Below are 115343 nucleotides of genomic sequence, written 5' to 3' on the forward strand. Positions count from 1 at the left end.
GTCAAAGCCAGTTGGCAAAGTGAAAATCGCCTACGCTTTGCGATGAAGAATCCGCAACCGGGTGTGATTGCACTGTTCTGCCAAGCCGTGGGCCTTACTGTTATTTCGATTCGCCGGATTCGTATTGGTGGCGTATCGATGGGCAAACTGCCCGCTGGCCAATGGCGCTACATGACGACCAAAGAAAAGTTCTAAACACGGCCACGCCTCACTATTTCGACACCGCAGCCTCGCCTGCGGTGCTCACTGCTGATTATCAGGATTACCCACATGATTCATAACGACGTACTGCGCAGCGTGCGCTACATGCTAGACATCAGCGACAACAAAGTTGTCGAGATCATCAAACTGGGCGGTTTGGACGTCACCAGAGCAGACGTAGAAACCTACCTGAAGAAAGACGAAGAAGAAGGCTTTGTTCGCTGCCCGGACGACGTCATGGCGCACTTTCTGGATGGCTTGGTGATCTTCAAGCGCGGCAAGGACGAAAGCCGTCCACCGCAGCCTGTTGAGTTACCTGTAACCAACAACATCATCCTAAAAAAGCTACGTGTAGCCTTCGAGCTGAAAGAAGACGACATGCACGCGATCCTCAAGGCTGTTGAGTTCCCGGTATCCAAGCCGGAACTGAGTGCCCTGTTTCGCAAGTTCGGCCACAACAACTACCGTACTTGCGGCGATCAGCTTCTGCGCAACTTCCTCAAGGGTCTAACCCTGCGGGTTCGTGGCTGATCCGCCGACAAGGGTTTCAGCACATGACTTACAGCGTTTCACCTATCGGTTTTGTGCGCTCCTGTTTCAAGGAGAAGTTTGCCATCCCCCGACAACCCCAACTGGCGCCCGCTGCCCGAGGTGTTTTGGAGCTGGTTGCGCCCTTTGACCAAGGTGATGCCGTACAAGGCTTGGAACACGTCAGTCATGTCTGGTTGTTATTTGTGTTTCACCAAGCGCTGGAAGATAAACCTCGACTCAAGGTTCGTCCTCCACGGCTGGGCGGTAACAAGTCGATGGGCGTGTTTGCAACACGCGCCACTCACCGCCCCAATGGTATCGGTCAATCAGTGGTCAAGTTGGATATGGTTGAGCCCAATCGTCTGCACATTTCGGGTATTGACCTGCTAGACGGTACGCCGATTCTCGATATCAAGCCGTATGTGCCCTACGCCGATATGATCCACGCCGCCAGCAACAGCATGGCCAGCGCGGCCCCGGTACTGATTCCTGTGGAGTGGGCTGAAACAGCCTTGCACGAGGCGCACGGCCACGCGCTGCGTTTGCAGGAGCCGCTGGTGGCGCTGGTTGAGCAATGCTTAGCCCAAGACCCACGCCCGGCCTACCAAACACCTACGCCACAGCGTGAGTACGGCGCACAGTTTTGGGATCTGGACGTACGCTGGCATTACCCCGAGCCGGGAGTAATTCGTGTAATCGAGGTGGTGCTCGCCGAGCATTAAGTTCAAAAAACGCGAGACAAGGGACGTCGGTTCTTATGTCGCGCAGACAATAAAAAGCCCGCTTTACCTTGAGGTAACGCGGGCTTTTTTACAGCGCTGATTACTTCTCGACGAAGGCGCGCTCGATCAGGTAGTCACCCGGCTCACGCATGCGCGGCGATACAGTCAAACCGAAGCTGTTCAATACTTCGCTGGTTTCATCGAGCATGCTTGGGCTGCCGCACAGCATGGCACGGTCGTCCTGCGGGTTAATCGGCGGCAAACCAATATCACTGAACAACTTGCCACTGCGCATCAGGTCAGTCAGGCGACCTTCGTTTTCAAAGGGCTCGCGGGTCACGGTTGGGTAGTAGATCAACTTGTCACGTAGCGCTTCGCCGAAGAATTCGTTCTGAGGCAGGTGCTCAGTGATGAACTCGCGGTATGCAACTTCGTTGACGTAACGCACGCCATGGCACAGGATCACTTTTTCGAAACGCTCGTAGGTTTCTGGGTCCTGAATGACGCTCATGAAAGGCGCCAAACCAGTTCCCGTGCTCAGCAGATACAGATGCTTGCCCGGCTTCAGATCGTCTAACACCAGCGTACCCGTAGGTTTTTTGCTGATGATGATCTCGTCGCCTTCTTTCAAATGCTGCAATTGGGAGGTCAGCGGACCGTCAGGCACCTTGATGCTAAAGAACTCCAAATGCTCTTCCCAGTTTGGGCTGGCAATGGAATAGGCGCGCATAAGCGGACGACCGTTAGGCTGTTGCAGGCCGATCATCACGAACTGACCGTTTTCAAAGCGCAAGCCCGGATCACGGGTGCACTTGAAGCTGAAAAGGGTGTCGTTCCAGTGGTGAACACTGAGGACGCGTTCGTGGTTCATGTTGCTCATGTACGGGGCTCCTAAATTCGCCAGCGCTGACTATGAGCGCGATTGCAGAGCATTCTAATGGCGACGACAATATCTGTTAACTGAATTATTAAGATAAGGGTTATCGGTTATAACGATATGCGATTTACTCTCAGACAACTTCAAGTGTTCGTTACTGTCGCCCAACAAGAGAGCGTGTCTCGCGCTGCAGGCTTGTTGGCCCTTTCACAGTCGGCAGCCAGCACCTCAATCACTGAGCTTGAGCGCCAAACCAGTTGCCAGCTGTTCGATCGAGCGGGCAAACGCTTAAGCCTCAATGCGCTTGGCCGCCAGCTATTACCGCAAGCCGTGGCCCTGCTGGATCAGGCTAAGGAAATCGAAGACTTACTCAATGGCAAGTCGGGGTTTGGCTCATTAACCGTGGGGGCGACACTGACCATTGGCAATTATTTAGCAACATTGCTGATCGGCAGCTTCATGCAGCAGCACCCGGAAAGCCAAGTCAAACTGATTGTCCAAAATACTGCGCATATCGTGCAACAAGTCGCGCATTATGAAATTGATCTGGGTCTAATCGAAGGCGACTGCAGCCACCCTGATATTGAAGTTCAAAGCTGGGTCGAAGATGAATTGGTGGTGTTTTGCGCACCTCAGCATCCGCTCGCGGCCCGCGGACATGCCACTTTGGAGGAGCTGACCCACGAAGCTTGGATTTTACGCGAGCAAGGTTCTGGAACGCGCCTCACCTTTGATCAAGCCATGCGCCACCATCAAAGCGCACTTAACATCCGCTTGGAGCTGGAACATACCGAAGCGATCAAGCGAGCAGTTGAGTCGGGGCTGGGCATCGGCTGCATCTCACGCCTGGCACTGCGCGACGCTTTTCGCCGGGGCAGTTTGGTGGCCGTAGAGACGCCAGACCTTGATCTGGCGCGGCAGTTTTTCTTTATCTGGCACAAGAAGAAGTATCAAACCTCTGCCATGCGCGAGTTTCTAGACCTATGCCGCGCTTTTACCGCGGGAGTTCAGCGCAGCGACGAGATTGTTCTTCCTGCCATTGCTTAAAGCAGAATCACAGCCCACACCACAGCAATCAGGGTTAGCACCACAAATTGAGCGGCGCTGCCCATGTCTTTTGCGTTTTTCGATAATGGATGCAAGTCGAGTGAGATTCGATCAATGGCAGCCTCAATCGCCGAGTTGAGTAGTTCGACAATTAATGCCAGCAGACATACACCGATCAGCAATGCACGTTCTACCCGGCTCACATTGAGGAAGAACGTTAAGGGGATGAGTACCACATTGAGCAGTACCAACTGCCGAAATGCCGCCTCACCCGTAAAGGCTGCACGTAGACCGTCCAACGAGTAACCGCCAGCATTCAAAATCCGTTTAAAACCAGTTTTACCCTTGAAAGGCGACATAGATAAGCAACTGCACAAAAAGTGAGAGGGAAAGCTAATTCACGCGGCGTCAAAAATGCGTGAAGCTTGGTGTTTTAATGGCTCGATATGGATTCGAGCTGTTGCAGCAGCAGTGCGGCCTGAGTGCGGGTGCGAACACCCAATTTGCGAAATATCGCCGTTACATGCGCCTTGATCGTCGCTTCCGAAACACTTAACTCATAGGCAATTTGCTTGTTCAGCAAACCTTCACACACCATGGTCAGCACCCGGAACTGTTGAGGCGTCAAGCTGGCCAAGCCTTCGCTGGCAGCTTTGGCCTCAGCCGAAACGATCACCTCTTCAAAAGCTTGAGGTGGCCAGGAAACATCACCCTCCAATACCGCACGGACAGCGGCCTGAATAACTTCCATTGAACTGGATTTAGGGATGAAGCCACTGGCACCAAACTCACGCGAGCGCACCATGACCGATGCTTCTTCTTGAGCAGAAACCATCACCACGGGGATCTGCGGGTATTGACCGCGCAATAACACCAACCCGGAGAAACCGTAAGCACCTGGCATGTTCAAATCGAGCAGCACCAGATCCCAATCGGCCTTAATTGCCAGCTGCTTTTCAAGCTCGGCAATACTGGCAACTTCGACCAAGCGAACATCAGCGCCCAGACCCAACGCAACAGCTTGGTGCAAGGCACTGCGAAACAATGGATGGTCATCAGCAATCAGGATTTCGTATGTGGCCATTTTTTAAATGATCCTGTTCTTCAGGCGGTTCTGGATTAATGCCAGTACCCGCTAAGGCAACTCGAGCAACAGTCCAAGGACTGCGCATCAAAAGGCAAGATTGACGCTAAAAGTCAGAGCGTTGTAAGCGTTTGAGCAGCATCTGTCGCCGAATCGGCGCCAAGCATGCCCAGCCAAACCAGTAGGGTCAAGCGTAAACCTGACACCTAGGTGCAGTCGCAACTATTACAATGCCATCATTCAAATCGAATGTGGCTAACGGCTGACTCCGCCTTAAAAATTGTAGCGCTACTTCTTTCGCCTATTGAGTCCTGTTCTGAGGAAGGTCTTTTACAAAAAACTCCAGTTCCTGATGCGCTGTACTTGATTCATTCACGGGTAACTGATTTTTGGCATCTAGATAGTGCTGGCTGAACACATCGAAATACGCATCGAGAGCATTCGACGCCTCAGTATCGCCTGCTAGATCAAGGCACAAACTGGCCACTTCCGCTGTGCACAAGTGTTCACTGCGCGTTGAACGGCGTAACCGATAGCGCGAGAGTTTTTCCGGTAACAGGCTCAAGATCGGCAGCCCGTCGAGGTAAGGGCTTTTGCGAAAAATCTTACGGGCTTCGGTCCACGTAGCATCTAAAAGAATAAACAGCGGCCGCTTGGTGTTGTTGAGTTCAACGGTGTGCGTTACGCGCTCCGGTGCAACGTACTCGCCGGGAAACACCAGATAAGGCTGCCATTGTGGATCAGCCAATAGTGCAAGCAGGGCTTCATCCGTTTCCGTGCGCGACCAGATAAAAGCAAAGTTGTCACTGACCACATCCGCGATCAACCAGCCGGTATTACTGGGCTTGAACACTTCCTTTTTGGTCATCAACAGACACACGCCCGAGCGTGTGCTGACTTGGGGCCGCCATCTGCACAGGCAATGGCTTTCTATTACGCGGCAAGTAGAGCATCGCGGCGCACGTGAGCCGCGGGCCAAATAGGGTTTAGTGCTCTCCTCTTCACGCTCGTCTCGCAAACGGGCTACAGCGTTAGAGGAAAAGGTCATCAAGGTCATGGATTTTTACTTACGGCAAAAACCGCTGATTCATTAGAGCTTGGCGAAGGAGCGGATTTAATAGGGAAAGGCGCGCAGTCTATCAGAGCCCGCCGGGGTATACGCCAAACCCAAGTCGTGGGCATTTCCTGCCCCTCAATGCTGACCTATACTTGCGCGCCACTGAACGCATAGAACGATGATGGGTCAAAGCCAGCGTCACGCACATCAGGAGAGTTTCATGTTGCGCACTATTATTCCAACCGTAGCCCTGTTACTGGCAATGCCTTTAGGCGCGCAAGCGGCCTCTCTTGCAGATTTCAATCTGAACAAGTCGCTGCAAGCTACGGCAGAAGCTAGCAACGTAGGGACGCCGCGCGCTATAAACAATGACTTACTGGACAAAGGCTTCGTCGTAGAGGGGACTGTACTGATCAATAATTTGGAAGCTAGCCCGAACATGGCTGCCCAATTGCGCTCGTCTCCAGAGCTGGCCGTTCCACAGTTAGGTCGCAGTGTTTGCGGTAGTCCTAACTTCCGCAAACTGATGGCTCGGGGAGCCACTATGCGCTTCAATATTTTGGAGTACGGAACCAACAAGCCCGTGCTGACCCAAGACATCCGCGCCGAGAACTGCCAACAACGCAAGGGTTGATAGCCCTTAGCCCGCACGCCGCTCGTTGTGGCGGCGTGCACGCTCCCTCTCCAATTCTTCATTTACATCAGCCAATTAGCAGTTGCCATCGCTGACTTCTAAAGACCATCATCAAGGCATCATGTTTGACACTCTGAGTGTTGGCGCCTCAATGATTGGCGGCGCGCTAAAGGATGTTGTGTAGAAGGAGAATTACATGCCAGATCAATCCAAAGACAATCTCGCTCTGTATTTTGAAGAGCAGGGCCTCGACATCGCGCAACACGTGGACGCGCAGCTGCAGTTAGTCGCACCTGAAAGCCCCAACCGCCCGCTCTATCGTGAAATGATGCTCAGCGTATTACGCATGGCCCACGACGATCTTGATCGCTGGAATGCCAAGATCATGTTGCAGTCTATCCGCGAACTCGAAAAAACCTTCCGCGTCCTGCAAACCTTTAAAGGTCGACGCAAAGTGACCGTCTTCGGTTCTGCCCGCACACCGATAGAACATCCACTCTATGCGCTAGCCCGAGAGATGGGCGCCACACTGGCACGCGCCGATATGATGGTCATCACCGGAGGCGGCGCTGGCATCATGGGGGCGGCTCATGAAGGTGCAGGGCTTGAACACAGCCTGGGTTTCAACATCACGCTGCCTTTTGAGCAACACGCTAACCCGACGATCAATGGCTCTGCCAACCTGCTGGCCTTTCACTTCTTTTTCACTCGTAAGCTTTTTTTTATTAAGGAAGCTGACGCACTGGTGATGTGCCCAGGAGGCTTTGGCACACTGGATGAAGCCTTAGAAGTGCTAACACTGATTCAAACCGGTAAAACGCCTTTAGTACCCATCGTACTGCTGGACGTACCCGCAGGCACCTATTGGCAAAGCGCGCTGGACTTCGTTCATAACCAGTTAGAAGCACACCAGTACATCCTGCCTAACGATCTAAAGCTGATGCGTTTTGCTCACACCGCCGAAGAAGCTTTGGCTGAGATCAATCAGTTTTATAACAACTTCCATTCAAGCCGCTCGCTGAATAAAAATTTTGTCCTACGCATGAAACGCCCGCTCAATCTGCACGCGCTGGCACATATCCAAAAAGAGTTTTCCGATATTTGTCTGAGTAGTGATTTCTGCCAGTCGCTTGATGACGGCCCAGATCATGATCCATCGCTTACTTTATATCGCTTAAGCTTCGCGTTCAGTGGTCGTAATCAGGGACGTTTGCGTGAGTTGGTCGACTTTATCAACCTACCTCAGCACTGGGAGCTGGCTGACAAGCAAGCCACGTTGGCACAGTGCGAGCTGTTGGCAGATTAGCTCGCAAACTAGGATTGGGGATTAGGGGCTCAAGCGCAGAGCCGCTGCGCGCCCCATCGCTGCTTTCGGCAGCGGCTACAGGTTTTGTTGTAGTCGCTAGTCGTCAAACTCTCGGCCGCTTAATACGCGGCCAATCATTTCTAACGTATAACCCCGATAACTCAAGAAGCGCCCTTGTCGGGCACGCTCTTTCGCATTTTCGGGTAATTTACCTGCAAACTTGCGACGCCAAGTGTCTTGTAACTGCTCTTGCCAGTTAAAGCCAGATTCGCGCAGTGCCTCCTCTATATCCCCGCGCGATAAGCCGCGCTGACTTAGTTCTTCGCGAATACGCAAAGGCCCATAGCCAGAGCCTGCACGGTAATTAATGTAACTTTCGAGATAACGCGACTCCGATAACAGCCCCTCTTGCGTAAGACGGTCGAGAGCGGTGTCGATCATGTCTTGGCAAGCACCACGCTGAAGCAGTTTACGGGTCAGCTCGACTCGACCATGCTCGCGTCGCGCGAGCAGGTCCATTGCGACTCGCCGCACTGCGACGAGGTTATCCAAAACGACATTCATGAGTTCAATCAGTTACCGTTTTCAGCAGAGTTTTCCAACTCAATCTCTGCCGCTTCAGCTTCTTCAGCCGCAGCTTTAGCTGCCTTGCTCATTTTCGGCATGACTTTCAACTCAGCCAGTTCGCTGTCAGTTTTTGGACCCAGCAGTTTGGCGCGCAATTGTTTTTCCAGTGCGTCCTTAATGTCCGGGTTATCGTCCAAGAACTTGGCAGAGTTAGCCTTGCCTTGGCCGATTTTGTTGCCGTTGTAGCTGTACCAAGCGCCAGCTTTCTCGACGAAGCCATGCAATACGCCCAGGTCGATCATCTCACCGTTGAGGTAGATACCCTTGCCGTACAGAATCTGGAATTCAGCCTGACGGAATGGCGGAGCGACTTTGTTCTTGACCACTTTGACGCGGGTTTCGCTACCGATTACGACATCGCCTTCTTTCACAGCGCCCGTACGACGGATATCCAGACGTACCGAAGAGTAGAACTTCAAAGCGTTACCACCGGTGGTGGTTTCCGGGCTACCAAACATCACGCCGATCTTCATACGGATCTGGTTGATGAAAATCACCAAGCAGTTGGCGTTTTTGATGTTGCCGGTAATTTTACGCAGCGCTTGCGACATCAGACGGGCTTGTAGGCCCACGTGTGCGTCGCCCATGTCGCCTTCAATTTCAGCTTTAGGCGTCAGCGCCGCGACGGAGTCGATGATGATCACGTCAACCGCGTTAGAACGCACCAACATGTCGGTGATTTCCAGTGCTTGCTCGCCAGTGTCTGGCTGAGAAACCAGCAGGTCATCGACGTTTACACCCAGCTTGCCTGCATATTCAGGATCTAGTGCGTGCTCGGCGTCAACGAAGGCACACGTTGCACCCGCTTTTTGCGCTTGTGCAATCACAGACAGCGTTAAGGTGGTTTTACCCGAAGATTCTGGGCCGTAAATTTCAACAATACGGCCTTTTGGCAGACCGCCGATGCCTAGCGCGATGTCCAGACCCAGCGAACCTGTAGAGATAGCAGGAATTGGCTGGCGGTCTTGATCACCCATCAGCATTACGGCGCCTTTGCCGAATTGACGTTCGATCTGACCTAGGGCCGCAGCCAAGGCTTTCTTCTTGTTGTCGTCCATTAAAGTCCTCTCAAAATCAATAAGGCCATGACGGCCGATAACTGTATAAGTAGCCAGTATTATTCCACAGGGTTAAACGATCGCCTACCCCTGATTTTCTATTTCTCGTACCGTTCGGCGTATTAGACCCTCAAGCGCCGCAATGATGGTTTGTCGCCGGACGTCATCGCGATCACCCGAGAAGTGCCGACACTCGGCTGTAACCTCGTCGCCAGCCCCCCACGCCAGCCAGACGGTACCCACTGGTTTTTCTGCCGAGCCGCCACCCGGGCCAGCCACGCCACTCACCGCGACAGCAAAGCGTGCGCTACTTTGCACCTGCGCACCACGCACCATCGCCTCCACTACCTCACGACTTACAGCGCCAACTTGAGCGAATAATGACTGCGGCACATTGAGTTGTTGGGTTTTCTGCTGATTGGAATACGTCACAAACCCCGCCTCAAACCAAGCAGAACTGCCCGCGATTCGAGTAATCGCCTCTGCAATACCGCCGCCGGTGCAGGACTCGGCCGTTGTAACCTGAGCGTTTAGTGCGTGCAGTTGGTGCCCAAGTTCAGCCGCCAATTGAGATAGTGAGTCCATAAAGCTCTCCTGAGGATGCGTCCAAGCGCCATAACCTACACGAGCAGGTGGGCGTTGCAAGGCGATGCCGCTCAACATCTAATGCCTCACTAAACAAAGGCATCATTCCTACCGATTGCGATGTAAGACGCGTGCAGTACGGTTTGCTACGCTCCCCGTAACCCTTTACAGACCTGAGCTGATGCTAGAAGAGCTAAGAAGAATCGACTTAAACCTGCTGCTGACGCTGCATGCTGTTCCTGAGGCCGCAATAAGACTCGGTCGACCGATACATGCTGGCGCCGATGGCCCGTGGTAACCTTGCGCACATAGCCAAGCAAATGGGGCACGCTGACTTCCGGGTGCGAGCCTAGGTTTACGCCAAGCAGATGGAAAACCAATCACTCGCCGGACTCAGTCGCATCGGGTCATACCTGTTTAGCGCCAGCGCACCTACCCCAGCCCTGCGCCAAAAAACTAATTAAGAATTTGTAAGTACTTAATGAAGAAGACGATTTCAGAAAGCCCGCAGCACACGCCAATGATGCAGCAGTACTGGCGCCTGAAAAACCAACACCCCGATCAGTTGATGTTCTATCGCATGGGCGACTTCTACGAGATCTTCTACGAAGATGCGAAGAAGGCTGCCAAGTTGCTGGATATCACGCTTACGGCTCGCGGGCAGTCTGCCGGGCAGTCGATTCCGATGTGTGGGATTCCGTATCACGCAGCCGAAGGCTATTTGGCCAAGCTGGTGAAGCTCGGTGAGTCGGTGGTCATTTGCGAGCAGATCGGTGACCCGGCAACCAGTAAAGGCCCGGTTGAGCGCCAAGTCGTTCGCATTATTACTCCGGGCACGGTCAGCGATGAGGCGCTTCTGGATGAGCGCCGAGACAACCTGATTGCCGCGGTGCTGGGTGATGAGCGTCTGTTTGGTCTGGCTGTACTGGACATCACCAGCGGCAACTTCTCGGTGCTGGAGATTAAAGGCTGGGAAAACCTGCTGGCCGAACTGGAACGCATCAACCCAGTGGAGCTGATGATTCCAGACGACTGGCCGCAAGGGCTGCCTGCTGAAAAGCGTCGCGGAGTTCGTCGCCGCGCACCGTGGGATTTTGAGCGCGATTCGGCACTTAAAAGCCTGTGCCAGCAATTTTCAACCCAAGATCTTAAAGGCTTCGGCTGTGAGAACCTGACCTTGGCCATCGGTGCCGCCGGGTGCTTGCTCAGCTACGCAAAGGAAACCCAACGCACTGCCCTGCCCCATTTGCGCAGCCTGCGTCATGAGCGTCTAGATGACACCGTGGTGCTGGATGGCGCCAGCCGTCGCAACCTAGAGCTGGACACCAACCTGGCAGGCGGGCGCGACAATACGTTGCAGTCAGTGGTCGATCGCTGCCAAACCTCGATGGGCAGTCGTCTGCTCACACGTTGGTTGAACCGGCCACTGCGCGACTTGAGCGTGCTGCTGGCTCGACAGTCATCCATTACCTGCCTACTCGATGGCTATTGTTTCGAAAAGCTGCAACCGCAACTTAAAGAAATTGGTGACCTGGAGCGGATTCTGGCGCGTATCGGCCTGCGCAACGCTCGACCGCGAGATCTGGCGCGCTTGCGTGACGCCTTGGGCGCTTTGCCTGAACTGCAAGATGCGATGGTCGGCCTTGAAGCCCCGCATTTGCAGCAGTTGGCAACGATTACCAGTACTTATCCTGAATTGGGAGCGCTGCTGGAAAAGGCCATTAACGACAATCCGCCGGCAGTGATCCGCGACGGTGGCGTACTCAAAACCGGTTACGACGCTGAACTGGATGAACTGCAATCGCTGAGCGAAAACGCAGGGCAATTTCTAATTGATCTTGAGGCGCGTGAAAAAGCCCGGACCGGTCTGGCCAACCTCAAGGTGGGTTACAACCGCGTCCACGGTTACTTCATCGAGTTGCCGAGTAAACAAGCCGAACAAGCGCCTGCTGACTATATTCGGCGTCAAACCCTTAAGGGCGCAGAGCGCTTTATCACGCCAGAGCTGAAAGCTTTCGAAGATAAAGCCTTGTCGGCTAAAAGCCGCGCACTGGCCCGCGAAAAAATGCTTTATGAAGCGCTGCTCGAAACCTTAATCGGGGAGTTGCCGCCCTTACAGGACACTGCGGCTGCACTGGCCGAACTCGATGTGCTGAGCAATTTGGCCGAACGCGCTCTGAACCTAGACTTGAACTGCCCGCGTTTTGTTGACGAGCCGTGCATGCGGATCAGCCAAGGCCGTCATCCGGTGGTCGAGCAAGTACTGACCAGCCCATTTGTGGCTAACGATCTGGCGCTGGATGATAAGACCCGCATGCTGGTGATTACCGGTCCTAACATGGGCGGTAAATCTACCTACATGCGTCAGACCGCATTGATCGTATTACTGGCCCATATAGGTAGCTTTGTCCCCGCCGCCAGTTGCGAGTTGTCGTTGGTAGACCGGATCTTCACCCGGATCGGCTCCAGTGATGATCTGGCGGGCGGGCGTTCTACTTTTATGGTGGAAATGAGCGAAACCGCCAATATTCTGCATAACGCGACAGATCGCAGCTTGGTGCTGATGGATGAGGTAGGCCGTGGCACCAGCACGTTCGACGGCTTGTCCCTGGCTTGGGCTGCGGCCGAACGTCTCGCCCACTTACGCGCGTATACCTTATTTGCCACGCACTATTTTGAGCTGACCGTTCTGCCCGAAAACGAGCCATTGGTTGCAAACGTGCACTTGAGCGCCACCGAGCACAATGAGCGAATTGTGTTTTTGCACCACGTCTTGCCAGGCCCGGCCAGTCAAAGCTATGGTTTGGCCGTTGCACAATTGGCCGGGGTTCCAGCCAATGTCATCACTCGAGCACGCGAACATTTGAGCCGACTTGAAACCACCAGCCTGCCTCATGACGCGCCACGCACCGCACCTGGTAAAAAAGCAGCACCGCATCAAAGCGACCTGTTTGCCAGCCTGCCGCATCCGGTATTGGACGACCTGTCCAAGCTCGACTTGGACAACATGACACCACGTAATGCGCTTGATTTGCTCTACACATTAAAGACACGCCTTTAAAAGCTGCTAGAATCGCGCGCGGTTCGGGATGCTACTGGCCTATTAGCCTGATCAGTAGATATCACTCCCGAGCCCTGCGAACCCGAACTGGAAGGGCTTCGCTGCCGCCGCCTGAGGAGAAAATTAGAAATGACCTTCGTCGTCACCGACAACTGCATCAAGTGCAAGTACACCGACTGCGTAGAAGTCTGTCCGGTGGACTGCTTCTACGAAGGCCCGAACTTCCTGGTAATTCACCCGGATGAGTGCATTGACTGCGCGCTTTGTGAGCCTGAATGCCCTGCACAAGCCATCTTCTCGGAAGATGAAGTACCTCAAGACATGCAAGAGTTCATTCAGTTGAATGTCGAGCTGGCTGAAATTTGGCCAAACATCACTGAAAAGAAAGACGCTCTACCGGACGCGGAAGAGTTTGATGGCGTGAAAGGCAAGATCAAAGATCTAGAACGCTGATTTACGCTGTCGCAAAAAGCCCCGGTCTCCTACGAGCCGGGGCTTTTTGCGTTTTAGACGGGCGACGGCTGCTGCGGTAACAATTGAACTACAAAATACTTAGGTGACTATCTTTAAACCCGCAGGCTAGACCTATATAAAGGCGATCTGGTATCAATTCATGTTACGAATGCAAAGTTGACTAGCCTTATACCTTTAGGCAACTAGACTGATGCTCGTCCGGGCTGGTGGAGCGTAGGCTTGGGCACAGACGCAGCATGTCAATGCAGATGTCGACCCAGGTTTCTGCTTCTTTATGAAGCTCAAAACAGTCGGGAACCAGCAACCATTGCCTGAGAATACCGTCTATGTAAGCGTGCAAAGCGATTGCTGCACGGCGAGCGTTCAGGTTCGCAGGCAGCTGCTCGCGGTAAACTGCATTATTCAGTGTTAGCTCGATACGACTATTACAGTCGACACTCGCCACTTGGCGTTGACGGCGCAAATCGCACATTTCGTCAGTGAATTCGCATTTATGAAACAAAATTTCATTGATACGCCGAGTTTTCGGGTCAATTGCAACTTGATGAAACAAATGAACCAGCAAGCTGCGCATGCAGCCCAATGGGTCAAGCTCGTCTTGGCTTTCACTGGCCTTAGCCAGCTCATTCAACGGCTCATGCAAGCTGTCCAGCATGGCCTGAACCAAATCAGCCTTATTACTGAAATGCCAGTAAATCGCACCTCGGGTGACTCCCGCGAGTGCAGCGATGTCAGCCAGAGTAGTGCGAGCAACCCCCCGTTCATAAAAGGCCTGCTCGGCGGCTTCGAGGATTGCGCTCCGGGTTTCCTGAGCTTCTTCTTTAGTACGACGCACCATGGCAATAAAAACCTCAATCAGGAGGGTTTGGAGCGTTTCAACTCAGCATCCAAACCGGCATCGGGTGGCGTTTGTTCTGCCTTATCCCGGTTTACTTCAGATTCAAAAACGGGCTCTGAAACGCCTCTCGCGGCAGACACCCACTGTTTACAAACAGACATGAATGTAAGTATATTCCTTAGCAAGCTACTTATCCACCCGGAACAGCTTTCTATACCCTTCCACTATTCTTGTGCGCTTTCGCGTGCCTGACCCGAGGATTTTCATGCAATTTAAGCCAGCTGTTACCGCTCTGGTTGCTGCCATTACCCTAGCTTCGCTGCTCAGCGGATGTAAGAAGGAAGAGCAAGCACCTGCTCCACAAACCCCTCAGGTCGGCGTCGTGACGCTGAAAACCCAGCCATTCACCATGACCTCTGATCTGCCGGGTCGTACGACTTCGTACCGTTCGGCGGAAGTTCGTCCTCAAGTGAACGGCATTATTCTCAAGCGCTACTTCAAAGAAGGCAGCGACGTTAAAGAAGGTCAGCAGCTGTATCAAATCGATCCTTCGATCTACGAAAGCAACGTGTTGAGCGCCAAGGCGACCTTGCAATCGGCTAAATCACTGGCTGATCGCTACAAGCAATTGGTCGCTGAACAAGCGGTAAGCCGTCAGGAATACGACAACGCCGAAGCTTCGCGACTGGAAGCCGAAGCGGCCCTGAGAACCGCGCAAGTTAACCTGCGCTACACCAAGGTGCTGGCCCCGCTATCTGGACGTATTGGTCGCTCGCTGTTTACTGAAGGCGCATTGGTGACCAGCGGTCAAGCCAACGCGCTGGCAGTAATCACGCAACTGGACCCGATTTACGTCGATGTGACGCAATCTTCGGTTGAAATGCTTGAGTTGCGCCGTGACCTCGCCGACGGGCGCCTGAAAAAAGCAGGTGATAACGCGGCCAAAGTTAAGCTAACCCTGCCAGACGGCAGCGAATACCCAGCTGAAGGTCGTCTTGAGTTCACTGAAGTGTCGGTAGACGAAGCCACTGGCTCCGTGACGCTGCGCGCGGTGTTCCCAAACCCTGATCACGTGCTGCTGCCAGGCATGTTTGTTCACGCGCAACTAGAAGCCGGCATCAATAGCGACGCTATTTTGGTCCCGCAAATCGGTGTAACGCACAACGCCAAAGGCGAACCGACTGCCCTGATAGTGGGCAAGGACAACAAGGTCGAGCTGCGCGTACTTCAAGCATCACGCACTGTGGGCAATAGCTGGCTGGTTGAAAAAGGCTTGAACGCGGGTGATCGTGTCATCACTGACGGTCTGCAATACGTTAAACCGGGCGTTGAAGTCAAAGTGACCGATAAGGCTTCTACCGATAAAGGTTCTGACGCAACCCCGGCCACAGAACAAGCCTCGGGCAGTAAAGGGGAATAAACAATGTCGAAATTTTTTATCGACCGTCCAATTTTCGCTTGGGTAATTGCCCTGGTGATCATGTTGGTCGGAGCTTTATCTATCCTCAAGCTCCCCATCAACCAATACCCAAGCATTGCACCGCCTGCCATCTCGATTTCTGTGAGCTACCCAGGTGCTTCTGCACAGACCGTGCAAGACACCGTGGTTCAGGTCATCGAGCAGCAGCTTAACGGTATTGATAACCTGCGTTATGTGTCGTCGGAAAGTAACTCTGACGGCAGCATGACCATCACCGTTACGTTCGACCAGGGCACTAACCCTGACACCGCTCAGGTTCAGGTGCAGAACAAGCTCAACCTGGCCACTCCTCTGCTGCCTCAAGAAGTGCAGCAGCAAGGTATCCGGGTGACCAAGGCAGTGAAAAACTTCCTGATGGTCGTCGGCGTGGTGTCCACTGACGGCAGCATGAACAAGGACGACTTGTCGAACTACATCGTCTCCAACATGCAAGATCCGCTGTCACGGACCGCGGGTGTAGGTGACTTCCAGGTGTTCGGTGCCCAGTACGCCATGCGTATCTGGCTCGACCCGAACAAGCTGAATAAGTACAACCTGACTCCGGTGGATGTGAAATCTGCCATCTCAGCCCAGAACGTACAGGTGTCTTCGGGGCAACTGGGTGGTCTGCCAGCGGTAGAAGGCCAGGAGCTGAACGCCACGATCATCGGTAAAACTCGACTGCAAACCGCAGAAGAGTTCAAAAAGATCCTGCTCAAGGTCAACACCGACGGTTCTCAGGTTCGCCTCAGCGATGTAGCTGAAGTGGGACTTGGGGGTGAGAACTACAGCATTAGTGCGCAGTACAACGGCAAACCGTCTTCGGGTATTGCAATCAAACTGGCCTCTAATGCCAACGCTCTGGACACCGCTAAAGCCGTTCGCCAGACCATTAAAGACCTGGAACCCTTCTTCCCGCCTGGCATGGAAGTGGTTTTCCCGTACGACACGACACCGGTTATTTCAGCGTCCATCGAAGGGGTTGTTGAAACACTGGTAGAAGCTGTTGTGCTGGTGTTCTTGGTGATGTTCCTGTTCCTGCAAAACTTCCGCGCCACGATCATCACGACGATGACCGTGCCCGTCGTGTTGCTGGGTACTTTCGGGATCCTTGCCGCTGCAGGGTTCAGCATTAACACCCTGACCATGTTTGGTCTGGTACTGGCCATCGGATTGTTGGTGGACGATGCCATCGTCGTGGTTGAAAACGTCGAGCGGGTGATGGCGGAAGAAGGATTACCGCCTAAAGAAGCGACTAAAAAGTCGATGGGTCAGATTCAGGGTGCACTGGTCGGTATTGCCCTCGTGCTATCGGCTGTATTGCTGCCAATGGCGTTCTTTGGTGGTTCAACGGGTGTGATCTACCGTCAGTTCTCGATCACTATCGTGTCGGCAATGGCGCTGTCGGTTGTGGTCGCCTTGGTGTTTACCCCTGCCCTGTGCGCCACCATGCTCAAACCGATTACCAAAGGTGATCACGGTCAGAACAAGCGCGGGTTCTTTGGTTGGTTCAACCGCACCTTTGACAGTGGCGTCAAACACTATGAAAACAGTGTTGGCAGCATTCTGCGTCACAAGGCACCGTACTTGCTGGCCTATGTACTGATCGTGGTCGGTATGATCTTCCTGTTTACCCGCATCCCGACCTCTTTCCTTCCGGAAGAAGACCAGGGCGTGCTCTTTGCTCAGGTTCAAACCCCGCCGGGTACCACCGCAGAGCGGACTCAGGAGGTGATTGACCGGATGCGAGAGTACCTGCTCACAGATGAAACATCAGCTGTATCCTCGGTGTTCACGGTTAACGGTTTTAACTTCGCAGGTCGTGGTCAAAGCTCCGGTTTGGCGTTCATCATGCTCAAGCCTTGGGGCGAGCGTGATGCCGACAACACCGTGTTCGCGTTGGCTCAACGAGCCCAAGCGCACTTCTCCACCTTCCGTGATGCCATGGTGTTCGCGTTTGCTCCACCTGCGGTGATGGAGTTAGGTAACGCAACAGGCTTCGACGTGTTCCTGCAAGACCGTGCCGGTATCGGTCACGACAAGCTGATGGAGGCTCGCAACCAGTTCTTGGGGATGGCTTCTCAAAGCAAAGTCTTGGCAGGTGTGCGCCCCAACGGTTTGAACGACGAACCTCAGTACAAACTGTTGATCGACGATGAAGCTGCACGCGCACTGGGCGTCAGCCAGTCAGATATCAACAACACACTGTCCATTGGTTTGGGCGCCAGCTACGTCAACGACTTCATTGACCGTGGCCGGGTTAAAAAGGTGTTCTTGCAAGGTGACGCTACCTCGCGCATGAACCCCGAAGACCTGAAAAAATGGTACGTACGTAACGATCAAGGAACCATGGTGCCGTTCTCAGCCTTTGCCAAAGGCGAGTGGACCTACGGTGCGCCTAAACTGTCGCGTTACAACGGCGTAGAAGCCATGGAAATTCTGGGTTCGCCAGCCCCTGGTTACAGTAGCGGTGAGGCCATGGCGGAAGTAGAAGCACTGGCCAAGAAACTCCCGGCAGGTGTTGGTATTTCTTGGACAGGTCTGTCTTACGAGGAACGTTTGTCAGGTTCGCAAGCGCCTGCTTTGTACGCGATCTCCTTGCTGATGGTATTCCTGTGTCTCGCGGCGCTATATGAAAGCTGGTCTATTCCGATCGCGGTCATGCTGGTTGTACCGCTGGGTATTATTGGTGCGCTATTGGCTACCAGCTTGCGGGGGCTGTCCAACGACGTGTACTTCCAAGTAGGGCTATTAACGACAATCGGCCTGGCAGCGAAGAACGCCATTCTGATCGTCGAGTTCGCCAAAGAACTGCATGAGCAAGGACGTAGCTTGTACGATGCCGCGATTGAAGCCTGTCGGATGCGTCTGCGCCCGATCATCATGACCTCGCTGGCGTTTATCCTCGGTGTGGTTCCATTGGCGATCTCTTCGGGCGCAGGTTCGGGCAGCCAGCACGCCATTGGTACAGGTGTAATCGGCGGGATGTTAAGTGCAACCATCCTAGCTATTTTCTGGGTGCCGCTGTTCTTTGTTGCCGTGTCCTCGATTGGCAATAAAAAAGACGCCGAGCAAAAAAAAGATCTGACTAAAACTCCAAACAAAGAGGCTGGCCAATGAGCAAGTCGCTTCTCGCAGCAGCGGTAGCAGCGTTTACGCTGAGTGGCTGCTCGCTGATACCGGACTACCAGCGCCCTGAAGCGCCGGTAGCCGCGCAATACCCGCAGGGCCCGGCCTACTCGCCTAATCAGGCGCCGAATCAGGCCGCTGCGGAGCAAGGCTGGCGTCAGTTTTTCCATGACCCAGCCCTGCAACAGCTGATTCAGACAGCTCTGGTCAACAACCGCGACCTTCGGGTTGCGGCCTTAAATATTGACGCTTACGCCGCGCAGTACCGCATTCAGCGTGCGGATCTGTTCCCGGCTGTGTCGGCGGACGCCAGTGGCAGCCGTCAACGCACACCGGCACGTATGTCGCAAACCGGTCAGTCGGGTATCACCAGCCAATACTCCGCGACCCTTGGGGTCAGCGCTTATGAGCTGGATCTGTTCGGACGTGTGCGCAGCCTGAGCGATCAGGCTCTTGAGAACTACTTCGCAACCGAAGAAGCGCGCCGCTCTACCCAGATCAGCCTAGTGGCCAACGTTGCGACGGCCTACTTGACCTGGCAAGCGGACAAAGAGCTGCTCAAGCTGACAGAAGACACCCTCAAAGCGTTCGACGAGAGTTACAAGCTGACCTTGCGTAGCAATGAAGTCGGTGTGGCCTCCGCCCTTGACCTCAGCCAGTCGCGCACGTCGGTAGAAAACGCCAGGGTTCAATTGGCCAGGTACACCCGCCAGGTGGCTCAGGATGAAAACAACCTAGCCCTGCTGCTGGGCACTACCATCCCGGACAATCTGCCAAAAGCTCAACCGCTGTCGGCAGACTTGCTGACCAAGGTACCGGCTGGCTTGCCTTCCGACTTGCTTCAGCGTCGTCCAGATATTCTCCAAGCCGAGCATCAGTTGTTGGCGGCTAACGCCAACATCGGTGCCGCACGCGCCGCGTTCTTCCCCAGCATCAGCCTCACCGCCAATGCCGGAACCTTGAGCCCAGACCTTTCCGGTCTGTTCAAGGGCGGTTCGGGCACTTGGTTGTTCTCGCCGCAGATTAACCTGCCGATCTTTAACGCAGGCTCTCTGCGTGCAAGCTTGGACTACTCGAAAATTCAGAAAGAGATCACAGTCTCTCAATATGAGAAGGCGATCCAAACTGCATTCCAAGAAGTCTCTGACGGCTTGGCTGCACGTGAAACCTACAACCAACAGTTGCAAGCGCAAGCCGACTTCGTCAACGCCAACCAGGACTACTACCGCCTGGCTGAGCGTCGCTATCGGATTGGCGTCGACAGCAACTTAACCTTCCTCGATGCGCAGCGCTCGTTGTTCAGCGCCCAGCAAGCGTTGATTACCGATCGCCTATCGCAGCTGACCAGTGAAGTCACGCTGTACAAGGCGCTGGGTGGAGGCTGGTACGAGCAGACCGGACAGAACCGGCCTATTTCGGACAAGCCACCGAAGGCTTGATAGCGCTCCGTTAACAACAAACCCGCCAATTGGCGGGTTTGTTGTTAACGGTTGGACTTAGCCAGAATCGAGTTAATTAGGTTGTACTGGCGGTAGCCAATCAATGGGCACTAGACCTAACGTAGTCCAGATACCGGGGAATTCACTTTGCTGAATGACCTGCAAATCACCTGCCTGCGCAACTCGCTGTATATAAGCAACCAGCGATCCCGTCCCATCAATTAGCTCATTCAGAATATTGGGGGCTTGCGACACAAGTTGGTCTGCTTCGTCATCCGCGTGGGAACGAAACTTGAGTACCGCTTTATTAGGGGCTAACCAATACCCTGCACTCCCCCTGACAATCAAGTCCTGACTAATCATTCGGGCCAGATAGGTGGGCGCAAAAAAATTACTGTACAAGGCTCGCTCTCCGGTCTCAAAGACCATCTTGCTGGCGCCCTCTTTGTCCGAGGTACAGTAAGACCCACGAAACTTAAGTGAGGGATCTACGTTCAACTGCCCTTTTTGATTGAATTTAATCGCCTGAGCCTGTGCATCGCTCACAGGACGAGAGATACGGTAATTATTCAATCCAGCGTCAAACACAATAAAGCCACTTAACGGTGTCGCTGAGTCCAAATCTATTGAGCGCGCCACTGCCATTGCAGCTTCATCAGCACTTCGAAAGTATTCGGGTAATAAATGTAAAACCGCAGCATCCTGAATCATGGGTCATCCTTGAAAAAACGCTCAACCTGATCAACCCCACGATATGGAGCTCAGGCGCGGGAGAATTATCCAAGAATAAAAAGATGACATGCGTTACATAAATAGGTCGTTTTAGCGGCGACGTCTGACAAGAGCGTTCGGGCTGCTGACTAAAAAGCAGCCCTGCCCTGATGTCAAACCCGCGACTCAACCCCCAGCTCATCCCACACCGACTCCGCCAAGTGGAAGGTCGCGTTGGCCGCTGGAATGCCGCAGTAAATCGCGCTCTGCATCAGCACTTCTTTGATTTCTGCCCGGGTGACGCCGTTACTGGCCGCAGCACGCAAGTGCAGTTTTAGTTCTTCACTACGGTTCATTCCGATCAGCATCGCAATGGTAATCAGGCTGCGGGTATGGCGCGGTAAACCCGGACGTGTCCAGATATCACCCCACGCGTGCCGGGTGATCATTTCCTGAAACTCACTGTTGAACTCGGTCAAAGCGTTCAGGCTGCGATCAACGTGTGCGTCGCCCAACACCGCCCGGCGTACGCCCATGCCTTCGTCGTAACGTTGTTTCTCGTCCACAAAACGCTCCTTAAACCGATGGTTTGGCTAGTAAGAATTCCAGCACACGCTGACTGAATGCATCACCCGCCTGCACGTTGGACAAGTGCGCAGCATAAAACTCTGCGTACTCGGCGCCTGCAACGTGCGCTTGAATGTAGTGGCTACCAGAAGGTGGCGTCACAGCGTCCTCAGAGCCTGCAATCACCAGTGTCGGCACGGCAATTGCGCCCAGTTGCTCACGGAAATCGGCATCGCGCACCGCTGCACAGTTCGCCGCATAGCCGTTAGGTGAAGTGGCTGCCAGCATGTCAGTGATACGTTTGGCTTGGTCTGGATGGGCTTGCGCGTAATCTGAGGTAAACCAGCGCGCAATCGAGGCATCACGTAAACCCGCCATCGCCGCAGCGCCGTCGCGCAGCACCATCTCAATCCGCGGGTTCCACATCGACGCCTCGCCAATCTTGGCCGCGGTGTTGCAGACCACCAAGCTGTGCAAACGTGAGCCAGCATGGATGCCGAGCCACTGACCAATCAGGCCGCCCATCGACAACCCGCAAAAATGTGCGCGCTCAATACCCAATGCGTCCAGCAACGCTAGGACGTCGCCGCCCAACTGCTCAATGCTGTATGGGCCATCAGTGACTAACGACTGGCCATGACCACGGGTGTCGTAGCGCAACACCTGAAAATGCTCAGTGAACGCTGGAATCTGCGATTCCCACATTCCTAGATCAGTCCCCAATGAGTTGGACAACACCAAGACCGGCGCACCGTGCGGGCCATCGAGTTGGTAGTTGAGTTCACCTTCCGCCAGTTGTACACGTCCCACGGCCGTCTCCTTTTTATAATGCCAACGCAAAATGCTCAGCCCGAGCTCGCTCGACCCAAGTCGTCGCCTGCCCCAAGTAATGAGCAGGATCTAGCAAATGATCCAGTTCGCCCGCCGATAACTGAGCGGCTATTTGAGGCTCATCGCCCAACACTGCGCGCAGATGCCGATGCTCGGCCACTGCCCGTTTGCAGCACTGCTCCAAGAGATGATGCGCGGTTTCGCGCCCTACTCGCTGCGCTAGCACAATGCTCACTGCTTCAGCCAGAACCAGGCCGTGAGTCAAATCGAGGTTGCGCGCCATGCGCTGGGTATCGACTTCTAAACCCTGCGCGATATTAATGGCGTGTCCCAGTGCCCCAGACACCAAACAGCAAATGTCTGGCAGGGTTTCCCATTCGGCATGCCACAAGCCTAAGCTGCGCTCGTGTTCTTGAGGCATGGCACTGAACAGCGTGCTCAACAGCCCAGGCACCCGCGTGGCCGCGCTGATCAACACCGCCGAACCTACTGGGTTTCGCTTATGGGGCATGGTTGAAGAGCCGCCCTTGCCCGGAGCGGATGGTTCAAAGACTTCTGCCGCCTCCGTTTGCATCAACAGGCTGATGTCGCGGCCCATCTTGCCCAAGCTGCCCCCCACCAACCCCAGCACGGCGCCAAACTCCACCAAACGATCACGATGGGTGTGCCACGGCTGGTCAGGCAGGCTTAAACCCAACTCATCGGCCAACGCATTCGCCACCGGTAACGCCTGCTCACTCAGCGCCGCCAACGTGCCAGATGCGCCCCCAAATTGCAGGCTTAGCAAACGCGGTTTTAATGCCTCAAGCCGCTGACGACTGCGCGTGACCGCACCGAGCCAACCAGCGATTTTCATACCTAAGGTGACGGGCGTGGCTTGCTGTAACCACGTGCGGCCGGCCAACGGAGTTGTGGCATAACGTTGGGCTTGTTGTGCGAGCACTTCACCCAGTTGCTGCAAATCACGCTCAATCAGGGCTAAAGCAGCGCGCAGTTGCAACACCAACCCGCTGTCCATCACATCCTGACTGGTCGCACCCAAATGCACATAACGCTCTGCCTCGGGGTTCACACCGGCAATCTGCTTGCCGAGTGCTTTGACCAACGGGATGGCCGAATTGCCAGCGCTCGCAATCGCCAGCCCTAAGGCTTCAAAATCGTAGAGTTCTGCGCGACAGGAGGCGGTAATCGGCGCCACAGCTGACGACGGAATCAGCCCTACTTTGGCTTGAGCCCGAGCCAAAGCAGCTTCAAAGTCGAGCATGGCTTGGATCCGTCCATGGTCACAAAACACCTCGCCCATGGCCTTGCCCGTGAAGTAGGCATCAAACAGCTGATTACTCATAAACCATCCTTTGCAGACGCGCGCCCCAGAGGGGCGCGCGCGAACACATTACAGATCGTGATGTAGGTATTTTGGCTGCTTCGGCAAACGGAAGCTGAACAGGAAGGCAATGGCCATCATGACCGTCACGTACCAGTAGAACGAGTTTTCCATCCCCATGGACTTGAGGCCCAGCGCCACATACTCCGCCGAGCCACCAAATACAGCGTTGGCCACAGCGTAGGCCAAGCCAACACCCAATGCCCGGACCTGAGGCGGGAACATTTCGGCCTTAACCAGCCCGCTGATGGAGGTGTAAAAACTCACAATCGCCAGTGCCAAAGTGATCAACACAAAAGCCAAAAATGGGCTGGTGACGGTTTTCAAACTCAGCAAAATTGGCACCGTGCACAACGTGCCCAAGCCACCGAACCACAGCATTGAGTTTCGACGCCCAATTTTGTCGGCGAGCATGCCGAACAACGGCTGCATGCACATATAAAGGAAGAGCGCCCCGGTCATGATGTAACTGGCGGTTTTGGCGTGCATCCCGGCAGTGTTCACCAGGTATTTCTGCATGTAGGTGGTAAACGTGTAGAAAATTAACGAGCCGCCCGCGGTGTAGCCGAGCACGGTAATAAAAGCACCTTTGTGGTCACGAAACAGCGCGGCGATGCTACCTGCGTCTTTATCATCACGGGTTTGAGCGTTGCTGGTTTCTTTCAGGGAGCGACGCAGCAGGAGTGAAATTACCGCCGCAACGGCACCAATCACGAACGGAATACGCCAGCCCCACGCGCGTAATTCTTCTTCTGACAAGATCTGTTGAAGAATCACCACAACCAGAACGGCCAGCAGTTGCCCACCGATCAGGGTTACATATTGGAATGAAGCAAAGAAACCACGCTGCCCTTTGAGGGCAACCTCACTCATGTAGGTAGCCGTGGTGCCATATTCTCCCCCCACCGACAGACCTTGGAACAACCGCGCCATTAACAGCAAGGCAGGCGCCCAAGCGCCAATCGAGTCGTACGTGGGAAGAAAGGCGATAACCAATGAGCCGGCGCACATCATCATCACCGAGATCATCATTGAGTTCTTTCGCCCGTGTTTATCGGCAACCCGGCCAAACAGCCAGCCACCAATAGGACGCATCAAGAAGCCCGCCGCAAACACCCCGGCAGTGTTCAACAACTGAACCGTAGGGTCATCGGACGGAAAGAAGGCAGGCGCAAAGTAAATCGCGCAGAACGCGTAAACGTAAAAATCGAACCATTCGACCAAGTTGCCGGAGGACGCACCGACAATCGCAAAGATCCTTTTTCTACGCTCTTCTCCTGTGTAGTGGGTTTCAGCTGTCATTTTTTTGGACTCATCAGGGTTAGTTACTTTTTAGACATACCTTGCAACAAGTAACACTGCAACCACAAAGAGCTGAACGATTGACTAATCAATCGTTCAGCAAGCCGTCTACAACAGGTCTTTAGACCCTTTCGATTGCCAGTGCCAAACCTTGACCAACCCCGACACACATGGTCGCCAAGCCTTTTTTGCCACCGGTTTTTTCCAATTGATGCAGCGCCGTCATCACCAGTCGCGCTCCACTCATGCCCAGCGGATGGCCCAGGGCAATGGCGCCACCATTGGGGTTGACTTGGGGAGCGTCGTCCGCCAGACCAAGCTCTCGTAGCACCGCCAAACCTTGGCTGGCAAAGGCTTCGTTCAACTCGATCACATCAAAGTCGCTAACGGACACCCCCAGACGCTCAACCAGTTTGCGCACCGCAGGCACCGGACCGATCCCCATCACTCGGGGCGCTACTGCGGCACTGGCCATGCCCAAAACGCGAGCCCGAGCCGTCAAACCGTGGCGTTTTACCGCTTCAGCAGACGCCAAGATCAGTGCCGCAGCACCGTCGTTCACCCCAGAAGCATTACCGGCGGTGACGGTTTTATCCGGCCCATTGACCGGTTTTAGCTTGCTCAGGGTTTGAAGGTTGGTGTCGGCACGTGGATGTTCATCGTGCTCAACGAGCGTTTCGCCTTTTTTATGGACGATACGCACCGGCACAATCTCCTCGGCAAAATAGCCCGCCGCCTGAGCCGCCGCCGTGCGCTGCTGGCTGCGCAAAGCAAAGGCATCTTGGTCAGCACGAGAAACCTGATAATCATCGGCCACGTTGTCAGCCGTTTGCGGCATCGCGTCGACCCCGTATTGAGCCTTCATCAATGGGTTGATAAAGCGCCAGCCAATGGTGGTGTCTTCCAGCTTCATGTTGCGCGAGAACGCCGCATCAGCTTTACCCATCACAAACGGCGCCCGCGACATAGATTCAACGCCACCGGCAATCGCCAGTTCCATTTCGCCACTGGCAATGGCCCGGAACGCAGTACCAATCGCGTCCATGCCCGAAGCACACAAGCGATTGAGCGTCACACCGGGAATGGTGTCCGGCAACCCGGCCAGCAACGCCGCCATACGGGCCACATTGCGGTTGTCTTCACCCGCCTGATTGGCGCAGCCCAAGAATACTTCGTCGACCTCGTCCCACTTAACATTAGGGTTGCGCTCCATCAGCGCCTTGATCGGCGTGGCCGCCAGATCATCAGCACGAACGGCCGCTAGACCACCGCCAAAACGGCCAATGGGGGTACGAATTGCGTCACAAATAAAGACTTCACGCATCACGCTTCTCCTGGCGCTTGGCCGTGCGCCAAGGCCGTGCGCGCTTCCAGATCGCGTAAGGCGCTCAATTCAAGGTCGGTTGGCTCGGCCGTTTGCTCGACCTCGTCGGCAAAACGAATGGCCCAGCCAGTCGCGGCAACCACTTGTTCACGTGTCACACCCGGATGCAGAGCGGTGACGACAAATTCGTTGGTCTGCGCTTCAGGCTCCATGATGCACAGATCAGTGATGATGCCCACCGGCCCAGCGCCCGGCAGCCCCAAACGCTTGCGCGAGTCGCCACCTTCGCCATGGCCCACCGAGGTGATGAAGTCCAGTTTGTCGACAAACGAGCGAGCTGATTGCTTGAGGATAATCAACACGCTTTTGGCGGAGCCTGCAATTTCAGGTGCTCCACCGGCACCCGGCAGACGAACCTTGGGGTGATGATAGTCACCGACCACAGTGGTGTTGATATTGCCGAAGCGGTCCACCTGCGCAGCCCCTAAGAAGCCAACGTCGACACGCCCACCTTGCAGCCAGTAACGGAAAATTTCACTGGTAGCCACGACCGTATCAGCCGTTTCGGCCAGTTCACCATCACCAATCGACAGCGGTAGCACGTGAGGTTTGGCGCCAATCGGCCCAGATTCGTAAATCAGCACGACATCAGGTGACGATGTCAGGCGCGCCAAGTTCGCGGCTTTCGACGGCAGACCAATGCCTACAAAACAGACCGAACCGTTTTTAAGACGACGGGCGGCTGCGACTGTCATCATTTCGTTGGTGGAGTAAGCCATTATTTTGCCTCCGAAGCGCGGGCCAGCTTGGCCTGGAACTCGCTAAAATTTGCGGTGCCGTGGATGTAGTCATTGATCCAGGCCGTGAAAGTTTCGCGGTCGCGGGCAATGGGGTCCCATGCCTGATAGAAACGGTTATCACGCTCGGTATAACCATGGGCATAGGAGGGATGCGCCCCTCCCGGCACGTGACACACCGCACTCAACGCCCAAGTTGGCAGAACGCAGGCATTCATGGGGGCTTGCAGGTCATCAACAATTTCTTCAACCGTGACGATGCAACGCTTGGCGGCCAAAGCAGCCTCTTTTTGCACGCCCAAAATCCCCCACAACAGCACATTCCCTTTGCGGTCAGCCTTTTGCGCATGGATGACAGTCACATCGGGACGCACCGACGGCACAGCCGCCAACACTTCGCCTGTAAATGGGCAGGTGACGGTTTTGATCAATGGGTTGACCTTAGGCAGGTCGGAGCCTGCGTAAGCACGCAATACCGCGAACGGTAGGCCCGAGGCTCCCGCTACATAAGCATTAGCCAAGTCAGCGTGACTGTGCTCTTCGATTTCCAGCGGCTGCGGCCACTGCTTTTCCACGGCATCACGCAAACGATGCAGCGACCCAACACCCGGGTTACCGCCCCAAGAGAAGATCAACTTTCGTGCACACCCGGCGCCAATCAACTGGTCATAAATCAAGTCAGGCGTCATGCGAACTAAGGTCAGCTCTTTCTTACCCTGACGAATGATTTCATGACCTGCTGCGGTCGGAATCAAGTGCGTGAAACCTTCGAGGGCGACCGTATCGCCGTCATTCACGTACTGCTTCACGGCCTCGTGTAACGAAATGATTTCTGCCATGAGGGGTAGCTCCCGTTTCTTGTATGCCACTGAATAAAAAACGATGGGCCAAGGCCGCACCGGACTGTCAGCAGGTTAAGCCGCCGCCCTGCACTCAAACAATCCGATAATCGACGATGTGTTCGGTAATCGAACACTTAGTTAGGCTGCTAGGTATTATTTCGTCAGCGCTTAAAGATCGCGAAATAATCACGCGCCTACCGCAATCGCAGGCGCTAGAAGGTTCTTTCAGGTGAACAGTTGTGCGCTCAGCTCGCGGCTAGAACTGAGCATAATCGGTAGGAAACGTTGCTCAAGCTCTGTGCGAGTCACTCGCCCCGCATGGGTGCTCACATTCAAAGCAGCCAACACTTGGCCGGAAGCGTCGTACACCGGCACCGCGATCGAACGCAGACCTTGCTCCAGCTCTTGATCGACAACGCACCAGCCCTGCTCACGGACTTTCTGTAAGCATTCAAGCAAAGCCTCTTGAGTTCTAAGTGTGCGACTGGTTTTGGCCTGAAACTCAGCATGGGCCAAGTACTCATGCAGGCTGACATCGTCTAGCGCCGCTAACAAAATGCGCCCCATAGACGTGCAATACGCAGGCAAGCGACCGCCAACCGACAGGTCTACCGAAATCAGACGCTGAGTGGTGGCCGAACGGGCGATATAAAGAATGTCATCGCCTTCTAGGGTCGCCATATTGCACGCTTCGTGCAATTGCTCGCTCATGCGGTCCAGATAAGGCTGGGCCGACACCGCCAACGGCGTCGACGATAAATAGGCATGCCCAAGTGTCAGTACTTTGGGCAGCAGCGAATAGGTGCGGCCATCGGTGGTGGCATAGCCCAATTTGATCAACGTGTACAAACAGCGACGCACAGCAGCGCGAGGGATTTCAGTTCGATGGCTGATCTGGGCAATGGTCAAGTGCCGTTTACGCTCTTGAAACGCTTGCACTACCGCCAGCCCTCGCGCCAGTGAAGCCATGAAGTCAGGGTCACCGGTGAAGGCCTGAATACGTTTGGCAGGCGATGCCACAATCGGTGGCGCGAGGCCCGTTACTGCATTGCGCAATTGCTCACTCATTGCCCATCCCCGTGATGTAGTTTTTATTGTTCTTGCAGATCGCCCCAGTAACAACACAGGCAGGGCGCGCACTTTACTGGCCGATTATCGAACCGACGGCCGATTATCGCAATCTCCTGTGTCAACCCAAGGTATGAACGGCGCATCAGCCTGCCGTACGTTCCTGTAGGTTAAATATTGTTCGGCTGTCGTACTTAGCAACTGCGTACAACACCTGCGTATGATTTTCATTAGGCCTTTTACCTCACGTGCACCCGCAAACATCCACCTATCATTGATAGAAATGCACCTGTCTTATATGTGCAGTGAATTAAGCCGACGTCAGCACTCATTAACTTGGCCATGTACTTATCTGATGCCAGTAGTAATAGATCTAAAAAATGACTCAACCTGTTAATTCGCTGAATTTGCAACAAACAGTGCACTTCGAAGTTGACGTGCCCGAAGCGCTTCGGCGATAGTAGACGCCTTACTCAAGCCTTTATGGCCCGCAAGTAACTGAATGCACGAAGTCGAGCATTCCCGCCTTTTGGATCCAACCCACTCGTTGAACTCAACAGGCCGCGAGGCTTAATTTCCTAGTGCAAACTGTATTGTCCACCCACGGGTGGTGAACACTTAAGTGCAGACACGCCATCTGTTAATTAATGACGTTGCTGCGTGCAGAGAATGGTTTGTTTACCTTGACGTTGCTTACAGGCATCTGTCTGAAGCTGACTCATCCGTCAAATGGATCACCCTCTGTTGCCAAGTGGTTCACCCAATTTAATCTCTACTTAATTAGGTAGCACTGTGACGAAAGACGAACTGCGCGCAGAACTTGAGCGTCAGGAACAACGTTACAAAGATGTTTATGGCGGCGAAGTCACCACCTATGCCGCTCAGTCAGAGCCGGAACGTAAGCCGTGGCGCAAACGTGCCAGCTTGCTCGATCAGGCTTTTTCTCAAGAAATTCAAAAAATCGAGAAAGAACTCAAAGCCGAAGAGTCATGATTTTCTGACACTAATTTGTGTAAAGGCTGCTCCAGAACCTCATTCCGATGAGTGCTCGAGCTGCTGCTTGCTCAACAAAAGGCATGGGCAACTGCATCACCTCGTCTGATTACAGAAATTTCACACGCTCAAATCAGACTGCTCACCTGACGAATGCTTTGCCCAATTAAACGCTTATAGCCTTGTATATCAGAGGGTTAGAGCAGATTTAAGACGACCCGAAAAAAAGGCATCTCGCCATTTTTTTCGTTTATAGATGTTACCGGCGAGCACCTAGTGCATCGGTTTCTGAGGTTTTCTGGCATAATCCGGCCCCCTTTATGACCGTGTCAGAAAACCTTCATGATCGAACTACTAAGCGGATTGGATGCCTGGGTTCTTATCAGCCTCTTCTTCGCCCTAGCCTTTGTTCTCGCCTTCGAGTTCATTAACGGCTTTCATGACACCGCAAATGCGGTAGCGACTGTCATCTACACCAAAGCCATGCCGCCTCACTTGGCGGTGTTCTTTTCAGGTGTGTTTAACTTTCTTGGCGTACTGCTGGGCGGGGTTGGGGTGGCATACGCCATCGTCCACTTGCTCCCGGTAGAGCTTCTGGTAAATGTGAACACCGGACATGGCTTGGCCATGGTGTTCTCGTTGCTGGCAGCGGCTATCACTTGGAACCTAGGCACCTGGTACTTCGGGATTCCAGCGTCAAGCTCGCACACGCTGATCGGTTCGATTTTAGGTGTGGGCCTAGCCAACGCCTTGATCAATGGTATCCCGGTCAGTGATGGAGTTAACTGGCATAAGGCTATCGAGATTGGTGCCTCGCTGGTGTTCTCTCCCCTCGCGGGCTTTCTGATTGCCGGTCTTATGCTGGTCGGTCTTAAATGGTGGCGTCCGAACTCCAAGATGCACAAAACACCAGAAGAGCGCCGCAAGCTCGATGACAAAAAGCATCCGCCCTTCTGGAACCGTCTGGTTCTGGTGATCTCAGCCATGACGGTAAGCTTCGTTCACGGCTCCAATGACGGCCAGAAAGGTATTGGTCTGATCATGTTGGTGCTGATCGGTATCGTGCCCAGCGCCTTCGTTCTGGACTTGAACAGCACCACTTACCAAATTGAAAGAACTCGCGATGCGACGCTGCACCTGAGCCAGTTCTATCAGCGCAATCACCAGAGCCTTAATGAATTTTTGGCGCTGGGCAAAGGTGTTAAAGGCGATCTGCCAAGCAAGTTCAGTTGCAACCCGCAACAAACCGAGCCGACTATTTCAGCCCTGCTCGACTCGCTCAAAGGCGTCACCGACTACCACTCCATGACCTCTGAGCAACGTATCGAGATTCGTCGCTACCTGCTTTGCTTGGATGACACGGCGAAGAAAGTCAGCAAACTGCCAGCGCTAGATGCCAGTGAAAAAGCTGACCTCGAAAAACTGCGCAAAGACCTGACAGCCACCACTGAATACGCCCCATTCTGGGTGATCCTGGCTGTTGCACTGGCTTTGGGCTTGGGCACTATGGTCGGCTGGAGACGCGTGGTTAAAACCATTGGCGAGAAGATTGGCAAGCAGGGCATGACTTATGCCCAAGGTATGGCGGCTCAGATCACCACCACCATTGCCATTGGGCTGGCCAACCTCTTCGCCCTACCGGTATCGACGACTCACATCTTGTCTTCGGGCGTGGCGGGCACCATGGTTGCCAACAAAAGCGGCCTGCAAGGCAACACCATCAAAACCATCCTGATGGCTTGGGTGCTGACATTGCCTGCTACCGTAGGACTGTCCGCTGCTCTGTTCTGGCTGGCCTCTATCATCCTCAACTGATAGAGCGCTGTCTGGCCCTGAAACAGGTTCACACCTGCATCGGGGCCAGACACTGGCCTTGCCCCTCCTTTTTCAGCCTGGATAGCGACTGTCCAGAGCGTCCATCGTCAAAAACCAGCCAATACAAAAAACACAGGCAAAAAAATAGGCGACCTAGGTCGCCCAAAATGCCTTGCGTGCTCGAGTTCCAGAAGAATCCAGCGCTACTTATTGCGCTTGCGCGAATCCTTCCAGATAAAAAAACCTAAACCTACGAAAAACACCAGCATCAGACCCACCGTAACCACGCCTGCGACAACCACATTATCGAGAAACATGTCAGCCTCCTGCTGGTGTCTGTTGTTTCGTTGAGGCGAGATTAACCAGATAGGCAGACGAACGAGTTGACCGGGATCAATAAAGATCGCGGTCAGATGGGGCGTGGAAGGTTAAGTTGATCCAGAACAGCTAAAAAGCTATCACTCAGCGCTTTTTAGGCTTCTTTTTTGACTTTTTTTTGGCTGCTGCCAATGGCATCGCTTGCTCAAAAGCCTGTCGCACTTCGTTCAGACGTTTTTCTTTAAGGTCATGCACGCGCTTGTCGCGCTCTGCACCTAGGTCAACCAGCTTGCTGTCTTGGCTCATAAAAATCAGGTCACTGTTAAAGGCTAGAAGGGCTTAGGGTTAACCCAATAATGCGTTGAGGCCGAACAACTGGCCAGAAAAAACCAGTCACACCTCGATATCAATCCATAAACCCTGACGGGGAGCGCCATCGACCACGCCATCGCTGACTGGCTGATCTGCCTGAACCTCATCTTGTTCCGGCGGATGGGCCTGCTGCTCGCGCTGCTGTTGGCGCTGCTGTTCTTCACGCAGCAATAAGGCAGCCTGGTCAGCGTCATGGTGTTTCAAATTGATCGTACTGTCACCCGAACTGGCTTGTGTGGGCACCACCGCCGGAATTTCTGGACGCGGACGCACCGGATCTTGTTGCGAAGTCACGGGCACAACACTCAACGGAAGAATCGGCGACAGCATGATGAAGTGCTCCAGTTCTGTTTCGGTTTAAAACCATTCGTCTAAAAGCGCCATCGGCTCTTTTCGGCCTAGCAGCTTTTTATGAGAGTCCTTTGGCCTAAGGACGCTGCTGCGTTAATATACTCGGCTTTTTCAAAGCGGGAGTCAGGCAGCATGGCGCAGCAGTATCAACCGGGGCAACGCTGGATTAGTGACAGCGAAGCTGAGCTAGGCTTAGGCACCGTTCTGGCACAGGACGGTCGCTTGCTGACTGTGCTCTATCCGGCCACTGGCGAAACTCGCCAATATTCGCTGCGCAACGCCCCTCTTACGCGCGTGCGTTTCTCGCCAGGCGACACCATCATCCACTTCGAAGGCTGGAAGATGACTGTTCGCGAAGTCGACGATGCCGACGGTTTAATGGTCTATCACGGTTTCAACGAGCAAAATGAACTCGTTACCCTGCCTGAAACCCAACTGTCGAACTTCATCCAGTTCCGTCTGGCCAGTGATCGTCTGTTTGCCGGGCAAATTGACCCGCTTTCATGGTTCTCTTTGCGCTACCACACCCTTGAACATACTAGCCGCCAGTTGCAATCCTCGCTGTGGGGCTTGGGTGGCGTGCGTGCACAACCTATCGCGCACCAGTTGCACATTGCCCGCGAAGTCGCCGACCGGATCGCGCCACGCGTCTTACTGGCTGACGAAGTAGGCTTGGGTAAAACCATTGAAGCGGGCTTGGTGATTCATCGCCAGTTGCTCAGTGGCCGCGCCAGCCGCGTGCTGATCGTTGTCCCAGAAAACCTGCAACACCAATGGCTGGTAGAGATGCGTCGGCGCTTCAACCTTGAGGTGGCGTTGTTTGACGAAGAGCGCTTCATCGAAAGCGACGCCAGCAACCCGTTTGAAGACTGCCAATTGGCGTTGGTGGCTCTGGAATGGCTGGTCGACGACCCTAAAGCCCAAGATGCATTGTTTGCTGCCGGCTGGGACCTGCTGGTGGTCGACGAAGCTCACCACTTGGTGTGGCATGAAGATCAAGTCAGCCCTGAATATGATCTGGTTGAACAATTAGCGGGCGTGATCCCAGGCGTTTTGCTGCTCACTGCCACCCCAGAACAACTGGGTCAGGACAGCCACTTCGCACGTTTGCGCCTGCTCGATCCAAACCGCTTCCACGACTTGGCTGCCTTCCGCGCCGAGAGCGAAAACTACCGGCCTGTCGCTCAGGCCGTTCAAGAGCTGCTAGATAAAGGCCGCCTGTCTCCAGAGGCCAATAAGACCATTCACGGTTTCCTTGGGGCCGAGGGTGACTCCCTGCTCGCCGCCGTCAATGGAGGCGATGCTGAGGCCAGCGCACGCCTGGTTCGTGAACTGCTCGACCGTCATGGCACGGGTCGCGTTTTGTTCCGTAACACCCGCGCTGCTATTCAAGGTTTCCCTGAGCGCAAACTTCACGCGTACCCACTGCCGTGCCCAGATGAATACCTCGAGTTGCCCATCGGCGAACACGCAGAACTGTACCCCGAAGTCAGCTTCCAAGCTCAGCCGGACGCCACTGACGAGGAGCGCTGGTGGCGCTTTGACCCGCGTGTTGAGTGGCTCACCGACACCCTAAAAATGCTTAAGCGCACCAAGGTACTGGTGATTTGCGCTCACGCCGAAACCGCTATGGATCTGGAAGACGCCTTACGCGTGCGCTCCGGTATTCCCGCGACAGTCTTCCATGAAGGCATGAACATTCTTGAGCGCGACCGCGCAGCTGCCTACTTCGCAGATGAAGAGTTCGGCGCGCAAGTTCTCATCTGCTCAGAGATTGGCAGTGAGGGTCGCAACTTCCAGTTCGCTCATCACTTGGTGCTGTTCGATCTGCCTTCGCATCCAGACCTACTGGAGCAACGTATCGGTCGTCTGGATCGTATCGGCCAAAAGCACGTGATTGAACTGCATGTGCCGTACTTGGAAACCAGCCCGCAAGAGCGCCTGTTCCAGTGGTACCACGAAGCACTGAACGCGTTCCTCAACACGTGCCCAACCGGTAACGCCTTGCAGCATACGTTCGGCTCTCGCCTGCTGCCACTGCTCGAAGAAACCGACGATGACGTGTGGCAAACGCTGATTAACGAAGCGCGAACCGAGCGCGAACGTCTGGAGCAAGAACTGCATACCGGCCGTGATCGCTTGCTGGAACTTAACTCCGGTGGCGCGGGCGAAGGGGAAGCACTGGTTGAAGCCATTCTCGAGCAGGACGATCAATTCACCCTGCCGATCTACATGGAAACCCTGTTCAACGCTTTCGGCATCGACAGTGAAGACCACTCCGAAAACGCTCTGATTCTGAAGCCGAGCGAGAAGATGCTCGACGCGAGTTTCCCTTTGGGCGACGACGAAGGCGTGACCATTACCTACGACCGTAACCAAGCACTCTCACGCGAAGACATGCAGTTCATCACGTGGGAACACCCCATGGTGCAAGGCGGCATGGATCTAGTGCTCTCCGGTTCAATGGGCAACACTGCCGTGGCACTGATCAAAAACAAGGCCCTTAAGCCTGGGACCGTTCTGCTCGAACTGATTTACGTCAGTGAAGTGGTCGCCCCGCGCGCCTTGCAACTGGGTCGTTACTTGCCGCCTGCTGCGCTGCGTTGCTTGCTTGATGGCAATGGCAACGATCTGTCAGCGCGCGTCGCCTTTGAAACTCTGAATGAGCAGCTAGAAAGCGTGCCACGCGCCAGTGCCAACAAGTTCATCCAAGCTCAGCGCGACAACCTGACACCCAAAATCAATGCCGGTGAAGCCAAAGTAGCTCCGCGTCACGCTGAACGCGTGGCCGAGGCCCAGCGCCGTTTGGCAGCCGATACCGAAGAGGAATTGGCACGCCTGACGGCGCTGCAAGCGGTTAACCCGACCGTACGTGACAGTGAGTTGATTGCCTTGCGCAAACAACGTGAACAAGGCTTGGCCATGCTTGAAAAGGCCGCATTGCGCCTTGAAGCGATTCGCGTGTTAGTCGCAGGTTAACAGCCTTATTAAGCACGGCCAGAGCTGTCGCAGGCTGCGATCTTTGTTTTTAACAATCAAAAGATCGCAGCCTTCGGTATCTACCAAAAGCAGAAGCAGCGCCAGTTGTGGCCGCAGCAACGTAGGTGACACAAAAAAGATCACAAAGATGGGCTATAGCGCGCTTGCTCCTATGCGAACGACCTAGCGTCTCTGCAAAAAAGCTATAAAAAGATCATTATCAATTACAAAGTAATTGGCATCAAATAGCCATTACCCTCTCTTACCTCCACCCCAGCCTCTACACTGAAACCACACTAGCGCCTGTCGCTAGCAGACAAGGACTCAGTGTCGGTGCCTGGAATGGAATGGTTCAAATGGCAGTTTTTCGGTTCGCATGTTGAACACGGCCAACAAACGCTAAACAGCAGCCATAACCTTTACCTCGTGTTTCTTGCCTGGCTGGTCGCCTGTGCAGCGTGTTTAGCGGTGCTGCACATGGTTGAACGCGCCTCTAACGCTGAAAAACCGGCGGCTAAAACGATCTGGCGATGGCTGGGAGCAAGCTGTCTAGCAGGCGGCATCTGGGCCATGCACTTCATCAGCATGTTGGCCTTTGAATCCTCACACGAGATTCGTTACAACCTGGGCATCACCATCGGCTCGCTGCTCATCATCTGGGTCAGCGCTCTTGTAGCAATGTACCTACTCAAACAGCCCGGCTTGTCTCGTGCCCGATTAATGATGGCAGCACTGATTTTTGGTATTGGCATCGCCAGCATGCATTACAGCGGCATGTCTGCCATGCATACCAATAGCCTCCAACACTATGATCCCATCGGGGTCATCCTCTCATTGCTACTCGCGGTAGGCGCAAGCTATTGGGCCTTGCTCATGACCATAGCGCTGCGGTCGACCTACGGCTTGACCCATCAATTTTTTAAATACGCCATCAGCTTCGCCACTGGCACCGCCATTCTGGGTGTTCACTTTATTGGTATGTGGGCCTTGCACACGTATTCGCCGACCGGCGACACCGCTCAAGGGCACATTGAGACCAATCACTGGCAACTCGCGCTCATGGTGGCCATCATCACCCTGCTGCTGATTGGCAGCAGCATCAGCGCGGCCTTGGTCGACAAGAAGCTGCAACAAAAAGAACACGATCTTGCGCGAGTCAACGCGCTGCTCAGCCAACTTGACGAGGCTCGAATGTCTTTGCAGCAGGTGGCGCATTACGATCCGTTGACCAACCTGATTAATCGCCGCGGCTTTAACCAGATATTTGCCGAAAAGCTCGCAGAAAGCTCGGCACAGCATCGCAAACTAGCCGTCCTGTTTCTTGATATAGATCACTTCAAACGCATCAATGACAGCTTGGGCCATGACGCGGGAGATGAGTTGCTTAAGACCATCGCTAGCCAGATCAGTGGTGCAGCCCGCACTCATGCAGATGTGGTCGCACGCTTTGGTGGGGATGAGTTCTGCATATTGATCGACATTAACGACCGCGACGAAGCACAAAGTATGGCCAAGCGCATCATGTACAGCCTCAAAGACCCCATTGAGCTGGCGGGTAGGCGCATGGTCATGACCACCAGTATTGGCATTAGCGTATTCCCAGACGACGGCACAACCAGCAGCGAACTGCTTAAGCACGCCGATCTAGCGCTGTATCAATCCAAGGGTAACGGTCGAAATAGTCTGAATTTTTTCAACTCGAACCTCACCGTCAAAGCCTCACTCGAACTGCAAATTGAGGAAGAACTGCGCCAAGCACTGGATGAAGACATCGGATTGCTGCTGCATTACCAGCCCATCATCGACCTTAAACATGGACGCGTCGTCAAACTCGAAGCCTTGGTGCGCTGGGAGCATCCAGAACACGGCCTTCTGGGCCCAGACCGCTTTATCAACATTGCCGAAGCCAATGGACTTATCACTGAGCTTGATCGTTGGGTGTTGCGCAAAGCCTGTAACGATTTGGCAGCACTTTCGCGCCTAGGTTGGGAGCAACTTGGGATTGCTGTAAATTGCTCAGCACTCAACTTGGTTCGCGAGGCATTGGCAGACGAAATCAAAAGCGCGCTGTTGTCATCCGGGATTGCTCCGCACCGGCTTGAATTGGAGGTCACTGAAAACGCTCTAATGGGCAATATCAGCAAAACCTCACAGTTATTAAGGCAGATTCGGGCACAAGGGGTGTCTTTGTCGATCGACGATTTTGGCACCGGGTATTCATCACTGGCCTATTTAAGGCGTCTGCCGCTCAACACCCTAAAAATTGATCGCTCTTTTATTCAAGATATCCAGACCTCCAGCCAAGATTTGGAGATCGTGCAAGCGATCATTGTCATGGCTCACACCCTACAGTTAGTTGTCGTGACAGAAGGCGTAGAAACCTTGCAACAACTCGAACTGTTAAGTCACTGTGGTTGCGACCTTGTTCAGGGCTACCTCATCAGCCACCCCGTAGCCTTTGATGCATTGCCCGAGCTACTCGAACAACTCCATCACACTCACCGTTTTGGGTCGAACCACTCAGCCCTCCAACACGAAGAGAGCAATCGCTCCTAATCACCTTCTTTAGACTAAAAATGCCACAGCAATAACTGTGGCATTTCTCTACGGCAAGTGGCCATCATCCAGAAACAGTTACTGGCCTACCCACCGCTCGCTAAAAAAACATCGCAATTAACGCACTAGATTGGTGCTAGCAATTATTTTTTTGCCCTGTCTTGGATCATCACCCACGGCGAAACCACTACTGCCCATAGCTCAGGGTTACGTTCAACAACGTCTAGCGCGTGCGCTTCAGTCATCTTTCCAAATACCCCAGAAGCCAACCAAGCCTTGATTTTCTCTGCATCATCCTGAGTCACAGCCATAGCGGCTTCGATCAAGTCCAGTGCGGGGTCAACCCACAACACATCGCCTTTGGCGAAGAACGTTTGCAACACCTTCCATTCAATTGTTGCAGTCTCGCCAAGCAGCTTGGCATAGAGGGTGCTAGGTTCTTGAGTCATGGGAGTCACCAAGTAAGAAAATCGGCACAATGATAGCGTCGCCTACTCGGTAGAAAAACCCAAAGAGAGGTAAGGAAACGAAGAAAGAGTGAAGAGCCAAGGATGAACCTGTTGAGCTAGCAACATTCTGATAAAGATCAACAACATAATTCGCCGCTATTCTGTCTCTTTCTTTCGTTTAGGCGACATTTCCTGCTTTTTCTCCCTGTAGCCCGCTATTCAAGCGCTAAACCGGCGCTCTACACTGTACCGGTACAGTTGCGGGGGGGATTGGTCGGGAGTTTCGTCACGAAAAACCCGGTCCGGCTGCCTTGGCTTCCAGGACTATAAAAATTACAACAGAAGAGTGGAGCACCAATAAAGATGGCTAAGAAGCAGATTACTAAACTGTTTGCCGCGATGGTTTTGGCCGGGGTTGCCAGCCATTCATTTGCTGCAGACACCATCAAGATCGGTATTGCAGGCCCTAAAACCGGCCCCGTCACCCAGTACGGCGACATGCAGTTTACTGGCGCAAAACAAGCGATTGCAGACATCAACGCTAAAGGCGGTGTTGATATAGACGGCAAAAAGTACCAGCTTGAAGCGAAAGAGTACGACGATGCTTGTGATCCAAAACAAGCGGTCGCCGTCGCCAACAAAGTCGTCAATGACGGCGTCAAGTATGTTGTCGGTCACCTGTGCTCCAGCTCCACTCAGCCTCCTTCAGACATCTACGAAGACGAAGGCATCATCATGATCACCCCGGCCGCCACCGCGCCGGAAATCACTGCCCGAGGCTACAAAAATGTCTTCCGCACCATCGGCCTAGACAGCGCTCAAGGTCCAGCAGCGGGGAACTACATTGCCGATCACGTGAAGCCTAAAGTGGTCGCTGTACTGCACGATAAACAGCAATACGGTGAAGGCATCGCCACTGCTGTTAAAGAAACCCTGGAAAAGAAAGGCATCAAAGTTGCGGTCTTTGAAGGCGTAAACGCGGGTGACAAAGACTTTGCGGCCATCATCGCCAAGCTCAAAAAAGATAACGTTGATTTCGTTTACTACGGCGGCTATCACCCTGAACTGGGTCTGATCTTGCGCCAATCTAAAGAAAAAGGCCTGAACGCCAAGTTCATGGGTCCGGAAGGCGTAGGTAACGATTCCATCTCGCAAATCGCTCAGGATGCTTCCGAAGGTCTGCTGGTAACCCTGCCACAAGCCTTCGACCAACAGCCTGAGAACAAGGCGCTGGTAGCGAAGTTCGTCGCAGACAAGAAAGACCCAACAGGCCCGTTTGTATTCCCGGCTTACTCCGCCGTTGAAGTGATCGCCCAGGGCATCGAGCAAGCCAAAAGCGAAGACACCACTAAAGTGGCCAAGGCTATCCATGACGGGACTTTCAAAACCCCAATGGGCGACCTGACCTTTGATGATAAAGGCGACCTTAAAAACTTTAAGTTCGTGGTGTACGAATGGCACTTCGGCAAACCTAAAACAGAAGTAAGCCCTCAATAAGGGTCGGTTCTTGATCTGACAACAAAGCCCACTGCGCGAACGGTGGGCTTTGTATTACGGGCCGTTGGCCCACAGAAATTGGGCCGCGCTTTCGTGATCCGAAAGTCTCCCCACCTGAAAATCTTTAAAACCGTCACCAGCGGTTCGCTGGCAGAAGACCTGTTTTCAAGCGGCTGTAAAACCGTGCGATACAGGCCGGAAAATGACTCCACCAGTGAAATGCGTCTCAGGTTTTTAGGAGCTTGTAATGCCTGACATCTATCACTTCTTCCAAATGCTGGTTAACGGTCTCAACGTTGGCAGCACCTATGCCCTGATCGCCATCGGCTACACGATGGTTTACGGCATTATTGGAATGATCAACTTCGCCCACGGCGAGGTGTACATGATTGGTTCCTACATCGCGTTTATCGCGATTGCCGGTCTCACCATGATGGGCTTGGACAGCGTGCCGTTATTGCTGACCGGGGCATTCATCGCCAGCATCGTAGTGACCAGTTCTTACGGCTACAGCATTGAACGGGTGGCTTACCGTCCTCTGCGTGGCAGCAATCGTTTAATCCCGTTGATCTCTGCCATTGGTATGTCGATTTTCCTGCAAAACATGGTGCTGCTGTCTCAAGACTCAAAAGACAAATCCATTCCTAACCTGATCCCCGGCGGCTTCACATTCGGCCCAGGCGGTGCGAGTGAAGTTGTCATCTCCTACATGCAAATCGTGGTCTTCGTTGTAACGCTCGTGGCCATGCTCGGTCTGACCCTGTTCATCTCCCGCTCACGCCTAGGCCGCGCCTGCCGCGCCTGTGCTGAAGATATGAAAATGGCCAACTTGCTTGGCATCAACACCAACAACGTCATTGCTCTAACCTTCGTTATCGGTGCCGCATTGGCAGCCGTTGCGGCCGTTTTGATCAGCGTGCAATACGGTGTTATCAACCCCGGCTCCGGATTTCTTGTAGGGCTTAAAGCGTTTACTGCCGCAGTATTGGGCGGGATTGGCAGCATCCCAGGTGCGATGCTAGGCGGCCTAGTACTCGGTGTGGCTGAAGCCTTTGGTGCTGATATTTTCGGCGACCAGTACAAAGACGTAGTGGCATTTAGTCTACTTGTGTTGGTACTGCTGTTCCGTCCGACCGGTATTCTGGGACGTCCGGAGATTGAAAAAGTATGACTAGGAATCTTAAATCGGCGCTCTTCAGCGCTCTGTTGGTCTGGGCCGTCGCCTACCCGGTACTTGGCTTAAAACTGACTATCGTTGGGATCAACATTGAAGTACATAACACCAGCACCTTCACCCTGAGCGTGATTGCGATCTGCTCATTGCTGATGTTTATTCGCGTGCTGTTCCATCATCAACTCAGCGCAGCCTGGAAAGCTTCGCCAAACCTGCCGAAAGTGCCGGCCAAGGCCAGTAACTTCCTAACGCTACCGCGTACCCAACGCTGGATCATTTTGGGGCTGGTCGTTGTTGCACTGATCTGGCCATTCTATGGCTCCCGGGGGGCGGTGGACATCGCCACACTGATCCTGATCTACGTGATGCTCGGCCTTGGGCTAAACATCGTAGTCGGTCTGGCTGGCCTTCTGGATCTCGGTTATGTGGGGTTCTACGCTGTCGGTGCATATACCTACGCACTGCTCGCCCATTACTTCGGCCTGAGCTTCTGGGTGTGTCTGCCACTGGCAGGGTTGATGGCCGCAACGTTTGGTTTTCTACTGGGGTTCCCGGTACTGCGCTTACGCGGCGACTACTTGGCCATCGTGACGCTGGGCTTTGGTGAAATCATCCGTCTGTTCCTGCGTAACCTGACGGACATCACTGGTGGGCCAAACGGCATCAGTAACATCCCAAAACCTACCCTCTTTGGTCTGAGCTTTGACAGAACCGCCGCAGAGGGCATGCAGACCTTCCACGAATACTTCGGCATCGCCTACAACTCGATCAACAAGGTTATCTTCCTGTACCTGATCGCCTTGGTCTTGGTACTGATCGTATTGTTCGTGATCAACCGCTTGCTGCGCATGCCGATTGGCCGCGCATGGGAAGCACTGCGCGAAGACGAAATTGCCTGCCGGGCACTGGGCTTGAATCCGACCGTGATCAAACTGTCTGCGTTCACCTTGGGCGCGACCTTTGCCGGTTTCGCGGGTAGCTTTTTTGCCGCTCGACAAGGTCTGGTCACCCCGGAATCGTTTACCTTCCTGGAGTCAGCAATCATCCTGGCCATCGTGGTACTGGGCGGTATGGGCTCGCAACTGGGTGTGATCCTGGCGGCAGTGGTGATGATCTTGCTGCCAGAAATGATGCGCGATTTCAGTGAGTACCGGATGCTGCTGTTCGGCGCCCTGATGGTGCTGATGATGATCTGGCGACCACAGGGTCTGCTGCCTATGCAACGTCCTCACTTGGAGCTGCGAAAATGAGCCGCGAGATACTGAACGTTAGCGGCCTGAGCATGCGCTTTGGCGGCTTGTTGGCGGTGAACGGCGTAGCCCTGACCGTGCAGGAAAAACAAGTTGTATCCATGATCGGGCCTAACGGCGCCGGTAAAACCACCGTGTTCAACTGCCTCACAGGGTTCTACAAACCGTCTGCGGGCACCATTCTGCTGGACGGCGAGCCGATTCAAGGGCTAACAGGTCATGAAATCGCCCGTAAAGGCGTGGTGCGTACGTTCCAGAACGTTCGCCTGTTCAAGGACATGACGGCCGTTGAGAACCTGTTAATCGCTCAGCATCGCCATCTCAACACCAACTTCCTTGCGGGTTTGTTTAAGACCCCGGCGTTCCGTAAAAGCGAACAAGAGGCCATGGACTTTGCCGCGTACTGGCTGGACAAGGTCAATCTGACCGAGTTTGCCAACCGCCCTGCGGGTACGCTGGCCTATGGGCAGCAACGACGTTTGGAAATCGCTCGCTGCATGATGACGCGCCCGCGTCTTCTCATGCTTGACGAGCCTGCGGCGGGCCTCAACCCTAAAGAAACCGAAGACCTCAAAATGCTGATCAGCGTTTTGCGCAACGAGCACAACGTCACGGTGTTGCTGATTGAACACGACATGAAATTGGTCATGAGCATTTCCGACCATATCGTGGTGATCAATCAGGGCACACCTTTGGCCGATGGGACGCCGGAGCAAATCCGCGATAACCCTGACGTGATCAAAGCCTATCTGGGGGAAGCGTAAATGCTGCAATTTGAAAACGTTTCGACCTTCTACGGCAAGATCCAAGCGCTGCACGGCGTTAACGTCGAAGTACGCCAGGGCGAAATTGTGACGTTGATCGGCGCCAACGGTGCAGGCAAATCGACGCTGATGATGACCCTATGTGGTGCACCACAAGCGCAAAGCGGCAGTATCCGCTACATGGGCGAAGAGCTGGTGGGGTTGAGCTCAGCGCAAATCATGCGCAAAAGCATCGCGGTTGTGCCTGAAGGACGTCGAGTATTTGCTCGTCTAACCGTGGAAGAGAACCTCGCCATGGGCGGTTTCTTCACTGAAAAGCACGATTATCAGGAGCAAATGGACAAGGTGTTACACCTGTTTCCGCGCCTGAAAGAGCGATTCAGCCAACGCGGCGGCACCATGTCGGGTGGCGAACAGCAGATGCTTGCCATTGGTCGAGCGCTGATGAGCAAACCCAAGTTGTTGTTGCTCGATGAGCCTTCCTTGGGGTTGGCACCCATCATCATTCAGCAGATTTTCGACATCATCGAACAGCTGCGTGATGAGGGCGTGACGGTGTTTCTGGTGGAGCAAAACGCCAACCAAGCGCTGAAAATTGCTGACCGCGCCTACGTGTTAGAAAACGGCCGCGTGGTGATGCAGGGCACTGGTGAGCAGTTGCTCAGCGATCCAAAAGTGCGTGACGCGTATCTGGGCGGTTAATTCTGCCTATGACCTAAACGGCCCTTCGGGGCCGTTTTTTGTGGGCGCAGGTCAAACGGCGCCACTGCGTTGAAACCACTGCACAAGATAGTCCGCCAGCACTTGGGTGCGCTTGGGCAAGCCGCCTTCATAAGGGTGTACCAAGTACATCGGGTGGCTGCGCGTCTGATATGCACCGAGTATCTGGCGCAAATGCCCGTCCGCCAATTCAGCATGGAGCATGTAAGACGGTAAGCGTGCGATCCCCGCGCCGATCACTGCTGCTTTTTTCAGCAGGCTGTAATGATTACTGGCAAAAGGCCCGGAAACCCGTACCCGATGCAATTCATGTTGCTGGTGATACTGCCATTCTTCACGGCCACTGTAGTGGCTGTTGAGTAGGCAGCGATGCTCTGCCAGTTGCACAGGGCTTGTCGGCTCGCCGAACTGCTCTAGGTACGCGGGGCTGGCGCAGGTCACTTCATGCCAGTTCAGCACCGACTTGGCCACTAACCGCTCATCACTGCTGACCTGCGAGCGAATGGCCAAATCAAACCCCTCTCGAGCCAAATCTCGGTAGCTGTTATTGAGCTCCAGCTCGATTTGTATCAAGGGGTAGTCGTGAGAAAACTCCAGCAGCAACGCGTCGAAAAAGGTTTCTCCTAACGACACAGGCACTGTCAGCCGTACCGGCCCAGCCATGTCGTCTTTAAGCCGTGCCAATGCCTGACGCGCCCGTTCCACTTGTACAACCAACGCCTGTGCTTGCGGCAGTAACGCCGCCCCCGCAGCCGTCAGGCTCAATCGTCGAGTGGTGCGATGCAGCAGGATCACTGAAAACCTGGCCTCCAACTGACTGATACGCTTGGACAACTGCCCTTTGCTACAACCCAACTGCTGGGCGGCCAAGGTAAAGCTACCCGCGTTAATCAACACCGCAAACGCCGCCAGGTCATCCATCTCACTCATGGATTGTTTCCATATGAAAACCAAAGGTTGCCTATTAGTGCGCTTATCGCATCCAAAAACCAATACTAGACTGAGCCCACACCTCTTAACGAAAGGGCTTTCTGATGAAGATTCTATTGATTGGCGCTAACGGCACTGTTGGTTCTGCTATTGATCGCGAGCTATCAGCGCGCCACGAGGTCGTGCGTATTGGACGAAACAGCGGCGACTTGCACGTCGACATCAGCGACAGTGCATCAATTCGTTCGCTGTTTGAACAAACCGGACGCTTCGACGCACTGATTTGCGCAGCAGGCAACGTCAAGTTCGTGCCGCTGAATGAGATGAACGAAAGCGACTTCGCCTTGGGTTTACAGGACAAGCTGATGGGTCAGGTCAACTTATTGCTGATCGGACGCGAGTACGCCAACGACGGCGCATCATTTACGTTCACCAGCGGGATCATCAACCGCGAGCCGATTCGCACCGGTAGCTCGGCAGCACTGGTCAATGCGGCAATTGACGGCTTTGTCCGAGCGGCGGCTATTGAACTGCCACGCGGGTTGCGGGTGAACTCCGTCAGCCCGACCGTGCTAAAGGAAGCCATGGACAAGTACGCGCCGTATTTTCGCGGGTTCAAACCTGTGGCAGCTGCGGATGTCGCGCTGGCTTTCGCCAAAAGCGTCGAAGGCTTACAAACCGGGCAAACCTATCAGGTGGGGTAACGTTGTCCAGATGCTGCGCTATAGCGCAGCAAACGGGCATGGCTGAAGTTAGATGCCTTTGAGGCGACCTGAAGATCGCAGCCTGAGTCAGCGCCTGCACTTAGCCGTGAAACCCCTCCCCCTTGTGATGCGCGCTGAGCCTAAGTAACGTGGCGGCATTAGTCAGGAGTCCGAAGAATGCGTGCTGCCCGTTCATTAGTTTTAGTCACTCTGTTACCCGTATTTGCAGGCTGCCAACTGTTAAGCAGCAAACCTGTTGATTCAACCGCCGGTCTAACACGCTTACAAGGTGAGTTGGTTTCAGACAGCGGTAAGCTGATTTTTCAACCGTGCGTCGGGCAACAGCGCTACGTCATCAGCGACAGCGCCACTACCACACTCGTGCAAGACGCAACGGACATGCCGAACACGCCAGGCAAGCTGTTCGCCGATATTCGCGGTCGCTTCGTCAGCGCCAAAAGCGCCGATGCAGAGGGCGAAGTCACTGTGCAGCAACTGTATCGCCTCGAACGCAACAGTACTGCCTGTAAAGATCCAAACTTCAAACTTCAAACCGTTCACGCCAGCGGCAATGGCCCTGCGTGGGAAGTACAGGCCGGGGGCAAAGGCTTAATCTTAGAGCGTGAAGGCCAGCCGAATCTGGCGTTGCCTTACGTTGAAGAACAAGCGGGTGATGGGCGCTTCTCTCTGTCCACTGAAGCCAATAATCAACGCATTGAACTATGGGTCGCGCCGCAACGTTGCACCGACAGCGCCAATGGCAGCGTGCAACATCTGGTGGCTGAGCTTCGGGTTAACGGTCAAGTTCAACGCGGTTGTGGCTATTTCGGTGGCGCACGCAACGACTAATCGACAACTGTCACGAGAGTTTGCCGTTTTAGCCTGCCCCCAGTGAAGGAAGCCGCTTATAATCCCCGGTTCGCATAAGGCTGCCGGGGTTTACCTGGCCCCGAAACTGGACTCAGTCATGTTACGAATCACCGAACTCAAGTTGCCAATCGACCATCCCGAAGAAGACCTGCGCACTGCCATCGTGCAGCGTTTGGGCATCGCCACTGATGATCTGCTCGATTTCACCTTGTTTAAGCGCAGCTACGATGCGCGCAAAAAAACCTCTGAATTGTGCTTTATCTACACCATCGACTTAGAGGTGCGAGATGAAGCCGCGCTGCTGCATAAATTCGTCGAGGACCGTAACGTCAATCCGGCTCCGGATGTCAGTTACAAGGTGGTTGGGCAAGCCCCACAAGAGTTGAGTGAGCGCCCGATTGTAGTAGGCTTTGGCCCCTGCGGGATTTTCGCCGGTCTGCTGCTGGCACAAATGGGCTTCAAGCCGATCATCCTGGAGCGCGGCACTGAGGTGCGTCAGCGCACCAAAGATACTTGGGGCCTATGGCGTAAAAATGTCCTGAACCCTGAGTCCAACGTACAGTTTGGCGAGGGCGGCGCAGGCACGTTCTCCGACGGTAAGCTTTACAGCCAAATCAAAGATCCGAAGCACCACGGCCGCAAAGTGCTGCATGAGTTTGTCAAAGCCGGCGCTCCCGAAGAGATCCTATACGTTAGCAAGCCGCATATCGGTACGTTCCGCTTGACCGGCGTCGTTGAAAACATGCGCCAGCAAATTATTGCGCTGGGTGGCGAAGTGCGCTTTCAACAGCGCGTCACTGACGTGGTGATTGAAGACGGGCAATTGACCGGCGTCGTGCTGGCTGATGGCGAGCAACTGAAGGCCCGCCACGTGATCATGGCGCTGGGCCACAGCGCCCGCGACACCTTCCGCATGCTGCATGAGCGCGGCGTGTACATGGAAGCTAAGCCATTCTCGGTCGGCTTTCGCATCGAGCATCCACAGTCGTTGATCGACAGCGCGCGCTTGGGCAAATACGCCGGTCACCCGAAACTGGGCGCTGCCGACTACAAGCTGGTGCACCACGCTAAAAACGGTCGCTCGGTGTACAGCTTCTGCATGTGCCCTGGCGGTACTGTTGTGGCCGCAACCAGCGAGCCTGGCCGCGTAGTCACCAACGGTATGAGCCAATACTCGCGTAACGAACGTAATGCCAACTCCGGGATTGTGGTCGGCATCACTCCAGAAGACTACCCGGGCGGACCTTTGGCCGGTATCGAGTTGCAAGAACGCCTCGAAGCTCACGCCTATGTGCTAGGTGGCAGTAACTATGAAGCGCCCGCGCAGTTAGTAGGTGATTTCATTGCAGGTAAGCCGTCAACAACACTAGGCAGCGTCGAGCCGTCCTACAAGCCGGGGATTTCTCTGGGTGATTTGGCGCTTGCCCTGCCCGCCTATGCCATTGAAGCCATCCGCGAAGCATTGCCAGCGTTCGAAAAACAGATTCGCGGTTTCTCGATGCACGACGCAGTACTGACCGGGATCGAAACCCGCACCTCGTCACCGCTGCGCATCACCCGTGACGCGTCCATGCAAAGCCTTAATGTCAAAGGCCTGTTCCCGGCAGGTGAAGGCGCTGGCTATGCCGGAGGTATCATGTCCGCCGGTGTTGACGGCATCCGCATCGCCGAAGCTGTGGCACGTGACATCCTCGGTATCGAGGCGTAACCCGCCTCTAAACGCTAATAAAGTGCCTCGCCTTCTGTTGAAGATCGCGAGGCAACCTCACTCAAACACGACCTTTCCTACGTCTTATGTAGCTAATTTCAGACTTAATTAGTTACAGAGCTGACAGCCTCGAAGACGCCGTGGGATCGAGCCATTACTTATAACGAAAAAGAATATAGTTTTTGTTTTAACAACTATCCGCACAGGTTAGGGTGTCTCACCTAATCCCTACTCGTTGGAGAGCCACCTTGCTTCTGCGTAGCACTTTCACTCGTTTCTTTCAGATGGAAGCTGCCAGCGGTCTGCTTTTAATTGCAGCTGCAGCTCTGGCGTTGATCATCAACAACTCACCGCTTTCTCACTACTACACGGCATTTCTGGATGTGCCGGTAGCTGTGCAGATCGGCGCCCTGCAAATCGCTAAACCTTCACTACTGTGGATCAACGACGGCCTAATGGCCTTGTTCTTTCTGCTGATTGGGCTGGAAGTTAAACGCGAATTGCTTGATGGCCACCTCTCTAAACCCTCACAAGTTGTTCTACCGGGTGCGGCAGCTATCGGCGGGATGGTGGTTCCAGCGCTCATCTATTGGTTTCTCAACAAAGACTACCCCGACGCGCTCGATGGCTGGGCAATCCCGATGGCCACCGACATTGCCTTTGCACTCGGCGTGCTGGCTTTGCTCGGTAAGCGTGTACCGGTTTCGCTCAAACTGTTCCTAATGACGTTGGCGATCATCGACGATTTGGGCGCCATTATCGTTATTGCGGTGTTCTACTCCAGTGAGTTGTCGGGTGTTTCGTTGCTGCTAGCAGCGGCGTGCTTGATCGCGTTGATCGTGATGAACCGAATGGGCGTGATCAAGATTGCACCTTATATGATCATCGGCCTGATCCTCTGGGTCTGTGTACTTAAAAGCGGTGTGCATGCGACATTGGCCGGCGTGACGTTAGCGTTTTGTATCCCGCTGCGGACCAAAAACTCCGAGCCTTCGCCGTTGCTGACCATTGAACATGCTCTGCACCCTTGGGTCGCCTATGGGATTCTGCCGCTGTTTGCCTTTGCCAACGCGGGCGTTTCGCTCACAGGTGTCAACCTGCACAGCTTTACCCATCACGTACCGATGGGTATTGCTGCAGGTTTGCTGATAGGCAAAACCGTGGGCGTGTTTGGTCTAACCTGGATCGCTATCAAAACGGGGCTAGCAGCATTGCCTGCAGGCGCAAACTGGGGCCAGGTATTTGGTGTAGCTATTCTCTGCGGTATCGGCTTCACCATGAGCCTGTTCGTCGGCTCCTTGGCGTTTGTACCTGGCAGCAGTGATTACGTGGGTATGGACCGCATGGGGATCTTGACCGGTTCAATCTTGGCAGCCCTGATTGGCTATGCCGTTACAGCCTTCTTCAGTCGTAAACAGGGCGTCGCGTAACTCAACTCAAACCCGGATGTTGATAGGGGCAACTCGGGACACCGAGGTTGCCCCTTTCTCAGCTTAGTCGACCAAGAGGGATATGTGGACGTGAAACTTCAGATTGTCCAATACGCGGGCATTAGCGTGATGTTTCCGGCAGCGTTGGTTATCGCTGCATGGCTATGGGCTGCTGCATCTAAAAAAATCGCCTTATTGTGGTTAGGTATTCTGTTGTCCGCTTACTTCATCGTGGGCGTAACCAAAATCCTGTTCAAAGGGTGGGGGATTGGCTTGCACGGCTTGGACATAGCGGTGTTCAGCGGTCACGCAACCAATGCCAGTTTGGTATTCACCGTAATGCTGAGCCTGTTGTGCCAACAGATTCATCCGCGCTTGCGTTGGCCAGCGTTTGGAGTCGGGGTGTTACTCACTTGGTGGTTAAGCATCGACTACATCGGCCTCACCATTCACCCGCTGCCAGAGGCCATTGCGGGCGCTCTGGTCGGGACTGTCGCTGCTTGGGTGTTCTTGATGATGCTGAGCCATTACAACGTTGGCAAAATACCCCGCCCGGCACTGGTGATGGGATTGGCTGCGGTGCTGGTGTGCAGTTTAAGCCCTAAATACTCGGCTGAAAGACTCCTGGATCGCATTGCAATATCGCTGTCAGGTGCAGAACAAGCCTTCAAGCGCTCTTCATAATTCTGCTCGTGCCCAGCCCATAAAAAAACCCCGATCAGTTAACACTGATCGGGGTTTTGTTTGAGCACTGACCTACGTTTATTGGGTCACACGGCTCGTGCCATTTACCGTCATGATGCGTACGCGCTCGCCGGTACGGAACACTTGGTTTGGCTCAACCTGCTGCACATAAGCACGGGTGCTGCCATCGTCTTCACGAACTGTGATTTCTACACCTTGAGTCTTGGTCAAACCAGACTCAGCAGCCGAACCCAACAGGCCACCGGCAACTGCGCCGATAACTGCCGTGACGATGCTGCCACGACCGCCGCCGATGGCGCTGCCGCCGACACCGCCGACCACAGCACCTGTAGCGGCGCCGATTGGGGTCTTGGTGCCTTCAATTTGTACAGGGCGCAAAGCAACGATAGTGCCGGTACGTACGGTTTGAACTTGACGTGCCTCATCCCGCGAGTAGCTGTCACCGGTCAAGCTTGAGGCGCAGCCGCTCAGCAAAATTGTCATGCTCGAAAAAGCTGCAACTAACAGTACGCTCTTACTCATAGGTTCTACTCCAAAAGATCAGGGATTCATTAAACGCTGCAACCGCGGAGCTGTCACCGCACAGTGCAGATAAAGTGATCTTTATTCAGCGCCTGTACAGACATGTTGTGACGACAGTCCTCTTAAAAAACTTGAAACAAGAGTAGCGCGTAATAGCCGATTTGCCTCGCACGCCACCGCTGTTTATTACGATGCTCAGGGGGCTAGGCGCTCACGGATCCACTCAGCGCCTTCACGGCGATAATTGAGTCGATCATGTAAGCGACTCGGTCGCCCCTGCCAAAACTCAATGCGCTGTGGCAGCAAACGATAACCGCCCCAATGCTCTGGGCAGTGCGGCTGAGTGTCGCTGAAACGCGCCTCAGTGGCCTGAAGCAATGCTGTCAGCTCTTCTCGGTCGGCAATCACCTGGCTCTGCGGCGAAGCCCATGCCCCAATCCGACTGCCCAAAGGACGAATCTGATAGTAAGCGTCAGACTCTGCAGAGGTCACTTTAACCACTTGGCCTTCGATACGTACCTGTCGCTCTAGGGTTGGCCAAAAAAAAGTCATGGCGGCAAAAGGACGCTCTGCCAATTGCTGACCCTTGGCGCTGGTGTAATTGGTGAAAAAGGTAAAACCTTGCTCATCCAGCCCTTTGAGAAGCAGCACCCGGCAATGTGGACGCCCTTGGGCATCCACCGTCGCGAGGGTCATGGCATTGGCCTCAACCGGCGGTTGCTCGGTCTTGACCGCATCATTGAACCACTGATGAAACAGGGCGAAGGGCTCGTCCGGGGCTTGCGCCTCGGCTAGCCCATCACGGGTGTAATCGCGGCGCATATCGGCCAGCGCTTGGGTCATGGGGCTATCCTTCCCGGAACCAATCAGTTCTTCTTCTGATCGTTAGCAGCCACTTTTTTGTCGGCAGCGGCTTTGGCCGCTACCGGTTTTTTTGCGGCTGCAGGCTTAGCCGCCTTTTTAGCCGGCGCGACTTTCTTGGCGTTGGCGGCCTTTTTGCTCGTAGACGCAGAGCCCGTTTTTGCGAGTGTCGAAGGCGCGACAGCCGGTTGTGCAGCAACGAGCTCTTCTGGGCTCAGTACCGGCTGGCTGTATTTGCTGACCAGCGCCAACATGGTCGCTTGCGGAGTCATCATGATTTCTACACGGCGGTTTAATGCACGGCCTTCATTACTGTCGTTAGCCGCACGCGGCATGACAGAGCCCATGCCGCGCAACGTCAGACGGTTGCCTTGCAAACCGCTCATGCGAAAAATCGCCGCTACTGATTTAGCACGGTCCAGGCTCAAACGAGTATTGGCTGCCATAGCGCCAGTCGAATCAGCATGCCCTAGCACCAACACCGCGGTTTTAGGGTCACCCTCTACCACTTTAGCCACACGGGAAAATGGCCCGAGCATGGCGGGCATCAGCAAATCCGGGCGCGTAGGTTTAAAAGCACTGTCTGCTGAGGCCACGATCACGATCAAGTTCTCGCGGCGCTCCAACTGCAGATTAGAACCTTTGATTGCAACCCGTAGGCGCGGCTCGTATTCGTCTAGCCAAGCTTGGGTGATTTTCGGGTCTGGCATCGCAATGACGCCAATAGGCGCAGGTTGAGCCGCTTTGGAACCACCAAATGGCCACCACCACTTACTTGAGGTGCTTGCACCAGGCTCCGGGTCAGCCCTAGCAATAATGGGTTCTTTTTTTGCCGGGGCCTCTTTCTTGGCCGAGTCAGAACCAAAAGGCCACCAACTAAAGCTGCTTTCTGTGGTGTTAGCCGTTGGCGCGGCGGCGGTTTTATCTACCGGAGCCGACTTCGCGACGTCTTTGGGCTTGGAGGCGGCACTGACCGTTTTGTCTCCAACCGAAGCAGTTTGATCAGACGACCCGAACTGCCACCATTTGTGACCGCCTTCGGCGTCATTCTGTGGAGTTTGTGCACAACCAGTAATAGCTAGGCAAAGCGCCAGAGCGAGGGTCTTATTAGATGACATTGAATATCCACACAATGAATTAAAAGTAAAAAGGCACTAGGCCTCTATAAAAAACGTATTAAAGAAATAAAAGCTATCGCGTTCCGACCTACGGTTTACAAATACCGGGCTATAAACACTGCGCTACTACTTTCGCCAACTTTTGCGCACGTGGATCCATCAATACGTAAGGCCCTAGTGTATTAGTCACAAATCCAAAAGCAACATCGCGCTCCGGATCTGCAAAACCCACTGAGCCCCCTGCTCCGGGATGACCAAAAGCCTTGGGACCCAGCCCAAATGTAGCGTTGGACACCTCGGGTTGATCCAGCATGCAGCCCAGCCCAAGGCGTGTGCGCGTGAGTAAGGTTTTATCTTCTCCCAGGCTGTGCTCACGGGTTAGCTGTTCAAGCATTTCGGCTTCAAGCAAGCTGCCATCTAACAAACCGCTGTAAAAACCCGCCAAACTTCGAGCATTACCATGTCCATTCGCCGCGGGCTGTTCCATACGACGCCATTCCGGCTTATTAGTGCTAGTCATGATAGACGCAGGATTGTTAAAAGCCCGGGTGGTCATTGAGTCTGGTTCACTCATCATGACTTTCATAACCCGCTGTACAGCGGCATCGCCCATGTTGCCTTTACTTCGTGCTACATGCGCGACCCGATAGAACTCTTCATCGGCTAACCCAATATGAAAGTCCAGGCCTAAAGGGTTTGCGGTACGTGCCACGATTGACTGGCCAGCACTACGGCCATCAGCCCGGCGAATTAACTCGCCCAGCAACCAGCCATAAGTAATTGCCGCATAACCATGGCCCTCGCCCGGTGTCCACCACGGAGCTTGTGCAGCCAATGCATCCACCATGGTTTGCCACTCATACAACGCAGCAGCTGGCATAGGTTCACGCAGCGCCGGCAATCCAGCTCGATGGCTCAGCAATTGGCGAAGGGTAATCGACTCTTTACCGGCCGCAGCAAACTCAGGCCAATAACGCGCGACGGGCACATCCAAGGCGAGCTTGCCTTCCTCGACCAGTTGCAACGCCGTGACTGCAGTGAAGGTTTTGGTGCAGGAAAACAGATTAACAAGGGTGTCTGTATGCCAAGCATGTTCACGGTCTTTGTCGGCTGAACCCGCCCAGACATCCACCACTGTTTCGCCAGCAATCTGAATGCACAATGCTGCGCCGCGCTCTTGCGGATCATTAAATAGATCAGCAAACGCCTCACGCACTGCCTCGAATTTAAGGTCATGAAAGCCTTGAATCTGCACCCCTACCTCCTGGATTAAGCATGGCTCTTCAAGGCGTGCATTGTTCCAGCCCCAGTAAGAATTTGAAACAGAGCGAGCCACTCAGAATGCATATTTTTTGGGCATTTTCGAGTGGCGGTGCAAGGTATCAATGTTGAAATGGATTTTTTGTGAAAACGTAGCGGATGATCCGCTTCGCCAAGCCGCGGCAGGTCAACACACTTCCTGTAGGAGCTGCCGAAGGCTGCGATCTATTGATCCATTAAATGCAAAAGATCGCAGCCTGCGGCAGCTCCTACGTAAGCAAAAGCAGCGCTGCGTGGGGCCGAAAGCAAGCCTAACCGCAGCACTAGCTATGTAGCCAACACACTTCCTGCGGCAACTGCTTCGCGACAGAGCGGCGTATCAGGCTTTAATGCCCTTTACCCGAGTGACCACCGGGATGGCCCGCGCCAGCGCGTCCGGCATTTCCGTCCTGAGGTGTGTGTACGGGCGCTTTGAGCGATTGTTCGGCATCCACTTGTGCCTTCGCCGCCTCTTGCCCCAGTTGATCCATGGCTTGCAGATTGGTCTTGCGTACGCTGTCAACAAAACCGGTAAACGGCAGGTCGGTAATGCCGACCATGCCGAAATGACCGTTTTCACCGTCAAGCAAACGCCCGGTCACTGGCTGGTCTAAATACTGGAACCAGTGAACCCCAACAATTGAAGGCTCCGCCAGCGCCTGCTTAATAAACTTGGCATAAGCCGGGCCGCGCGCCTCTTCGTTGGCCACCTCGGTGACGCCTCCCCAGAACGGGCCGCGGTCGCGAGAGCCAAAGTTGAATTCGGTGATCATTACCGGCTTGTCCAACTCCCGCAGTTTGGCGAAGTCATAGCCGTCCTGTGGTTGCAGGGTGTAGAAGTTGAAACTCAGCACGTCGCAATACTGCGCGCACGAGGCCACAGCTTCTGGGGTGCTAACAGCAAAGCGTCCACCTAACAGCAAATGATTTGGCGCATGCCATTTCAGAGAGTCAGAGAGGGTCTTGAAGTAGGTATCCGCGAATACTTTTTGAAAATACGTGTAGTCCGCTTCAATTTCCGGGTGCTCTGCATCCGGTAGCGGCCCCTCAAAGCCCGGATCTTCCATCAGCTCCCAAGCAGGAATATCAACACCCCACGCCTTAGACAGTCCCTGCTGATTCCGGTACTTATCGCGCAATTGTTTAAGAAAAGCCCGCTTGGCAGGGGCATCTGTGGTCATGAGCAAGGTGCCCAAAGCGAGTGCATAGCGTGACTGCGGGTCATCGCCTGGTCCGGCCCAAGCCAGTTCGTTATCGGCAAAATAGCCAATGAGCCATGGATCATCGCGATGATCGCGGGCTGCTATCGCTACAGCACGCTCTGTGGCCATAGCAAAGCGCGGATCAAACGGGTCAGGCATACCGCCCCACCAATCAGCTCCCGTGCTGATGCTGTTGTAATCCCCCACAATCGACAACGGCAAGGTATAAGGCACACGGTCGTTAAGACCCAGCACCGGATCGCTCCAGTTGCCAATGGTGTTAAAACCCCACGCTTGCAGCCGGTCTAGCGCATGGGTTTGCCAGCGTTTGGCATCAAATACCTCAGGCGCACAAGGCATCACAGGCTCGGCACCGGGCTCGGTTTTCCCGGTTAAACACGGTTCACCGTAGAGGCGTTGTAAGTTGGCGGTATAGAAGTTGTACCAGCGGCCCGTGTTATAGCCACGTCCTTGGGAAGCGCCGTTATCGTTGTCGTGCTCCGAGGTCCCGTAATAGCTGGCCAATGGGGCTTGCGGCTTAGGCAGATCAGCGAACATCCACTCTCGTCCCGTGACATAGGTTTGACTGTCATCAGCGGTCACGGCATTAAGGCCCAGCGAGTAAAACGGATGCCCTTCGGGTGTCACCAGATACCAGCGCCCCTTTCGTTTCTCTGTGCGGAAAAAGCCCGAAGCGTCAAACGCTGCGCCTTTGAGCACCCCACCGTACTGATCTAGCCCGGTACGTGCTGCCAGCCAACCTTTGAGCTGTTGCTGCTCTTTGGCCGCGGCGGCTTTGAGTTGCTCGTCGCTAGACACGCGCTCCGGCCACTTGGCTCGGGTGGACTGCCCGTATCCGTCGACAATAGAGCCATAAACAGTCTGGATGACGCCCGTGCCGTCTTGCACACCAAAGCGCTCTAGCAAAATGCTTTGCGCCGCATTAGGTTGTGGGATCGACAACGTCACCGAGACCACTTGGCTGCGATCAATTTCCCCATGGCTGCTGGCCAGCAAACTGCGCTGTCCATCAATAGTCATTGGCATCGGCGGGCCTGCGCGCATGCCTTGACTGCGGGGAGTATTCGCCTGCAGCGGTAGCAGCAGAGTTTGCGCAGGGCCTGTGGGCAGATCAACACGGCTGGAGAGGGTTTTCCCGTCTTTACTCTGCACCGTGACGTCGAGCGTGAGCGCCCAGTTCATGGCATTTTGAATACGCAGAGTCATCATTCCCGATTGCGACCAATCCCACACACCGGTTTGCGGGGTCAGGCTCAAACTGGGGGCGGTGGCAGGGTTAAATGTCACACGGCGCAGCACTTCGCCGTCCGCCGTTTGCTCGGCATTGTATTGCGGCAAGTTCGCATCAACAGTCGCCACTTGCACTACGTCGGCCGGGCGAACGAAATTGAACAGGGTTTGTTGACCTGCAGGCGCGGCTAACAGCGCAGGTGTAAACAGCAATGCAAAAGCAGCAGACAGCGAACGGCGAATCATATGAATCTGGTTCTCCCTAACGGCCAAGAAAGGCCTGTGAGGCTCTAAAAATCACAGCATAGACGACAGCAAAGCCGGCAACTGTACCGGCCTGCACTTATGAAATTTCGCGACGGAAAGGTGGCAACGCATTAAGGATCGCTTTGCCATAGCGCTGGGTCACCAGCCGCCGATCAAGCAAGGTGATGGTGCCGCGATCCTGTTCGGTTCGCAGTAAGCGCCCGCACGCCTGCACCAGCTTGAGCGAAGCGTCGGGTACTGAAATCTCCATGAAGGGATTGCCACCGCGAGCTTCGATCCACTCTGCCAACGCGGCTTCGACAGGGTCATCAGGCACTGAGAACGGGATTTTAGCGATGACCACGTGTTCACAGTAAGCACCGGGCAAATCCACCCCTTCAGCAAAACTGGCAAGACCGAACAGCACACTGGAATCGCCGCCATCAACTCGCGCTTTGTGCTTATTAAGGGTTTCTTGTTTGGACAAGTTGCCTTGGATAAACACCTGTTTGCGCCAATCGCGCTCCAGACCGTCGAATACATCCTGCATTTGCTTGCGCGATGAAAACAGCACCAACGTGCCTCGTGAGCCGTCAACCAACCCCGGCAAGTCACGAATGATCGCCGCGGTATGGGCCGTTGCATCTCGCGGATCAGCCTTCAGGTCGGGCACCCGCAAGACGCCAGCATCAGCATGATGGAACGGGCTCGGGACAACTGCCGTAACCGCCGTTTTCGGCAGACCGGCACGCATGCGAAAACGATCAAAGGTGCCCAGTGCGGTCAACGTGGCCGACGTTACCAATGCCCCATACGCGACGTTCCATAAGTTACGGCGCAACATCTCGGCCGCCAGAATCGGGCTGGCATTGACCTCAATATCGAACAACGAACCACTTTCAGCCAACGTCAGCCAGCGCGCCATGGGCGGGTTGTCTTCCGGGTCTTCAATGGTAAATGCCGTCCACAGCTCCCAGTTGCCTTGGGCACGCGAAAGCAGGCTGCCAAACAGTGGATACCACTCCTCGGCCTGCTGGCTGGAGATACCAATATTGACCTCACCCTCCATACCGTCCTTGAGCAGATCGGTCAGGCGGGTGAAAAGATCCGTCAGGCGCGAAAAGCCCTTCTTCAGTTCAACACCCATCTCACGTAGGTGGTCAGGGATCAGCCCGCCGACAAAGCGATGACGCGGGCGCTCACGGCCTTCAGGCTCTTCGCCGACCTTGAAGTCGGCAATTTGCTCACAGGCGCTGAACATAAATTGCTGCTGGGCCTTGATCTCTTTTGTTAGTTCCGGCACTTGCTCCAGTAAGCGTCCCAAGTCGCCCGGCAAAGGGTGCTGAGCGAGCAGCTTGGTTAGGTTTTTGCCGGTTTGCTCCAGCCAATCAGCCGTCGAGCGCAAACGGGTGTAATGGGCAAAGTGGCCGATGGCCTTGTCTGGCAGGTGATGGCCTTCATCGAACACATACAGCGTGTCCTTCGGGTCTGGCAAAACGGCACCACCGCCTAATGCCAAGTCGGCCAGCACCATGTCATGGTTGGTGACAATCACATCAACCTTGCCCATCCCTTCGCGAGCCTTATAAAAGGCGCACTGCCCGAAGTTTGGGCAATGACGGCTGGTGCACTGGCTGTGATCGGTGGTCAGTCGGGCCCAGTCCTGGTCCTCCAGCGCTTGGGGCCAGCTGTCGCGGTCGCCGTCCCATTTATTGCCGGCCAGCTTTTCGATCATGCTGGTGAACAGTTTTTGACTGGCTTCGTCGACTTCGATCTTGAAACCCTCCTCCTCAAACAGCTGCGCCGTCGCAGTTTGCGCGTGGCCCTCTTGCAGCAGCATGTCGAGTTTGGACAGGCACATGTAGCGACCACGACCCTTGGCCAGTGCAAAGCTGAAGTTCAGCCCACTGTTGCGCATTAAGTCCGGGAGGTCTTTGTAGACAATCTGCTCTTGCAACGCGACGGTTGCCGTCGCGATAACCAAACGCTTGCCAGCCGCCTTAGCAGTTGGGATGGCCGCCATGCTGTAGGCCACGGTTTTACCCGTACCCGTTCCCGCCTCAACGGCAACCACTGCGGGATCGCCTGTGCGGTGGTTTTCCTCGTCGGTGTCGATATCGCCCAGCACCTTAGCGACTTCAGCGATCATCAAACGCTGGCCATAGCGTGGCTTAAGGCTTTTGGCTTCGAGAAAACGCGAATAAGCGCCCTGGATTTGGGATTTGAGTTCGGTACTAATCATGGTTCTTCGGGCGCAAGAAACGCTGGATAAATTTTCAGTGGTTCGAATGGCCGCTATCATACCCCGCTAATTGATCCTGCGCCGAACGGAGTACCCTAATGACCCCTTTTGCTGTTGCTTACAGCCTGCATTTGCTGGCAGCCCTGATCTGGGTGGGTGGAATGTTTTTCGCCTGGATGATCCTACGCCCCGCCGCAATGGCGGCTCTTGACGGGCCTGCCCGGTTAAAACTATGGGTAGAAGTCTTTCAACGTTTTTTTGGCTGGGTGTGGGTCGCGGTGGTTATTTTGCCGATCAGCGGTGTCGGTTTGCTGCAAATACGCTTCACTGGCTTTGAAACGGCGCCGCGTTATGTGCAGATCATGATGGGGTTGTACATCGTAATGGTGGCGCTGTTTATGCGCGTGCAGTCGCTGCAATTGCCTGAGTTGCGCAGGGCCGTTGAAGCGCAGCAATGGACTGAAGGTGCAGCGGTGATGGGGCGAGTTCGACGGTTGGTCGGGTGCAACTTGCTGATCGGGCTAGCAGTGGTCGCAATTGCCGGGGCACGGCCGATGCTTTAGAGGATCTTTTAGATCAAACATTCCACAACTGGCTTTATGCCTTGTCTGTAGAAGGGCACCCAGCAATCGGACGTAACCTTGCGCAACTCGGCAACGGCTACGAGGTTACGTTGACGACCTGCTAGTGATTACAAACGCTGAACCGACACCGCGCCCGCTGGCCCCGCTTCGCCCGGTTGCCCGCTTAGCCCTGGGCGACCCGATTTACCGCCATCGGTACGATAAACAACGCAGCCTTTGGACTTGCCCCCTGCACCTGCCCGTCCAGCCGCACCTGCTTTGCCCCCTGCACCGCCATCAACTAACACTTTTATCTGCTCATCTGCGAAGTCCCCCGGCAGTTCGACCCGAACCTGTGCGCCAGCAGCTCCCTGATGGCCATTGCCACCATCGCTTCCATTAGCGCCCGCTCCGGCCGCCCCCCACGTACAACCTGGCTCAGCACCATTACCGCCATCCAAGCCGGCATAACCCGGCGCCCCTGTGCCGCCACGGGCGTCGATGGACAATTGTGCGGCGCGTAGCGACTCGATTCTCAGGTTCAGATCACGCCCGGGGCTGGCTGGTCTTTCAAAGCTCCCCGGCGCGCCACGGGTACTGATTTGGCTGCCGTCCTCCAGCTCGGCATTCGCCACCCGCAGCTCAATGCTTCGCTCAGCGGGCACTATCACAATGCGTGACTCACGCCCTAGGTGCAGTTGGTCAATGTCGACTTGGCTTACGCTCGCAGGGATCAGTAGCGTGCCGTAATCCGCGACATTAAGGCGTTCGAGTTTTAAAACGGCCACATTGGCGGGTAATCGCATCATCGAATTGGCTTCGACCTGCACTACATCGGCCTGTGCGAAAGGGCTGCACAGAGCAGCCGCTATCCATAACTTACGCATGACTGTTGTCCTGTCCGGGAGATTTAGGGAGAGTTTGAATGTGCAGGATGCCGAGTAGAAGGATGTACAGACGGTCACGCCATGGAGATGGACGCCCTTGCAGACTGCGATTAAACAACAGCAACTCAAGCAAATGCGTCAAAAATAACAAACTACCTGCCAAACTAATCAGCAGATCAAATGGATTGATCATGGGTTTAACAATATTGATGGCAACGACAACCCAAAACAACAACGCCAGCCCCTTCCCCAACCCCCAAAGCACCTTCATGCAACAGCCCTTTCTCTATTTTTCTTTAAGCGAACCTTAACGGCTAGCGCGATAGATACGCCAGAGCCCTCTGCAAAAAATATCTCAAAACACATTTCATGCCCGCGAGGTCACAACCCGCCCGCAAGGTCATTACGTGGTTAATGGTAAGAACCACTGCTCAGCAATATTCTTGCCGATTTGGCTGCGATAGACCTCTACCACTTCATGCTGGCTTTTCGCCTTGTCCTTGAGCGACCAATAATCAGCCGTGCGTTGGCTCCAGAGTTTGAGATGCGCCACGTCGTAATCCGCTTTAGGCGTATTGGCTTCTTTGTAGTGGAAGTGAGCGCACCAGATTAAATTTCCGCCCCCATCCCTGATGGCATATTCATCAATGAAATCTCTTTTAAGCTTCTGGCGTGTGCGATTCAACGTGATGCTCACGAGTTGCTTTTCTAGCAGATATTGAAGCGTGCCATGAGTAGGTGGCAATTTCAGGCTAAGACGAACCCGCAAAGCTTGAGCGCTTGACCTCATCTCTAAGGCTCTGGCTCGCATGCCACCTACTAACTCCAAATCCTCCCTTTGCCGCCAAGCTTCGGCATCAGTCTTACTGGCCTCTTCGAGGTCAGAGGCGCTCTGACCCAAACGATCAGCCACATGCAATAAAACTTCCTCAGCCTCCTGAGGAAACCTAGCGCTATTGATAAGGCCCTCTGAACGCTTTAGATGAACATCTGCCATCCCGTAAAGCTTCAAAGCCTCTTTTTTAATCTCAGCAAGCACACGCTTTGGAGGCGTTGGCACCACAGGACGCGCAACAGACACTGCATTCCAGTTTTCACCCTCTTTAATATAGGTGGACAGTACTTCATTGTTTTGATCGTTACGTACTTCTACCGTTTGTTGCGTTGCGCCCTCCTGCACTGGTTTCAAGTCCCCAATCAATCGCCCCTTAGTGCGCGTCTTGAAAATGCGTTTGTGTGGGAGAGTGGATAATGGCTGCCGTTTCCTTTTGATTTTTTTACTCGACGCCTTAAGAGGCTCAAGCTCATTTGCCAGTTGTTGTTCAGCCTCTTTATAAACACCCTCCAACAAGTCAATCAGGGCTTGGAAGGCCTGAGCGTCGACTTCTTCCGCATTCACAACGCGAAAACTTAGAAGCCCATCTAGCACGTGACCATATTGTTCTACCAAACTGTTCAGAACATCTAGACGCTCAGAGGTCGTAAAATCCAGTTTATTGAGTTGATCGTGAGTTTGTATTTGCTCACGAAGTGGCATAACTAACTCACTCAATGCCACTTCCAGCGCCTCATTAAAAACGTTAAGGCTGACGCTTTCCAACGCTAACACTTGAAGTTGCTTGATATTTAAGGGGGTGAGCTGGCCACCCAGATGTTCTTGGCGTAAGCGCTCGGATTTTTCACTGCCTTCTGACCCCAGCCCGGCCAGTTCGTCGATGTATCTGTTGATCTTTTCAAGCCACTGTATGCTCTGTGAATTCAGCTCAATGGTGGCCTTCATAAACGCTCTGTATTGCACTACTTTTGCCGAGTACACATCCCGTTCAGTCACAGAGGACGCACCCTGGGTGAAGTCCATGTTCATCCATTTGGCATTTACGACCGGCCGCATTTTATCAAACTGCCTCATGCACAAATCGAGATAAATAACGATTGTGTCCATGTACCCTATCAGCACTGTATTCGACAGCCCAACGCCTAACGCTTGCCGCTCCTTATTACTGGCAATTAATGACTCCAGCCTTTCAATATCGGACATTACTTCCTTCAAGAATTTTTGGCGCTGATTCAGTACCTCACCCTCTGTTCTACGCGGATCACTTTCAAATACTTTGACTATTGTCTCTTCAAGTTTAATTTTTTTTATAACGTCGCCATGTTCTAGCACTGACTTCATTAATTCATCGCGTAACTCGGCCACTCGCCGTGCCTTACGTTCACGCAATGCTTGTATCTGTTTGCCAGGGGCACCACCACTCAACCTCAACCTCAGGTCTAACGACCAGTGGTTATGACCATCTAACTGCAAATGAGGCCCGCCTTCAATGCTCACTTCACCGGCTTCAATAAGTACAGGGTAAAGCGCATCGTCAAGCAAGGCATACCAAGACTCATTTACCCTATAGAGGCCGGCGCGAGCACCCGACGACTCCGGTAACGGCAAAGGAGTCGGCTTGGGTACTGCAAGCTGTGAAAGCTTTTGACGCAAACTCGGCGTAAGCCGATTGCTGGCATTGGCAAAACTGAAGTCCAGATCTTGACTGACTTTTTTTTGCCACTCCCCAGCCATAACCATCACCCCTTCTTTAACGACGGCGGGCGGGTGCGCAGGCCACTCCTTTGATATTCGCATGGCCATTGTGTTTCTACGCAGTTGTGACGCCCCTTTTGCGGGCCGAGTAGGCTGTAAAGGGGGAGGGCTCGAATTCAACTGAAATAGCACCATCGCCAGATTTTGCAGTAAATCAACCACTGCCAACTCGCGAACCACCGCGACATCACTGCCCAACGCCGGTATATCCCGGACTAGTGCTTCGACCAGCAACACAAACCAGGCTGTCAGCATCACTGGCCCTCGAAGATGGGGCAGCACAAAAATATTAAAAAAAAGGTTGGCCCCCTCAAGGAAAATGCTCCACCGACTTTCACGATTGGAGACAGTGTTGTGATCTGCCTGATGTATGAGCGTCAGCGCGTTGACTTGATACAGGTAAGGCAAGAGTTGACCGTTGCGCAGATGCTGAATCAAGTCATCACTCGCCCCATTGACGGCAAGCTTTACAGGTTCGATCTTTTCAAATGCAGTCACCGGAAAACTATCTTCACCGATGAAACGTATGTAGTGCGGCTCTTTGAAACCTCCATTGTCGTAAATAGTTCTTGCTGCGTCGGTTAACCAAGTCAACACACTGGTTTGCAGCTCACCAGGTTGCGCGATGGTATTTATCAAATCTTGTCGGGAGGCAAATTCGATCAAGGAATTGGCATACAAAGGCCGGTATAAAACATGCGGTCCAGCATCGGTATTCAGTGGTTCGATGATGAACATATTGCTCACGACGTCAGACTTGGCCTCGCTATTGCTGAGCAACGCCAATGCACGTATGACTATTTGCTGCCCGTCCGTAAAGCGCTCTTGGTGATCGGTCTGCAGAAGCGCTGCCACATAACGTACGCCCACGGGTGACATGCCGGACTCGCCTTTAAGGCTCAACTCCAGCGCTTGCAGAGGCAATTGCCACTTGAGTTGTTCAGAAAAACGCTTTTCGCGAACTGTTCGTGAAGGCAAGTCATCCAACAGATAAGCCTTCAATTTTTCAGGGTAGGTTTTGCCGATATCGACAGACTCGATCAACCCGTTGCTTTGAGTGATGTAACGCCCTGAAAACCACGTTGGTAACGATTGCCCTTGGCGATGCTCCACCTTTATAAGCTCTCCCCGAGGTTTACCGCAGAGGTTTTTAAGCGCTAATTCGGTCAGGGTCATTTTCACCAGCTCGACCACCCCCGTAGCATCGGTACTGCCCGGTAGAAATGTGCCCGCTACCAGCAAGAACGTCAGCTCTATATCGTCAGGCTCAAAGGTTGCAGATGCAGCAGCACTTGGTACTGGCTGCTCATAACGTTGCTGATCACGTTGGATCTGTTGTTTTAGCGAAGTCACGGTAAAGCTGTGAATGTCAGCAATGCCACTGAGGTAAGTCAGCCCTTGGGAGACCTTTTTCGCACGGGCTAACGCCAGACTCCAAGAGCGGTACTGCGCCTGATCCGCACGGGATGCTTTTGTCATCCAGTCAGGGAGCTTCAATTGCAGCCGACTCAGCGTGTCAGACGAGGCGAAGGGTGCTTTGAGAAACAACGCTGAAGAATCGGTAATCTTTGAACAGGTGGCCTTGAGCGTTTCTAGCCCGACAGCGCAGGGCAGCTTAAGCTTAGAAATATTGCTCATGTGCAAACTCAGTATTAGCCCCGCTTCTGCTTCGAATACATCCCCTTCTATCTCGTAGCACTGGGTCGTAATCGTATCGACTGCGTAAACTGAATCCGCACTTCTGGCCCTAGACTGTGTAGCAGCCTCTATTGAACTAAATGTTTGGATCGTCCCCTCTGGCAGACACAGCATCACCAGAGGCAGATGCATCTGGCCTTGTGGGTAACGGACTAACAAAAGATGGGGCTTGATCAGCCTCTCAGTAACCCCCGCGGTCGTCAGCGTGGACTCGATGTAATAGGTACGGGTCGCGTGATCCCCGTATAGCTCATACCTTTCTTCACTTTGCGGATAATCAAGTACTTGGCGTACTGATTCGAGCACAGGATCACTCAATGTGCTCGACTGCACGATTGTCATTGTTAGCGAGTCTTTCAGAACGTTGGCAAGCCATTTCCAGCGGCTGAGGCCATCCTCAATGCTCTCATTCCAAAATTGACTCAGCGCACTTTTGAACTCTATCGGCAGGCGCCAAGGCAACTCTTTCACAAGGGCTTCTATGAAGCGCATATCGACTTCATACCCCTCGGCAAGCTTGAGTCGATTACCCTCGTGATCAGCCAAAAAATGATAATTGTGAGGGCTGAGATGGCTGATCTCAAACGGAGCCTCCTCGACCAGATACGCCAACACACGATCAATAAACAGAGGCAAGCTCCACCCTCCGCCTTCGTGCGGGATTGCCAGTCGAGTGCTGGACAAGTCAATCGTTAGCGTGGGATAGCGTTCAAGAAGCGCAGCCATCAGTGTGGTTTGAATGAGTTCATCAATGCGCGGCCGGGTTGCAAAACGCGTATAAACCGCCTGCTGAATGGGTGAAGTTGGCGTTTGAGAGAGTGGGTTGAGAACCGTTAACGTGGACATGTAAATCCCTTTAATAGCTGAGTGGTCATAAGACCTTTCAGGTATTTGCGCACGCCATTAGCCGTTAAAGGCGGTATCCCGTTATCTCTTTTAGCGCTCCAGCTCGCACTGAAACATCAACAACCCTAGGCCGCACGCTCTGAGCACGCTAGTCTTGAGCGCTCTGATTGAGGACTTGAGATGACGCTCCCCGCTTTTTCCAGCCGAACGCCTCAGCAAGCGTTGGCTGCGTTGCTTGATAGTTACGCGCCTGAGCGTGTGTTGGTTGTTGGCGCCAGTCACTTTCCGGCGCTGGAGGCTTTTATAAGCGCACACCCGGCTGTGGTTGTAGCCCATGCGACGCCAGGTGCATTACCCGCTGACGTGGCAGCGCAGCGTTTCGATCTCGCATTAGTGGTCGACTGCTTGGAGCATCTACCCAAGCGGACAGGGCTGGAATTGTTGGGAGGGATTCGCAACCTAAATGCCAGCCGCATGGCCGTGCTGGCGGATCTCACAGCCTGCAACTGGAAAGAAACGGACTTTTACGCTTTAGCCCTACAAAGCAATGAGCGTTTTCAGCGTGACGAACAGATATTGACGCTCTTTACTTACGACTTACGTGAATACAAACAAGTACCTGACTGGCTAAATGCCAGGTTTTGGGCCAACCCGGAAAATTTTGGTAAGTATTGGTGGTAAGCCGATGAGTACATCCATTTGCCCGTGCGGCAGCGGCAACGTGCTGAGTGCCTGCTGTGGGCAATATCACGCCGGCCACCCGGCACCCAGCGCCGAAACCCTGATGCGTTCGCGCTACAGCGCCTATGTGTTGGGCCTAATTGACTATCTTGTCAGCACTACGCTACCTGTACAGCAAGCAGGGCTCGACCGTCAGTCCATTGCACAATGGAGCGCTCAAAGCACATGGCTAGGTCTGGAAGTTGAAAGCAATGAAGTGTTCGGAGGCCAGCCTGAGCACGCTTTTGTAACCTTTACCGCACGTTGGCATGATGCTGGCGGTGAACACAGCCATCGCGAACGCTCGTCATTTGTGCAAAATGCTGACCGTTGGTACTTCATCGACCCCACAGTGTCACTCAAGATCGGGCGTAATGACTCCTGCCCTTGTACCAGCGGGTTTAAGTTCAAAAAATGCTGTGCGGGTTTCTTCGGCCAATAAGCCGGGAGTAAAGAATGGACTCTAGAGCTCGCTTAACCAAAACCCTCGCGCTGGTCATGTTCTTGGCGCTGTCAGGTTGCGCCTCATGGTTTGACTCAGATGACAAAGATCCGCAGGTGCATCTGGAACAAGTCGAACTGATTCGGGCTAAGCTGCTGGAACAACGCTTCAAGCTGCATTTCAGAATCGACAACCCCAATGACTCCACCCTCACCGTGCGCGGGTTGATCTACAGCGTTTATCTGGGGCCGGTAAAACTGACCGAAGGTGAGTACAGCCACTGGTTTAGCGTCGACCCCAATAGCCATGCTGATCTGGTGGTGCCGATTCGTACCAACTTGTGGCAGCACATGCGCCCGCTGATCAAATTGCTCGAATCCCCCGACCAAGCTATACCCTATCGGCTCGACGGTACGTTACAGACCGGTCTGTTCTTCGGTTACGACGTGCACGTGGTGCGTAAAGGCGAGATAATGCCCGGCGATTTTATTTCAGAGTGATTGAGTAATGACCCAACAACCCCACGTTCATGGCCCCGACTGTAACCACGATCACGAGCATCATCACGACCATGCCCACGATCATGGCCACGTACACGGCCCTAACTGCGGCCACGCCCCTCAAGAGCCGGTACGTAATGCCTTGAAAGACGTAGGCCGTAACGACGCTTGCCCATGTGGCAGCAGCAAAAAATTTAAGAAGTGCCACGGCGCCTGATTCTTCAGACAGCCCCGCACGTGCCGCACCTGCCTTGAGCCTGTGCGGCGACTAAAAGCACGAGGCTTCTTCCTCTTTCGCAGCATCCGGCAGCGCTTAAAGCGCTTGCTGTTGATAGCGCTTGCGCAGTGTCATCGGCCTCACTAACGTAGCGCCTTTCGATGACATTCCCCCGCAGGAGCTTTGCCATGGCCTCGCCAGCCCTCACTCATTTTTTACCTAGGTTCGGCGCTGCCGCGGCAATGGTCAGCCTGCTGGGCTTGTCCGGTTGCCAGTTAAACTCCCTGTCTAACGACAGCCTGGTGCCCACTTCCGGTGTGGAGCCGCTAAAAGGTCTGGCTCAAAACGTCTCGGTTCGACGTAACAGTCAAGGCGTCCCGCTAATCGAAAGCAGTAGTTTCCACGATGCATTGTTCACATTAGGTTATGTGCATGCAGGTGACCGTATCAGCCAAATGGTGCGCATGCGGTTATTGGCTCAAGGTCGCTTGGCCGAGCTAGACGGCGCTGACGCACTAGACACAGACCGTTTGATGCGCAGCATCAATTTAAAAAAGAATGCTGACGAGCTGTATAAGAGCGCCTCGCCGCGTCTCAAAAAATTCTTTGAAGTCTATGCCCGTGGCGTCAACGCATATCTGTTCCGCTACCGCGACAAGCTGCCTACCGATCTCGCGCAAGCGGGCTATCGAACGCAATACTGGAAGCCTGAAGACTCGGCACTGATATTCAGCCTGTTGAACTTCTCGACCTCGGTCAATTTGCAAGAAGAACTCAACACTCTGGTACTGGCGCAAACAATGGCCACCAACAAACTGGCCTGGCTGACGCCGACGTACCCCAATGAACAACTGCCTACCGCTGAAGCCGAAAAACTCAATGGCCTAAATCTGGCCAGCCAACTGCAAGGCTTAAGCGGCGTGACCCACGCGCTTGAGCGCGTGGCTGAACTCAATTTACCCGGTGTCACAGCATCCAGCGATTGGGCCATTGGCCCACAGCGCAGCCGAAACGGCAAAAGCCTGCTAGCCAACGATATTCACCAGCCGATTGGCATTCCCTCGGCATGGAATTACGTGCAAATACGGGCGCCTAAATATCAAGCGGCCGGGGCTTCAATTGCGGGTTTACCCACCCTGTTCGCAGGCTTCAACGGTAAAGTGGCGTGGGGCATGAGCATGGCCATGGGCGATAACCAAGATGTGTTCTTGGAAAAGCTCAAACGTCAGGGCAACTCCCTGTACTACCTGGCCGACGGTAAATGGCTACCCGCTACGGTGCGTAACGAAACATTTTTCGTCAAAGGCCAGCGTCCGATTCGCGAAGCTATTTACGAAACACGCCACGGCCCCCTGCTCAACAGCGCTGTAGGCACGACCACTGCGCTCAATAGCAGCTTGGGCTTGGCGTTACAAACTCCCGACTTCAAGGGCGACAAAACACTGGATGCGTTCTTCGATTTGTCTCGCGCGCAAAACAGTGAAAACGCGTCAGACGCCTCCCGCGAAATCCGTGCTATTGCACTGAATCTTCTGTATGCCGATGCCAGCCACATCGGCTGGCAGGTCACTGGCCAGTACCCTAACCGCCGCGAGGGTCTGGGCCTGTATCCGTCTCCGGGCTGGGACGGCCGCTATGACTGGGACGGTTACGCCGACGCTATGCTCCACCCTTACGATCAAGACCCGGCGCAAGGTTGGTTGGGCACGGCTAACCAGCGTACAGCGGCGTACGGTTACGGCATGCAGCTGTCCAATTCGTGGCTATCGCCCGAGCGCAGTGAGCGGCTCGCCCAATTGGCGGGCAGCGGCAAACAAGATACACGCAGCATGATCGCCATGCAGTACGACCAAACCACGTTATTTGCCGCCAAACTCAAGGCCATGTTGAACGCACCCGGTATGCCCCCCCCCCTTAAACAAGCCATCGCGGCTTTACCTGCGGCAGATCAGACCAAGGCCCGCGAAGCTCTAGACCGGCTGATGGCCTTTGACGGCAAGCTCAGTCCCACTTCAAGCGATGCAGCGTTGTATGAGTTGTTCTTGCAAGAAAGCGGCAAACAGATCTTCCTCGACAAACTCGGCCCTGAATCGAGCGACAGCTGGAAAGCCTTTATCGCCACTAACAGTCTGTCGTACTCGGCGGTCAGCGATCACTTGCTGGGGCGTGAGGATAGCCCGTTCTGGGACGACACCCGCACCCCTCAAAAAGAAGATAAACCTGCCATTTTGGCCCGTAGCTTAGCGGCCACAATCACTGCGGGTGACAGCCTGATGGGCAGTGACCACCGCGCATGGCAATGGGGCAAACTGCATCACTATCTATGGCGCAATACCAACGGCCAAACCGTGCGCGGGCCTATTGCCGCGGGTGGTGATCACACCACCCTAAACGTGGCGGCATACACCCTTGGCAGTAACAACTTTACGACCACGGTTATTCCGGCCATGCGCATGATCGTCGACTTTGGTCAGAGCGAACCAATGATGGCTCAAAACAGCACCGGACAATCCAGCAACCCGGCCAGCCCACATTACGCTGACGGTATTGATTCGTGGCTAAAAGGCCAATACATGAGCTTTCCGATGCAGCCGAAAAACGTTGATCGGGTCTACGGCAAGACACACCTCACCTTGGTGCCCGAAAAATAGAACCCATTGTTTGGGCGGTGCCAGGCTTGCTCGCGAAAGTAGGTGCTCGCTAGGTCAAAATGATCGAGTGGGCGCCTTCATAAATAAGCTCGATCTGCCCACGAGCGGTTTAATCTTTAGCGGCGCGCACTGTTCTAGATCACCTAATTTTCAACGCACATTGGGGGAGCATTAGCGCTCCCCGTCACTCCCTTCACCACTCTTTATATGCTCTCTCTGCCCTATGTGGTTCGGTTATTGCTACTTCTATCGAGTCGTAGCACTCCAGCAACTGTACTCACACTGGTTATAGGGATTGAATAATGAAAAAAGCATTTCTGGCCCTTTCAGCACTGACGTTATGCATGGCTGCGGGCTCTGTTTTGGCCAAAGAGTACAAGGAGCTTCGTTTCGGGGTGGATCCTTCCTATGCGCCGTTTGAGTCCAAGGCCGCAGATGGCAGCTTGGTGGGCTTTGATATCGACTTGGGCAACGCCATCTGTGCCGAGCTGAAAGTGAAGTGCAAGTGGGTCGAGTCCGACTTTGACGGCATGATTCCAGGGCTGAAAGCCAAAAAATTCGATGGCGTTATCTCGTCAATGACCGTCACACCCGCTCGAGAAAAAGTCATTGATTTCTCTAACGAGCTGTTCTCTGGCCCAACCTCGCTGGTGTACAAACAAGGTTCAGGACTAAGCGCCGATACCGCTTCGCTCAAAGGCAAAACCGTAGGCTATGAACAAGGCACGATCCAAGAAGCCTATGCCAAAGCGGTGCTGGATAAGGCCGGCGTTAAAACCCAGGCCTACGCCAACCAGGATCAAGTGTATGCCGACCTGCTTTCAGGGCGTCTCGACGCGTCGATCCAAGACATGCTGCAAGCCGAGTTGGGCTTTTTGAAATCCCCGCAAGGCGCGGGCTACGAAATCAGCGAGCCGATTGACGACCCGCTACTGCCCTCTAAAACAGCCATAGGCATCAATAAAGGTAACAAAGCGCTAAAAGACCTCCTAAACAAAGGTATCAAAGCGTTACACGACGATGGTACCTACGCAAAAATCCAGAAAAAGAACTTTGGCGACTTGAACCTCTACAGCGGTAAATAACACTTGGGCACCCACCTCTACGTGGGTGCCTTTTTACAAGCCAAAGGTTCGACTGTCATGCTTGAAAATCTCGTTCAGAACCTCGGATTGACTGCGTTGAGCTTGCAAGGGTTTGGCCCCTTATTGCTAGAAGGGACCTGGATGACCCTTAAATTATCGGTGCTATCGCTGGCCTTAAGCGTATTGCTGGGACTGCTCGGCGCCAGCGCCAAACTCTCCCACCTAGCACTCCTACGCCTCCCGGCCCAGCTCTACACCACACTGATTCGGGGCGTACCTGATCTGGTGCTGATGCTGCTGATTTTTTATAGCCTACAAACTTGGCTGACCGAGTTTACCGATGCAATGGATTGGGATTACATCGAAATCAATCCATTCAACGCAGGTGTGATTACGCTGGGGTTTATCTACGGCGCCTATTTCACCGAAACCTTCCGTGGTGCGATCCTTTCAGTACCGCGCGGGCAGACAGAGGCGGCGACAGCCTTTGGTCTTAAACGCTGGCAACGATTTCGTTTTGTAGTGTTCCCACAAATGATGCGCTTCGCCCTTCCAGGTATCGGCAATAACTGGATGGTGATGCTCAAAGCCACCGCGTTGGTGTCGATAATTGGTTTAGCCGATTTGGTCAAGGCCGCTCAGGATGCGGGTAAAAGCACCTATCAGTTGTTTTACTTTCTGGTGATCGCCGCACTCATCTATCTGGCGATCACTAGCGCATCGAACGTCATCTTGCGTCGACTGGAACGTCGTTATGCCTTGGGTGTACGGGAGAACATACGATGATCGAACTGTTGCAAGCGTATTGGCAGCCCTTTCTATACAGCGACGGCCATCAAATCACCGGCTTGGCCATGACGCTATGGCTGTTGAGCGCCGCACTCGTCATCGGTTTTGTGCTGTCCATCCCCCTGTCTATTGCTAGGGTTTCATCCAGACGCTGGATTCGTTGGCCCGTGCAGTTTTACACGTACCTGTTTCGGGGAACGCCACTGTATATTCAGTTGCTGATTTGCTACACCGGGATCTACAGCATCGCCGCCGTTCGTGCTCAACCGCTGCTCAATGAGTTCTTCCGGGATGCCATGAATTGCACGATTCTGGCTTTCGCCCTCAATACCTGTGCCTATACCACCGAGATTTTTTCCGGCGCCATCCGCAGCATGGCTCACGGTGAAATTGAAGCGGCTAAAGCTTATGGCTTGAGTGGCTGGAAGCTATATGCCTACGTGATCATGCCTTCAGCCTTACGCCGCTCGTTGCCGTTTTATAGCAATGAGGTGATTCTGATGCTGCATTCAACCACTGTGGCCTTTACCGCGACGATCCCTGATGTCTTGAAAGTCGCTCGGGACGCGAACTCAGCGACGTTCCTGACCTTTCAGTCGTTTGGTATCGCGGCCATCATCTATTTGTGCGTGACCTTTATTTTGGTTGGCTTGTTTCGACTGGCGGAACGCCGCTGGTTGAGCTTTCTCGGCCCTGCTCACTAGGATTTTTACATGCAGCGACATCAAACTCACCCGCTCCTGTCCCCTGTTCCCGGGACTGATCGGCATATTCATAGCTTCCATTACGGCCCGACCACGCCGCAAGGCAAGATCTACATTCAAGCCTCGCTGCATGCCGATGAGCTGCCTGGCATGCTGGTGGCCTGGCACCTGAAAAAACGCCTCGCCGAATTGGAAAGTGACGGCCGCCTGATCAGCGAAATCGTACTGGTGCCCGTGGCCAATCCGGTAGGCCTGGAGCAGGTCGTCATGGACATGCCGCTAGGCCGTTATGAGCTGGAAAGTGGGCAAAACTTCAACCGAAACTTTTTAGATCTCAGCGCACAGATAGGCGATCAAGTCGAAGGGCTGTTGAACGAGGACCCGGACCACAACCTACTGATCATTCGTCAGCACCTGCGCAAGGCACTGGCCGCTCAAGCCCCTTCTACACAACTGCAATCTCAGCGTCTGACCTTACAAACACTGGCGTGTGATGCCGATGTGGTACTGGACCTCCATTGCGATTTTGAAGCGGTTGCCCACCTTTACACCACACCCGATGCGTGGCCGAAAGTGGAACCGCTGGCGCGTTACCTCGGGGCACAGGCCAGCCTATTGGCAACCGACTCGGGCGGCCTGTCGTTTGATGAGTGCTTCACCTTGTTATGGTGGACGCTACAACAACGGTTCGAGCATTGCTTTGCCATTCCACAGGGCAGTTTTTCAGTGACCGTTGAATTGCGCGGGCAAGGCGATGTTAGCCATGCTTTGGCGGAGCAAGACTGTGAGGCGCTGCTTGATTACCTGATCACTTTGGGGGCTATCCAAGGCGAATGCAGACCTTTACCTGACCTGCTTTACCCGGCTACCCCTTTGGCCGGTGTCGAGCCTGTCATGTCTCCAGCCGGTGGGGTTCTAGTTTTTCACGTCAAACCCGGGGACTACCTGAGCGCTGGCCAGTTAGTGGCCGACGTTATTGACCCTATCAGTGATCGTCTCACCCCGGTGTACTCCACACGTGCGGGCTTGCTGTATGCGCGATCCATGAGACGAATGGCGACTGCAGGCATGGTGATTGCTCATGTGGCGGGGCGTGAAGCCTATCGCAGCGGCTACCTTCTCTCTTCTTGAGGTGTGCATGTACAAACTCAGCGTAGACGGCTTGTACAAGCGTTATGGCGACAACGAAGTGCTTAAAGGTGTATCGCTCAACGCTAAAACGGGGGATGTTATTTGCCTGATTGGCGCCAGTGGTTCAGGTAAAAGCACCTTTTTGCGCTGTATCAATTTTCTGGAATCCCCTAGCGACGGTGCGATCAGCCTTGATGGAAAATTGATTCGTATGGTCAGTGATGCAAATGGCATGCGGGTCGCCGACGAAGCTGAGTTACAACACTTGCGCACCCGCTTGGCCATGGTGTTTCAGCACTTCAACCTGTGGAGCCACATGACTGTGCTGGAGAACGTAACTCTGGCACCGCACCGGGTGCTGGGGGTCAGCAAAAAGGACGCGCAAGAGCGCGCAAGGCGTTATCTGGATCAAGTCGGTTTGCCTGCACGGGTCGCCGATCAATACCCAGCCTTCTTGTCGGGCGGCCAACAGCAGCGCGTAGCGATTGCGCGGGCACTGGCAATGGAACCTGAGGTGATGCTGTTCGATGAACCAACCTCGGCGCTGGACCCTGAACTAGTGGGCGAAGTATTAAAGGTTATTCAGGGTTTAGCCGAGGAAGGCCGGACGATGATCATGGTGACTCATGAAATGAACTTTGCACGTCAAGTCGCGAGCCAAGTGGTGTTCCTCCATCAAGGGCTGATAGAGGAGCAAGGTCCGCCCTGCGAGGTATTGGGTAACCCTAAAAGCGAACGACTGAGGCAATTTTTGAGCGGCAATTTGAAATAGCGCCTACTCCAGTAGCTGCTGGTGATCACAGCAGCTACCGACGATTTTTTACGCCACAGGAGCAGGCGGAGCTTCATCCGGCAGGGTTGGTACGCCAGGTTCAGTAGGTTGTGGGCTATCAGGATCAGGCTGGCCGGGGATACCGCCTGCATGCAACTGGGGAAACGCGAGTAATGACCAAGCCAATACTCCCACCTGGTTAGGCTCAAGGTTTTCCAGTTTTGCGAGGATGGTCGGATCAATCTTCATGGGTCACTCCTGAGCGATGTCCGGTTCGCAGAGGTGCAGAACCGGAATACAAACAATAGAGTACTGTTTTGCTCAGAAATTCCTGCTGTTCGTCAGGTACGTGGCAAAGTCACGCCACGCTGGCCTTGATATTTACCACCACGATCCTTGTACGACACCTCACACTCTTCATCCGACTCGAAAAACAGCATCTGCGCCACACCTTCGTTGGCGTAGATTTTGGCTGGAAGTGTTGTGGTGTTTGAGAACTCCAGCGTCACATGACCTTCCCACTCAGGCTCAAGCGGTGTCACGTTGACGATGATACCGCAACGCGCGTAGGTGCTTTTACCCAGACAGATGGTCAGTACATTGCGCGGAATACGGAAGTATTCAACAGTGCGCGCCAAGGCAAATGAGTTAGGCGGGATAATGCAGACATCGCTGGTAACATCTACAAAGCTGCCTTCATCGAAGTTTTTTGGATCTACGGTGGCCGAATTGATGTTAGTGAACACTTTGAATTCATTGGCACAGCGAACATCGTAACCGTAGCTCGACACACCGTAAGAAATCAGACGATCAGCACCTTCGCCGCGTACCTGACGCTCGACGAAAGGTTCGATCATGCCGTGCTCTTGCGCCATGCGGCGAATCCACTTGTCTGATTTGATGCTCATGGCGGGGTGTCCTGAATAGCGAGGTAGAAAATTCTGTTCGGCATCTTACCGGGGCTGAGGTTTGGGTTCAAAGGCTGAGGAAAAAATCTTAGAAATAGCTGTAGGTGCTCTGAATTCAGGCTGTAAGGACAACCATCAGTCACGTTTTTCGAGAAACCTTCGCAAAGCCCCTTTGCACGCTCAGGAAAAAGGGTTAAGGTGGCGCCACTGTGCTGCTTGTGTCACTGAGAATCTCTACACGATATGTTGAATTTCGATCCAACCATCTCCAAGAATTTTTCCTGCTCTTTGCACTCAGTCTCGGCCAGGGCTCTTCCTGCGTCGCAGTTATCTTTGTTCAAGGAGTTACACCATGTCTAATCGCCAAACTGGTACCGTTAAGTGGTTCAACGATGAAAAAGGCTTCGGCTTCATCACTCCACAATCCGGTGACGACCTGTTTGTTCACTTCAAAGCTATCCAATCTGACGGCTTCAAAAGCCTGAAAGAAGGCCAACAGGTTTCTTTCATCGCTACTCGCGGCCAGAAAGGCATGCAAGCTGAGGAAGTTCAAGTTATCTAACTTGTACTGATCCAGTAAAAAACCCCGCCCTTAAAAGCGGGGTTTTTTTGTGCTCGTCGTTTGAGCGAAGTCGATTCTGTAGGTGCGCCCACAACCGGCGCTGCTTATGCTTTTGGTAGAAGCTGCCGCAAGCTGCGATCTTTTGATCTTTAAAACAAAGATCGCAGCCTACGGCAGCTCCTACAGTTAATCTTTGTGATCTTATTACAGAGGTGTAGCGTTAAATCAGTCGTCGCTGGTGGTGATGCTCGGCATTGCCTGCGTGGCAGCCTCACTCAGAACAATCCGCGCTCCAACATGACGAGCCAGCTCTTGATACACCATTGCTATCGGGCTATCCGGATCTGCAACCGCAGTAGGCTTGCCGTTATCGGCTTGTTCACGGATATCCATCGACAGCGGCAAGGAGGCCAAGACTTCCACACCGTACTGAGTCGCCAGCTTCTCACCACCACCCTCACCGAACAAATGCTCTGCATGACCGCAGTTAGAGCAAATGTGGACTGCCATGTTCTCTACAACGCCCAATACCGGAATGTTGACCTTGCGGAACATCTCGACACCTTTGCGCGCATCCAGCAAAGCCAAGTCTTGCGGGGTTGTCACAATCACTGATCCCGCTACCGGTACTTTCTGCGCCAGCGTCAGTTGGATATCACCTGTACCTGGCGGCATGTCTATTACCAGATAATCCAGATCATTCCAGGCCGTTTGTGTCACCAACTGCAAGAGTGCGCCCGAAACCATAGGCCCGCGCCACACCATCGGCGTGTTGTCATCCGTCAAAAAGGCCATCGACATGACTTCAACACCATGCGCCTCAATGGGCACGAACCATTTTTGATCGCGGACTTTGGGCCGAGTACCTTCGGCGATACCGAACATCACGCCCTGGCTAGGGCCATAGATGTCTGCATCTAAAATGCCTACGCGTGCACCTTCACGGGCCAATGCCAACGCAAGATTGGCTGCGGTGGTGGATTTACCGACGCCGCCTTTGCCTGAAGCCACGGCCACAATGTTTTTCACATTGGCCAGCCCTGGGATTTGCGCCTGCGCTTTATGCGCGGCTATCACGCAATTAATGTCCACCTTGACGGAAGACACGCCATCCAGATGATTGATGGCCATTTGCAACATTTGCGCCCAGCCATTCTTGAATAGACCAGCGGCATACCCTAACTCAAGCTGAACACTGACATGCTCGCCTTGAACTTCAATGTGACGTACACACCCGGCGCTGACCGGATCTTGGTTCAAATACGGATCGGTGTATTGGCGAAGGACGGCCTCCACCGCTGCGCGATTGACTGCGCTCATGGGCAACTCCCGAAAAAGGCTGAGTGAAACAGCCCGCTATCGTACCTTTAATAAATCACCTGGCGCAGGCTTTTGAACTCGCCAAAATAACGAGAAACCATCAGATCGGCGTCCACGGGGTGAAATATCTTGCTCGGCCCTTTATAGTGGCCGACCACCGTCTCATCAAATAGCCGAGCCCCATGTCCGAGCCACGCAAGATCCTCGTCACCAGCGCCCTGCCCTATGCCAATGGTTCAATCCACCTTGGCCATATGCTTGAGTACATCCAGACCGATATGTGGGTGCGCTTCCAGAAGCATCGCGGTAACCATTGCACTTATGTCTGCGCAGACGACGCCCACGGCTCGGCCATCATGTTGCGTGCCGAAAAAGAAGGCATCACTCCTGAGCAACTGATCGCCAACGTCCAAGCCGAACACAGCGCTGACTTTGCTGATTTCTTGGTAGACTTCGATAATTTCCACTCCACCCACGCCGAAGAAAACCGTGAGTTATCGAGTGCGATTTACATCAAGTTGCGCGAAGCTGGCCATATCGCCACGCGCTCAATCACTCAGTACTTCGACCCGGAAAAGAAAATGTTCCTGGCCGACCGCTTCATCAAAGGCACTTGCCCCAAATGTGGCGCTGAAGATCAGTACGGCGATAATTGCGAGAAATGCGGCGCGACTTACGCTCCAACAGATCTGAAAAACCCGAAGTCGGCGATTTCGGGAGCTACGCCAGTCCTCAAAGACTCCCAGCACTTCTTCTTTAAGCTGCCGGACTTCGAAGCCATGCTTAAAAGCTGGACGCGAAGCGGTTCGCTGCAAGATGCCGTTGCCAACAAAATCGCTGAATGGCTGGATTCCGGCCTGCAAGAGTGGGACATTTCCCGCGATGCGCCGTATTTTGGTTTCGAGATACCTGGCGAACCTGGCAAGTATTTCTATGTCTGGCTGGATGCACCGATTGGCTACATGGCCAGCTTCAAAAACCTGTGCGCCCGTCGCCCGGAGCTGGACTTCGACGCTTACTGGAACAAAGATTCGAGCGCCGAGCTGTACCACTTCATCGGCAAAGACATCGTCAACTTTCACGCGCTATTTTGGCCAGCCATGCTAGAGGGCGCAGGCTATCGCAAGCCTACCGCCATCAATGTTCACGGCTACCTGACGGTCAACGGCCAGAAAATGTCCAAGTCCCGTGGCACCTTCATCAAGGCGCGTACCTACCTTGATCATCTGTCTGCGGAATACTTGCGCTACTACTACGCCGCCAAGCTGGGTCGTGGCGTCGATGACCTAGACTTGAACCTCGAAGACTTCGTACAAAAGGTCAACTCTGACCTTGTCGGTAAAGTAGTCAACATTGCCAGCCGTTGCGCAGGCTTCATCCACAAAGGCAACGCCGGCGTGATGGTTGACGTCAACGCAGCGCCTGAGCTGACCGAGGCGTTCCAGGCTGCGGCGCCAAGCATTGCGGACGCCTATGAAGCCCGCGATTTCGCGCGTGCTATGCGTGAAATCATGGCGCTAGCTGATCGCGCTAACGCCTGGATCGCCGAAAAAGCGCCTTGGGCCATGGCCAAGCAGGAAGGTAAACAAGATGAAGTTCAAGCCGTGTGCGCCTTGGGCATCAACTTGTTCCGTCAGCTGATCATCTTCCTCAAACCCGTACTGCCACATCTTGTAGCCGAAGCTGAGTCGTTTCTGAACGTTCCACCTTTAACCTGGAATGATCACAGCACCTTGTTGGCGAACCATCAGTTGAATGCTTTTCAACCACTGATGACACGTATCGACCCAGAACATGTAAAGGCAATGGTTAACGCATCTAAAGAAGACTTGATCGCTAGCCAAACCGATACCGGCGCAGCGCCACCTAAAGGTAATGGCGAGCTGACTAAAGAACCTCTGGCAGCAGAGATCGAGTTTGACGCTTTTGCTGCCGTCGACCTGCGTGTGGCCCTGATTCTCAAAGCAGAAGCCGTAGAAGGTGCCGACAAACTGCTGCGTTTGACCCTAGATATCGGCGACGAACAGCGCAACGTGTTCTCAGGAATCAAGAGCGCCTACCCGAATCCGGCCGAGCTTGAGGGTCGGTTGACCATGATGATTGCCAACCTGAAACCCCGCAAAATGCGCTTTGGGATTTCAGAAGGCATGGTCATGGCCGCGGGGCCTGGCGGTGAAGAAATTTACCTGTTAAGCCCAGACAGCGGCGCCAAACCTGGCCAACGCATTAAGTAACACGCCCTCCTCATTCGCCAGCGGCTTACGGTCGCTGGCGGATGTTCGTTGTAGCCTCCCCTTCTGCCTTGTCGGATAATCAGCACCGTTTGTTTAACCGCCTCGCACTCATTACTCACTGCGCAGGATGACTGTCGCACGGGTGCGGCCCGCTGTCGCTGGACTGATCACACCATGAGCCTGATTCAACGTATCGACGCCTTATTGCCGCAAACCCAATGTGGCAAGTGCGGCCATCCTGGCTGTAAACCCTATGCGCAAGGTATTAGCCAAGGCGAAGCGATCAACAAATGCCCGCCCGGCGGGACTGAAACAATAGCCGCGCTGGCCAATCTGCTGAACATTCCTGTTATCACCCTGGACACAGAACGCGGCGCAGCCCCGGCGCAAGTAGCTTATATTCGCGAAGCCGAGTGCATTGGTTGCACCAAGTGTATTCAAGCATGCCCGGTTGATGCCATTTTGGGTGCGGCCAAGCTCATGCACACCGTGCTTGTCGAAGAATGCACAGGCTGTGATTTGTGCATCGCGCCGTGCCCTGTCGACTGCATAGAAATGCGACCGTTGCCAGCCAATGTGGTACCTATTGTCGGCGGGCTTGCACAGGTCGAGGAGCAATTCATTGCGCGTGCTAATAAGCGTGATCACGCCCGTGGCCGCTATGAGCGACGAGACGAGCGCCTGCGGCGCGATGAGCAACAGCGCCAAGCAGAACGGCTTGAACGGGCTCAGCGAGCCCCGGCAGAACCTCTTAAAGCTATAACACTTGGCAACTCGCAGGCAGAGCACGCCAAACTCAGCGATGCTGCAGTTAAAAAAGCCAAAGTCACGCTGGCAATGGCACGCGCACAACTTCACAAATCGCTCAAAGCATTTGGTCATCCTCCAACAGCCCAGCAACAGGCCCAACTGGTGACCCTGCAAACGCAATTCGAAACCGCAGAAAAAGCCTTGGCGCTGCTGGAGGAAGGCTCCGTGATGTCAGCGCCTGAACCCAATACAAACACGGCAGAACTTAAACGGGCAAAAATACAGCTGGCCCTGCGCCGCGCGGAACTCAAAAAAGCGCAGACACAGGAGCTCAGCAACGCACAGCTCAAGCTTTTGAATGATGCGGTCGTCCAGGCAGAGCGTGTTGTCAACGCTTTAGCCTCGCCCAAAAGCTGCTAGCTTTCTATTAAGCGACACGCTTCCATCCGTTTAACGGATTGCTCTCTAGGAAAAGTTTTAACCATGAACGCCGCAAAGCGCTTTGAAATTTTTCGTCGATTTCACGAAGACAATCCTGAACCAAAAACTGAACTGGCTTACACATCGCCTTTCGAATTACTGATAGCTGTCATTTTATCGGCGCAAGCAACTGACGTGAGTGTGAACAAGGCGATGGCCAAATTGTTCCCAGTCGCTAACACCCCAGAAGCCATCTACGCTTTGGGTGTAGAAGGGCTATCGGCGTACATCAAGACCATCGGCCTGTATAACAGCAAAGCGAAAAATGTGATCGAAACGTGCCGCCTATTGATAGAACGGCATGCCAGTGAGGTTCCGCAAACGCGGGAGGCGCTTGAAGCGCTTCCTGGGGTTGGTCGCAAAACAGCAAACGTCGTACTTAATACCGCATTCCGACAGCTGACCATGGCCGTCGACACTCATATTTTTAGGGTTAGCAACCGTACCGGCATTGCGCCAGGCAAAAATGTAGTGGAGGTTGAAAAGCAACTGATCAAGTTCGTGCCAAAGCCGTACCTGTTGGATGCCCATCACTGGCTTATTTTGCATGGCCGTTACGTTTGCCAAGCACGCAAGCCACGCTGCGGGAGTTGTCGGATTGAAGACTTGTGCGATTTCAAAGAAAAAACCTCCGACGATTGAGCGATTGAGGTTTTATGAGCAGACCGATTGAGAAAAACTTTTTTACCCTTAAAGCGTTTATCGCTATAAGGGGCGCCATGGGATGTCTTAGCCTGGAGTGAACTGAATGAGCACTGGCAAAGAACAATTGGATGTAGAGGATTTTCCAACGACCGATCAGGACGACACTGAAATTGCAGACCGTCCTGTTGAGGTCGCTAAAACTAATCTGGCTAAACGACGCAGCGTAGACGCCTTGCTGGCAGAAAAGAGACTTCGCAAAGAGCTGGAAGACTACCCGTACGACTTGTGACTCTCAGCGCTTAACACCAAAAGCCTCCTAGGCCAGCAATGTTGTTCACTTAACAGAGCAGCGCACCATCAGTTGTAAGAGCAAGCTTGCTCGCGATCTAGTAAAGATCAAACATCGCGAGCAATTGAGCATCGGCCGGATGCCCCTACAAGGTCGGCTTTTTACTTAAGTGAACAGCATTGCCCTAGATCGGAGACTTTTGGTGTTAAGGGGGTCAGGAGAAACCGCTCCTCCCCCGGTGAATCACACCAGCCCGTTTCGCTGTGCTAACTCAATAAGATCAACCAGTGAGCGAGCATTGAGCTTGAGCAGAAGACGTGTTTTGTAGGTACTGACGGTTTTATTACTTAAGAACATGCCATCTGCTATTTCTTTATTGCTTTTACCTCGTGCTAACTGCTGCAAGACCATCATTTCTCGACCGGAGAGGCGATTGACCATATCGGCCTCGCTGGCATTCCCCAAGCTTGAGCGTACAGAGTGCAATGCTTGATTCGGAAAATAACTATAACCGGAGAGCACCGCCTTGATTGCACTTAACAGTTCTGTCAAATCCTGCTGTTTACAGACATAGCCCGCCGCACCTGCCTGCATACAACGCATAGAAAAATGACCGGGTGCTTGCGAAGTCAACACAAGCACTTTAATAGGAACCGCGGGTGTAGAAAGTCGCGCAATAACTTCAAGCCCATCAAGTTTTGGAATTCCAATATCCAAAATTACAATGTCCGGTGCGTACTCACGCGCCAGCTGCAAAGCATCCACGCCATTATCCGTCTCTGCGATAACTTCATAGCCATGCCGCTCCATGAGCATACGCACAGCAAGACGAATGACAGGATGATCATCCACGATCAGCACTTTATTCATGGGTAATTCCAATTTTTTCGCTGTTCGAATTTTTAGAGTCAGCACAATAGCCTAGTCATAACACCCTGGGCATAGTGCCCTCCCCAAGCACCAACAACCAAAGACATTTCCTACGCAAAATAAAGATTAGCCCTACAAAAAAATCACTTATAAAGACCACCTTCTTACCAACCTCATCACTAAGAGGCTCATAAAAATGCACAGGCAGGTCTTTAAACTTAAAATTCAATTCTTATGCTTAAAGGCAGCATCCTTATACGAGCTTCGAAAAATACGCTGGCTCATCTCCTCGACACCAGACATCTGCCCGGCCCAAATCCCACCTCCCGCGAAGTGCTTCGCCATTGATTATTATTTTAAGCAGCTGTCGGACGACAACCTCTCGGCACACGTCGAAATTAGCACAGACAACAATTAAAAAACCCAAACAAATGTTAAAAAAAACCAACACATGTAACATCTTTATTTTATCCACCACGCCACTCACGGCCACCCCATTTTAATTCACCTCCTATTACGGAATAGCATCCGCCCCCGTTAAAACTTTACCCACCCTCTTTTCACGAGAAGACCTAACTGGAACTCATATAAAAAAACAGCACCTCTAAAATCGCCTCCTTCTCGAAAACTTATCCTCGCTAAAATCTACTCTTTTTTTAGAAAAAAATATTACCGTTTTAAACTTAAAGAAGAAGCCTACAAGGCATTCGGAATCCCCTTAAAATCCCACTGGCTAAACCACCTCGCAACCAGCTATAACCGAGACACCAGCACTCAATGAGACCGAATTTCAAACTTATTAAAATGTTACTTAATTACTCAACATTTAGTCTTACAAAAATGCATAACATGTCACCTATCTATATTGTAAGCATCCGCTCATAAATCAGAGCAATCCCACATAAAAAACAAATAATTCCTCACACAAAAAAACAATTTATTCAAATAGTAAATACAAGGCAATTTCGATTTGCGATTTCATGAACTCGCGACTAAATTCATGGTAAGCCCTCCGCATAGAACTTCTATCAAGCGCTCATACTTATTTAGTTCTACACCTCAAGCACTAACTCTTAGCATCTAAATAAGTATTAAATACTTAATATTCACTAGACCCGGTGAGCCCACTTTATTCGCAGACAGGCCACATCATGATAAAAAATAAAATTCGCGTTAATAACCCACTCACTGTCATTGCTATTTTTTCGATGCTAACCGAAGCGTCTGCTGCGGTTTCATTACCGTACATCGACAGAGAGAATCAAAAAATATATATGTGGTTTTTAATTGTTTTCCCTTCAATTTTAATTACCTTGTTTTTTTTGACTCTTAACTTTAACAACAAAACCCTTTACACCCCTATGGACTACGCTAAGGACAAAAACCGCGAGACGCCCTACTTAACCGGTTCAGAAACAGAAGATACTCTGACTAAAAACGTGAAAAAGCCCTGCGTACTCTCTCCCGTGACCACGTCACTTCTGTCTAAGCCAGGTATAAGACTCATTTCCTACAGCCCTAAAAATTTTATATTCCTGCCTCAAGGACATAGACACTACGATTCCGGCTCAGAAAAGACGACCCCTCCGCCCTCTGATCTAGGAAAAGGAAAACACCACCTTTCACTAAATGATGAGGAGCCGAGCAGTCTTTATTTAATAGATTTTAGCCATCCATCGCTACGCTTGAGTTGCGACCACACGCTGGAGGATATTTTGCAGACTTATTATGAAAGAGCGCATCCGAGGAAAGAGTGCTTACACAAAAAAGATGTACTACTCCTACTGACAAGTAGTTCGTTGCAGACTCAAGGATGCAGCCAACAACGACTCGAACTTGACTCACGTATCGCTTCACATCTGGGCGAGGCCACTGTCATTACCTACAACACAGAAACCCGTCAACTCAACACACTAAACTGATTGGGTAAACTCACGACCTATGAAACTCTCAAGCATAAAAAACCCGGCCATTGGCCGGGTTTTCTTTACAAAGTGCAATTAAAACAACTTGCGGCCCCGATTAGCTGCAATGCGCATACGCAATGCATTCAACTTGATAAAGCCTGCAGCGTCAGCTTGGTTGTAGGCGCCACCGTCTTCTTCAAATGTTGCAATATTGGCGTCGAATAACGATTCGTCGGACTTACGACCGGTAACAATCACGTTGCCTTTGTACAGTTTCAGACGCACAACACCGTTAACGTTAACCTGAGAAGCGTCGATCATTTGTTGCAACATCAAACGCTCAGGGCTCCACCAGTAACCTGTGTAGATCAGGCTGGCATACTTGGGCATCAACTCATCTTTCAGGTGAGCAACTTCCCGATCCAGAGTAATCGACTCAATAGCGCGGTGAGCACGCAACATGATGGTGCCGCCTGGGGTTTCGTAGCAACCACGAGACTTCATACCCACATACCGGTTTTCAACGATATCAAGACGACCAATACCGTTTTCACCACCGATACGGTTAAGTGTTGCCAGCACAGTCGCAGGCGTCATCTCAACACCGTCCAGTGCAACGATATCGCCGTTGCGGAAAGTCAGTTCCAGATAAGTCGGCGTGTTAGGCGCGTCTTCTGGCGACTTGGTCCAACGCCACATGTCTTCTTCGTGCTCGGTCCAAGTATCTTCCAGTACACCGCCCTCGTAGGAGATGTGCAGCAAGTTGGCATCCATCGAGTACGGGGATTTTTTCTTGCCATGACGCTCAATCGGAATACCGTGCTTTTCCGCGTAATCCATCAGCTTTTCACGCGACAGCAAATCCCACTCGCGCCAAGGAGCAATCACTTTTACGCCTGGCTTCAGTGCGTAAGCGCCCAGTTCAAAACGAACCTGATCATTACCTTTGCCGGTTGCGCCATGAGAAATAGCATCAGCACCGGTTTCATTCGCGATTTCGATCAGACGCTTGGCGATCAGCGGACGCGCAATGGATGTACCCAGCAGGTACTCGCCTTCGTAAACAGTGTTGGCGCGGAACATTGGGAACACGAAGTCGCGGACAAACTCTTCGCGCAGGTCGTCGATGTAGATTTCCTTGACGCCCATGGCTTGCGCCTTGGCGCGTGCAGGCTCAACCTCTTCACCTTGACCCAAATCAGCGGTAAAGGTTACGACTTCACAGTTATAAGTATCCTGCAGCCACTTCAGGATCACCGAAGTGTCCAAGCCGCCCGAATAAGCCAGAACGACCTTGTTTACGTCCGCCATGCCATCACTCCACGGGTTGTTCTAAAAGCCGAGCAGTCTACCGCTCACGGGTATTAATTTACAGGGGCGCGACAGCTTAAGACGACAAAGCGACAGTAAGTTTCAACAATACGACGCCTGTAAACGTCAAGACACCGCCGCTGGGTCAGTGATGGCAGCCGTAGAGGTCGGCTTAGCAGGTTCAGACACTCGTTCTAGACGCACGCTAACACGACGGTTTTTCGCGCGATTAACCGCATTGTTATTGGGCGCCACTGGATATTGTTCACCATGAAAACGAATCGTGATCTGCGACTCTTGCAGACCGTTGTCCTTGAAGTAATCCATTACCGCCAAGGCACGACGCCGAGAGAGCTCACGATTGGTCAAGCGATTACCGGAGTTGTCAGAGTAGCCATCAAGCATGATGTGATTGGCCTTAGGATCGGCCTTCATATATTGCAGGATGATTTGCAGACTTGCGCGGGCCTTGGCATCTAAATCAGTGCCGCCCCCGGGAAAACCAATCTGGCTCTGGCGAACCTGGTCGAAGTTTTTTGCTAAAAGTTTTCCAGTACAGGCTTCGTAATCGCCATAAGCCTGGCGAAACTTGACCGGTAGCAGGCGCACTTCGGATACTCCACCCACCGCGGAGTAATGCCTGATGACAGGGCTACGCCCCTCCAACAGCCCCCTAAATAAACGCCCGGCTTGCGTTTGAGAACTGTTGAACAGGACGTTACCGCGCCCAATTCGCACAGTACCCAAGTTAATATCGCCCCGCCCTGGCTGCCAAGGTGCCGCTGCTGCCAGCAAGGTTGCAGGGCCTTCACCCAGAATAGAGTTATGAGCATTTAGACGAAAAACCGCCTGCTCGCCCGCGCGGCGAACGAAGACACCTGAGCCAAAATCAGTGATCGGCTGAACAAGGCGACACTCGAATTGATCACCCTCAACGTTCCACTCCACATTCTCCAGACGTGTCTGGAAAGTCAGGGCCATAGCAGGAAAGCTGGCAGATAGGCTGAGCAGAACAAAAAAGAGCTGGCGCACGAAGGGCTCCGCAGGTGAATACTGGCAAATCAAAGTGCAGCGTTTGCGACACACCCTGCCTATATCGGTTCATACACTCAAAACTTGATAGCGAGTGCCTGACAGAGTCTTTTCCGGTAGCATTCGCATCAGTTTGACCCGCCTGGAATCCCAAATGTCTGACCGCCTGACCCTGCTGCGTCCCGACGACTGGCACATTCATCTTCGCGATGGTGCTGTGTTGCCTCACACTGTGGCGGATGTTGCGCGCACTTTTGGCCGCGCCATCATCATGCCTAACCTCGTACCTCCGGTGCGTAACGCCGCCGAAGCCGACGCCTATCGTCAGCGCATTCTGGCTGCACGCCCGGCCGGCAGCCGTTTTGAGCCGCTGATGGTGCTGTACCTCACTGACCGAACCCAGCCAGAAGATATTCGTACTGCCAAAGCCAGCGGCTTTGTGCATGCTGCCAAGCTCTATCCAGCTGGCGCTACGACAAACTCTGACTCAGGTGTCACCAGCATCGATGCTATTTTTCCAGTTTTGGAGACAATGGCCGAAGTCGGTATGCCTTTGCTGATACATGGCGAAGTCACCCGCGCCGAAGTCGATGTGTTCGATCGCGAAAAAGTCTTTATCGAAGAGCATTTACGCCGTGTCGTAGATCGTTTTCCGAACTTAAAAGTTGTGTTCGAGCACATCACCACGGCGCATGCGGTGCAGTTCGTCAATGAGGCTTCGGCTAATGTCGGGGCAACCATAACGGCTCATCACCTGTTGTATAACCGCAACCATATGCTGGTTGGCGGTATTCGCCCGCACTTCTACTGCCTGCCGATCCTCAAGCGCAACATTCACCAAGAAGCACTGCTGGATGCAGCCACCAGCGGCAGTCCGAAGTTTTTCCTCGGCACCGATTCGGCACCGCATGCTCAACATGCTAAAGAAGCCGCGTGTGGCTGTGCCGGTTGCTATACCGCCTATGCCGCCATTGAGCTGTACGCTGAAGCCTTTGAACAGCGCAATGCGCTGGATAAACTCCAAGCATTTGCCAGCTTGAACGGTCCGCGTTTCTACGGCCTGCCACCGAGCACCGAACATATCACTCTACTCCGCCAAGAGTGGACAGCCCCAAGTAGCCTGCCTTTCGGCGAGTTGAATGTAATCCCGCTGCGCGCCGGTGAAAAACTGCGCTGGCGCCTGCTGGAGGAACACGTGTGAGCGACGACCATTTTGATGACGAGCACGAAGGCGGTCATGGCACAGGCTCACGCCACCCGATGGCGGAGCGCTTTCGCGGCTACTTACCCGTCGTTATCGATGTAGAAACGGGTGGTTTCAACAGCGCTACTGATGCGCTGCTGGAAATTGCCGCCGTTACCATCGGCATGGACGAAAAAGGTTTTGTGTTCCCAGAACATACCTACTTCCATCGTGTGGAGCCCTTTGAGGGCGCCAACATCGAAGCCGCAGCGCTGGAGTTCACTGGCATCAAGCTGGACCACCCACTGCGCATGGCTGTCAGCGAAGAAACTGCCCTGACAGACATCTTCCGTGGTGTACGTAAAGCGCTAAAAGCCAATGGCTGCAAGCGCGCCATTCTGGTTGGCCATAACAGCAGCTTCGACTTAGGTTTCCTCAACGCTGCGGTGGCACGTCTGGATATGAAACGTAACCCGTTTCATCCTTTTTCCAGCTTCGACACCGCTACGCTGGCAGGTCTGGCATATGGTCAAACGGTGCTAGCTAAAGCTTGCCAAGCCGCTGATATTGACTTTGACGGTCGTGAAGCGCACTCCGCGCGTTATGACACTGAAAAGACCGCCGAGCTGTTTTGCGGCATCGTCAATAATTGGAAGCAAATGGGTGGCTGGAAAGACTTCAACGACTGATCACGTCGTTAACCTTACCGCAGCACATAAAAAAACCGGACACTAAGTCCGGTTTTTATGCTGCCAGAAAGCTTACAGCTTGCCAGCGTTCTCAGTCAGGTAAGCCGCAACACCTTCAGTCGAAGCGGTCATGCCCTTGTCACCTTTCTTCCAGTTAGCAGGGCAAACTTCGCCGTGCTCTTCGTGGAATTGTAGTGCATCAACCAAACGCAGCAGTTCATCCATGTTGCGACCCAGTGGCAGGTCGTTAACGATCTGGGAGCGAACTACGCCCTTGTCGTCAATCAGGAATGCGCCGCGCAACGCTACACCGCCTTCAGTTTCAACATCGTAGGCTTTGCAGATAGCGTGATTGATGTCGGCAGCCATGGTGTATTTCACCTGACCGATGCCACCATTATTGACGGGAGTGTTGCGCCAAGCGTTGTGAGTGAAATGGGAGTCGATGGAGACTGCAACCACTTCAACGTTACGCGCTTGGAACTCAGGAATGCGGTGATCCAAAGCGATCAGCTCGGATGGGCAAACGAAGGTGAAGTCCAGTGGGTAGAAGAACACCAGACCGTATTTGCCTTTGATCGCGGTGGACAGTGTGAAGCTATCAACGATTTCGCCATTGCCGAGTACGGCTGCGACGGTGAAGTCAGGCGCTTGTTTGCCTACGAGTACGCTCATTGGATATCTCCTGGGTGCGAGGTAAAAACGGGTCCGGCCCACATGCCCTGAGGCAGCAGCAGTATCAGTGCCAGATCTCCGCGTAAAAAGACAACCACTATACACGGCCTGTCAGGACCTTCCTTAACCCTTTTTATGCCACTGCCTAGCAGGGCATAAACGCCGTTCGTCAGCGTAACCTGAACAAACCCCAACCGCGCCCCAATCTACTTTGACAATCATTCTCGTTAACATTAAGATCCGTTTCATTGAATCCAACCAGCGATGGTTCTTATTTATGTACGTTTGCCTCTGCACTGGCGTTACTGACGGAAAAATCCGCGATGCAATCTATGAAGGTTGCTGTAGCTACCGCGAAGTACGCGAAGCGACGGGCGTCGCAAGCCAATGCGGCAAATGTGCCTGCCTAGCCAAGCAAGTTGTTCGTGAAACCTTGTCCACGCTGCAAGCCAGCCAACCCGCACTAGGTTTTCCAGTAGAATTTTCTGCTGCGTAATTAACATATTTCTAAGGAACCGGACTTAACGTCCGGTTTTTTATGTCAAAAATTCAAGTACTTAGGGCCAAAACGCGGAACACAAACATTCTTATTCCGATTAATTTTCATTTATTATTCAAACACTTAGGTTTGACAGTTGTAAGTGCGCAGATCAAACTCTGCCTTATATACGGTTAACTAAGGCAGGCCCTTGCGATGAAAGGCGATATTTCAGTCATCCAGCACCTCAACAAAATTCTCGGTAACGAACTGGTTGCGATCAACCAATACTTCTTGCATGCACGCATGTACCAAGATTGGGGCCTGGAAAAGTTAGGCAAACACGAATATAACGAATCCATCGACGAGATGAAGCACGCTGACAAATTGATCAAGCGCATCTTGTTCTTAGAAGGTCTGCCGAATGTTCAAGACTTAGGCAAGCTGCATATTGGTGAGCACACCAAGGAAATGCTGGAGTGCGACCTGCGCATTGAGCGCACCGGCCACGCCGACCTCAAAGCCGCTATCGCACACTGCGAAGTTGTTGGCGACTTTGGTAGCCGTGAACTTCTGGAAGATATTTTGGAATCAGAAGAAGAACATATCGACTGGCTGGAAACTCAACTGGGCCTGATCGACAAAATTGGTATTGAGAATTATCTGCAATCGCAGATGGGTGAGTAACTAACGCCCACAAAAAACCCGCCCTGATTATTCAGCGGCGGGTTTTTTATGCGCGGCTACTTAATATCCAAGTAGCAACTCAAGCTTTTAAGCTTCAGCTTTATTCGCAGCAGCCTTTTCAACGGCCTCTTTGATCAGAGATTGAAGAGAACCATCTGCAGCCATCTCCGCCATAATGTCGCTGCCGCCAACCAGCTCACCGCCTACCCACAGTTGCGGGAAGGTTGGCCAGTTAGCATATTTAGGTAAGTTGGCGCGAATTTCAGGGTTCTGCAGGATGTCCACGTACGCGAACTTCTCACCACAGCCCATCACGGCCTGAGCCGCTTTAGCCGAAAAGCCACACTGCGGGGCATTCGGAGCGCCTTTCATGTAAAGCAGAACGGTGTTGTTGGCAATCTGATCTTTGATAGTTTCGATGATATCCATGGAGCACCTCGGCTGAACTTTCCGACTCAGTTGTCGGCACGGTGGCGCATTGTAACGGAAAGCCGAGCATGACGCTCGGTCTCCCAGACAGAGAAACGTCGCAACTTCATCACTGAGTCCAGCACGCACGCCGTCGCACTACTGGTGATACGCCTTTGCATCTATGGATAACAACCCCTCACAGGTGACAGAAAATTGCAAAATAACCTGAGGGCAGTGTACAACTGGGCAGCTGAGGTGAGGCAAACCACTCAAAAGTGGCTAGATCACGAGTTCATACAGCCCAAGACTCGCTGAACCTCTGAACACTAGAGACCCTTATTGGCACGGCGCGACATTTCCTTATAAGATCGCGCCTTCCCCCTATTTCGTCGCCCCGTGCGGCATTCGCCGCAGGTTTCGCCGTTTTTCTGAAAAAGCGGCTTTGAATCCTGCGGTCGTTGCAAAGAAGGTAGTTAATGATGAGCGCAAGGCACTTTCTCTCCCTGATGGACTGCACGCCCGAAGAGCTAGGCAGCATCATCCGTCGCGGTATCGAGCTAAAAGACCTGCGTGATCGCGGCGTTCTCTTCGAACCCTTAAAAAACCGCGTTCTGGGCATGATTTTCGAAAAGTCGTCAACTCGCACTCGACTGTCATTTGAAGCGGGCATGATCCAGCTTGGCGGCCAGGCTATATTCCTGTCCCCTCGCGACACCCAGCTGGGGCGCGGCGAACCTATCAGCGACTGTGCGATTGTCATGTCACGCATGCTTGATGCGGTCATGATCCGTACCTTTGGCCACAATACCCTGACCGAGTTTGCAGCTAACTCTCGCGTACCTGTGATCAACGGCCTGTCTGACGACCTACATCCGTGCCAGTTATTGGCCGACATGCAAACCTTCTTCGAACATCGTGGTTCGATCAAAGGCAAAACCGTAGCCTGGATCGGCGACGGCAACAACATGTGCAACAGCTATATAGAAGCCGCCATTCAATTCGATTTCCAACTGCGTGTAGCCTGCCCTGAAGGTTATGAGCCGAACCCAGAGTTCGTGGCTCTCGCCGCAGATCGCGTCACTATCGTGCGTGACCCACGTGAAGCCGTGGTCGGTGCGCACCTGATTAGCACAGACGTCTGGACCTCTATGGGCCAAGAAGAAGAAACGGCCAAACGCCTAAAACTCTTCACACCGTTCCAAGTCGATCGCGCCCTGCTCGATCTTGCCGCGCAAGATGTACTATTCATGCACTGCCTACCCGCTCACCGCGGAGAAGAGATCAGCCTAGACCTGCTAGACGACCCACGATCTGTGGCTTGGGATCAAGCTGAAAACCGCTTGCACGCGCAAAAAGCGCTGCTCGAGTTTCTGGTTCAACCGGCGTACCAACCCGTATGAGTCAGCAGTTATTGCTCAACCTGCGCGATTTGGCCTGTGGTTATCAAGGCCAAAGCGTGGTTCAACACCTAAACCTTCACCTTAATGCAGGCGATATTGGTTGCCTGCTTGGCTCTTCCGGCTGCGGTAAAACGACGACGCTACGAGCAATTGCAGGCTTTGAGCCCGTACACCAAGGTGAAATCCAGCTCGCAGGCGAAGTTATTTCCAGCGCAGGCTTTACCTTAGCGCCGGAGAAACGTCGTATCGGTATGGTGTTTCAAGACTACGCCTTGTTCCCACACCTCAGCGTGGCCGACAACATTGCTTTTGGTATACGCAAGCATCCAAACAAAGAGCGAGTGGTCGAAGAACTGCTGGAATTGGTCAACCTCAAAGACCTGGGCAAGCGATTCCCTCACGAACTTTCCGGTGGTCAACAGCAACGGGTAGCACTTGCCCGAGCCTTGGCTCCGGAGCCTCAATTGCTATTACTGGATGAGCCCTTCTCCAACCTAGACGGAGAATTGCGCCGCAAACTCAGCCACGAAGTTCGCGACATTCTTAAAGCACGTGGCACCAGTGCGATTTTGGTGACGCACGACCAAGAAGAAGCTTTCGCAGTGAGTGACCACGTGGGCGTATTTAAAGAAGGTCGCCTAGAGCAGTGGGATACGCCGTACAACCTCTATCACGAGCCTTTAACGCCGTTTGTTGCGAGTTTTATCGGCCAAGGGTATTTCATTCGCGGGCAACTGCTCAGCCCTGATTCGGTGCAAACCGAGTTGGGCGTATTGCGCGGCAACCGGGCTTACAGTTGGCCTACCGGCGGCGCTGTCGATGTGCTACTGCGACCGGATGACATCGTCTATGCCCCAGATAGCGCCTTGAAAGCCAAAATCATCGGCAAAACTTTTTTGGGTGCCTCAACCTTATACCGGCTGCAACTACCGACCGGCAGCCAGTTAGAGTCAATTTTCCCAAGCCATGCCGATCACTTGCCAGGTACAGAGGTCGGCATTCGAGTCGCCGCAGAACACTTGGTCATGTTTCAAGGCTGCGGCAGCACGGCAGCCCAAATCCCACACTCCGAATCGGGTGTCCGGCGTTTCAGCACCGCCAACTGAGGTCCGATACAAAACTGTAGGAACGAACTTGGCCGCTATCTTTTGCTCTTGAAAAGATCGCGGCCAAGTTCGTTCCTACACCGTCATGCTTTTCGTCCGATCTCTGCAAACTGCGCCTGCGTGTGTTCAGCCAACACCGACGGCGCCAGCTCTACTTCAAGCCCGCGACGTCCAGCGCTGACATAGATAGTGCTAAATGCCTTTGCGCTCGCATCAATGAACGTTCGTAAACGTTTCTTTTGCCCCAGCGGGCTGATCCCGCCCAACAGATAACCGGTCGCACGCTGGGCCGCTGCCGGGTCAGCCATCTCCGCTTTTTTGACCCCGGCAGCGTGGGCCAGCGCTTTTAAGTCAAGACTTCCGACGACCGGTACAACAGCAACCAGCAACTCACCCTTTTCATTACTGGCCAGCAGCGTCTTAAAAACCTGTGCCGGTTCGAGATTGAGCTTTTCTGCTGCTTCCAACCCATAAGACGCGGCTTTAGAGTCATGTTCATAGCTATGAACTCGATGTTCGGCGCGAACTTTTTTAAGCAGGTCCAATGCGGGCGTCATCACAGCCTCTTTGTGTGTGTTAGCTAAAGAATACGAGGCTGGATCTTAGGCTATTCGCTGATAAAAAACGCGCTAGAACGGGCCTCCCAGCGCTGTTTAAGGCTGAAACGTTACACCCAACCCTATCAATTTGTATTTTTTTCTTACAGAAAACCAACGTCAAAAACCCTAATGAAAGTCACAATGTGGATGCTCGTTCACTTTCGACCTTTGACAGGCGTGTTTCTTGTCTATATTTTTTCGAATCTGAATATTTCTACGAATTCATGCGTTATGTTGTCCGGCCATGAAAACCCTGAAATACGAGTTTTAGTTTTTTAAAGCACTGCACAGCCACCACTGACTGACAACGTCAAAAAACAACAAAAAGAGGTTCCAAATGACGACTGCAACGCAGCACCCCACGCTTTCAGGTCAGTGTCTGGCCGAATTTCTCGGCACAGCGCTCTTAATATTCTTTGGCACCGGTTGTGTTGCGGCTCTCAAGGTCGCGGGCGCCAGCTTTGGCTTATGGGAAATCAGCATCATCTGGGGCATCGGTGTCAGCATGGCGATCTACCTGACAGCAGGCGTATCCGGCGCCCATCTGAATCCGGCAGTTAGCATTGCGCTGTGCTTATTTACCGATTTTGATAAGCGCAAACTGCCGTTTTACATCCTTGCTCAAGTGGCCGGCGCCTTTTGTGCGGCAGCGTTGGTTTACACCCTTTACAGCAATTTGTTCTTCGATTACGAACAAGCCCATAACATGGTGCGCGGCAGCCAAGACAGTCTCGAATTAGCCTCGGTATTCTCAACCTATCCGCACCCGGCGCTCTCGACCCTGCAAGCCTTCCTCGTCGAAATGGTGATTACCGCTATTCTTATGGGCGTGATCATGGCCCTGACTGACGATAAAAATGGCTTGCCTCGTGGCCCGCTCGCGCCCCTGCTGATCGGCTTACTGATTGCGGTTATCGGCAGTTCGATGGGCCCGCTGACAGGGTTTGCGATGAATCCTGCTCGTGATTTCGGACCTAAGCTGATGACTTTTTTTGCAGGCTGGGGTGAAATTTCGTTCACAGGCGCCCGGGATATTCCTTACTTCCTGATTCCTATTTTTGCTCCGATTGTGGGCGCATGTCTCGGCGCAGGCATTTATCGCGGGCTGATTGCCCGCCATTTGCCGAAAGAAGAGTTCGTGCCGACAGACGCTCCAGCAGTCGCCGAGGTTAAAACCCAGGCGTCCTGATATCGACTTATGAAACGGGGCGCTTGAGACTACTGCCCGTGACCTTCTCGCGCCCTGACACCATCACTTCATTCTGCAAGGCAATCCCATGACCGACATTCAGAATAAGAACTACATCATTGCGCTGGACCAAGGCACCACCAGTTCGCGAGCGATCATTTTTGACCGTGACGCCAACGTGGTATGCACCGCGCAGCGTGAATTTCAACAGCACTACCCGCAAGCCGGCTGGGTTGAGCACGACCCGATGGAAATCTTCGCTACACAGAGCGCAGTCATGGTTGAGGCGCTGGCCCAAGCGGGTCTGCATCACGATCAGGTCGCTGCCATCGGTATCACCAACCAGCGTGAAACCACAGTGGTATGGGACAAAGTCAGCGGTCGTCCGATCTACAACGCCATTGTCTGGCAGTGCCGCCGCAGCACCGAAATCTGTGAACAGCTCAAGCGCGATGGCCATGAGCACTACATCAGCGAAACCACTGGCCTAGTGACGGACCCGTACTTCTCTGGCACAAAACTCAAGTGGATCCTCGACAACGTCGAAGGCAGCCGCGAGCGCGCACGTAAAGGTGAGTTGCTGTTCGGTACGGTCGATAGCTGGTTGATCTGGAAATTTACCGGCGGTAAAACCCACGTTACCGACTACACCAACGCCTCACGCACCATGCTTTTCAACATCCACACCCTAGAGTGGGATGCCAAGATGCTAGAGGTCTTGGATATCCCGCGTGAAATGCTGCCAGAGGTGAAGTCCTCTTCCGAAATTTATGGCCGGACCAAAAGCGGCATCGCCATCGGTGGTATTGCCGGTGACCAGCAAGCCGCGCTATTTGGCCAAATGTGCGTAGAACCGGGCCAAGCTAAAAACACCTATGGCACCGGTTGTTTCCTACTGATGAACACCGGCAGTAACGCGGTTAAGTCGAGCCACGGCATGTTGACCACCATCGCTTGCGGGCCACGCGGCGAAGTGGCTTACGCCCTAGAAGGCGCTGTCTTCAACGGCGGTTCCACGGTGCAATGGCTGCGTGACGAATTGAAGATCATTAACGACGCGCACGATACCGAATACTTTGCCAACAAAGTTAAAGACAGTAATGGCGTGTACTTGGTGCCTGCCTTTACCGGTTTGGGCGCACCTTACTGGGACCCGTATGCCCGTGGTGCGCTGTTCGGCCTGACTCGTGGCGTACGTGTAGATCACATTATTCGTGCCGCACTTGAGTCGATTGCCTACCAAACCCGCGACGTTCTGGATGCCATGCAACAGGACTCCGGCGAACGTCTCAAAGCACTGCGGGTTGACGGTGGCGCAGTGGCCAACAACTTCCTCATGCAGTTCCAAGCCGATATTTTGGGGACCATGGTCGAGCGTCCGCAGATGCGTGAAACCACCGCCTTGGGCGCGGCATATTTGGCTGGTCTAGCCTGCGGCTTCTGGAGCAGCCTCGATGAATTGCGCAGTAAAGCGGTGATAGAGCGCGAATTCGAACCTCAACTCGAAGAGGCCAGTAAAGAGAAACTCTATGCTGGCTGGAAAAAGGCCGTTGAACGCACGCGAGACTGGGAACCGCATGAAGAAAGCAACTAAGTTTTCAGGCTAACACTGCTTGCAAAAGACCCAGCGGGCGCCCTTCGCGCCCGTTGTACATCCGTATTCATGGTACCTGCGTGTAGCAGGCTAGGCCCTTCCTGCGGCATGATGAGCGAATTTTGCTTCGCCGCCCAAAGGAAATCCCATGAACCTGCCTCCACGCCAACAGCAGATCCTCGAACTCGTTCGCGAGCGCGGCTATGTCAGCATCGAGGAAATGGCTCAAGTGTTCGTCGTAACACCACAGACCATTCGTCGCGATATTAACCAGTTGGCAGAAGCCGATTTGTTACGTCGCTATCACGGGGGCGCGGCCTACGACTCTAGCGTTGAAAACACGGCCTACGCCATGCGCGCAGACCAAATGCGCGACGAAAAACGCCGTATTGGCGAAGCCATCGCCGCTCAGATTCCAGACAACGCCTCGATCTTCATCAATATCGGCACCACAACCGAGTCGATTGCACGCGCGCTGCTTAATCATAATCACCTAAAAGTCATTACTAACAACCTGCATGTCGCCTCAATCCTCAGTGCCAAAGATGACTTTGAAGTTCTAATCGCCGGCGGTAATGTGCGCCGCGACGGCGGCATTGTCGGTCAGGCCAGCGTCGACTTTATCAACCAGTTCAAGTTCGATTTCGCACTAATCGGCATTAGTGGTATTGATTCAGACGGTAGCTTGCTGGACTTCGACTATCAAGAGGTAAGGGTTTCTCAGGCGATTATCGCCAATGCCCGGCAAGTAATTCTGGCGGCGGACTCAAGCAAATTCGGCCGTAACGCCATGGTACGACTAGGTCCGATCAGCTTGATTGATTGCTTGATCACCGACCAACCACCAGTCCCGGAACTGGCGCAGTTGCTGGCACTGAACAAGATTCGTCTGGAAGTGGTTTAAATCCGCTCCACTCCCCCACTGTAGGAGCTGTCGAAGGCTGCGATCTTTTAATGACTAGGTCAAAAGATCGCAGCTTTCGTGCCTCAGCAGCTCCTACAGCGCCCTGCGCAACGCTAAATGTTCGAAAATCTTCCTTTAGGCTGTCTTCAATGAGTTTTTTCAATCGAATGGCACTGGATGTGGGCGTCTTTATCCGCTAACATTTTCGAAAATGAACATTAATGTTCGAATTCAAATATTCGTAAAGAACGCGAGGCCCCAACATGCCCTTGACCACCTTGCCTGCCACGCCTCTTGCTGAGGTCTATGACGTTGCCGTGATTGGCGGCGGGATCAATGGTGTCGGGATCGCAGCTGACGCGTCAGGTCGCGGCCTCTCAGTATTCCTATGTGAAAAAGACGACTTGGCCAGTCATACCTCGTCTGCCAGTAGCAAGCTGATTCACGGTGGCTTGCGCTACCTTGAGCATTACGAGTTTCGCTTAGTCCGTGAAGCGCTAGCTGAACGTGAAGTGCTGCTGGCCAAAGCCCCGCACATCGTTAAACCCATGCGTTTTGTATTGCCTCATCGCCCGCACCTACGCCCAGCTTGGATGATTCGTGCAGGCCTGTTTTTGTACGACCACCTGGGCAAGCGCGAAAAGCTCGCCGGCTCGGTCAGCCTTAAGTTCGGCCCACAGAGCCCGTTGAAGCCTGAGATCACTAAAGGCTTTGAATACTCCGACTGCTGGGTGGATGACGCTCGACTTGTAGTACTCAACGCAATGGCGGCCAGGGAAAATGGGGCGCATATCCATACCCAAACCCGCTGTGTGGGTGCGCAACGCAGTAAAGGTCTGTGGGATTTGACCTTCGAGCGTGCTGACGGCAGTCTATTTTCGATTCGCGCCAAAGCCCTTGTGAACGCAGCAGGCCCTTGGGTTGCCAAGTTTATAAAAGATGACCTAAAACTGGACTCGCCTTACGGTATTCGCCTGATACAAGGCAGCCACCTGATCGTGCCAAAGCTGTATGACGCGCCGAATGCCTTCATTTTGCAGAATGAAGACCAGCGGATCGTATTCACGATTCCTTACCTAGATCAATTCACCATCATCGGCACCACTGACCGCGAGTACACAGGCGACCCGGCCAACGTCAGCATCACCGAACAAGAAACCGACTACTTGTTGAATGTCGTCAATGCGCACTTCAAAAAGCAGCTGAACCGCGACGATATTCTGCGCACTTACTCGGGTGTGCGCCCGCTGTGCAACGACGAGTCGGACAACCCGTCTGCCGTGACCCGCGATTACACCCTTGCGTTATCAGGCGCCCCAAGCGAAGCGCCGCTGTTGTCAGTATTCGGCGGTAAGTTGACCACTTACCGTAAATTGGCTGAATCCGCCATGGCTCAGCTGACGCCATACTTCACTCAGATCAAACCGAGTTGGACAGCTAAAGCAACCTTACCGGGTGGTGAAGACATGACCACACCTCAAGCCCTGAGCGCTGCCTTGGTCAGCAAACATAACTGGCTAGAAGCCGCTATTGCCAAGCGCTGGGCGATTACCTACGGCAGCCGTTCTTGGCACTTACTCGAAGGCGTACACAGCCTGAGCGATATGGGCGAGCATATTGGCAGTGGCCTTTACAGCCGCGAAGTGGATTACCTGTGCAATCAAGAGTGGGCGCTGGATGCGCAAGACATCCTGTGGCGTCGGACCAAGCTCGGGTTATTTACCAGCGCAAGTGAACAAGAGCATTTGGTGCGCTACATGGCCAGCCTGAATCTCAAACCGCGCAAGGTTCAAGCGGCATAACCCTAAGCTGCACAGTTGAATGTGCCTTGTGAAGCGAGCCTGTTTCACGGTCTTTTAAACACTAAAAGATCGTGAGCAAGTTCGCTCCTACAGATTTTTAGGAGACGAAATACACACCCTTCCTCATTCGGTTTTCCGAACGCGCTTACTAAACCCATTCGGTTTTCCGGGGATCCAGCTTGCTACTCCCCGCCCTTTGAAATTTAAAAATCAAATAAATCAGATACTTAGCAATAATTACGATCTCTGGCATGACTCATGCTCTACACTCAGGGCCGAATGCTAAACCAACGCTAAGGCTGTTTAGCTTTTCGAAGTACATAAAGGGCTCATAAACGGGCTCAAATAAAAAAAACAATGTCGAGGAAAAGTCGATGCGCATCGTTCCGCAACTTTTGAGTGCAGCTATCGCTGCAGCTCTGATTAGCACTCCAGTTTTTGCCGCAGAACTAACCGGCACACTGAAGAAAATCAAAGAATCCGGCACCATCACCCTTGGGCATCGTGACTCCTCCATCCCGTTTTCTTACATCGCTGATGCTTCCGGCAAGCCGGTTGGCTACTCTCACGATGTGCAACTGGCAATCGTTGAGGGGCTGAAAAAGCAACTCGATATGCCTGACCTCAAGGTTAAGTACAACCTGGTCACCTCCCAAACCCGCATACCGCTGGTTCAAAACGGCACCGTTGACGTTGAGTGTGGTTCCACCACCAATAACGCTGAACGCGGCCAGCAAGTTGACTTCTCGGTCGGCATTTTCGAAGTCGGGACGCGTCTGCTCTCTAAAAAGGACTCGGCCTTCAAAGACTTCGATGACCTCAAAGGTAAAAACGTCGTTACCACTGCGGGCACAACCTCCGAGCGCATCCTCAAGTCCATGAATGCCGACAAGCAGATGGGCATGAACGTGATCTCGGCAAAAGACCACGGCGAAGCGTTCAATATGCTGGAGTCGGGCCGCGCAGTGGCCTTCATGATGGACGACGCCTTGCTGGCCGGGGAAATGGCCAAGGCCAAGCAACCGGCTATTTGGGCCGTGACCGGCACACCACAGTCTTTCGAGATCTATGGCTGCATGATGCGCAAAGGCGATCCAGACTTCAAAAAAGCCGTGGATGACGCCATCGTTGCTTACTACAAGTCCGGCGACGTTAATAAGTCGTACACCAAATGGTTCGAGTCCCCAATCCCACCTAAAGGTTTGAATCTCCAATTCCCGATGAGCGATAAGCTAAAAGCGCTGATTGAGAACCCGAATGACAAGCCTGCTGCTGAAGAGAAACCAGCAGCCTGATTGCTGACGACCAAGCCGTATGAGTGTGCATCCGCACGCTCATACGCTTTGCTGATCTGTTGTACTGGCTTCTTATTACATTAGTGAACACTCGAACCGTTGGTTATCGAGCGGTTTGCGTGTGCCCGACAGCACTGTTGGGGTGAACGGATTCCTTGAAGCACGTGCTTGTCTATAGACCCATCTGAGGGGTGACCCTGAATGAATTACAACTGGGACTGGAGCGTATTCTTCAAGTCCACCGGCGTAGGCAGCGAGACGTATCTCGACTGGTTTATTACCGGATTGGGCTGGACCATCGCGATCGCTGTTGTCGCTTGGATTGTCGCGCTGCTATTGGGTTCGCTGTTGGGCGTGATGCGCACCTTGCCGAACCGTTTTATTGCGGGCATTGCCACGGTCTACGTGGAAATTTTCCGAAACGTACCCCTGCTGGTACAGCTGTTCATGTGGTACTTCCTGGTACCCGATCTGCTGCCGCAAAACATTCAGGATTGGTACAAGCAAGACCTCAACCCGACCACCTCGGCATACCTGAGCGTTGTTGTGTGTCTTGGCCTGTTTACGGCCGCACGAGTCTGCGAGCAAGTGCGTACCGGTATCGAAGCATTGCCACGCGGCCAAGAATCAGCGGCCCGTGCCATGGGCTTTAGCCTGTCGCAAATCTATTGGAACGTACTGCTGCCCCAGGCTTACCGCATCATCATTCCGCCACTCACCTCTGAGTTCCTCAACGTCTTCAAGAACTCCTCCGTGGCGTCGCTGATCGGTTTGATGGAGCTGTTGGCGCAAACCAAACAAACGGCGGAGTTCTCTGCCAACCTGTTTGAAGCGTTCACCTTGGCCACGCTGATTTACTTCACTCTGAACATGAGCCTGATGTTGCTGATGCGTCTGATCGAGAAGAAGGTCGCCGTACCCGGCCTGATGTCTCTGGGGGGCAAATAATGAACTTCTTCGATTTCAGCGGTATTGTTCCTGCCCTGCCGGGCCTATGGAACGGCATGATCATGACCTTGAAGCTGATGGCCCTCGGGGTCGTCGGTGGCGTGGCACTCGGCACTGTTCTGGCCTTGATGCGCTTGTCGTCCAGCAAGTTGTTGGCCAATTTGGCCGGCGCTTACGTGAACTACTTCCGCTCGATCCCGCTGCTGCTGGTGATCACTTGGTTCTACCTGGCCGTACCGTTTGTGTTGCGCTGGATCACCGGCAGAGACATGCCCATCGGTGCTTTTGAATCTTGCATGGTGGCCTTCGTGATGTTCGAAGCAGCCTACTTCTGCGAGATCGTGCGCGCCGGTGTGCAGTCGATTGCTAAAGGCCAGATGAGCGCTGCCAAAGCATTGGGGATGAGTTACGGCCAAGCCATGCGCTTGATCATCCTGCCCCAAGCGTTTCGCAAAATGACGCCGTTGCTGCTGCAACAAAGCATTATTTTGTTCCAGGACACCTCACTGGTTTACACCGTTGGCCTGGTTGACTTCCTCAATGCTTCGCGCTCCAGTGGCGATATCATCGGCCGCTCCAATGAATTCCTGATTTTCGCCGGTCTGGTGTATTTCATCATCAGCTTTTCCGCCTCGCTGCTGGTCAAGCGTCTGCAAAAAAGGTTTGCCGTATGATCTCGATCAAGAACATCAACAAGTGGTACGGGGACTTCCAGGTACTGACCGATTGCAGTACTGAAGTCAAAAAAGGCGAAGTGGTTGTAGTCTGCGGCCCATCGGGCTCGGGTAAATCGACCCTAATCAAGTGCGTTAACGCCCTTGAGCCGTTCCAGAAAGGCGACATTGTGGTTGACGGTACGTCGATTGCCGACCCGAAAACCAACCTGCCAAAACTGCGTTCGCGAGTTGGCATGGTGTTCCAGCATTTCGAACTGTTTCCGCACATGACCATCACCGAAAACCTTACGATCGCGCAGGTTAAGGTACTGGGTCGCAGCAAGGAAGAAGCCACGAAAAAGGGCCTAGAACTGCTGGAGCGCGTCGGTTTGTCGGCCCACGCCCATAAACACCCTGGTCAGTTGTCTGGCGGTCAGCAACAACGTGTAGCAATCGCCCGAGCATTGGCTATGGACCCGATTGTGATGTTGTTTGACGAACCCACTTCGGCACTCGACCCGGAAATGGTTAACGAAGTACTCGACGTGATGGTGCAACTGGCCCAAGAAGGCATGACCATGATGTGCGTCACCCACGAAATGGGGTTTGCACGCAAGGTTGCCAACCGGGTGATCTTCATGGACCAAGGCAAGATCGTCGAAGATTGTGAGAAAGAAGAGTTCTTCGGTGACGTTTCTGCCCGTTCCGAGCGTGCCCAGCACTTCCTCGCAAAAATCCTGCAGCACTAAGCAACACCACTCCTTGCAGGAGTGAGCGTGTCTCGCGATCTTTTGATCTTCTAAAAGATCGCGAGATAAGCTCGCACCTACAGGTGATATCAGTTAATCGGCTGCCATCGCGCAGTGGTTGACCCAAGGCATCTGTGATGAAATGCGACCCCAACCTTTATCGCGGTGCCCCGCCCTCTCTTGCCGTGAAACCACGTCTGCTTCGACATCTACTGTTGCCGCCGCTGATTATCTTGCTGATGATCGGTCTGGGTTATGCGGGTTATCGCATCAGTGAGCACTTTAGTGTTGTTACCCTCAGCGAAAGCGGTGAGCGCCAGCTTGAGCTGCACGCACGCACGGTCGAAAGCGAACTCAGCAAATACACCTACCTGCCCAGCTTGCTAGAGCTGGAGTCCAGTGTTTCCCAGTTATTGGCTGATCCGACTGTGCAAAATCGGGTCACCGTCAATCAATACCTCGAAGGTCTTAACCGCCGCAGCCGCAGCCGGGCGATCTACGTCCTCGACACAACAGGCCGAGTCGTGGCCACCAGCAACTGGCGCGATAGCGACAGCTATCTGGGCGAAGACTTGTCCTTTAGGGCTTACTTTAAGGACGCGGTGCGCGGGCAGCCCGGACGCTTTTATGGGATCGGCAGCACCACCGGCGAGCCAGGCTACTACTTAGCCCACGGTCTTGAAGAGCAAGGCAAAATTATTGGCGTGGCAGTGATCAAAGTACGCCTTGAAGCCCTTGAAGAACGTTGGCAGCGCGCCCGCCTCGAAGCGTATGTGAGTGATGAAAACGGCATCATCATTCTGTCCAGTGATCCGAGTCGGCGGCTCAAGTCAGTACGCCCGCTGACCGCTGACGTTAAAGAACAATTGGCGCGCAGCCTGCAGTATTACTGGTGGCCACTCGTAGAACTGCAACCCCTTGAGCGCGAGCGGCTGGGTGAAGGGGTCGAGAAAGTGACCTTTACCGCCAGCAACGAGATCATGACCGACGACAAAGAGGTCAGTTATCTGGCCCAGACCCGTAAGCTTAACGACACGCCATGGGACATCACTCTACTCACGCCCCTGCAAGATTTACGTCGTGCAGCGGCCAACCAAGGCATGTTGGTAGCTGGCGCGTTTGCTCTGTTGGCTTTTCTGCTGATCGCTTGGAACGAACGGCGCAAAGTCATCGCCACCCGATTGGCGGCCCGCGAAGCGCTCCAAGAAGCCAACAGCCAGCTGGAACGCAAAATTACCGAGCGTACGGCTCACTTGCGCGCCAGCAACGAACGTTTAAAGGGGCAAATTCGCGAACGCCGTCAAGCTGAAGAAACCCTACGCCGCGCCCAAGACGAACTGGTGCAGGCCGGAAAACTGGCTGCTATCGGTCAAATGTCCACCAGCATTGCCCATGAGCTGAACCAGCCTCTGGCAGCACTGCGCACACTGTCTGGCAATACCGTGCGCTTTCTGGAGCGCGGAGACCTGACAGTCGCTACCAACAACCTCAGCACCATTAATAATTTGGTCGACCGCATGGGCCGAATTACCGCCAATCTGCGCTCGTTTGCACGGCGTGGTGAAGATCTTGGCCAAGCCAATTTGAACAAAGCCGTCGACACCGTGTTGCAGTTACTTGCCAGTCGTCTCGAAGCCTCGGGTGTTGAACTGCACCGAGATTTCATTGATGTCGCGCTCAAGATAGATCAAACCCGACTCGAGCAAATCCTGCTCAATTTGATCGGTAACGCTCTGGATGCCCTGCAAGACCAGCCTACTGCCCCACAACTGTGGCTTGAGGGTGCACACAGTGAGGATAAATACCGGATCTGTGTGCGCGATAACGGCCCCGGCATAGCCCCTGAAAACCGCAAGCATCTGTTTGAACCTTTTTTCACCACCAAGCCCGGCGAACAGGGTCTTGGCCTTGGTTTGACCCTGTCTGCCAGCCTTGCGGCGGCAGCGGGCGGCAACCTCGGCGTCGAGTTCCCGCAAACCGGTGGTGTTGCATTTGTCCTCCTTTTACCGCTGGTGTTACCCGCTAAGGCCGAGCCGATATGAACCACGAGCTGACCGTCCTGATCGTTGAAGACGACCCTCATGTTCTGCTGGGGTGCCAACAGGCACTCGCACTGGAAGACATCCACAGCGAAGGCGTCAGCAGTGCCGAGCAAGCGCTGGCACTAGTCGGAGACAACTTTCCCGGCATCGTCATCAGTGACATTCGCTTACCGGGGATAGACGGCCTAGAACTACTTAAAAGGCTCAAGGCCCGTGATCGCAGCCTGCCGGTTGTGTTGATTACAGGGCACGGCGATATTTCTATTGCCGTCGGCGCAATGCGCGACGGAGCCTATGATTTCATGGAGAAACCGTTCTCACCGGAACGACTGGTCGATGTGGCACGCAGAGCGCTGGAACAACGCAGCCTGGCCCGTGAAGTGTGGTCGCTGCGCCGGCAACTGGCCGAGCGCGATTCACTGGAAGGCCACATCATCGGGCGCTCGCCCGCTATGCAGCAATTGCGCGAACTGATCGCCAACGTCGCCGATACCTCTGCCAACGTGCTAATCGAAGGCGAAACTGGCACCGGTAAAGAGTTGGTTGCCCGTTGCCTGCACGATTTCAGTCGCCGTAAGTCTCAGCAGTTTGTGGCCCTTAACTGCGGAGGACTCCCGGAAAACCTATTTGAAAGCGAAATCTTCGGCCACGAAGCCAATGCGTTTACCGGTGCTGGAAAACGCCGGATCGGCAAAATCGAACACGCCAACGGCGGCACGCTGTTTCTCGACGAAGTCGAAAGCATGCCGCTCAACCTGCAAATCAAGCTTCTGCGGGTGTTGCAAGAGCGAACGCTGGAGCGTTTGGGCTCCAACCAGAGCATTGACGTCGATTGCCGGGTGATCGCCGCGACCAAATCGGACCTCGATCAACTGGGCAAAACCGGCCAATTTCGCAGCGACCTGTATTACCGCTTAAACGTGGTCACCCTCGAATTACCGCCACTGCGCGAGCGCCGCGAAGACATCCTGCAACTGTTTGAATATTTCTTGCAGCAATCGTCTCTGCGCTTCGACCGCACCCCACCTGAACTGGACAACCAAACCCTGTCCAGCCTCATGAGCCACGACTGGCCAGGCAACGTGCGCGAACTGCGTAACGTGGCCGAGCGTTTTGCTTTGGGCCTGCCCGCCTTTAAAAAATCGGGCAACAGCACCTCACAGGGGCTGGGCTTTTCAGAGGCGGTCGAAGCCTTCGAGCGGACCTTGCTCAGCGACGCCTTGCAACGCAGTGGCGGCAACTTGACCCAAGCCAGCCAAGAACTGGGTATGGCCAAAACCACACTTTTTGACAAAGTTAAAAAATACGGGCTCGCGCACTGATGGACTTGATTCTAAAAGCCGCCTTAGGCGCTGGCGTGGTCATCATCTTGGCGATGCTGGCAAAAACCAAAAACTACTACATTGCAGGGCTTGTCCCGCTGTTCCCGACCTTTGCCTTGATCGCGCATTACATCGTCGGCAAAGGTCGAACCCTAGACGACCTGAAGACCACGATTGTGTTCGGCATGTGGTCGATCATTCCGTATTTCGTGTACTTGGCAGCGTTGTACCTGCTGGTGGACAGGCTGCGACTTGAAGCGTCGCTGGCCTTGGCCGCGGTGGCCTGGTTGATAGCCGCCACTGTGCTGGTCAGCGTGTGGGTGCGCTTGCACTGATCGCAGGCTGCGATCTTTTGATCTTTCAAAACACAAACAGGCACAGCCCTTGCATTTACCCTTAAAAGCCCGCCCGGCCTAGCTCGGCGGCGGTTGAAAGGGGTAAATACCACGTTGAACATTCTCGATCTCGATCACAGCCTCACCGCGCAGGCGCCTGTTGCGCAGCGCTTGGCCGATGGCCGCGCAACGCGTCTCGACTTACTGGCCTTAGGCCCAAAATTGCGGCTTTGGTCAACCGAGCGCAATTACCAACGCTTCGTTAAACACCTGCAACAACGCCCAAAACCCTCTGCACACAGCCCGGAAATCTTCTTTGTCGGCTCTGGTGATTATCACCACCTGACGCCAGCGCTGCTGTCTGGGCTGAGCGAGCCAGTGACGCTGATCCACTTCGACAACCACCCTGACTGGGTCCGTTTTGCACCCCGTCGTCATTGCGGATCGTGGGTCAATCGTGCGCTGCAACTGCCTTTTGTCCAACGCGTCATCACCCTTGGCCCGTGCAGTGACGATCTGCAAAGCCCGCAGTTTAAAGGCGCTAACCTCAGGGCCTTGAGCCGAGGCACGTTGCAGCTTTTTCCTTGGCAGCATGCGCCCAGCAAAGTCTGGGGGCGGATTGGTGATGGCGCAGGCCACCAACAGCGTGAAAACCTTTTGCATTGGCGCAACCTGGCCGATCAAGACTGGCCCGCCTTTATTGACCAACTGATTCAGAGCCTGCCGACCACGGCGGTGTGGATCACTATCGACAAAGACGTGCTTGCCAGTGAAGACGCGGCGACCAACTGGGATCAAGGCGGCATGCGTCTGACTCATTTATTGCACGCCCTCCGCGCCCTGGCCTCCAACAAGCGCGTCGTGGGCATAGATGTGTGCGGTGAGTTTGCTAAAGCCCCGCACAGTCATGTGCTCAAACGCTGGGAGGCTAAGTCTGACCAACCGCCCTTAGACCGCTGGAGCGAAACCGACCTCTTACGCAACGCAACCACTAATGAGGCGCTGATGTCGCTTTTTGAGGAGTTATTTGCATGACGTTCATAGTGGTTGTGTTGGTGGCGTTTTCTATCGTGCTCGATGTGATCGGGCAACTGTGTTTCAAGATCGGCCTCGACCGCTTGCCTGAGCTTGAGGGCGGTTTTCGGCTGAATGCTTTTTGGCTGCAAGTGTTTAACGCGCCCATGCTCTGGGCCGGGGTCGGCGCTTACGTCATCGAGTTTTTTGTCTGGCTGCAAGCCTTGTCACGCGCACCGCTGAGCCTGTTATTTCCTGCCGCAGCGCTGGCGTATTGCGGCGTGGTATTCGCCGGTAAGGTGTTACTCGGCGAGTACGTCAGCCGTCGGCGCTGGATGGGAACATTGGTCATCACCCTTGGCGTGATGCTGGTCTGCTTCGCCGCCGCTTAAGGAGCCTAGTCATGGAAAAAACTCAACCGATAAACACACACTCTAACGGCTGGTTACACGGCCGATTAGGCACCGTGGTGCTGTGGGCGCTGCTGATCACCCTTGAAAGCAGCGGGCAGATCGCCACCAAACTAGGCGGCGACCAACTGGGGGAGATGGCTTTTAGCTTGCATTGGCTGCAAGCCGTAATGAGCGACACCGGCGTTTGGGTGGCGATTGCGTGCTACATCGGCGCTTTTTTTGTGTGGATGCTGATTCTTCGGCGCAGCAGCTTATCGCTAGCATTTCCACTGAGTTCGTTGGTATTTGTCGGTGTTTTGCTGGGGTCGTGGCTGGGCCTGGGAGAACATATCAGCCTGCTGCACTGGGCAGGGGTGGCCGTGATTATTGTCGGGATTGCATTGCTGGCTGAGGGTGAGCCGGAGCATTGACCACGGCATGACGGTGTAGGAGTAGCGGGTCGACGCCCGACTGCTAGCGATCTTTTGATCTTTTGATCTTTTAAAAGATCGCAGCCTGCGGCGGCTCCTACAGAAGTTAGAACTTATAACTCACCGCCGTCTGCACGGTGCCTTGATTCACATCGCCCAGTTCTTGAACGATGCTGCTGTGCGCGGCAGAACCTACCAAATGTATCCAACTGGCACTGGCCACCAGCGACCAATGCTGCGCCAGCGGAATTTCAACGTTTTGGGTCAAGGTCACGTTCTGAAAACCGCCGCTCGCGTTGTAGGGTGAGAGGCCCGAAGCCTGAGCCTCACCAGCGTTCACACCAAAGAATGTCGAGGTTTGGCGGCCATCGGCAAAGTGAGCTGACAATTGGCTGCTGCCAATTACCCCGCCCCCCAGCGGATACCCTAACTCCCCGCCCACCTGCCCCAATACGCCGCCCTGCCCACCGGCACCGCCCACCGCTTGACCAACTTGCGCGTATACCCGCCAGAAGTCCGCCGGGCTGTACTGCACAAAGCCGCCGAGTTGCGCCATGTCGGGCACATCGCGTAAACCTCGCAGCGAACCATTGGCCGTGCGGCCCGGCAAATAGTTGATAAACGGCCCGGCACTCCAGCCTTGGGTGTTGAGCGCACTCCACGTTAAGCCATCGTCAGTGTCCAAACTGAACTCGCCCCAATCCACATCGAAATAAGGCAGCGGCACGGTCTGGTAACGGCTGCCACTTGGGTCGTAGGGCTGATACCCCACCCCTGCTCCCACTTCGCCACTCGGGCCATCGCCCGCATGCGCGCCCGCGCTCAGCAAGGTGAGCAGTAAAAAAGCTGACAAGGAGGTTTTCATCTTGGTGACTCCAAACACGTTCATGCGCGCATCAATTGCTTTTTTGGTCGAGCGACGCAAGCACTCATGTTGTTTGTAGCAAGCTACAAAAATTGTAGCTCCATGCGACCAGTTTCCACGTTTGCGTCTGCAAAGCCCACGCCCGCAGGGCTTTGGCGAGTTGGCATAGTCAGTGCAATCCCCTGTTTATGCGCAAGTGCGCTTCTCCTCAACAGGACAAAGCAGATGATGCAATGGCATATCGTGTGTGACTTCGACGGGACCATCACCCGTACCGACGTCATCGACAACATTCTTCAACGCTTCGCCGACCCGCATTGGGAAACGATCGAAGCGCAGTGGCTGCAAGGTGAAATAGGCTCGCGTGAATGCTTGAGCCGCCAGCTGTCGCTGGTAAAAGCCTCACCCGCCCAATTGTTGGCTTATTTCGACACGGTGCAGATTGACCCCGACTTCCCGGACTTTGTTGATCACGTCATCGGCCTCGGCGCCACCCTTGAAGTGGTCAGCGACGGCATCGAACAGGGCATCGCGCGCATTCTGGCGCGTCACTATGTGAGCCTGTTGCCGATCCTCGCCAACCGCCTGCGCCAAGTCGATCAGAACAGCTGGCGCATCGACTTCCCGTACGCCAGCGACGCCTGCCGTGCCGCTTCGGGCAATTGCAAATGCAAGTCCACCCCTAGCGGCAAACGTGTGCTGGTGATTGGCGATGGCCGCTCCGACATGTGCGTTGCCTCAAGCGCCGACTTTGTATTTGCCAAAGACAGCCTGGCCACTCATTGCGAACGCAACGGCATCCCGTATGCGCGCTTCGACTCTTTCGCTGAACTCCCAGCCTTGCTTGGCAAATTGCCGAGCAACGCCGTTAACGCCCCTCTTTACTCTCGTGACCAGCAGGAACTCTTCAATCATGTCTGATATCCGAATCGCTAGCGCTGAAGACCAGATTCTTCTAGATAAAGAAGCCAAATACTGCTCGTACGGTGACACCGTTCACTACATCGAACCTCCACGCATTTTTAGCCGTTGCGAAGGCTCTTACGTATGGGACACCGAAGGCCAGGCTTACCTTGATTTGCAAATGTGGTATTCGGCGGTGAATTTCGGTTACGCCAACCCACGCCTGAACAACGCGTTGATTCAACAGATCGACACCCTGCCGCAGATCGCCAGCCAATACCTGCACAAAGGCAAGATCGAGCTGTCGGAGCGTATTGCGGTCGACGCCAAGAATAAGTTTGGCCTCGACGGCCGTGTTCACTTCAACGTCGGCGGCTCGCAGTCCATAGAAGACTCATTAAAAGTGGTACGTAACGCCAGTAACGGTAAGAGCCTGATGTTCGCGTTTGAAGGCGGCTATCACGGTCGGACCTTGGGCGCATCCTCAATCACCTCAAGCTACCGCTACCGTCGTCGTTATGGCCACTTTGGTGAACGCGCCAACTTTATCCCGTTTCCCTACCACTTCCGCGGCCCTAAAGGCATGAGCAAGGAAGAGTACGGCAGCCACTGTGTGCAGCAATTCGCGCGTTTATTTGAAACCGAATACAACGGTGTGTGGGACCCCAAAGTGGGCCAAAGCGAATACGCCGCGTTTTACGTCGAGCCGATCCAAGGCACGGGTGGTTACGTTATTCCACCGATGAACTTTTACCGCGAACTTAAGCAAGTGCTGGATCAGCACGGCATTTTGATGGTGGTCGACGAAATCCAAATGGGCTTTTGGCGTACCGGTAAGCTGTGGTCGATTGAACACTTCGACGTTAAACCTGACGTAATCGTATTCGGTAAGGCATTAACCAACGGCCTCAACCCGCTAGGCGGCATCTGGGCCCGTGAAGAACTGATTAACCCTAAAGTGTTCCCGCCGGGCTCGACACACTCCACGTTCGCCTCCAACCCGCTGGGCACCGCGGTCGGCTTGGAAATGTTCAAGATGACCAGCGAAATCGACTACGGCGCCATGGTCATGGAAAAGGGCAGATACTTCCTCGCCGGTCTGCAAGAGCTGCAAAAGCGTTACCCGATCATTGGCGACGTCGACGGTCTGGGCCTCGCCCTGCGCTGCGAAATCTGCGCCGCTGACGGCTTTACGCCAGACAAAGCCACCCTGGACTTCATGGTTGAAGAAGGCATGAAGGGTGACATTGAAATCGACGGCAAGCGTTTGGGACTGATTCTGGACGTGGGCGGCTACTACAAAAACGTCATCACCTTGGCGCCGTCGCTGGAAATAAGCTATGCGCAAATCGACTTGGGCTTGGCCCTGCTCGACCGACTGCTGCACCGGGCGATGAAACGGTGATCGCGTCAGAGATCGACTTGGGCGAAGGCGACGCCGGTTTCGTTCTCGGCACAGGCGAGGTCGGGGTCTTATTGATCCACGGCCTCACCGGCACCCCGACGGAACTTCGTCGGGTCGCTCAGGGCTTGGCCAAAGACGGAACCTGCACAGTCTACGTGCCGACCTTGGCCGGGCACTGCGGTGACAACAGCGACCTGCAAGCCACGGGCTGGCAAGACTGGTACGAAGGGGTGCGCAAAACCTTTGTCGAGATTCGCCGGCGTCACCAACAGGTGTTTGTCGGCGGTTTGTCGATGGGGGCGGTGATGTCGATGTACGTCGCTAGCGAACACCCAAGCCAAGTCGCCGGTTTGCTGATGTACTCCACCACCTTGCGCTACGACGGTTGGAGCATCAACAAACTGGCGTTCCTGACTCCGTTACTGATGGCGATACCCGGCGGTGTGCACTTGTGCAGCTTTGAAGAAAAACCGCCCTACGGCATCAAAAACGAACGCTTGAGGGCGATTGTCGAACGGCAGATGAAAGCGGGCGAAAGCAGCAATGCCGGGTTGTTAACCATGGAGGGCGTGACTGTTCGCGAACTGCATCGGATGAACGCGGTGGTGAAAAAACGCATGCCGTCGATCAACACACCCGCGCTGGTGGTGCACTCCCTTGAAGACGACATCACTAGTCGCTGGAACGCCGACTATGTTGAGCGCCACCTCGGTGGCCCGGTGACCAAAGTGTTCCTCGACAACTGCTACCACATGATCACCGTCGACCTGCAATACCGCCGGGTGATCGACTTAAGCGTCGCCTTTATCAAAAAGAACAGCCCAGCGTCACAGCCACCGATTGAGTATTTGCAACAAGCCTGACCCCAAGGATGCCTCATGATTACCGCCCAAGCCTTTTCATCCATTCAGGCCATCGAGCGCGACGTCCGGAATGATTGTTTTCCAGATGCTCTTGAGGATTGTGATTACATCATGGCGGTGGAAAACTCTGGTATTGAGGGCTTCGAATGGCGTTACCTGACGCTGTTTGAAGGCTCAACCCTGATTGCGGCGGCGACTGCATTTACCACCCGCTATCGGCTCGACACCACGGTTCAAGGCCTCAGTAAGCGCTTTACCGAGCAACTTAACCGCGCGCTGCCTGGGCTGATGCAGTTGCCGCTTTACGCCATCGGCTCGCCGGTCACAGAACAGTGCAACGCGGGCACTGCCAGCCATATTCCAGCCTCAGAGCGCCCAGCGCTGCTCGCTCAATTGCTGGCTTTGGCGCACCGTGACGCGGCCCAACTGGGCATCGGTTTGATCGCCGTCAAAGATGTGCCCAGCCACGACAACGACTGGTCGCAAAGCTGCCAAGCCGCAGGGTTTGAGTCGATGCCCAGCTTGCCCAGCGCCCTGCTGCCAGTGCCCTACAGCTCGGTAGAGCGTTACCTTGAGGCTCTGGGTAAATCTACTCGCAAAGACATGCGCCGCAAGCTGCGTGCGCCAGAGCCGCGTGTGGAATGGCGCAACCAGATTGACGACGTGTTGCCCGAGGTTATGCGCCTGTACGAAGCCACGCTGGGGCGCAGTGATTTGCAGTTTGAACGCTTACCCCCCGCTTATTTCACCGGTATTCTCCAGCAACTGGATAACCGGGCACGGTGCGTGTTGTATTGGATTGAAAATGAGTTGGTTGCTTTCAATCTGGTCCTGATTGACGAGCACCGTCTGATCGACAAGTTTTTTGGCCACGACCTTACACTCAGCCGAGAGTACAACTTGTATTTCAGAAGCTGGGTCGTGAATATCGACTACTGTATTCGCAACAACATAGCGCTATACGAATGCGGCCAGGCCGGCTACGCCAGCAAGATACGTCTGGGCTGTACCTTTCAAAACAACTTACTGTTCTTTCGTCATCGCAATCGGTTGATCAACGGCGTGCTCAAAATGGTCAAACTGTTTATTCGCCCTGATCGCCATGACCCTGCTCTGGCTGCCGCAATAAGCGAGTCATAATGCCCATCACGCCTGAATCATCGCGCAAACCCCAGCCCTTCAAGGTGTCGCGCTGGACGGTACAGCGCAAATTACTCTTGGCTTTTTGGCTAGTCAGCGTCGTCCCCACCATGATCGCCGCTGAACTGGCCGCCACCACCTTGTCGCAGATTTTCGACAGTAACGTTCGGGTCTGGCTGCAAGAGTCGACCAAAATCGTCAAAGACGAGATCAGCGAAATCCTTCAGGACAACGCCCGTGTCGCCAAACTGTTCTTGCAGTACACCCATCCGCCGTCCAGCCATACAACCCCCAACCCCGACTCGCTCACCGCAGATATAGCCGACGCCATAGGCATTGATGTGGTGGCGTTAATTCGCGATAGCGACCATAAAGTGGTGTTCAGCACGGCCAGCGACAACATCGTCGACCAGATCAGCCTGGCCCCCAACGCCGTCTTGCAAACCATCAACGTCGGCGGCGTACCGACCGGCACCGTGGTGTCGACCTTCACTACCTCGCAGGGCGGCGTGGACTACGAGCTATTGGTCGCGACGTACATGGACAGCAGCTTCCTGACCAGCGTGGCCGATGTGCATTCACTCGACCTGCGGCTGTACCTGTCCAACGCTGACGGTTTTGCCGAGATTTTCTCCAGTCAGCATTTTGATGACCGTACGCCCATACTCTCCCACAGCATCGAAAAGACCCTGCGTGAAACCAAGCTGCCCAGCGAGCAATTCACCAGCCGATACAGCGGCTTGTACTGGCCCATTTTTAATGACAACGGGGAGTTGCAAGGTGTGATCTACAGCGGTTTGCTGCGTCACACCAGCCTCGTCGGGCGGGTCAACCAAACCAACTTGTTCGTGCTGATCTTTTTGCTCGGTTCGCTGTTCTCACTGACCGTTGGCTGGTGGGTGTCAAAACGACTGACGCGCCCGGTACGCGCTTTGGCCGAAGGCGTACGCGCGGTCACGGCGGGCGATTACCGACAGCGAGTCGGCGTATCGGGGCACGATGAATTGGCTGAATTAAGCAGCACCTTCAACCATATGACGGCGCGACTGGGCGAGTTACAGCACCTCGAAGCTCAACTGCGT

The 115343-nt window shown here is 53.8% G+C and carries 108 protein-coding genes (2 of these 108 cut by a window edge); 67 read left to right on the forward strand and 41 right to left on the reverse strand.

Annotated features, from left to right (window positions below; all coding sequences use genetic code 11):
• The 3 genes from AQS70_RS00250 to tsaA form a co-directional block, all read left to right on the forward strand.
• On the forward strand, window positions 1-195 hold the 3' end of the coding sequence (locus tag AQS70_RS00250; RefSeq protein ID WP_055100944.1) for an rRNA pseudouridine synthase. The gene continues 516 nt to the left of window position 1, outside the view; 195 of the gene's 711 nt are visible here — the last part of the coding sequence; its start codon lies beyond the left edge, outside the window; its stop codon occupies window positions 193-195.
• A gap of 75 nt (window positions 196-270) precedes the next feature.
• Window positions 271-732, forward strand: a complete 462-nt coding sequence (locus tag AQS70_RS00255) for a YehS family protein (RefSeq protein ID WP_055100945.1) — start codon at window positions 271-273, stop codon at window positions 730-732.
• A 23-nt stretch (window positions 733-755) separates the two neighbouring features.
• The gene (gene tsaA, locus AQS70_RS00260) at window positions 756-1454 is read left to right on the forward strand and encodes a tRNA (N6-threonylcarbamoyladenosine(37)-N6)-methyltransferase TrmO (protein WP_055100946.1); all 699 of its coding nucleotides are present in this window, start codon (window positions 756-758) and stop codon (window positions 1452-1454) included.
• A gap of 100 nt (window positions 1455-1554) precedes the next feature.
• Here the strand turns inward: tsaA and fpr are convergent, their stop codons facing one another.
• The gene (fpr, locus tag AQS70_RS00265) at window positions 1555-2334 is read right to left on the reverse strand and encodes a ferredoxin-NADP reductase (RefSeq protein WP_002554680.1); all 780 of its coding nucleotides are present in this window, start codon (window positions 2332-2334) and stop codon (window positions 1555-1557) included.
• A gap of 117 nt (window positions 2335-2451) precedes the next feature.
• Here fpr and AQS70_RS00270 point away from each other — a divergent pair, with 117 nt between their 5' ends.
• Window positions 2452-3378, forward strand: coding sequence for a LysR family transcriptional regulator (locus tag AQS70_RS00270; protein WP_055100947.1), 927 nt, complete (start codon window positions 2452-2454; stop codon window positions 3376-3378).
• Here the strand turns inward: AQS70_RS00270 and AQS70_RS00275 are convergent.
• From AQS70_RS00275 to AQS70_RS00285, 3 genes are all read right to left on the reverse strand, one after another.
• Entirely contained in the window at window positions 3375-3737 is a 363-nt protein-coding gene (locus AQS70_RS00275; protein ID WP_055100948.1) for a diacylglycerol kinase, read from the reverse strand. The two genes, AQS70_RS00270 and AQS70_RS00275, sit on opposite strands and share 4 nt — an antisense overlap.
• Window positions 3738-3811: 74 nt before the next feature.
• The gene (erdR, locus tag AQS70_RS00280; protein ID WP_055100949.1) at window positions 3812-4462 is read right to left on the reverse strand and encodes a response regulator transcription factor ErdR; all 651 of its coding nucleotides are present in this window, start codon (window positions 4460-4462) and stop codon (window positions 3812-3814) included.
• 301 nt (window positions 4463-4763) lie between these two features.
• Window positions 4764-5510: a tRNA-uridine aminocarboxypropyltransferase gene (locus tag AQS70_RS00285; RefSeq protein ID WP_055101068.1), complete on the reverse strand. Its 747-nt coding sequence runs from the start codon at window positions 5508-5510 to the stop codon at window positions 4764-4766.
• A gap of 229 nt (window positions 5511-5739) precedes the next feature.
• On the opposite strand from AQS70_RS00285, the gene AQS70_RS00290 reads away from it, so the two are divergent.
• Both AQS70_RS00290 and AQS70_RS00295 read left to right on the forward strand, forming a co-directional pair.
• Window positions 5740-6153 carry a PA3611 family quorum-sensing-regulated virulence factor gene (locus AQS70_RS00290; protein WP_055100950.1) on the forward strand — a complete coding sequence of 138 codons (414 nt, stop codon included), beginning with the start codon at window positions 5740-5742 and terminating at the stop codon, window positions 6151-6153.
• A gap of 196 nt (window positions 6154-6349) precedes the next feature.
• A complete protein-coding gene (locus AQS70_RS00295) occupies window positions 6350-7459 on the forward strand; it encodes an LOG family protein (RefSeq protein WP_055100951.1) in 1110 nt (369 codons plus the stop codon).
• Window positions 7460-7555: 96 nt separating this feature from the next.
• Here the strand turns inward: AQS70_RS00295 and recX are convergent, their stop codons facing one another.
• The 3 genes from recX to AQS70_RS00310 form a co-directional block, all read right to left on the reverse strand.
• Complete coding sequence (gene recX / locus AQS70_RS00300) at window positions 7556-8023, reverse strand: recombination regulator RecX (protein ID WP_055100952.1); 468 nt, start codon at window positions 8021-8023, stop codon at window positions 7556-7558.
• 8 nt (window positions 8024-8031) lie between these two features.
• Window positions 8032-9144 carry a recombinase RecA gene (gene recA, locus AQS70_RS00305; RefSeq protein ID WP_055100953.1) on the reverse strand — a complete coding sequence of 371 codons (1113 nt, stop codon included), beginning with the start codon at window positions 9142-9144 and terminating at the stop codon, window positions 8032-8034.
• Window positions 9145-9228: 84 nt separating this feature from the next.
• Window positions 9229-9729, reverse strand: a complete 501-nt coding sequence (locus AQS70_RS00310; RefSeq protein WP_055100954.1) for a CinA family protein — start codon at window positions 9727-9729, stop codon at window positions 9229-9231.
• 481 nt (window positions 9730-10210) lie between these two features.
• Between AQS70_RS00310 and mutS the strand changes: the two genes are divergently transcribed.
• Both mutS and fdxA read left to right on the forward strand, forming a co-directional pair.
• Window positions 10211-12790 (forward strand): DNA mismatch repair protein MutS, encoded by a 2580-nt coding sequence (gene mutS / locus AQS70_RS00315; protein WP_055100955.1) that lies wholly within the window; start codon window positions 10211-10213, stop codon window positions 12788-12790.
• Window positions 12791-12919: 129 nt separating this feature from the next.
• A complete protein-coding gene (gene fdxA, locus AQS70_RS00320) occupies window positions 12920-13243 on the forward strand; it encodes a ferredoxin FdxA (protein WP_055100956.1) in 324 nt (107 codons plus the stop codon).
• Between the two features lie 187 nt (window positions 13244-13430).
• On the opposite strand, the gene AQS70_RS00325 is transcribed toward fdxA, so the two are convergent.
• The gene (locus AQS70_RS00325) at window positions 13431-14102 is read right to left on the reverse strand and encodes a TetR family transcriptional regulator (RefSeq protein ID WP_055100957.1); all 672 of its coding nucleotides are present in this window, start codon (window positions 14100-14102) and stop codon (window positions 13431-13433) included.
• A gap of 265 nt (window positions 14103-14367) precedes the next feature.
• Between AQS70_RS00325 and AQS70_RS00330 the strand changes: the two genes are divergently transcribed.
• From AQS70_RS00330 to AQS70_RS00340, 3 genes are read left to right on the forward strand one after another with little or no spacing between them, the layout of a single operon-like run.
• Window positions 14368-15522 (forward strand): efflux RND transporter periplasmic adaptor subunit, encoded by a 1155-nt coding sequence (locus AQS70_RS00330; protein WP_055100958.1) that lies wholly within the window; start codon window positions 14368-14370, stop codon window positions 15520-15522.
• A gap of 3 nt (window positions 15523-15525) precedes the next feature.
• Window positions 15526-18681 carry an efflux RND transporter permease subunit gene (locus AQS70_RS00335; protein WP_055100959.1) on the forward strand — a complete coding sequence of 1052 codons (3156 nt, stop codon included), beginning with the start codon at window positions 15526-15528 and terminating at the stop codon, window positions 18679-18681.
• On the forward strand, window positions 18678-20129 hold the full coding sequence (locus AQS70_RS00340) for an AdeC/AdeK/OprM family multidrug efflux complex outer membrane factor (RefSeq protein ID WP_055100960.1): 1452 nt from the start codon (window positions 18678-18680) through the stop codon (window positions 20127-20129). Before AQS70_RS00335 ends, AQS70_RS00340 begins: the two co-directional genes overlap by 4 nt.
• Before the next feature lie 72 nt (window positions 20130-20201).
• Here the strand turns inward: AQS70_RS00340 and AQS70_RS00345 are convergent, their stop codons facing one another.
• The 9 genes from AQS70_RS00345 to pcaR form a co-directional block, all read right to left on the reverse strand.
• Window positions 20202-20840: a hypothetical protein gene (locus AQS70_RS00345; RefSeq protein WP_055100961.1), complete on the reverse strand. Its 639-nt coding sequence runs from the start codon at window positions 20838-20840 to the stop codon at window positions 20202-20204.
• A 173-nt stretch (window positions 20841-21013) separates the two neighbouring features.
• Window positions 21014-21406, reverse strand: coding sequence for a 4-carboxymuconolactone decarboxylase (pcaC, locus tag AQS70_RS00350; RefSeq protein ID WP_055100962.1), 393 nt, complete (start codon window positions 21404-21406; stop codon window positions 21014-21016).
• 10 nt (window positions 21407-21416) lie between these two features.
• A complete protein-coding gene (gene pcaD / locus AQS70_RS00355) occupies window positions 21417-22217 on the reverse strand; it encodes a 3-oxoadipate enol-lactonase (protein WP_055100963.1) in 801 nt (266 codons plus the stop codon).
• Between the two features lie 13 nt (window positions 22218-22230).
• Window positions 22231-23583, reverse strand: a complete 1353-nt coding sequence (locus AQS70_RS00360) for a 3-carboxy-cis,cis-muconate cycloisomerase (protein WP_055100964.1) — start codon at window positions 23581-23583, stop codon at window positions 22231-22233.
• A 48-nt stretch (window positions 23584-23631) separates the two neighbouring features.
• Window positions 23632-24924 carry an MFS family transporter gene (locus AQS70_RS00365; RefSeq protein WP_055100965.1) on the reverse strand — a complete coding sequence of 431 codons (1293 nt, stop codon included), beginning with the start codon at window positions 24922-24924 and terminating at the stop codon, window positions 23632-23634.
• A gap of 121 nt (window positions 24925-25045) precedes the next feature.
• Window positions 25046-26251, reverse strand: a complete 1206-nt coding sequence (gene pcaF / locus AQS70_RS00370; protein WP_187331752.1) for a 3-oxoadipyl-CoA thiolase — start codon at window positions 26249-26251, stop codon at window positions 25046-25048.
• The gene (locus tag AQS70_RS00375; RefSeq protein ID WP_187331753.1) at window positions 26248-27030 is read right to left on the reverse strand and encodes a CoA-transferase subunit beta; all 783 of its coding nucleotides are present in this window, start codon (window positions 27028-27030) and stop codon (window positions 26248-26250) included. The genes pcaF and AQS70_RS00375 overlap by 4 nt, the downstream gene beginning before the upstream one ends.
• The gene (locus AQS70_RS00380) at window positions 27027-27884 is read right to left on the reverse strand and encodes a CoA transferase subunit A (protein WP_055100968.1); all 858 of its coding nucleotides are present in this window, start codon (window positions 27882-27884) and stop codon (window positions 27027-27029) included. The genes AQS70_RS00375 and AQS70_RS00380 overlap by 4 nt, the downstream gene beginning before the upstream one ends.
• Before the next feature lie 228 nt (window positions 27885-28112).
• Entirely contained in the window at window positions 28113-28955 is an 843-nt protein-coding gene (pcaR, locus tag AQS70_RS00385; RefSeq protein WP_055100969.1) for a pca regulon transcriptional regulator PcaR, read from the reverse strand.
• 792 nt (window positions 28956-29747) lie between these two features.
• Here pcaR and AQS70_RS00390 point away from each other — a divergent pair.
• A complete protein-coding gene (locus AQS70_RS00390) occupies window positions 29748-29948 on the forward strand; it encodes a hypothetical protein (RefSeq protein WP_055100970.1) in 201 nt (66 codons plus the stop codon).
• 342 nt (window positions 29949-30290) lie between these two features.
• Window positions 30291-31763, forward strand: a complete 1473-nt coding sequence (locus AQS70_RS00395; protein WP_055100971.1) for an inorganic phosphate transporter — start codon at window positions 30291-30293, stop codon at window positions 31761-31763.
• Window positions 31764-31966: 203 nt separating this feature from the next.
• Here the strand turns inward: AQS70_RS00395 and ccoM are convergent, their stop codons facing one another.
• The 3 genes from ccoM to AQS70_RS00405 form a co-directional block, all read right to left on the reverse strand.
• Complete coding sequence (gene ccoM, locus AQS70_RS24155) at window positions 31967-32080, reverse strand: cytochrome c oxidase subunit CcoM (RefSeq protein WP_055100972.1); 114 nt, start codon at window positions 32078-32080, stop codon at window positions 31967-31969.
• Window positions 32081-32225: 145 nt separating this feature from the next.
• Complete coding sequence (locus AQS70_RS23810; RefSeq protein WP_164488173.1) at window positions 32226-32387, reverse strand: hypothetical protein; 162 nt, start codon at window positions 32385-32387, stop codon at window positions 32226-32228.
• 87 nt (window positions 32388-32474) lie between these two features.
• Complete coding sequence (locus tag AQS70_RS00405; protein ID WP_055100973.1) at window positions 32475-32783, reverse strand: hypothetical protein; 309 nt, start codon at window positions 32781-32783, stop codon at window positions 32475-32477.
• Window positions 32784-32936: 153 nt separating this feature from the next.
• Here AQS70_RS00405 and rapA point away from each other — a divergent pair, with 153 nt between their 5' ends.
• Together rapA and AQS70_RS00415 are read left to right on the forward strand one after the other, a co-directional pair.
• Window positions 32937-35783, forward strand: a complete 2847-nt coding sequence (rapA, locus tag AQS70_RS00410; RefSeq protein ID WP_055100974.1) for an RNA polymerase-associated protein RapA — start codon at window positions 32937-32939, stop codon at window positions 35781-35783.
• A 342-nt stretch (window positions 35784-36125) separates the two neighbouring features.
• Complete coding sequence (locus AQS70_RS00415; protein WP_055100975.1) at window positions 36126-38339, forward strand: putative bifunctional diguanylate cyclase/phosphodiesterase; 2214 nt, start codon at window positions 36126-36128, stop codon at window positions 38337-38339.
• Window positions 38340-38482: 143 nt separating this feature from the next.
• Here the strand turns inward: AQS70_RS00415 and AQS70_RS00420 are convergent, their stop codons facing one another.
• Entirely contained in the window at window positions 38483-38788 is a 306-nt protein-coding gene (locus AQS70_RS00420; protein WP_055100976.1) for a DUF2288 domain-containing protein, read from the reverse strand.
• A gap of 357 nt (window positions 38789-39145) precedes the next feature.
• Between AQS70_RS00420 and AQS70_RS00425 the strand changes: the two genes are divergently transcribed.
• From AQS70_RS00425 to AQS70_RS00445, 5 genes are all read left to right on the forward strand, one after another.
• Window positions 39146-40285, forward strand: a complete 1140-nt coding sequence (locus AQS70_RS00425) for a branched-chain amino acid ABC transporter substrate-binding protein (protein WP_277620571.1) — start codon at window positions 39146-39148, stop codon at window positions 40283-40285.
• Window positions 40286-40532: 247 nt separating this feature from the next.
• The gene (gene livH, locus AQS70_RS00430) at window positions 40533-41456 is read left to right on the forward strand and encodes a high-affinity branched-chain amino acid ABC transporter permease LivH (RefSeq protein WP_055100978.1); all 924 of its coding nucleotides are present in this window, start codon (window positions 40533-40535) and stop codon (window positions 41454-41456) included.
• On the forward strand, window positions 41453-42709 hold the full coding sequence (locus AQS70_RS00435; protein ID WP_055100979.1) for a high-affinity branched-chain amino acid ABC transporter permease LivM: 1257 nt from the start codon (window positions 41453-41455) through the stop codon (window positions 42707-42709). Before livH ends, AQS70_RS00435 begins: the two co-directional genes overlap by 4 nt.
• On the forward strand, window positions 42706-43473 hold the full coding sequence (livG, locus tag AQS70_RS00440; protein ID WP_055100980.1) for a high-affinity branched-chain amino acid ABC transporter ATP-binding protein LivG: 768 nt from the start codon (window positions 42706-42708) through the stop codon (window positions 43471-43473). The genes AQS70_RS00435 and livG overlap by 4 nt, the downstream gene beginning before the upstream one ends.
• Entirely contained in the window at window positions 43474-44175 is a 702-nt protein-coding gene (locus AQS70_RS00445; RefSeq protein WP_055100981.1) for an ABC transporter ATP-binding protein, read from the forward strand.
• Between the two features lie 51 nt (window positions 44176-44226).
• On the opposite strand, the gene AQS70_RS00450 is transcribed toward AQS70_RS00445, so the two are convergent.
• Window positions 44227-45123, reverse strand: coding sequence for a LysR family transcriptional regulator (locus AQS70_RS00450; RefSeq protein WP_055100982.1), 897 nt, complete (start codon window positions 45121-45123; stop codon window positions 44227-44229).
• 104 nt (window positions 45124-45227) lie between these two features.
• Between AQS70_RS00450 and AQS70_RS00455 the strand changes: the two genes are divergently transcribed.
• The 5 genes from AQS70_RS00455 to AQS70_RS00475 all read left to right on the forward strand — a co-directional run bounded on the left by AQS70_RS00455 (window position 45228) and on the right by AQS70_RS00475 (window position 50519).
• On the forward strand, window positions 45228-45827 hold the full coding sequence (locus tag AQS70_RS00455) for a short chain dehydrogenase (RefSeq protein WP_055100983.1): 600 nt from the start codon (window positions 45228-45230) through the stop codon (window positions 45825-45827).
• A 177-nt stretch (window positions 45828-46004) separates the two neighbouring features.
• The gene (locus AQS70_RS00460) at window positions 46005-46676 is read left to right on the forward strand and encodes a COG3650 family protein (RefSeq protein WP_055100984.1); all 672 of its coding nucleotides are present in this window, start codon (window positions 46005-46007) and stop codon (window positions 46674-46676) included.
• Window positions 46677-46794: 118 nt separating this feature from the next.
• Complete coding sequence (locus AQS70_RS00465) at window positions 46795-48405, forward strand: NAD(P)/FAD-dependent oxidoreductase (RefSeq protein ID WP_055100985.1); 1611 nt, start codon at window positions 46795-46797, stop codon at window positions 48403-48405.
• Window positions 48406-48653: 248 nt separating this feature from the next.
• Entirely contained in the window at window positions 48654-49835 is a 1182-nt protein-coding gene (nhaA, locus tag AQS70_RS00470) for a Na+/H+ antiporter NhaA (protein ID WP_055100986.1), read from the forward strand.
• 84 nt (window positions 49836-49919) lie between these two features.
• Complete coding sequence (locus AQS70_RS00475) at window positions 49920-50519, forward strand: hypothetical protein (protein ID WP_082427999.1); 600 nt, start codon at window positions 49920-49922, stop codon at window positions 50517-50519.
• 78 nt (window positions 50520-50597) lie between these two features.
• Here the strand turns inward: AQS70_RS00475 and AQS70_RS00480 are convergent, their stop codons facing one another.
• From AQS70_RS00480 to dinG, 6 genes are all read right to left on the reverse strand, one after another.
• Complete coding sequence (locus AQS70_RS00480; RefSeq protein ID WP_055100987.1) at window positions 50598-51062, reverse strand: outer membrane lipoprotein; 465 nt, start codon at window positions 51060-51062, stop codon at window positions 50598-50600.
• A gap of 195 nt (window positions 51063-51257) precedes the next feature.
• Window positions 51258-51905, reverse strand: coding sequence for a pyridoxamine 5'-phosphate oxidase (gene pdxH / locus AQS70_RS00485; RefSeq protein WP_055100988.1), 648 nt, complete (start codon window positions 51903-51905; stop codon window positions 51258-51260).
• A gap of 23 nt (window positions 51906-51928) precedes the next feature.
• Complete coding sequence (locus tag AQS70_RS00490; protein WP_055100989.1) at window positions 51929-53041, reverse strand: OmpA family protein; 1113 nt, start codon at window positions 53039-53041, stop codon at window positions 51929-51931.
• A gap of 109 nt (window positions 53042-53150) precedes the next feature.
• Window positions 53151-54296, reverse strand: coding sequence for a serine hydrolase domain-containing protein (locus AQS70_RS00495; protein ID WP_055100990.1), 1146 nt, complete (start codon window positions 54294-54296; stop codon window positions 53151-53153).
• A 391-nt stretch (window positions 54297-54687) separates the two neighbouring features.
• Window positions 54688-57039, reverse strand: coding sequence for a beta-galactosidase (locus tag AQS70_RS00500; protein ID WP_055100991.1), 2352 nt, complete (start codon window positions 57037-57039; stop codon window positions 54688-54690).
• Window positions 57040-57136: 97 nt separating this feature from the next.
• On the reverse strand, window positions 57137-59281 hold the full coding sequence (gene dinG / locus AQS70_RS00505; RefSeq protein WP_055100992.1) for an ATP-dependent DNA helicase DinG: 2145 nt from the start codon (window positions 59279-59281) through the stop codon (window positions 57137-57139).
• Window positions 59282-59379: 98 nt separating this feature from the next.
• Between dinG and AQS70_RS00510 the strand changes: the two genes are divergently transcribed.
• The gene (locus AQS70_RS00510; protein WP_055100993.1) at window positions 59380-59844 is read left to right on the forward strand and encodes a CopD family protein; all 465 of its coding nucleotides are present in this window, start codon (window positions 59380-59382) and stop codon (window positions 59842-59844) included.
• 128 nt (window positions 59845-59972) lie between these two features.
• Here the strand turns inward: AQS70_RS00510 and AQS70_RS00515 are convergent, their stop codons facing one another.
• From AQS70_RS00515 to AQS70_RS00525, 3 genes are all read right to left on the reverse strand, one after another.
• Complete coding sequence (locus tag AQS70_RS00515; RefSeq protein WP_055100994.1) at window positions 59973-60731, reverse strand: hypothetical protein; 759 nt, start codon at window positions 60729-60731, stop codon at window positions 59973-59975.
• Window positions 60724-61002 carry a DUF1145 domain-containing protein gene (locus AQS70_RS00520; RefSeq protein ID WP_055100995.1) on the reverse strand — a complete coding sequence of 93 codons (279 nt, stop codon included), beginning with the start codon at window positions 61000-61002 and terminating at the stop codon, window positions 60724-60726. Before AQS70_RS00520 ends, AQS70_RS00515 begins: the two co-directional genes overlap by 8 nt.
• Before the next feature lie 132 nt (window positions 61003-61134).
• Window positions 61135-65865 carry a dermonecrotic toxin domain-containing protein gene (locus tag AQS70_RS00525; protein WP_055100996.1) on the reverse strand — a complete coding sequence of 1577 codons (4731 nt, stop codon included), beginning with the start codon at window positions 65863-65865 and terminating at the stop codon, window positions 61135-61137.
• Between the two features lie 180 nt (window positions 65866-66045).
• On the opposite strand from AQS70_RS00525, the gene AQS70_RS00530 reads away from it, so the two are divergent.
• From AQS70_RS00530 to AQS70_RS00575, 10 genes are all read left to right on the forward strand, one after another.
• Entirely contained in the window at window positions 66046-66546 is a 501-nt protein-coding gene (locus AQS70_RS00530; RefSeq protein WP_055100997.1) for a DUF6231 family protein, read from the forward strand.
• Between the two features lie 4 nt (window positions 66547-66550).
• On the forward strand, window positions 66551-67027 hold the full coding sequence (locus tag AQS70_RS00535; protein WP_055100998.1) for a YchJ family protein: 477 nt from the start codon (window positions 66551-66553) through the stop codon (window positions 67025-67027).
• Window positions 67028-67041: 14 nt separating this feature from the next.
• Window positions 67042-67527 (forward strand): LEA/WHy family protein, encoded by a 486-nt coding sequence (locus tag AQS70_RS00540; protein ID WP_055100999.1) that lies wholly within the window; start codon window positions 67042-67044, stop codon window positions 67525-67527.
• A gap of 7 nt (window positions 67528-67534) precedes the next feature.
• Window positions 67535-67744, forward strand: a complete 210-nt coding sequence (locus AQS70_RS23005; protein WP_082428000.1) for an SEC-C metal-binding domain-containing protein — start codon at window positions 67535-67537, stop codon at window positions 67742-67744.
• A 188-nt stretch (window positions 67745-67932) separates the two neighbouring features.
• Window positions 67933-70395: a penicillin acylase family protein gene (locus AQS70_RS00550; RefSeq protein WP_055101001.1), complete on the forward strand. Its 2463-nt coding sequence runs from the start codon at window positions 67933-67935 to the stop codon at window positions 70393-70395.
• Between the two features lie 302 nt (window positions 70396-70697).
• Entirely contained in the window at window positions 70698-71480 is a 783-nt protein-coding gene (locus AQS70_RS00555) for a transporter substrate-binding domain-containing protein (RefSeq protein WP_055101002.1), read from the forward strand.
• Between the two features lie 57 nt (window positions 71481-71537).
• Window positions 71538-72266 (forward strand): ABC transporter permease, encoded by a 729-nt coding sequence (locus AQS70_RS00560; RefSeq protein ID WP_055101003.1) that lies wholly within the window; start codon window positions 71538-71540, stop codon window positions 72264-72266.
• Window positions 72263-72973, forward strand: coding sequence for an ABC transporter permease (locus tag AQS70_RS00565; protein WP_055101004.1), 711 nt, complete (start codon window positions 72263-72265; stop codon window positions 72971-72973). The genes AQS70_RS00560 and AQS70_RS00565 overlap by 4 nt, the downstream gene beginning before the upstream one ends.
• Window positions 72974-72982: 9 nt before the next feature.
• Window positions 72983-74104: a succinylglutamate desuccinylase/aspartoacylase family protein gene (locus AQS70_RS00570; RefSeq protein WP_055101005.1), complete on the forward strand. Its 1122-nt coding sequence runs from the start codon at window positions 72983-72985 to the stop codon at window positions 74102-74104.
• A 7-nt stretch (window positions 74105-74111) separates the two neighbouring features.
• On the forward strand, window positions 74112-74876 hold the full coding sequence (locus AQS70_RS00575; protein WP_055101006.1) for an ABC transporter ATP-binding protein: 765 nt from the start codon (window positions 74112-74114) through the stop codon (window positions 74874-74876).
• Window positions 74877-74924: 48 nt separating this feature from the next.
• Here the strand turns inward: AQS70_RS00575 and AQS70_RS00580 are convergent, their stop codons facing one another.
• Window positions 74925-75125 carry a hypothetical protein gene (locus tag AQS70_RS00580; protein ID WP_055101007.1) on the reverse strand — a complete coding sequence of 67 codons (201 nt, stop codon included), beginning with the start codon at window positions 75123-75125 and terminating at the stop codon, window positions 74925-74927.
• A 92-nt stretch (window positions 75126-75217) separates the two neighbouring features.
• On the reverse strand, window positions 75218-75784 hold the full coding sequence (gene dcd, locus AQS70_RS00585) for a dCTP deaminase (protein WP_019411020.1): 567 nt from the start codon (window positions 75782-75784) through the stop codon (window positions 75218-75220).
• A 352-nt stretch (window positions 75785-76136) separates the two neighbouring features.
• Between dcd and AQS70_RS00590 the strand changes: the two genes are divergently transcribed.
• Window positions 76137-76346 (forward strand): cold-shock protein, encoded by a 210-nt coding sequence (locus tag AQS70_RS00590; RefSeq protein WP_002554837.1) that lies wholly within the window; start codon window positions 76137-76139, stop codon window positions 76344-76346.
• Window positions 76347-76571: 225 nt separating this feature from the next.
• Here the strand turns inward: AQS70_RS00590 and apbC are convergent, their stop codons facing one another.
• Window positions 76572-77666, reverse strand: a complete 1095-nt coding sequence (apbC, locus tag AQS70_RS00595) for an iron-sulfur cluster carrier protein ApbC (RefSeq protein ID WP_055101008.1) — start codon at window positions 77664-77666, stop codon at window positions 76572-76574.
• A gap of 182 nt (window positions 77667-77848) precedes the next feature.
• On the opposite strand from apbC, the gene metG reads away from it, so the two are divergent.
• The 4 genes from metG (at window position 77849) to AQS70_RS00615 (ending at window position 82064) form a co-directional block, all read left to right on the forward strand.
• Window positions 77849-79900 carry a methionine--tRNA ligase gene (metG, locus tag AQS70_RS00600; RefSeq protein ID WP_055101009.1) on the forward strand — a complete coding sequence of 684 codons (2052 nt, stop codon included), beginning with the start codon at window positions 77849-77851 and terminating at the stop codon, window positions 79898-79900.
• Between the two features lie 78 nt (window positions 79901-79978).
• Complete coding sequence (gene rsxB, locus AQS70_RS00605) at window positions 79979-81070, forward strand: electron transport complex subunit RsxB (RefSeq protein ID WP_082428001.1); 1092 nt, start codon at window positions 79979-79981, stop codon at window positions 81068-81070.
• A gap of 63 nt (window positions 81071-81133) precedes the next feature.
• A complete protein-coding gene (gene nth, locus AQS70_RS00610) occupies window positions 81134-81772 on the forward strand; it encodes an endonuclease III (RefSeq protein WP_055101011.1) in 639 nt (212 codons plus the stop codon).
• A 106-nt stretch (window positions 81773-81878) separates the two neighbouring features.
• Window positions 81879-82064 (forward strand): PA3496 family putative envelope integrity protein, encoded by a 186-nt coding sequence (locus AQS70_RS00615; protein WP_055101012.1) that lies wholly within the window; start codon window positions 81879-81881, stop codon window positions 82062-82064.
• A gap of 243 nt (window positions 82065-82307) precedes the next feature.
• Here AQS70_RS00615 and AQS70_RS00620 read toward each other — a convergent pair whose 3' ends face one another.
• Window positions 82308-82934 carry a response regulator transcription factor gene (locus AQS70_RS00620; protein WP_029611271.1) on the reverse strand — a complete coding sequence of 209 codons (627 nt, stop codon included), beginning with the start codon at window positions 82932-82934 and terminating at the stop codon, window positions 82308-82310.
• Window positions 82935-84085: 1151 nt separating this feature from the next.
• Between AQS70_RS00620 and AQS70_RS00630 the strand changes: the two genes are divergently transcribed.
• On the forward strand, window positions 84086-84856 hold the full coding sequence (locus AQS70_RS00630) for a hypothetical protein (RefSeq protein WP_055101014.1): 771 nt from the start codon (window positions 84086-84088) through the stop codon (window positions 84854-84856).
• Window positions 84857-84934: 78 nt separating this feature from the next.
• Here AQS70_RS00630 and AQS70_RS00635 read toward each other — a convergent pair whose 3' ends face one another.
• Entirely contained in the window at window positions 84935-86152 is a 1218-nt protein-coding gene (locus AQS70_RS00635) for an argininosuccinate synthase (RefSeq protein WP_055101015.1), read from the reverse strand.
• 126 nt (window positions 86153-86278) lie between these two features.
• Complete coding sequence (locus tag AQS70_RS00640) at window positions 86279-87184, reverse strand: flagellar protein MotY (RefSeq protein ID WP_055101016.1); 906 nt, start codon at window positions 87182-87184, stop codon at window positions 86279-86281.
• Between the two features lie 154 nt (window positions 87185-87338).
• Here AQS70_RS00640 and pyrC point away from each other — a divergent pair, with 154 nt between their 5' ends.
• Together pyrC and rnt are read left to right on the forward strand one after the other, a co-directional pair.
• Complete coding sequence (pyrC, locus tag AQS70_RS00645) at window positions 87339-88385, forward strand: dihydroorotase (RefSeq protein ID WP_055101017.1); 1047 nt, start codon at window positions 87339-87341, stop codon at window positions 88383-88385.
• Window positions 88382-89056 (forward strand): ribonuclease T, encoded by a 675-nt coding sequence (gene rnt, locus AQS70_RS00650; RefSeq protein WP_055101018.1) that lies wholly within the window; start codon window positions 88382-88384, stop codon window positions 89054-89056. The genes pyrC and rnt overlap by 4 nt, the downstream gene beginning before the upstream one ends.
• Window positions 89057-89128: 72 nt before the next feature.
• On the opposite strand, the gene AQS70_RS00655 is transcribed toward rnt, so the two are convergent.
• Complete coding sequence (locus AQS70_RS00655; RefSeq protein ID WP_055101019.1) at window positions 89129-89731, reverse strand: peroxiredoxin; 603 nt, start codon at window positions 89729-89731, stop codon at window positions 89129-89131.
• Between the two features lie 277 nt (window positions 89732-90008).
• Between AQS70_RS00655 and AQS70_RS23010 the strand changes: the two genes are divergently transcribed.
• On the forward strand, window positions 90009-90227 hold the full coding sequence (locus tag AQS70_RS23010) for a bacterioferritin-associated ferredoxin (RefSeq protein WP_082428002.1): 219 nt from the start codon (window positions 90009-90011) through the stop codon (window positions 90225-90227).
• Window positions 90228-90425: 198 nt separating this feature from the next.
• The gene (gene bfr / locus AQS70_RS00660) at window positions 90426-90896 is read left to right on the forward strand and encodes a bacterioferritin (protein ID WP_048369419.1); all 471 of its coding nucleotides are present in this window, start codon (window positions 90426-90428) and stop codon (window positions 90894-90896) included.
• A gap of 87 nt (window positions 90897-90983) precedes the next feature.
• Here bfr and grxD read toward each other — a convergent pair whose 3' ends face one another.
• Window positions 90984-91325, reverse strand: coding sequence for a Grx4 family monothiol glutaredoxin (gene grxD, locus AQS70_RS00665; RefSeq protein ID WP_055101020.1), 342 nt, complete (start codon window positions 91323-91325; stop codon window positions 90984-90986).
• 461 nt (window positions 91326-91786) lie between these two features.
• Here grxD and argF point away from each other — a divergent pair, with 461 nt between their 5' ends.
• Window positions 91787-92707, forward strand: a complete 921-nt coding sequence (gene argF, locus AQS70_RS00670; protein WP_055101070.1) for an ornithine carbamoyltransferase — start codon at window positions 91787-91789, stop codon at window positions 92705-92707.
• Complete coding sequence (locus AQS70_RS00675) at window positions 92704-93813, forward strand: ABC transporter ATP-binding protein (RefSeq protein ID WP_055101021.1); 1110 nt, start codon at window positions 92704-92706, stop codon at window positions 93811-93813. The genes argF and AQS70_RS00675 overlap by 4 nt, the downstream gene beginning before the upstream one ends.
• A gap of 83 nt (window positions 93814-93896) precedes the next feature.
• Here AQS70_RS00675 and ybaK read toward each other — a convergent pair whose 3' ends face one another.
• A complete protein-coding gene (ybaK, locus tag AQS70_RS00680) occupies window positions 93897-94370 on the reverse strand; it encodes a Cys-tRNA(Pro) deacylase (protein ID WP_055101022.1) in 474 nt (157 codons plus the stop codon).
• A gap of 379 nt (window positions 94371-94749) precedes the next feature.
• Here ybaK and AQS70_RS00685 point away from each other — a divergent pair, with 379 nt between their 5' ends.
• The 14 genes from AQS70_RS00685 (at window position 94750) to AQS70_RS00750 (ending at window position 109085) form a co-directional block, all read left to right on the forward strand.
• On the forward strand, window positions 94750-95601 hold the full coding sequence (locus AQS70_RS00685; RefSeq protein WP_055101023.1) for an MIP/aquaporin family protein: 852 nt from the start codon (window positions 94750-94752) through the stop codon (window positions 95599-95601).
• A gap of 88 nt (window positions 95602-95689) precedes the next feature.
• Entirely contained in the window at window positions 95690-97195 is a 1506-nt protein-coding gene (glpK, locus tag AQS70_RS00690) for a glycerol kinase GlpK (protein ID WP_055101024.1), read from the forward strand.
• 148 nt (window positions 97196-97343) lie between these two features.
• On the forward strand, window positions 97344-98099 hold the full coding sequence (locus tag AQS70_RS00695; RefSeq protein WP_055101025.1) for a DeoR family transcriptional regulator: 756 nt from the start codon (window positions 97344-97346) through the stop codon (window positions 98097-98099).
• A gap of 263 nt (window positions 98100-98362) precedes the next feature.
• Window positions 98363-99901 carry a glycerol-3-phosphate dehydrogenase gene (gene glpD / locus AQS70_RS00700; protein WP_055101026.1) on the forward strand — a complete coding sequence of 513 codons (1539 nt, stop codon included), beginning with the start codon at window positions 98363-98365 and terminating at the stop codon, window positions 99899-99901.
• A gap of 374 nt (window positions 99902-100275) precedes the next feature.
• Window positions 100276-101196, forward strand: coding sequence for a glutamate/aspartate ABC transporter substrate-binding protein (locus AQS70_RS00705; protein ID WP_055101027.1), 921 nt, complete (start codon window positions 100276-100278; stop codon window positions 101194-101196).
• A gap of 201 nt (window positions 101197-101397) precedes the next feature.
• Window positions 101398-102144 carry an amino acid ABC transporter permease gene (locus tag AQS70_RS00710; RefSeq protein WP_055101028.1) on the forward strand — a complete coding sequence of 249 codons (747 nt, stop codon included), beginning with the start codon at window positions 101398-101400 and terminating at the stop codon, window positions 102142-102144.
• Entirely contained in the window at window positions 102144-102818 is a 675-nt protein-coding gene (locus tag AQS70_RS00715; protein ID WP_055101029.1) for an ABC transporter permease subunit, read from the forward strand. The genes AQS70_RS00710 and AQS70_RS00715 overlap by 1 nt, the downstream gene beginning before the upstream one ends.
• A complete protein-coding gene (locus AQS70_RS00720; protein ID WP_055101030.1) occupies window positions 102815-103549 on the forward strand; it encodes an amino acid ABC transporter ATP-binding protein in 735 nt (244 codons plus the stop codon). The genes AQS70_RS00715 and AQS70_RS00720 overlap by 4 nt, the downstream gene beginning before the upstream one ends.
• Before the next feature lie 137 nt (window positions 103550-103686).
• A complete protein-coding gene (gene aauS, locus AQS70_RS00725; protein ID WP_055101031.1) occupies window positions 103687-105591 on the forward strand; it encodes a two-component sensor histidine kinase AauS in 1905 nt (634 codons plus the stop codon).
• A complete protein-coding gene (gene aauR / locus AQS70_RS00730) occupies window positions 105588-106913 on the forward strand; it encodes a two-component response regulator AauR (protein WP_055101032.1) in 1326 nt (441 codons plus the stop codon). The genes aauS and aauR overlap by 4 nt, the downstream gene beginning before the upstream one ends.
• An 8-nt stretch (window positions 106914-106921) precedes the next feature.
• Window positions 106922-107248 carry a GlpM family protein gene (locus AQS70_RS00735; RefSeq protein WP_187331754.1) on the forward strand — a complete coding sequence of 109 codons (327 nt, stop codon included), beginning with the start codon at window positions 106922-106924 and terminating at the stop codon, window positions 107246-107248.
• 114 nt (window positions 107249-107362) lie between these two features.
• Window positions 107363-108283, forward strand: a complete 921-nt coding sequence (locus AQS70_RS00740) for an arginase family protein (RefSeq protein ID WP_055101034.1) — start codon at window positions 107363-107365, stop codon at window positions 108281-108283.
• Entirely contained in the window at window positions 108280-108654 is a 375-nt protein-coding gene (locus tag AQS70_RS00745) for a DMT family transporter (RefSeq protein WP_055101035.1), read from the forward strand. Before AQS70_RS00740 ends, AQS70_RS00745 begins: the two co-directional genes overlap by 4 nt.
• A gap of 11 nt (window positions 108655-108665) precedes the next feature.
• Complete coding sequence (locus AQS70_RS00750) at window positions 108666-109085, forward strand: EamA family transporter (RefSeq protein ID WP_055101036.1); 420 nt, start codon at window positions 108666-108668, stop codon at window positions 109083-109085.
• Window positions 109086-109191: 106 nt separating this feature from the next.
• On the opposite strand, the gene AQS70_RS00755 is transcribed toward AQS70_RS00750, so the two are convergent.
• Window positions 109192-109950: a MipA/OmpV family protein gene (locus AQS70_RS00755; protein WP_055101071.1), complete on the reverse strand. Its 759-nt coding sequence runs from the start codon at window positions 109948-109950 to the stop codon at window positions 109192-109194.
• 225 nt (window positions 109951-110175) lie between these two features.
• Between AQS70_RS00755 and AQS70_RS00760 the strand changes: the two genes are divergently transcribed.
• The 5 genes in view from AQS70_RS00760 to AQS70_RS00780 are tightly spaced (at most 15 nt apart) and all read left to right on the forward strand, a layout consistent with a single transcriptional unit that may run on beyond the window.
• The gene (locus AQS70_RS00760) at window positions 110176-110871 is read left to right on the forward strand and encodes an MtnX-like HAD-IB family phosphatase (protein ID WP_055101037.1); all 696 of its coding nucleotides are present in this window, start codon (window positions 110176-110178) and stop codon (window positions 110869-110871) included.
• Window positions 110864-112258, forward strand: coding sequence for an aspartate aminotransferase family protein (locus AQS70_RS00765; RefSeq protein WP_055101038.1), 1395 nt, complete (start codon window positions 110864-110866; stop codon window positions 112256-112258). The genes AQS70_RS00760 and AQS70_RS00765 overlap by 8 nt, the downstream gene beginning before the upstream one ends.
• Window positions 112255-113121, forward strand: a complete 867-nt coding sequence (locus AQS70_RS00770; RefSeq protein ID WP_055101039.1) for an alpha/beta hydrolase — start codon at window positions 112255-112257, stop codon at window positions 113119-113121. Before AQS70_RS00765 ends, AQS70_RS00770 begins: the two co-directional genes overlap by 4 nt.
• Before the next feature lie 15 nt (window positions 113122-113136).
• Complete coding sequence (locus AQS70_RS00775; RefSeq protein WP_055101040.1) at window positions 113137-114261, forward strand: GNAT family N-acetyltransferase; 1125 nt, start codon at window positions 113137-113139, stop codon at window positions 114259-114261.
• Window positions 114261-115343 carry the 5' portion of a sensor histidine kinase gene (locus AQS70_RS00780; protein ID WP_055101041.1) on the forward strand. The gene runs 678 nt beyond the window's last position, so the window shows 1083 of its 1761 coding nt (coding positions 1-1083); it begins with the start codon at window positions 114261-114263; its stop codon lies off the right edge, out of view. Before AQS70_RS00775 ends, AQS70_RS00780 begins: the two co-directional genes overlap by 1 nt.

This window comes from Pseudomonas endophytica (genome assembly GCF_001411475.1).
In the GTDB taxonomy this organism is placed as follows: domain Bacteria; phylum Pseudomonadota; class Gammaproteobacteria; order Pseudomonadales; family Pseudomonadaceae; genus Aquipseudomonas; species Aquipseudomonas endophytica.

What these genes read in the sequence shown, in the direction of transcription:
- AQS70_RS00255 (WP_055100945.1), top strand. Translation starts at nt 271, where the DNA reads ATGATTCATAACGACGTACTGCGCAGCGTGCGCTACATGCTAGACATC.
- tsaA (WP_055100946.1), top strand. Translation starts at nt 756, where the DNA reads ATGACTTACAGCGTTTCACCTATCGGTTTTGTGCGCTCCTGTTTCAAG.
- fpr (WP_002554680.1), bottom strand. Translation starts at nt 2,334, where the DNA reads ATGAGCAACATGAACCACGAACGCGTCCTCAGTGTTCACCACTGGAAC.
- AQS70_RS00270 (WP_055100947.1), top strand. Translation starts at nt 2,452, where the DNA reads ATGCGATTTACTCTCAGACAACTTCAAGTGTTCGTTACTGTCGCCCAA.
- AQS70_RS00275 (WP_055100948.1), bottom strand. Translation starts at nt 3,737, where the DNA reads ATGTCGCCTTTCAAGGGTAAAACTGGTTTTAAACGGATTTTGAATGCT.
- erdR (WP_055100949.1), bottom strand. Translation starts at nt 4,462, where the DNA reads ATGGCCACATACGAAATCCTGATTGCTGATGACCATCCATTGTTTCGC.
- AQS70_RS00285 (WP_055101068.1), bottom strand. Translation starts at nt 5,510, where the DNA reads ATGACCTTTTCCTCTAACGCTGTAGCCCGTTTGCGAGACGAGCGTGAA.
- AQS70_RS00290 (WP_055100950.1), top strand. Translation starts at nt 5,740, where the DNA reads ATGTTGCGCACTATTATTCCAACCGTAGCCCTGTTACTGGCAATGCCT.
- AQS70_RS00295 (WP_055100951.1), top strand. Translation starts at nt 6,350, where the DNA reads ATGCCAGATCAATCCAAAGACAATCTCGCTCTGTATTTTGAAGAGCAG.
- recX (WP_055100952.1), bottom strand. Translation starts at nt 8,023, where the DNA reads ATGAATGTCGTTTTGGATAACCTCGTCGCAGTGCGGCGAGTCGCAATG.
- recA (WP_055100953.1), bottom strand. Translation starts at nt 9,144, where the DNA reads ATGGACGACAACAAGAAGAAAGCCTTGGCTGCGGCCCTAGGTCAGATC.
- AQS70_RS00310 (WP_055100954.1), bottom strand. Translation starts at nt 9,729, where the DNA reads ATGGACTCACTATCTCAATTGGCGGCTGAACTTGGGCACCAACTGCAC.
- mutS (WP_055100955.1), top strand. Translation starts at nt 10,211, where the DNA reads ATGAAGAAGACGATTTCAGAAAGCCCGCAGCACACGCCAATGATGCAG.
- fdxA (WP_055100956.1), top strand. Translation starts at nt 12,920, where the DNA reads ATGACCTTCGTCGTCACCGACAACTGCATCAAGTGCAAGTACACCGAC.
- AQS70_RS00325 (WP_055100957.1), bottom strand. Translation starts at nt 14,102, where the DNA reads ATGGTGCGTCGTACTAAAGAAGAAGCTCAGGAAACCCGGAGCGCAATC.
- AQS70_RS00330 (WP_055100958.1), top strand. Translation starts at nt 14,368, where the DNA reads ATGCAATTTAAGCCAGCTGTTACCGCTCTGGTTGCTGCCATTACCCTA.
- AQS70_RS00335 (WP_055100959.1), top strand. Translation starts at nt 15,526, where the DNA reads ATGTCGAAATTTTTTATCGACCGTCCAATTTTCGCTTGGGTAATTGCC.
- AQS70_RS00340 (WP_055100960.1), top strand. Translation starts at nt 18,678, where the DNA reads ATGAGCAAGTCGCTTCTCGCAGCAGCGGTAGCAGCGTTTACGCTGAGT.
- AQS70_RS00345 (WP_055100961.1), bottom strand. Translation starts at nt 20,840, where the DNA reads ATGATTCAGGATGCTGCGGTTTTACATTTATTACCCGAATACTTTCGA.
- AQS70_RS00360 (WP_055100964.1), bottom strand. Translation starts at nt 23,583, where the DNA reads ATGAGTAATCAGCTGTTTGATGCCTACTTCACGGGCAAGGCCATGGGC.
- AQS70_RS00365 (WP_055100965.1), bottom strand. Translation starts at nt 24,924, where the DNA reads ATGACAGCTGAAACCCACTACACAGGAGAAGAGCGTAGAAAAAGGATC.
- AQS70_RS00380 (WP_055100968.1), bottom strand. Translation starts at nt 27,884, where the DNA reads ATGGCAGAAATCATTTCGTTACACGAGGCCGTGAAGCAGTACGTGAAT.
- pcaR (WP_055100969.1), bottom strand. Translation starts at nt 28,955, where the DNA reads ATGAGTGAGCAATTGCGCAATGCAGTAACGGGCCTCGCGCCACCGATT.
- AQS70_RS00395 (WP_055100971.1), top strand. Translation starts at nt 30,291, where the DNA reads ATGATCGAACTACTAAGCGGATTGGATGCCTGGGTTCTTATCAGCCTC.
- ccoM (WP_055100972.1), bottom strand. Translation starts at nt 32,080, where the DNA reads ATGTTTCTCGATAATGTGGTTGTCGCAGGCGTGGTTACGGTGGGTCTG.
- AQS70_RS23810 (WP_164488173.1), bottom strand. Translation starts at nt 32,387, where the DNA reads ATGAGCCAAGACAGCAAGCTGGTTGACCTAGGTGCAGAGCGCGACAAG.
- AQS70_RS00405 (WP_055100973.1), bottom strand. Translation starts at nt 32,783, where the DNA reads ATGCTGTCGCCGATTCTTCCGTTGAGTGTTGTGCCCGTGACTTCGCAA.
- rapA (WP_055100974.1), top strand. Translation starts at nt 32,937, where the DNA reads ATGGCGCAGCAGTATCAACCGGGGCAACGCTGGATTAGTGACAGCGAA.
- AQS70_RS00415 (WP_055100975.1), top strand. Translation starts at nt 36,126, where the DNA reads ATGGAATGGTTCAAATGGCAGTTTTTCGGTTCGCATGTTGAACACGGC.
- AQS70_RS00420 (WP_055100976.1), bottom strand. Translation starts at nt 38,788, where the DNA reads ATGACTCAAGAACCTAGCACCCTCTATGCCAAGCTGCTTGGCGAGACT.
- livH (WP_055100978.1), top strand. Translation starts at nt 40,533, where the DNA reads ATGCCTGACATCTATCACTTCTTCCAAATGCTGGTTAACGGTCTCAAC.
- AQS70_RS00435 (WP_055100979.1), top strand. Translation starts at nt 41,453, where the DNA reads ATGACTAGGAATCTTAAATCGGCGCTCTTCAGCGCTCTGTTGGTCTGG.
- livG (WP_055100980.1), top strand. Translation starts at nt 42,706, where the DNA reads ATGAGCCGCGAGATACTGAACGTTAGCGGCCTGAGCATGCGCTTTGGC.
- AQS70_RS00445 (WP_055100981.1), top strand. Translation starts at nt 43,474, where the DNA reads ATGCTGCAATTTGAAAACGTTTCGACCTTCTACGGCAAGATCCAAGCG.
- AQS70_RS00450 (WP_055100982.1), bottom strand. Translation starts at nt 45,123, where the DNA reads ATGAGTGAGATGGATGACCTGGCGGCGTTTGCGGTGTTGATTAACGCG.
- AQS70_RS00455 (WP_055100983.1), top strand. Translation starts at nt 45,228, where the DNA reads ATGAAGATTCTATTGATTGGCGCTAACGGCACTGTTGGTTCTGCTATT.
- AQS70_RS00460 (WP_055100984.1), top strand. Translation starts at nt 46,005, where the DNA reads ATGCGTGCTGCCCGTTCATTAGTTTTAGTCACTCTGTTACCCGTATTT.
- AQS70_RS00465 (WP_055100985.1), top strand. Translation starts at nt 46,795, where the DNA reads ATGTTACGAATCACCGAACTCAAGTTGCCAATCGACCATCCCGAAGAA.
- AQS70_RS00480 (WP_055100987.1), bottom strand. Translation starts at nt 51,062, where the DNA reads ATGAGTAAGAGCGTACTGTTAGTTGCAGCTTTTTCGAGCATGACAATT.
- pdxH (WP_055100988.1), bottom strand. Translation starts at nt 51,905, where the DNA reads ATGACCCAAGCGCTGGCCGATATGCGCCGCGATTACACCCGTGATGGG.
- AQS70_RS00490 (WP_055100989.1), bottom strand. Translation starts at nt 53,041, where the DNA reads ATGTCATCTAATAAGACCCTCGCTCTGGCGCTTTGCCTAGCTATTACT.
- AQS70_RS00500 (WP_055100991.1), bottom strand. Translation starts at nt 57,039, where the DNA reads ATGATTCGCCGTTCGCTGTCTGCTGCTTTTGCATTGCTGTTTACACCT.
- dinG (WP_055100992.1), bottom strand. Translation starts at nt 59,281, where the DNA reads ATGATTAGTACCGAACTCAAATCCCAAATCCAGGGCGCTTATTCGCGT.
- AQS70_RS00510 (WP_055100993.1), top strand. Translation starts at nt 59,380, where the DNA reads ATGACCCCTTTTGCTGTTGCTTACAGCCTGCATTTGCTGGCAGCCCTG.
- AQS70_RS00515 (WP_055100994.1), bottom strand. Translation starts at nt 60,731, where the DNA reads ATGCGTAAGTTATGGATAGCGGCTGCTCTGTGCAGCCCTTTCGCACAG.
- AQS70_RS00520 (WP_055100995.1), bottom strand. Translation starts at nt 61,002, where the DNA reads ATGAAGGTGCTTTGGGGGTTGGGGAAGGGGCTGGCGTTGTTGTTTTGG.
- AQS70_RS00525 (WP_055100996.1), bottom strand. Translation starts at nt 65,865, where the DNA reads ATGTCCACGTTAACGGTTCTCAACCCACTCTCTCAAACGCCAACTTCA.
- AQS70_RS00530 (WP_055100997.1), top strand. Translation starts at nt 66,046, where the DNA reads ATGACGCTCCCCGCTTTTTCCAGCCGAACGCCTCAGCAAGCGTTGGCT.
- AQS70_RS00535 (WP_055100998.1), top strand. Translation starts at nt 66,551, where the DNA reads ATGAGTACATCCATTTGCCCGTGCGGCAGCGGCAACGTGCTGAGTGCC.
- AQS70_RS00540 (WP_055100999.1), top strand. Translation starts at nt 67,042, where the DNA reads ATGGACTCTAGAGCTCGCTTAACCAAAACCCTCGCGCTGGTCATGTTC.
- AQS70_RS23005 (WP_082428000.1), top strand. Translation starts at nt 67,535, where the DNA reads ATGACCCAACAACCCCACGTTCATGGCCCCGACTGTAACCACGATCAC.
- AQS70_RS00550 (WP_055101001.1), top strand. Translation starts at nt 67,933, where the DNA reads ATGGCCTCGCCAGCCCTCACTCATTTTTTACCTAGGTTCGGCGCTGCC.
- AQS70_RS00555 (WP_055101002.1), top strand. Translation starts at nt 70,698, where the DNA reads ATGAAAAAAGCATTTCTGGCCCTTTCAGCACTGACGTTATGCATGGCT.
- AQS70_RS00560 (WP_055101003.1), top strand. Translation starts at nt 71,538, where the DNA reads ATGCTTGAAAATCTCGTTCAGAACCTCGGATTGACTGCGTTGAGCTTG.
- AQS70_RS00565 (WP_055101004.1), top strand. Translation starts at nt 72,263, where the DNA reads ATGATCGAACTGTTGCAAGCGTATTGGCAGCCCTTTCTATACAGCGAC.
- AQS70_RS00570 (WP_055101005.1), top strand. Translation starts at nt 72,983, where the DNA reads ATGCAGCGACATCAAACTCACCCGCTCCTGTCCCCTGTTCCCGGGACT.
- AQS70_RS00575 (WP_055101006.1), top strand. Translation starts at nt 74,112, where the DNA reads ATGTACAAACTCAGCGTAGACGGCTTGTACAAGCGTTATGGCGACAAC.
- AQS70_RS00580 (WP_055101007.1), bottom strand. Translation starts at nt 75,125, where the DNA reads ATGAAGATTGATCCGACCATCCTCGCAAAACTGGAAAACCTTGAGCCT.
- dcd (WP_019411020.1), bottom strand. Translation starts at nt 75,784, where the DNA reads ATGAGCATCAAATCAGACAAGTGGATTCGCCGCATGGCGCAAGAGCAC.
- AQS70_RS00590 (WP_002554837.1), top strand. Translation starts at nt 76,137, where the DNA reads ATGTCTAATCGCCAAACTGGTACCGTTAAGTGGTTCAACGATGAAAAA.
- apbC (WP_055101008.1), bottom strand. Translation starts at nt 77,666, where the DNA reads ATGAGCGCAGTCAATCGCGCAGCGGTGGAGGCCGTCCTTCGCCAATAC.
- metG (WP_055101009.1), top strand. Translation starts at nt 77,849, where the DNA reads ATGTCCGAGCCACGCAAGATCCTCGTCACCAGCGCCCTGCCCTATGCC.
- nth (WP_055101011.1), top strand. Translation starts at nt 81,134, where the DNA reads ATGAACGCCGCAAAGCGCTTTGAAATTTTTCGTCGATTTCACGAAGAC.
- AQS70_RS00615 (WP_055101012.1), top strand. Translation starts at nt 81,879, where the DNA reads ATGAGCACTGGCAAAGAACAATTGGATGTAGAGGATTTTCCAACGACC.
- AQS70_RS00620 (WP_029611271.1), bottom strand. Translation starts at nt 82,934, where the DNA reads ATGAATAAAGTGCTGATCGTGGATGATCATCCTGTCATTCGTCTTGCT.
- AQS70_RS00630 (WP_055101014.1), top strand. Translation starts at nt 84,086, where the DNA reads ATGATAAAAAATAAAATTCGCGTTAATAACCCACTCACTGTCATTGCT.
- AQS70_RS00635 (WP_055101015.1), bottom strand. Translation starts at nt 86,152, where the DNA reads ATGGCGGACGTAAACAAGGTCGTTCTGGCTTATTCGGGCGGCTTGGAC.
- pyrC (WP_055101017.1), top strand. Translation starts at nt 87,339, where the DNA reads ATGTCTGACCGCCTGACCCTGCTGCGTCCCGACGACTGGCACATTCAT.
- AQS70_RS00655 (WP_055101019.1), bottom strand. Translation starts at nt 89,731, where the DNA reads ATGAGCGTACTCGTAGGCAAACAAGCGCCTGACTTCACCGTCGCAGCC.
- AQS70_RS23010 (WP_082428002.1), top strand. Translation starts at nt 90,009, where the DNA reads ATGTACGTTTGCCTCTGCACTGGCGTTACTGACGGAAAAATCCGCGAT.
- bfr (WP_048369419.1), top strand. Translation starts at nt 90,426, where the DNA reads ATGAAAGGCGATATTTCAGTCATCCAGCACCTCAACAAAATTCTCGGT.
- grxD (WP_055101020.1), bottom strand. Translation starts at nt 91,325, where the DNA reads ATGGATATCATCGAAACTATCAAAGATCAGATTGCCAACAACACCGTT.
- argF (WP_055101070.1), top strand. Translation starts at nt 91,787, where the DNA reads ATGAGCGCAAGGCACTTTCTCTCCCTGATGGACTGCACGCCCGAAGAG.
- AQS70_RS00675 (WP_055101021.1), top strand. Translation starts at nt 92,704, where the DNA reads ATGAGTCAGCAGTTATTGCTCAACCTGCGCGATTTGGCCTGTGGTTAT.
- ybaK (WP_055101022.1), bottom strand. Translation starts at nt 94,370, where the DNA reads ATGACGCCCGCATTGGACCTGCTTAAAAAAGTTCGCGCCGAACATCGA.
- AQS70_RS00685 (WP_055101023.1), top strand. Translation starts at nt 94,750, where the DNA reads ATGACGACTGCAACGCAGCACCCCACGCTTTCAGGTCAGTGTCTGGCC.
- glpK (WP_055101024.1), top strand. Translation starts at nt 95,690, where the DNA reads ATGACCGACATTCAGAATAAGAACTACATCATTGCGCTGGACCAAGGC.
- AQS70_RS00695 (WP_055101025.1), top strand. Translation starts at nt 97,344, where the DNA reads ATGAACCTGCCTCCACGCCAACAGCAGATCCTCGAACTCGTTCGCGAG.
- glpD (WP_055101026.1), top strand. Translation starts at nt 98,363, where the DNA reads ATGCCCTTGACCACCTTGCCTGCCACGCCTCTTGCTGAGGTCTATGAC.
- AQS70_RS00705 (WP_055101027.1), top strand. Translation starts at nt 100,276, where the DNA reads ATGCGCATCGTTCCGCAACTTTTGAGTGCAGCTATCGCTGCAGCTCTG.
- AQS70_RS00710 (WP_055101028.1), top strand. Translation starts at nt 101,398, where the DNA reads ATGAATTACAACTGGGACTGGAGCGTATTCTTCAAGTCCACCGGCGTA.
- AQS70_RS00715 (WP_055101029.1), top strand. Translation starts at nt 102,144, where the DNA reads ATGAACTTCTTCGATTTCAGCGGTATTGTTCCTGCCCTGCCGGGCCTA.
- AQS70_RS00720 (WP_055101030.1), top strand. Translation starts at nt 102,815, where the DNA reads ATGATCTCGATCAAGAACATCAACAAGTGGTACGGGGACTTCCAGGTA.
- aauS (WP_055101031.1), top strand. Translation starts at nt 103,687, where the DNA reads ATGAAATGCGACCCCAACCTTTATCGCGGTGCCCCGCCCTCTCTTGCC.
- aauR (WP_055101032.1), top strand. Translation starts at nt 105,588, where the DNA reads ATGAACCACGAGCTGACCGTCCTGATCGTTGAAGACGACCCTCATGTT.
- AQS70_RS00745 (WP_055101035.1), top strand. Translation starts at nt 108,280, where the DNA reads ATGACGTTCATAGTGGTTGTGTTGGTGGCGTTTTCTATCGTGCTCGAT.
- AQS70_RS00750 (WP_055101036.1), top strand. Translation starts at nt 108,666, where the DNA reads ATGGAAAAAACTCAACCGATAAACACACACTCTAACGGCTGGTTACAC.
- AQS70_RS00755 (WP_055101071.1), bottom strand. Translation starts at nt 109,950, where the DNA reads ATGAAAACCTCCTTGTCAGCTTTTTTACTGCTCACCTTGCTGAGCGCG.
- AQS70_RS00760 (WP_055101037.1), top strand. Translation starts at nt 110,176, where the DNA reads ATGATGCAATGGCATATCGTGTGTGACTTCGACGGGACCATCACCCGT.
- AQS70_RS00765 (WP_055101038.1), top strand. Translation starts at nt 110,864, where the DNA reads ATGTCTGATATCCGAATCGCTAGCGCTGAAGACCAGATTCTTCTAGAT.
- AQS70_RS00775 (WP_055101040.1), top strand. Translation starts at nt 113,137, where the DNA reads ATGATTACCGCCCAAGCCTTTTCATCCATTCAGGCCATCGAGCGCGAC.